Raw genomic sequence first — 107,640 nt, 5'->3', positions numbered from 1 at the left:
CGACCTCCTCATCGAGGCGGGCGAAGACGGCGGTGTCGCCGCCCTTGAGGCGCGCGACCTTCAGGCCTTCGCGCGCCTTCTCGATGTTGAGCGCGTTGATGTCGTCCTGCTTCCAGGAGGGGCCGAAGCCGGTCTTGCCGACCTCGATGATCTCGGCCTCGCGCCGGGCGAGTTCGAGGACGCCCTGCCCCACCAGCCGGTCGGTGATGACGACATCGGCCTCGTGCAGCAGGCGGCGGGCCTTCAGCGTCAGCAGCTCCGGATCGCCGGGGCCGGCGCCGATGATGGCGACGGAGCCGGTTTCGGGCTTGGCCTCCAGCGTCTCGGCCAGCAGGTCGTCGAGGCTCTCGCGCGCGGCGTCCTCACTCTCCGCCAGCGCACGGGGACCGCGGTCGAAATAGAAGGCGGACCAGAAGGCGCGGCGGATGCGGCCCATGGGCAGCGCGTCGGCCATCGGGCGGAACGCCTGACCGATGCGGGCGAGCGTGCCCAGCGTGGTGGGCAGCATCTCCTCGATGCGGCGCTTGATATCGCGGGCGAGGACCGGGGCGGCGCCCTCGGTGCCGATGGCCACCGTCACCGGATCACGATCGACGATGGCGGGCGTGATGAACTGGCTGTCGGCGAGGTTGTCCACGATATTGGTGAGCGCGCCTGCCCGGCGGCCGATCTGCACCGCGCGGGCATCCTCGGCCTCATCCTCGTTCGCGGCGTAGAGCAGGACGGCGCAGGTCGCATCGCCCTCCTCGACCGCACGGTCGGTCAGCGTGATGCGGCCGTCGGTGGCGAGGCGCGCCACGTCCGGATGCGGATCGGCGCCGTAGACGGCGATCTTCGCGTCGGTCTTGAGGATCAGGCGCAGCTTGGCCAGCGCGCACTCGCCCGCGCCCGAGACCACGACGCGGCGGCCCTCGAGATTGACGAAGATCGGGAAGTGGCGCATGGCGGACTCCGGGCGATGGTTAGGCTACGACAGATGGCCTCTTAGAACATAATTCCAATATGACGGGTATATCGGGCTGGAAATAAGGAAGTCGTTCGGATATCGGGGGCGAAGCGGGCAAGTTGGCCCGGCTTTCGGGAGAATACGGGAATGAGCATCCGCCTCGACGCCACCGACCGGAAAATCCTTGCGGAATTGCAGGAAGACGCCTCGACCTCGCTCGACGAAATCGCGAAGCGCGTAGGGGCGTCGAAGACCCCGGTCTGGAACCGGATCCGCAAGATGCGCGAGGCCGGGATCATCCGCGGGCAGACGACGCTGCTCGACCCGGAAAAGCTGGGGCTGGAGGCGTGCTTCTTCGTCCTGATCCGCACGAGCGAGCACGATGCCGGCTGGCTGGAGCGGTTCCTGAACGCGGTCAAGAAGCGGCCGGAGGTGATGGAAGCACACCGGCTGGCGGGCGATATCGACTACATCCTGAAGGTGCGGGTCGCGAGCGCGCGGGCCTATGACGACTTCTACCGGTCGCTGATCCAAGAGGTCTCGATCTACAACGTGACCTCGACTCTCTCGATGGAGGAGATCAAGAACACCACCGCGCTACCGATCCCCGAGGCGCCCTAGCGCCGGTCGAGGCCGGCGAGGTGGCGGGAGAGCATGCCAGCGTATTGCGTGACGATCTCGTTGGAGCGCCGCTCATCCTCCAGCATCAGGCAGAGGCGGATCACGTCGCTCCACAGGTGGCAGATGAGAAGGGCCAGGGCCTCAACCGCCGGGGCGCGGCTCGGGTGTCGGACGAGCGTCTTGAGGCGCTTGGCCAGCCGCTCCGCGTTGGCGTTGGTGTTGCGGAAGTTCGCGGCGCGGATGGCGGGGTCGGTCCCCGCGCAGTTCAGGAGCACGATGAGGCAGGGCCGCGCGCGGACGGTCGCGAGGCCATTGCGCATCTGCTTTTCAACTCCGGCGGCGAGATCGTCGAGCGTGCCGACGCGGGAAAGACCGTCGGCAAGGGCCGCGTCGATCGGCATCATCTCCAGCTCGCACAGGCGGTAGACGAGCGCGCTGCGGCTGGGGAAGAACTGGTAGAGCGAGCCCACGGGGATGCTCGCCCGCTGCGCGACCTCGGTGATCTTCACCTCGGTCGTGTTCTTCTCGACGATCAGCGTGCGGGCTGCTTCGAGGATGGCGGCGACCCGGGCGCGGCTGCGGGCCTGGACCGGTTCCCGCCAGGGCGGTGCGTCGTGGATGTCGACCATGCTTTGACTTTAACGTGAATTTTATTCAAATTTAGGCGGAAGATCCCGTCCGGTCAAGGAGTTCCCGATGGCCCCGCTCGCCCTGCTTCTGACGGTGAAGATCGTGGTGACGCTGGTGGGCGTCGTGGGGCCGTTCCTCCTGCTGCGGCGAGCTCGGATCGACGCGTTGATCGGCGCGACTGCCGGGTCGCCGCTGATCTACCGGTTGTATGGCATCGCGATCCTCGCGCTGCTCTTCGGCTATGGCGGCGGGCTTGTCCAGATCGCGGGTGGGCAGTTTCCCAGCGGTGTGGTCGTGATGGGGATCGTGTCGAATGGCGGGGCGGCGCTGGTGCTGGCGCGCGTGCCGCGGTTCCGGTCGGCCGCGGTCGCGCTGGGGCTGCTGACCGCAGCGCTGGGGCTGGCGCTGCTGGCGCCGGAGGTCGCGATGGGTCACCCCCCGGGCTGAGCCGCGGGGCTGCAGCAGGCGGCGACGCGCGGGTCGGCGGCGCAGCAGTCGTTCACGAGGTAGCCGACGAGACTGCCGAGCGCCGCGAAATCGGCGCGGTAAACGACACTGCGCGAAACCTTCTCCGCCACGATCAGCCCGGCCTGGCTCAGGGTGTTGAGGTGGAAGGAGGCGAGCGACGGCGCGACCTCCACCGCCTGTGCGAGATCCCCTGCCCGCGAGCCCGCCGGGCCGCAGCGCACGAGATGGCGCAACATGCGCAGGCGCAGCGGTTGCGCGAGGGCGTTCAGAGTGGCGGCGGCTTGATCTTCAGTCATATTTCAATATTTGTTGAATAGTTGAAATCTGAGGGAGGCTACCCCGTGTGTGCTCGACCCACAACACTCGCCCGCCTGCAGGCGGATCTTCTGAAATCCGACGCCGCATTGCCTGTGATCTTCGCCACGCCCGAGGGCGAGATCGGTGGCGGCTACCATGTCACGGAGCTGACGCTCGCCGACATCCGCGGCATCGATTGCGGCGGTCGGCAGGCGCAGTGGCGCGAGGCCGGGCTGGAGCTGCTGGACGGTCCGGGCGGCGCGCACATGACCGCGGGCAAGCTCCACGCGATCCTGCGGCAGAGCCGGATGGCGGTGGACGGCCTCGCCGAGGCACCGCTGCACGTCCTGTTCGGCCATGGGAACGGCACGCTCGGCCGCTACGAGGTCGACGGGTTTGCACGCCACGGCGATCGGGTGGAGGTGCGCCTGAGCCCGGGCCGGGCCCGGTGCAAGCCGATGCTCGCAGCCTGCTGCGGCTAGTCGCGGCGGGGACGGGGCGGAAATGCGCTCCGCCCCCAGCCAACACCGTGCGGGCCGATGGCACCGGCCACGTACGGATCAGGTGGTGCGGGACGCCCGGGGGGCGTAGCGTCCCGCACGCCTCGTCTCAAGTGTCCGCGGGGCGGTCGGACCGTTGAGCGAGGATACCGAAAAGGCGGCGATGTCGCGTGAGAAAGCATGAAGCAACAGCGTCCATAGTCGCAACACCGGGCGTGGCGCGCGCAATCATCACGGCTCAAACCATTCTGATCGAGGCGAGCGGCTGCATCACGTCGTTACCTTCTCCTGCGTGGCTGACACATATTCCAAGGATGCCGCCACCACAGCTTTCATCGCGCCAAACGCTGCCAGCTTTCACCAGCAAACCCGCTTGGAGATGGCCGCACAGTAGCTTGATGTGCGTCAGGCGAGCGTGAATTGTCCGTTAATTCTCTCGAAAACACCTCCGATGGAGCGTGAAAAGTTTCGTCGCAGGATTGACGAAGGCGGATATCACCGGCGGAAAGCCCAACAAAACCTAAGGTTGAACACCGTTCGCAGAATTCACGGACAATTACGTTGAGATGCGAAATGCGATGAGCGACGATCATTTTGCGAACAATGATCGCCATGCCTCATCGGCACTTCGACCATCAAGCCGCTGATACGGCGCAGAATCTTCCCCCGATTCTGCGGTTGGAGAAGATGTGTGTGGCGCTGCGAAGAACAAAACCGAAGGACCCATCAGCGAAGCGCGTCCCTGTCAGCGCGCACCAGAAATCGGGAGTACGACGCGGTCGACCCACACCGCACCGTCTCCCTCAGAATGCATCCCGTTGTCGCCCCCCGAACAACGCGGGATGCCAGTGCGGCCCGCCATTGTCCCCCCTCGGGCGGGCCGCACCTTGACCCTCGCAACCGGAGCAGAGCGATGCACACAGAAGACATCCGCACCGGCGCCCCATCGCCGATCGGCGATGATCCAAGCGTCATCACGCCGGCGCTTCGGGCTTGGGTCGGTGGCCAGCACCCACGGCCCTCGCCACAGGCCGAGCCTCGACAGTCGGACCTCTCTTTTGTTGCAGGTTTGAGCGCCACGCCGCAGACCCGATCGGCCACCAATAGCCGCCTGCAGCGGGCCGAACCGGTCTGGATCATCATTCAGGGTGATGCCGATATCGACGCCGTGATCGCGCGCCTCGTCGCCATTCCCGATGTCGAGATCGCGGGCTCGGAACATGCCTTGGGCGGAGTGTTTCGCGTCCCCGCGCTTGTCGCAGAGAGCGCCCGGGCGGCGGTGCTGTGGGTGCCACTGGTCCTCGCCATCGAGGTGCGAGACGACGCGCTCGACGATGCACAGAACGTTTGGCAGCGATCTTCCAGAACCGGTTGCGTCTCTGCGGCGGATGGTCGGATCCCGCCACGAGACATTACCTCGTTTCCGGACCCGGACGACGTTCCGAAAGCGGTCAAACGCCGTGTGGCTCCTCGGTCTAAGTCGAAGGCGGATCACACGCCCTTCGCCGTGAACTATCGAATGCTGGAAGCCGCCTACGACGCCGCTCTGCGGAGCGGCACGGACAACGCAGCGCCATGCGGCCGATAGCCTTAGATCCAAGTTGTAGTAGCGTCTCGGAACCGCGCATCATCCCGCCCGCTCGAAGGGACGGAAGGTGCGAAAGACCAACCAGAGCAGGATGATCGCCACGAACAGCCCCGCGACTTTGCCCGCCATGGCGGCGAGCACCGTCGTGATCTGAGTGCCGCTCTGGTTGGCGATGCTGAAGATGACCGAGCTCAGCGTGGTGCACATGATTGCCGACAGCAATCCGCCCGCGATCAGGAAGCGCCAGTGGAGCTTCACTCGGTCGAACGGGACGGCGTGATCGGTCCTAAGTTGGAAGAGGGAGAACACGGTCGGTGCGCTGATGAGCAGGACGACGTAGAGCATCGCAACTTCAAGCTTGGCCGTCGGCTCATGCCCCACGAAGACGCAGGCCAGTATCGCGACGGGCACCATGATCAGGATGGAGCGCCATCCGAAGAGCCACGCGGCCAGGATCAGAAAACCGTACTGAAGGTGAAAGAAGATGCCGTCGGGATCGAGGTAGTGTTGCACGAGATGATCGATACTGACCGATCCCAGGTGATGATAATGCCCACAGGACATCAGTGGATGCACCACGAGCAGCGTCAGTACTGCAACAAAGGCCATGATCTTCAACGGCAATGCCTTCATGAACGTTTTCCCCTCACTCTCCGCGGCCCTGTTATCTTCTAACGTTCTGAGTTTTCTGAAAATTCACTCAGATATGATTTTCGGAGCCAAAACAGGCGGATAGCCAATTACTTTACGTAGCGTCAGGTCGGGATAATGTGACGGTTCGAAAACATCTATGTCCTGCAATCTCATAATTTGTTGTCCGACCGTCTCACGCGGGCCGGAATTTTTTTCCTGCATTTACAGTCATATAGAAGAGTTGTCTGACCGGCCGGAAATGACGGGTCTCGATATCGTGTCGAAAAGCACACGTTTCCCTTAACGTCAGCTCGCGTCACTTCGGATGTGCGGTGTGGCACAGACCGTTGATCCTGTCGTTTCAGGCGGGGATTCGGGATCGGCGCCGCGCCGGCTCGCTTCGCGCAGGAGCCCGCTCAGTCGTCCTCGTCGTCGCGGTGGCCCGGTGTCATCCAGCCGCGCTGGAGCTGGGCGGAACCGTCCTCGCCCTTGGCGCGCAGCTCGCGTTCGAGGCGGGCGCCGACTTCCTTGGCCTTCTCGACATAGGCCGGGTTCTGGGACGGCGGGATGTCGGGATCATATAGCGGGGCGAGCTCGCGCAGGTTGCGCAGATCCTGCTCGACGAAGAAGGTCGTGGTCCGCTCCGCCTCGAACGGGTGCATGCCGAAGCTTTCGAGCGCGTAGCGCCCCGCGCGCACCGAGCTGTCGAAGGTCTCGCGCACGATGTCGTTGGCCCCCGCAGCATAGAGCTTGTAGACCTCCAGCCGGTCGTGGGCGCGGGCGATGATGTGGAGGTTCGGCACCTCGCGCCGGGCGAAATCCACGATCTCCAGCGCACGGTCGGGATCGTCGACGGCGACCACGAGGACGCGTGCCTCGTGCAGCCCCGCGGCGAGCAGCAGGTCGGGCCGCGAAGCATCGCCGTAGAACGAGCGGATGCCGAAGATGCGCAACCGGTCGATGTAGTCGGCCTGGTGGTCGAGCACGACGGTGCGGTAACCCGCGGCGAGCAGGATGCGGTTGACCACCTGGCCGAAGCGGCCGACGCCCGCGATGATGGCGGGGGCGGTGTCGGGCACGTCCTCGTCCCGCTCGGCCTGCGCATCGGCGCTGCGCGGCAGGATCGCGCGTTCGTAGAGGATGAAGAGGAGCGGCGTCAGCAGCATCGACAGCGCCACGATCAGGAGCAGCGTGTCGGAGAGCGGCTCCGGGATCACGGCGTTCTGCACCGTGAAGGACAGGAGCACGAAGCCGAACTCGCCCGCCTGCGCGAGGCCGAGGGCGAGCAACCACTTGTCGGTGCCGGTGACCTTGAAGATCCGGGCGAGGATCAGCAGCACACCCGCCTTGATCACCATCAGCCCCACAGTCATGGCGAGGATCGGCAGGAGGCTTCCGAAGAGCAGCCCGAAATCGATGCCCGCCCCGACCGTGATGAAGAAGAGGCCGAGCAGGAGGCCCTTGAACGGCTCGATATCGCTTTCAAGCTCGTGTCGGAACTCGGAGTTGGCGAGCACCACTCCGGCGAGGAACGTGCCGAGCGCGGGGCTGAGGCCGACCAAAGTCATCACCTCCGCGGTCAGGATCACCAGAAACAGTGCAGTGGCGGTAAACGCCTCGCGCAGACGGATCGACGCGACGAAGCGGAAGACGGGGCGGGAGATGTAGTGGCCGCCGACGATGACCCAGGCGACGGCGGCGATGTTGACGAGGGCGACCTGCCAGCCCGCGAGCCCCGCCAGCATGTCGGCACCGCCATGGCCCTCCTCATGATGACCGGCGGCAAGCTCCGGCAACGCCAGAAGCGGCAGGATCGCGAACATGGGGATCACGGCGATGTCCTGCGTGAGCAGGACGGAGAAGCTCGCCTGCCCGCCATCGGACTTGATGAGCCCCTTCTCCCCCAAGGTCTGCAGCACGATCGCGGTGGAGGACATGGCGAAGACCATGCCGATCGCAAGGCCCACGGACCACGGCTGGCCCAGCGTCATCGCGGCCCCCATGACGGCGGCCGTGGTCAGCCCCACCTGCAAGCCGCCGAGGCCGAGGAGGCGGGAGCGCATCTCCCACAACGCCTTGGGCTCGAGCTCCAGCCCCACGAGGAACAGCATCATGACGACGCCGAACTCGGCGAAATGCTGGAGATCCTCTGTCTCCGACCCCACGAGGCCGAGGAGCGGACCGATCATCACCCCCGCAATCAGATAGCCGAGGACGGAGCCGAGGCCGAGGCGCGCGGCGACCGGCACCGCCACGACGGCGGCGCCCAGGTAGACCACGGCCTGGAGGAGGAAGTCGTCCATCGCTCAGCCCCTCTCCATCACCGGGACGGTCCCGATGCCGATGACGGGCTCGCGGCTGCCCATGTCGAACCGGTCGTCCCGGTGGGCGGTGAGGAGCGCGCGCCACGCCTCCACATGCTGCGCCTGCCGCCCGTCCTCGCGTGCGTGGTGGGCGGCGAAAAGAACGAAGGGCGGCGCGAAGGTCAGGCCGCACAGGTCCGCGGTCTGCTCCAGCGGCGTGGTGAGCTGGCGCAGCGAGAAGCGGTTGTGCCCCTCCGCCGAGTAGGAATGGTCCGAGCCGCCGGTGGTCAGGGCGAGTTGCAGCACCTTGCCGCGCAGGGCGTTGCCCCGCGGCCCGTAGGCCCAGCCGTACTCAAGGACGAGGTCCTGCCACTCCTTCAGCAGCGAGGGGGTGGAGTACCAGTAGAACGGGAACTGGAAGACGATGACGTCGTGCTCGCCCAGGCGCTTCTGCTCGGCATCCACGTCGATCTTGAAGCGAGGATAGGCGGCGTAGAGGTCTACGACGGTGATGCCGTCGATCTCCCGCGCCGCCCGCAGCATGGCCCGGTTGACCGCGGAGTGCCGCTGGCCCGGATGGGCGTGCAGGACGAGGACGCGAGCCATGCGCCTCAGCTCGGCGCGAAGAAGGTGTCGGTGGGCAGGTAGCGCGCCATGGAGGCGGCTTCGGCCCAGCCCTCCTGCTCCGCCGGGCCGCCGATCAGGACAACGGCGTTCGAAGGCAGCCTGGCGGGGTCGAGTGCTGCGCGGATGGCGCGGCGCGCGGCGCCCCAGCCAGGCGCGTCGGGCTGCATGGCGTGGGCGGTGAGCGGCGTGCGGGCGACCTGCGAGAGCTCGGCGGCGAAGTCCTGCGGCACCTCGCCGGACGGGGCGAAGGCGATCTGGGCCGCCCCCTTGATCTCCGGCAGCTTGGCCGCGACCTCCGGCGGCAGGCGAAGCTGGCGGGAGAGGCGGATCTGCAGGCCTTCGACGGTGTAGAGGAACGCCATCACGTCGCGGCCGGTGCCGGCGAGGATCGAGGCGTATTGCGGATAGGTGAGCCCCAGCTCGCGCGCGCGGCGCATCCGCACGCGCACCATCTCGATCGGAACGCGCGCCGGGCGCAGGTCGGCCTTGGCGCGCCGCCAGCAATAGCCGCGCCATCCGGCGCCGGGCTCGAGGGCGGGTCCGCGGTTGTGGCCGAGCGTGGGGGGACGGGTCATGAGGCTGCCTCCTGCCGCGCAGACTGCCGGTCTGCGGACGCTACGGCAAGAGGCTCATGTTGCACCGCAGTGCAGGCGGAGCCCGGAAAATCTTCGCTCCGAAGATTTTCGCACAGAATTTTCGGACGAAAATTCTTCAGCTTTCGCCCGCCATGAAGGCCGCGATCCGGCGCAGGCCCTCTTCGACCCGGTCCGTGGGGCCGGCATAGGAGAAGCGGACGGTCCGGTGGCCGCGCACCGGGTCGAAGTCGAGGCCCGGTGTCGCCGCCACCCCCGCCTCCGCCAGCAGGCGGGCGCAGAAGGCGCGGCTGTCCTCCATCCCCTCCGGCAGTTCGGCATAGGCGTAGAAGGCGCCGTCGGGCGGGGCGATCTTGAGAAAGCCCGCCTTGGGCAGCGCCTCCACGATCAGGGCGCGATTGGCGGCGTAGACGGCGGCGTTTGCCTCCAGCTCGTCGGTCGCGTCGAGGGCGGCGAGAGCGGCCACCTGGCTCGCATGGGTGGGGCAGATGAAGAGGTTCTGGGCGAGCCGCTCGACCTGCCGGATCAGCCCCTCAGGCACCACCATCCAGCCCAGCCGCCAACCAGTCATGGAGAAATACTTGGAGAAGGAGTTGATGATGACCGCCTCGTCGCTCACCTCCAGCGCGGTCACGGGGCGGCCCGCGAACTGGATGCCATGGTAGATCTCGTCGGAGATGAAGGCGACGTCGTGCGCGGCGCAAGCCTCGACCAGTGCCGCGAGCGCAGGCCGGTCGAGCATCGAGCCCGTAGGGTTCGCGGGGCTGGCGACGAGCAGCCCCGCAAGGCCCGGGTGCACATCCGCGGGCGTCGGCTGGAAGCGGTTGGCGAGCGTGCCCTCGATGCGCTCGGGCACCAGGTCGAGGCCGCGCAGGATGTTGCGATAGCTCGGATAGCCCGGATCAGCGATGCCCACCCGCTCGCCCGCGTCGAACATCGCGAGGAAGGCGAGGATGAAGCCTGCCGAGGCGCCCGCCGTCACCACGACGCGGGCGGGATCGAGCTCCAACCCGTACCAGTCGGCGTAAAGCCGGGCGATGCGCGCGCGCAGCTCCGGCAGGCCCATGGCGACGGTGTAGCCGAGGGGCCCGGCCTCCATGGCGCGGGCCAGCGCCGCGCGGGCCGCGGCGGGGGCGGGCGTGCCGGGTTGGCCGACCTCCATCCGGACGATGTCGCGGCCCTCGGCCTCGGCGGCGCGGGCGGCCTCCATCACGTCCATCACAATGAAACTATCGACCGCACCGCGGCTTGATGTGCGCATCCCCTGCCCCTACCCTCGACGTCAGTTCAGGGTCCGGTTGTCGGAGCGCGCTCCGCCCGGGTCAAGGGTCAGATGCGAGGACGGTCATGCGCGCACTTCTCGGTTTGGCGCTCGCGGCCATCACGGCGCTCGCGGGCCTGCCCGTCCAGGCGCAGGGCCTCATCCGCGATGCGGAGATCGAGGAGACGCTGAACCGGCTGACCGAGCCGCTGGTCTCCGCCGCGGGCCTGCCGAACAGCAGCATCAAGGTCCATATCGTCAACAGCCGCGAGATGAACGCCTTCGTCACCGGGGGCGGCGACATCTTCGTCAACGCCGGGCTGATCCAGCGGCTGGGCCGGGCCGACATGCTGCAGGCGGTGCTCGCGCACGAGATCGGGCATGTCGTGAGCGGCCATGTGGCGCAGCGCAGCGTCGCCGCCTCGCAGTCGGGCCGGGTCTCTCTGGCGGGCGTGGCGCTGGGGATCCTCGCAGGGGCGGCGGGCTCGCCGGAGGCCGGGATCTTCATCGCGCAGGGCTCGCAACGCGCGCAGCAACGGGGGCAGCTCGCCTTCAGCCGGTCGCAGGAGGCGAGCGCGGATCAGAGCTCGATCCGCATCCTTGAGGCCGCCGGGATCGATCCGACGGCGGCGGTGGACACGCTCGGCCTCTTCCGCGGGCAGGAGCTGCTCTCGACCGAGCGGATCGACCCCTATGTGCTGACCCACCCGCTGTCGAGCGAGCGGATGACGCTGCTGGAGCGCAGCGCCGCCGTCTCCTCCCGCGCGGGAACGCCGGTGCCCTCGCCCACGGCGGAGGCCTATGCGCGGATGCAGGCGAAGTTCGACGGCTTCATCCGGCCGCCGCAAAGCGCGCTCGACCGCGTGTCGGGGCGCAACGACATGCCCGCGCGCATCCAGCGGGCAATCGCGTTGCACCGCCTGCCGGACCCGGCGGGCGCGGATCGGGAGATCGACGCGGCGATCGCACTGGAGCCGAACAATCCGTGGCTGCATGAGCTGAAGGGCCAGTTCCGGCTGGAAAGCGGCGATGCGCGCGGCGCGGTCGGCCCCTACGAGCGCGCACTCGCGCTGCGACCCGATGCGGCGCTGCTGCGCGCGGGGCTCGGCCGGGCTCTGCTCGCACTCAACACGCCCGAGGCGAATGCCCGCGCGCTGCAGGAGCTGAGCCGCGCTCGGGAAGGGGCGCTCGGCACGCCGGTCTCGCTCCGCGCATTGGCGGAGGCGCATGCGCGCGCCGGCAACCAGCCACAGGCCGCACTTTACACCGCAGAGCGGTTCGCGCTGTCGGGCTCCGCGCCCGATGCGGAACGCTTTGCCCGGATCGCCATGGAAGGCTTGCCCCAGGGCTCGCCCGAATGGATAAGGGCACAGGAAATTCTGACCGTCGTGGAACGGGCACGAGGGGGTTGAGATGAGTGGACAGTTCTGGACCGTGGCCGGCGTGGCCGTACTGGCAGGCGCAACCGCGGTGGGTCTGTGGACCGCGCCGGGCGCGGAGCCACCACGTCCGCCGCAGAGCGAGGCGCGGGTCAGTGCCGCCGTGAGCGACGCTTTCGACGGCGAGACGCGCGAGGCGCTGCACACCGAGATCCGCGCCTACCTCCTCTCGAACCCCGAAATCGTCATGGAGATGGTGGGCCTGATCGAGGCGCGGCAGCAGGCCGACGCCCAGGCGGCCGAGATCGACATGGTGCGCAACAATGCCGACGCGCTCTTCAACGACGGCTTCTCCTATGTGGGCGGCAACCCCGAAGGCGACGTGACCATCGTGGAGTTCATCGACTACCAGTGCGGCTTCTGCAAGCGCGCCCATGACGAGGTGGTCACGCTGGTCGAGCAGGACGGCAACATCCGCTACATCGTGAAGGAGCTGCCGATCCTGGGGCCGATGAGCATGACAGCGGCGCAGGCGACGCTCTCGGTGCTCGAGAATGACGGGCCCGATGTCTACAAGGAATTCAACGACGCGCTCATGCGCTTTGGCGGGCGGCTCAACGACCAGATCATCGACCGGCTCGCCGAACGCTCCGGCGCAGACGTCGCCGCGATGCGCGAGGACATGGACGGCCGCGAGGTCGAGCGCCAGATCGCGGAGATCCGGACCCTGGCCGGTGCGCTCAACATCTCCGGCACGCCGACCTTCGTGATCGGCGACACGGTCGTGCGCGGATACATGCCGCTCCCGCGGATGCAGGAGACGGTGGAGCTGGTCCGGCGCGTCGGGCAATAGCCCCCTTCCAAGTGACGGATCGCCCTTTCACGCTACGTCACGACCACGTATAGACGGTCCATCTTGAACGTCGCCCCGCAACGCCGGGGCCGCCGGGCCTCCCGTCCGGTGTGGGCAACTTGCGAGGAACCTATGGGCAACACCTACGAAGCGGACATCGCCTTTATCAAGGCGCTCGCGGAGCTTCTGAAGGACAGCGACCTGACCGAGATCGAGGTCGAACGCAAATTCGGCGAGGACAACGAGCTCGAGGTGCGGGTGACGCGCCAGATGGTCCAGCAGATGGTGGCCGCCCCGGCGCCCATGCCTGTCGCTGCGGCGCCTGCCCCCGCGCCCGCTGCCGCCGCTGCCCCGGCCGCAGAGCCCGCGGCCGCCGCCGATCCCGCCCAGCATCCCGGTGCGGTGACCTCGCCCATGGTCGGCACTGTCTACCTGCAGGCCGAGCCCGGCGCCTCCCCCTTCGTCGCCGTGGGCGACCAGGTGAGCGAGGGGCAGACCCTGCTCATCATCGAAGCCATGAAGACGATGAACCAGATCCCCTCGCCCCGTGCAGGCAAGGTGAGCCGCATCCTCGTCGGCGATGGCGAACCCGTGGAGTTCGGCGCCCCCCTCGTCGTGATCGAGTGAGGCGCCCATGTTCAAGAAGGTCCTGATCGCCAACCGGGGCGAGATCGCGCTGCGCATCCACCGCGCGTGCAAGGAAATGGGCATCCAGACCGTCGCGGTGCACTCCACCGCCGACAGCGACGCGATGCATGTGCGCATGGCCGACGAGAGCGTGTGCATCGGCCCGCCCGCGGGGGCGCAAAGCTACCTCTCCATCCCCAACATCATCTCCGCCTGCGAGATCACGGGGGCAGACGCGGTCCATCCCGGCTACGGCTTCCTGAGCGAGAACGCCAGCTTCTCCCAGATCGTGGCGGATCACGGCATCACCTTCATCGGGCCGTCCGCGGACCACATCAACGTGATGGGCGACAAGATCGCGGCGAAGGAGACGATGAAGCGGCTCGGCGTGCCTTGCGTTCCCGGCTCCGACGGCGGCGTCGGCACGCTGGAGGAGGCGCGCAAGATCGCGGAGGAGATGGGCTTCCCGGTGATCATAAAGGCGGCCGCCGGTGGCGGCGGTCGTGGGATGAAGGTGGCCCTGTCGCCCGAGGATCTCGACGTCGCCTTCCAGTCGGCCCGGTCCGAGGCGAAGGCCGCCTTCGGCGACGATGCGGTCTATATCGAGAAGTACCTCCAGCTGCCCCGCCACATCGAGGTCCAGGTCTTCGGCGACGGGCGCGGCAATGCCGTGCATCTGGGTGAGCGGGACTGCTCGCTACAGCGCCGCCACCAGAAGGTCTTCGAGGAGGCGCCCTCCCCCGTCATCGATGCGGAAACGCGCGCGAGGATCGGCAAGACCTGCGCGGATGCGGTCGCGGCGATCAACTATATCGGCGCCGGCACCATCGAGTTCCTCTACGAGAACGGCGAGTTCTACTTCATCGAGATGAACACCCGCTTGCAGGTCGAGCACCCGGTGACGGAGGCGATCTACGGCGTGGACCTCGTGCAGGAGCAGATTCGCGTCGCCGCCGGCCAGCCCATGTCCTTCAAGCAGGAAGACCTGGTGCCCCACGGCCACGCGATCGAATGTCGCATCAACGCGGAAAAACTGCCGGATTTCCGGCCTTCTCCCGGTGATATCAAGGCGTTCCATGCCCCCGGGGGACTGGGTGTGCGCATGGATAGTGCCATTTATGCCGGGTATCGAATCCCGCCCTACTACGACAGTCTTATTGGCAAGCTGATCGTTCACGGCAAGGATCGGCGCGAAGCGCTCGCCCGACTCGACCGGGCCCTCAGCGAGTTCGTGGTGGAAGGGATCGACACGACGCTTCCGCTCTTTCACGCGCTGCTGCGGGCCGAGGGGGTTCAGACGGGCGACTACAATATCCATTGGCTGGAGAAGTGGCTCGCCACCAACTTCGAGAACTGACCGACAGGACCCATGCCCCGCGACGCACCGGAGATCACGCCTGAACTTCTGTTGAATGCGTATGCAGCTGGTGTGTTCCCAATGGCGGAACACCGCACCGGGCCGACCCAGTGGGTCGACCCGCAGCGCCGGGGGATCATCCCGCTCGACGGGCTCCACATCTCACGGAGCCTCGCGAAGCGGATCCGGCGGGGCGGTTTCTCGGTCACGTTCGACACGGCGTTCGGGACCGTGGTGCGCGCCTGCTCCGATCGCGAGGAGACGTGGATCAACGACGAGATCTTCGCGCTCTACAGCCAGCTCCACACCATGGGCTTTGCGCATTCCATCGAGATCCGGCAGGGCAGCCTGCTCGTCGGTGGGCTCTACGGCGTGCGGCTCGGTGCGGCCTTCTTCGGGGAGAGCATGTTCAGCCGGGCGAGCGACGCGTCGAAGGTGGCGCTGGTCTGGCTGCTGGCGCGGCTCAACGCGGGCGGCTTCCGGCTGCTCGACACGCAGTTCGTGACCTCCCACCTGACGCGGATGGGTGCGATCGAGGTGAGCCGGGCCGCTTATCATCGGCGGTTGGCGCAGGCGCTGACGGTGAGGGCGGACTGGAATGCCCTGCCTGCCGACGCCGCGCCCGAGGACGTGCTGCGCCTCGCCCGGACCGCGCTGCCCTGAGGGCGCTCAGCCGGTGCTGCCATCCCCGCAGGAGGTCACCCACACGTCGTAGCGCGGGTGGTCGAGCGCGTTGAGCGCGGGCGACGACGCGATCATCCAGCCGGAGAAGCGCGGCTCATCCTCGCGCCGGTCCAGGATCTCGACGAAGGCGTAGGCGTCGGGCTTCTCGCCCGCAGCAGGGCTGCGGCAGGCGTCGAGGCGGATGGTCAGCCGCTCGTATTCCACGGTCTCTCCCACGGTCACGTCGATGTCGCGGGCAAGGCCCGTCATCTTGTCGAGGCCGCGCAGGGTCGCCGTCTCCCGCGGGACGGAGGTCACCGCGCCGCGCTGCGGGGCCGCTTCCGCCCCGCCGAAGTCGCGGCGCAGGTCTTCGAGGATGTCCTGCTCGACCTGCGCCGCAGCAGGCATGGCGAGACAGGCCAGCAAAATCAGGGTTTTACGCATGAGAACCTCAGTCTGACATAGTCGGCGGTCCAGTTGCCCGCGCCGTCGCGCAGGGCCGGGGCAGCAAGCTCGGTGACGCGGTCGAGGAAGGCCTCGCGGTCGCCCGGCACCTTGCCGAGCACCGGGGCGGCCAGCGTCTCCAGCCACGCGCGCATGCCCGACGCGACCGGCGTGGGGCGCGGGATCAACTCGGCACTTTCGACCCGGAAGCCGCGCTCGGCGAGGAGGGTGGCGTATTCGTCGGGCGTGGGAAAGTACCAGATGTCCTTCAGGTCCGCCGTCTGCCCGGCCTCCGACAGGGCCGCGATCAGCGCCGTGCGGATCGCGGCCACGTTGCCCATGCCGCCGAACTCGCCAACGAATCGCCCGCCGGGTTTCAGCGCGTTCCAGACGCCGAGGATCACCGCCCGCGGCTCCGTCATCCAGTGGAGTGCGGCGTTGGAGAAGACCGCGTCGAAGCCGCCGTCGAAGATCAGGGAGTGCCCGTCCATCACCCGCGCGTCCAGCCCGCGGGCCTGTGCTGCGGCCACCATGTCAGCGGAGCCGTCGACGCCGGTGACCACCGCCCCCGCATCGCGCAGCCGCGCGGTCAGTGCGCCGTCACCGCAGCCGAGATCTAGGATGCGCTCACCGGGCATCGGCGCCAGCAGGTCCAGCACCGGGCTGCCGAGGTCAGAGACGAAGCGCGCATGGGCGGCGTAGCCCTGCGCGGACCAGGCGTCCTTACTCGGCACCCTGACCGGTCCCGAAGGCGATCATCAGGTCGAGCAGACTGACAGAGCCTTGCGTGTTCAGGATCGCAGCCCCGTCCTCCAGCATGAAGTCGGAGGCACCGGGCGTGATGGAGACGTAGTTCCCGCCCAGAAGGCTCTCGGACAGGATGCGCGCATCGCTGTCCTCGGGGATCTGCACCTCGGTCTCGAGCGATAGCGTCGTCACCGCTTCGAAGGTCTGGGGATCGAGCGAGACGCCCGTCACCGTGCCGATCTTCACGCCGGACATCCGCACATCGGTGCCGGAGCCGACACCGTCCGCGGTGCGGAAGGCGGCGGTCAGCATGTAGCCGTTGCCGACCCGGCCGACATCGGCGGTTTGCGCGGCATAGGCGAGAAAGCCGCCGGCCGCGACGAGGACAACCGCTCCGATCACGGTTTCCGCTACGTTCTGCATGGGGGTCACTCCGGCTGCCATGCCTCGTAGTCGCCACGCACCTGCGGGCGGCTCTCCGGCGTCAGGATCGAACCGGGCGGGCGATAGGCGAGGGCCGTGCCGGTCATGTTCTCCTGATGAGGCTTCTCCCACGCCTTGCGCACCAGCGGCAGCTCGGTCGGCGGCTTGTCCCAGGTGTGGTGCAGCCAGCCGTGCCATTCGGGCGAGATGCGCGAGGCCTCCATGTCGCCGTTATAGATGACCCAGCGCCGCTTGCCGCCGGCCTTCTGGTAGAAAACGTTGCCCTGCTCGTCCTCACCCACCTTTTCGCCGTGGCGGGCGGTGAAGATCTGGGTTCCGATGGTGGCCGTGTTCCACCAGGTCAGAAGGCGCAGGATAAAGTTCATCCGAGGGCTCCAAGGCTCGATTGACCGCATATGTACTCATTCGGCGGGGCAGGTCCAGTGGTGGTTTCTTCGCGCCACAGCACAGCCCCGAAAAAGTCGCCGCGCATGTCGATCGGGCTTGCGGCCGGTCGCGGGGTGCGGCAGTTTACCCTACGTAAGCTCACGATTCTGTGAGGTGAGACGGGGTCTCTATCGGCGGAATTTCGCTGTCCTCGATCGCCTCGTAGTTTATATCGGCGTGATAGGGCTTACCTAGAGACGAGATTTCGAACCCGGCAGGATAACTCCCCCCAACTCTGTCCTCGCCGGCGGGACCGCTGCGATTGCTCCCCCCTACCCCCAATGCAATCGTGGCGGTCTCCTCCAAACCGCCCGAATGAGCGCGCCCGGCGGCCTGACTGGCCCCGGGCGTAAGTCGTTGAGGGCAAAGCGTTCTTCACAGGTCGTGATGGATGTGGATGAGGTGGCCGTCCCCGTCGCGGACGGTGAACTGCCGCAAGCCCCAAGGCTTGTCCGCCAGCGGATCCACGATGTCGGCGCCCAGAGCGGTCAGATCGCGGCAGGCGGCATCGACATCCGCGGCGAAGATCCAGAGGGTCACGGGAGCGATCGGGCCATCTACTCCGCGCAGGAAGATCGCGCAGGCGCCGTGGGCGACGGCGCCGATCCGGCCGTCCTCGTTGTGCCATGCGATCGTGAAGCCGAGGCGGTCGCGGTAGTGGATCTGAGCCGCGATCACATCGCGGACGGGAAGCTCGGGCGTCGCTTGGGCAAACACGTGTCGGTCTCCCTTCGATTCTGTTCGCATCACCCCAAAAGAAAAAGGGCGCCCGAACGGCGCCCTGTCTCGCTACCTTCCGACCGCGATCAGCCCGCGGTGGCCGGTTCCTTCTTGCTGTCGGCGTAGACGAGGATCGGCTTGCCCTCGCCCTCGATCGCGTCGGCCTTGACCACGACCTCCTCCACACCGTCGAGGCCGGGCAGGTCGAACATGGTGTCGAGCAGCACGCCCTCAAGGATGGAGCGCAGGCCGCGCGCGCCGGTCTTGCGCTCGATCGCCTTCTTCGCCACGGCGCTGAGCGCGTCGTCGGTGAAGGTGAGCTTCGCGTCCTCCATCTCGAAGAGGCGCTGGTACTGCTTGACCAGGGCGTTCTTCGGCTCGGAGAGGATCGTGACGAGCGCGTCTTCGTCGAGGTCGCGCAAGGTGGCAATCACCGGCAGACGGCCGACGAATTCCGGGATCAGGCCGAATTTCAGCAGATCCTCCGGTTCCAGCTCGGCGAAGAGTTCCCCGATGCCGCGATCATCCTCGGCCCGGACATCGGCGCCGAAGCCCATGGCCGTGCCTTTGTTCCGCTGGGCGATGATCTTGTCGAGGCCCGCGAAGGCGCCGCCGCAGATGAAGAGAATGTTGGTCGTGTCCACCTGCAGGAATTCCTGCTGGGGATGCTTGCGCCCGCCCTGCGGCGGAACGGAGGCGACGGTGCCCTCCATGATCTTCAAGAGCGCCTGCTGCACACCCTCGCCCGAGACGTCACGGGTGATCGAGGGGTTGTCGGACTTGCGGGAGATCTTGTCGACCTCGTCGATATAGACGATGCCGCGCTGCGCCCGCTCCACGTTGTATTCGGCCGATTGCAGCAGCTTGAGGATGATGTTTTCCACATCCTCACCCACGTAACCCGCCTCGGTCAGCGTCGTCGCATCCGCCATGGTGAAAGGCACGTCGAGGATACGGGCGAGCGTCTGCGCGAGCAGCGTCTTGCCGCAGCCCGTCGGGCCGATCAGCATGATGTTGGACTTCGCGAGCTCCACATCGGTGTTCTTCTGCGCGTGGTCCAGCCGCTTGTAGTGGTTGTGGACCGCGACGGAGAGCACCCGCTTCGCCTGCGCCTGTCCGATGACGTAGTCGTCGAGCACCTGGCAGATCTCCTGCGGGCTCGGCACGCCTTCGGACGACTTCACGAGGCCAGACTTCGTCTCCTCGCGAATAATGTCGGTACACAGGCCCACGCATTCATCGCAAATGAATACGGTCGGACCCGCGATGAGCTTTCGCACTTCATGCTGGCTCTTGCCGCAGAACGAGCAGTAGAGCGTATTCTTCGAGTCGCTTCCGCCGGACTTGCTCATCGGGACCTCCTCTCACCGGGAAACCCTGCCGGTGATCCAATACTTCTCAAGTGGAACACCGCCGGTTCCGGAATGACAAGGCGGGCCGCGCATTTTTCGGTCCGTCCGTGTCAGTTTCACGCATTCCGCGTTGACGTTCAGTGTGTTCGGTACGCCACGTCACCGGAACATCGCCGCGCCTTCGTCTCGCTTCGGAACGTTCGGCGTGCCGGCCCTGCCGCGGGCCCCATCGCTGCGCCGTCCGCCCGGTCCTTCCGGGGTGGGATGCGGCGCCACGATGGGCGCCAGGCGAATCCGTTCCCGTCTGGCCGACCTCCTTACCCGCGTTCGCACCGGTATTCCACCAGCCCTTAGTCCACCATCCGGCGGCTGCGGCTGGCAAGACACGGGATCGCGCGGGGCGCTCAACTCTCGGTGTCTGCCGGGCCTCAGCCCTCGTCGTCGCCCATCTCGGACCGGCGCTCGACGATCTGGTCGATCAGGCCCCAGTCCTTCGCCATCTCGGGCGTCATGAAGTTGTCGCGCTCCAGAGCCTCCTCGACCGTGGCGTAGTCCTGGCCCGTGTGCTCGACATAGATCTCGTTCAGCCTCTTCTTCAGCGCCTGCGTCTCCTGCGCGTGAATCATGATGTCGGACGCCTTGCCCTGATACCCGCCGGAGGGTTGATGAACCATTATCCGGCTGTTGGGGAGCGCGAAGCGCATGTCCTTCTCACCCGCCGTCAGCAGGAGCGAGCCCATGGAGGCCGCCTGTCCCACGCAGAGGGTCGAGACCTTCGGACGGATGAGCTGCATGGTGTCGTAGATCGAGAGGCCCGACGTCACCACCCCGCCCGGGGAGTTGATGTACATCGCGATCTCTTTCTTCGGGTTCTCGGCCTCCAGCCACAGAAGCTGGGCGACGATAAGCGTCGACATGCCGTCATGGACGGGGCCGGACACGAACACGATCCGCTCCTTGAGGAGGCGCGAGAAGATGTCGTAGGCCCGTTCGCCGCGCGCCGACTGCTCGACGACCATGGGCACGAGATTCATGTAGGTTTCGATTGGGTCTTTCATGGATCGTGCCTCGCTGGGGTGGGCGCGGGGCTGCGCGCGCCCGTTCGGACGGGATGATCCCGCTACCGGGATCGTCCCGGGATTGGGAAAGTCCTCGTAGGTGTAATGTCGGGGTGAGGGGTCTGCAAGGGCGCCCGGCGCGCGGAGTGCGTGCGTGGGTGATCGCCTCCGGCGGGGATATTTTCAGGACAGATGAAGGCGGGTCGGGTTGACCCCGGCCATGGGGGCGGCATGGTCGTGCGGCGAAATGCCCGGAGGCCCCATGCGCATCGCCCTCTTCCAGACCGAACCCGTCTCCGATCCCGCGATCGCGGCCGAGCGACTGGCAGCGGCAGCGGCCGAGGCGGCATCGGGCGGGGCAGATATACTGATCACGCCGGAGATGTATCTGAGCGGCTACACGGTCGGGCGGACACGGCTGGCGGAGCTGGAAGCGCCCATCGGCGAGGGTGTCTGGAAGTCGGCGGCCAAAGCGGCGTGCTCGGCCGGGATCGCGGTGCTTGCGGGTGGGCCCGAGGCGGGCGGCTTCAATTCCTGCGCTCTGTTCGATGCGGGGGGCGCGGTGGTCGCGACTTGCCGCAAGACGCATCTTTACGGCGACGTCGATGCGGCGCAGTTCACGCCAGGCGAGGCTCTCGCGGAGGTGGTCGCGTTCGGCGGCCTGCGCCTCGGCCTCGCCATCTGCTTCGACATCGAGTTTCCTGAGGTCGCCCGCACCCTCACGCGGCGCGGCGCGGAGGCGATGCTCGTGCCCACCGCCAACATGCATCCCTATATCGGCGTGCCAGAGCGGCTGGTTCCCGCCCGCGCGCAGGAGAACGGGGTGGCGCTTGCCTACGCCAACTATTGCGGCGCCGACGGCGTTTTCGACTATTGCGGACGCTCCTGCATCGTGGGCGCCGATGGCGACGATCTCGCGCGCGCAGGCGAAGCGCCCGGGCTGATCTTCGCCGATATCACGCGGGAGGGCGTGACGCGGGTCCGCGCCGATCTCGACTATCTCTTCCAGACCCGGACGGAGCTCTATGAATGAGCCCTGATGTGACGGCCTTCGGGCCTGACTTCCCCTTCGGTTACGACAAATGGCTCGGCCACCCCGCCGGCCTCGGCACCATTCCGGCCGAGAAGCACGGTGCGAAGGTCGCCGTCATCGGCGCCGGCATGGCCGGGATCGTGGCGGGCTACGAGCTGATGCGGATGGGACTGCACCCCGTCTTCTACGAGCCGGGGCGGATCGGCGGACGGCTGCGCTCGGAGCCCTTCACCGGGCAAACCGACATCGTGGCGGAGCTGGGGGGCATGCGCTTTCCGACCTCCTCGCGCGCCTTCTACCACTACGTGAAGAAGCTGGGGCTGGAGACGCGCCCCTTCCCCAACCCGCTGACCGAAGCCGCAGGCTCCACCGTCATCGAGATCGAGGGACAGAAGCACTATGCCGAGCGGCTGGAGGACCTGCCACCGCTCTACCGCGAGGTGGCCGAGGCCTATGACGCGGCACTCGAGGAAGGCGCGCGTTTCTCCGACCTCAAGGCCGCCATCGCCGCCCGCGACGTGGCCCGGATCAAGGAGATCTGGGACCCGCTGGTCGACGCTTGGGACGAGCGGACGTTCTACGACTTCGTGGTCTCGTCGGAGGCGTTCCGCAAGCTCTCCTTCCACCATCGCGAGGTGTTCGGGCAGGTGGGCTTCGGCACCGGGGGGTGGGACAGCGACTTCCCCAACTCGATGCTGGAGATCCTGCGGGTGAACCTGACGGAGCTCGACGACAACCAGCGCTTCATCGTCGGCGGGGCGGACCAGGTGCCCAAGGGGCTGTGGGCGCACGCGCCGGCGGGGCCGATGCACTGGTCCCCGGGCACGTCGCTGAAGACGCTCAACGCCGGCGCGCCCCGTCCCGGTGCAGCGCGGCTGTTCCGCGAGGGGGAGCGGATCGGGGTGACGGATGTCTGGGGGCATACGGAGCTCTACGACGCAGCCGTCGTCACCTGTCAGAGCTGGCTGCTCACCACCGCCATCGACACGGAGGAGGCGCTGTTCTCGCCGAAGCTCTGGATGGCGCTCGACCGCACCCGCTACATGCAATCGTCGAAGACCTTCGTGATGACAGACCGCGCGTTCTGGCGGAACCGCGATGCCGAAGGGCGGGAGGTGATGAGCATGACCCTCACCGACCGGCTGACGCGGGGGACCTACCTGCTCGACCAGGGCGAGGGGCGGCCGGGCGTGATGTGCCTCACCTATTCCTGGATGACGGACGCTTTGAAGATGCTGCCACTGCCGGTGGAAAAGCGGGTGGCACTGGCTCTTTCGGCGCTGGAGAAGATCTACCCGGACGTCGACATCCGCAGCCACATCATCGGCGATCCGATCACGGTGAGTTGGGAGGCGGACCCCAACTTCCTCGGCGCCTTCAAGGGAGCGCTGCCGGGGCACTACCGCTACAACCACCGCATGTACCGCCACTTCATGCAGGGCGAGATGCCCCGGCACGAACGCGGCGTGTTCCTCGCGGGCGACGACGTGAGCTGGACCCCCGGCTGGGTCGAGGGCGCGGTGTCCACGGCGCTGAACGCGGTCTGGGGCGTCATGCGCCACCTCGGCGGCCGCACGGAGCGCGTCAACCCGGGGCCCGGGGACATGTGGGACGAACTGGGGCCGGTGCGGCTGGGGGAGTAGGGACGGCGCTCCACCGGTACACCCACCACCGTGGTCATCCTCGGGCTCGACCCGAGGATCTCCAGCGTCAAGAGATGGTCCAGTCAAGCCGGACCATGGCGACCGTACGACGCGGTGAGGGCCGCGCCCGACCTGGGGGGGCGCTTGCGGGACGGCTTTGATGGGTCCGCCCTTTCAAGCATCGACGTCGCGCTTTCTGCATCCGACATCGCCAACGCGCCCTCCGGGGGGAGGTCGGGCGCGGCCCGGCGGTGCCGCCGGGCGAAGCGGGCTGGCTAGCTTCCAGAGAGATCAAACACCGGATAGCGGGGAGTGAGTGCGGGATGCCCCCGAAGCATGAGGTAAAGCCGGCCGATGACCGACTGTTGCACGGGTTTCCAGTTCTTCAGCCAATCGCGGACGTCTTCCGCGTGCAGGTAGGGCTCATCAGAATGAAAGACAAGGTAGTCGATGAATAGACCACTATCACCTTCGTATTTACTCAAAGCACTTCTGATCGCACCTTGAAGGCGTTGACGAAACTCTTCCTCAGACCAAAGAGCATTTGAAAAAGCCGGATCACAGTGACTACCGCGCGCCTCGCCTTTCGATATTGAACCAAGCACTTCGCCTTTGACAAACTCTTTGAGTTCAATGCCGACTTTCTTCCCCTCCACATAGCCCCAGCAGTCCGGCCGGTTTTCACCGGTTGATTGGATGTCAGTCACATCCAGTCCATACGTGACTCTCATCGAACGCGCCCACTCTTCGGCCGCATCGCACTCGACAATAGCCTTCGCAACGTCCTGCGGGATATCCGATCGACGGGCGTAAAGTGAAGCATGTCCGCGCCTATCCATAGCTGCGGCCCACGCTTTCAAACTCGACAACTCGTTATCGTCCATCGCTGTGCTCCAAAATCAAAAAGGGACGCCGATACGGGCGTCCCTTCGTTCATCGCAACTTTGAAAGGGGCTCAGCCTTCGTCCATGGCCTCGATGGCCTTTTGCAGGTCGTCCTTGGAGACCTGCTTTTCCTCGATCTTCGCCAGCTCGAGGATGTAGTCGACCACCTTGTCCTCGAAGAGGGGCGCGCGGATCTGCTGGAGGGCCTGCTGGTTCTTCTGCACGAACTCGAAGAAGGCGCGCTCCTGGCCCGGATACTGCTGCGCCTGGCGGAAGACCGCCTGCTGCATTTCCTGGTCGGAGACGGTGATCTCCTGCTTCTGGCCGACCTCGGCAAGCAGCAGGCCCAGCCGCACGCGGCGCTCGGCGAGCTTATTGTGCTCGTCGGTGGGCTCGATCTTCTCGTGATCGTGGCCCTGCACGTCGGGGTTTTCCTCGTGCCAGAGCTGGTGGGCGATCTGGTTGGCCTCGGCCTCGACCATGCTCGGCGGCAGGTCGAAGGAGACGGCCTCGTCCAGCGCATCGAGGAGGTTGCGCTTGGTCACGGTGCGCGCGGCATTGGCGTACTCGGCCGCCAGACGCTCGCGGAGCTGGCCCTTGAGCGCTTCCAGATCCTCGGCGCCGTACTTCGTTGCGAGCTCATCGTTGATCTCGGCGGGCTTCGGCTCGGCCACTTCCTTCACGGTCACGTCGAAGACGGCGGCTTTGCCGGCGAGGTTCGCGGCCTGGTACTGCTCGGGGAACGTGACCTCGACGGCCTTTTCCTCACCTTCCTTCACGCCGACGAGCTGCTCCTCGAAACCGGGGATGAAGGAGCCGGAGCCGAGCACCAGCGGGTAATCCTCGGCGGAGCCGCCCTCGAACGCCTCGCCGTCGACCTTGCCGACGAAATCGATGGTGACCTGGTCGCCGTCCTTCGCCTTGGAGCCCTTGCGGCGCTTCTCGAAGTTCTGCGCGGTGGCCGCCAGGTTCTCCAGCGCCTCCTGCACGGCCTCGTCCTCGACCTCGGCGGTCATCTTCTCGACCGTGAGGGCGGCGAAGTCGACGTCCGGGATCTCGGGCAGCGTCTCGTAGGAGACGGAGACGACGACATCGTCGCCTTCTTTCCACTCATCATTGGTCATCTTGACGTCGGGCTGCTGCGCGGGGCGGTCGCCGGTCTCGTCGAAATGCGATTTCAGCGCGTCGTCGATGCCTTCCTGCATCGCCTCGCCCAGCACGGACTTGCCGAACTGCTTCTTGAGGAGCGCCTTTGGCACCTTGCCCTTGCGGAAGCCCTTCATCTGCACTTCGGGACGGGCGGCCTCGAGCTTCTCGTCGACCTTCGCGTCGAGCTCGGCGGCCGTCATCGTGATCTCGTAGCCCCGTTTCAGGCCTTCGTTCAGGGTCTCGGTGACCTGCATCTCATACCTCAGTCTCGCGCGCCGCGCCGGGCGCCGTCATGTCTTTACCTGGCCGATTGGTGCGGGCGGAGGGACTTGAACCCCCACGCCGTGCGGCACCAGAACCTAAATCTGGCGTGTCTACCAATTCCACCACGCCCGCATCGGCCCTCTCGGAGGGCGTCCCCCGGAAAACCGGCCTCCGCTTAGCAGAGGGGCGCGGGGGACGCTAGGGGGAATTGGCGAGACGGGCGAGGACGGCGGGCAGCCGCTCGGGCAGGTCCTCGGCGATCAGGCCGGGGCCGAAGTCGAGCGCGCATTCGGTGTGGAGCCATGCGGCGGACGCCGCAGCGTCGTGCGGAGCGAAGCCACGGGCGAGGAGCCCCGTGATGAAGCCCGCGAGCACGTCCCCTGCCCCGGCGGTCGCCAGCCAGGGGGCGGCGCGCTCGTAGACGGAGGCGTTGAGCGAGGCGCGGCCGGTTGGATCCGCGATCACCGTGTCGGGGCCCTTGAGGAGGACGGTGCATCCGGCCCGGGCCGCGGCCTCTCGCGCGGCATCGACCTTGGAATAGGCGGGGCCGCTCTTGGCGGGCGTGTCGAGCTGCGCCTTCAAGTCCGGGAACAGCCGCCCAAACTCGCCCATATGCGGGGTGAGCACGCAGTTCGGATGCAGCAGATCGAACAGCGTGGCCGGGTCGTCGGCGAAGGCGGTCAGCGCGTCGGCGTCGAGCACCGTTGCGCGGTCGGCCGCAAGCGCCACTGGCACGAGATCGCGCGCCCGGTCGAGGCCGAGCCCCGGCCCGAGGCAGAGCGCGTTGAGACGGTCGTCCTCCAGCACCTCGCGCAGGGCATCGGTGTCCTTCACCGCCTTCAGCATGATCGCATCGAGCCGCACCGCACTCTCGATCACCGCGGCAGGCGGCGGCGCGAGCGTCACCAGCCCCGCCCCGATCCGCAGCGCCCCCCGCGCTGCAAGCCGCGCCGCGCCGCCCTTTCCAACCCCGCCGGAGAGGATCAGGGCATGGCCATGAGCGTACTTGTGCTCCCAGTTGTGCTTGGAGAAGCCCCTAACCCAACTAAGGCATGGAGTAACTTCTACGTATTCGCGATCGCCCCGAGGGTAGACTTGGTCATCCAAGCTGATATCAATCACGTCCAACCTTCGGATCCTGTCCGAGCAGGGTGCGAGGAAGTGGCCGACCTTCGCAGTCTGGAACGTCACGACGAGTGCCTCCGCACCCGTTACCCACAGCCTTGGGTCAGGCACCAACGGGCGTCCGCTATCGGCACATACGCCTGACAGCACATCAATACAGACGTCCGGCGCCGCACCTTGAACGATGCTGCAGAAGCGCAGCGCCTCCCCTTCGAGTGTCCGGTTCAGGCCGGTGCCGAAAACCGCGTCTATCCGCAGGTCGTAGTTGTCGAGAAGATCATCGCGCGTCACGGCCGAGCTGGCTCGCACATCCCCCAACTTCGCCCACCGCTCCGCATTCACCTTCGCGTCGGGCGGCAGGTTCTCGACCTCGCCGTAGAGGAAGACGTCGACGTCCCAGCCGCGGTCCTTCAGCAACCGGGCCACGACGAAGCCGTCGCCGCCGTTGTTGCCGGGGCCGCAGAGCACCACCGCGCGGCCCGGGCTCGCGGCAAGCTCCGGCCATTCCTCGCAGATCGCCTCGACGACGCCGTGGCCGGCACGCTCCATCAGCTCCAGCCCCGTCACGGCCCCGCTGTCCATCGCCGCCTTTTCCAGCGCGCGCATCTGGGCGGCGGTCAGCAGGTCGGTCATCGGATGGCTCCCCGAATTGCCCAGCGGAGCGGCAAACTGCACAATTCCTGTGCAGAAAACCGTGAATCGACGCAGCCGGAGTGCGGCCTACCTGCCGACCCATTGCAACAGCGTCACACGGATGCTTGGTAACGCGGGACAACCCGACGGGCAAAGGGAAGCCGACATGAAGAAGATCGAGGCGATCATCAAACCGTTCAAACTCGACGAAGTGAAGGAAGCGCTGCAGGAGGTCGGTATCCAGGGACTTTCCGTGATCGAAGCCAAGGGCTTCGGCCGCCAGAAGGGCCACACCGAGCTCTACCGCGGCGCGGAATACGTCGTAGACTTCCTGCCCAAGGTGAAGATCGAGGTTGTCGTCGACGACGCCATCGTCGAGCCGGCGGTCGAGGCCATCATCAACGCCGCGAAGACCGGCAAGATCGGCGACGGCAAGATTTTCGTGTCGGACGTGGCCCAGGCCATCCGTATCCGCACCGGAGAAGAGGGCGCGGACGCGCTCTGACACCCCCCAACAAACGACTGAACAGGGAAGAGAGGACACACACCCGATGAGTGCAAACTCCGATTTCGTGAAGATGCTCAAGGACGAGGATGTCGCCTATGTGGACATCCGCTTCACCGATCCGCGGGGCAAGCTGCAGCACGTGACCGTCATGAGCGACCAGGTCGACGAGGACTTCATGGACGAAGGCTTCATGTTCGACGGCTCCTCCATCGCGGGCTGGAAGGCGATCAACAACTCCGACATGAAGCTGCTGCCGGATGCCGGCTCGGCCTATATCGACCCGTTCTACGCCGAGAAGACCGCCTGCGTGCACTGCACCGTGATCGAGCCGGACACCGGCGAGATCTACGAGCGTGACCCGCGCGGCACCGCCGAGCGGGCCGAGGCGTACCTCAAGTCCTCCGGCATCGGCGACAGCTTCTTCGTCGGCCCCGAGGCGGAGTTCTTCGTCTTCGACGACGTGCGCTACTCGGTCGCCATGAACAAGGTGTCCTACGAGGTCGACGCGGTCGACGGCGCGTGGAACACCGATGCCGAGTTCGAGATGGGCAACATGGGCCACCGCCCGGGCGTCAAGGGCGGCTACTTCCCGGTGAACCCGGTCGATCCGGCGCAGGACCTGCGCTCCGAGATGCTGTCCACGATGAAGCGGATGGGCATGAAGGTCGACAAGCACCACCACGAGGTGGCGTCGAACCAGCACGAGCTGGGCCTGATCTTCTCCACCCTCGTGGACCAGGCGGACAACCTGCAGAAGTACAAGTACGTCATCCACAACGTGGCGGACGCCTATGGCAAGTCGGCGACCTTCATGCCGAAGCCGATGGCGGGCGACAACGGCACCGGCATGCACGTCAACATGTCGATCTGGAAGGACGGCAAGCCGCTCTTCGCCGGGGACAAGTATGCGGACCTCTCCGACGAGGCGCTCTACTTCATCGGCGGTGTGCTCAAGCACGCGAAGGCGCTCAACGCCTTCACCAACCCGTCCACCAACTCCTACAAGCGCCTGATCCCGGGCTTCGAGGCACCGGTGCTGCGCGCCTACTCCGCCCGCAACCGCTCGGGCTGCGTGCGGATCCCGTGGACGGAGAGCCCGAAGGCCAAGCGGGTCGAGGCCCGCTTCCCCGATCCGTCGGCGAACCCGTATCTCGCGTTCTCGGCGCTGCTGATGGCCGGCCTCGACGGGATCACCAACAAGATCCATCCGGGCGAAGCCAACGACAAGGATCTCTACGACCTGCCGCCCGAGGAGCTGGAAGGCATCCCGACGGTCTGCGCGAGCTTGCGCGAGGCGCTGGAGGAGCTGCAGGCCGACCACCAGTTCCTGCTGGCGGGCGACGTGTTCACCAAGGACCAGATCGACGCCTACTGCGATCTGAAATGGGAAGAGGTGTATGCCTACGAGCACACGCCGCACCCGATGGAATACGCGCTCTACTACTCGGTCTGATCCGGGCAGAGATGGTTACGGCGGGGCCCTTCGGGGCCCCGTTTCGTTTTGGCTCAGTAGGGGACGACTGCGGGCAGCAGCTCGGTGGGCCGCCGGTCGGCAGTGCACATGTCGTTGTCCGCGGGGCGCACGCCGAAATGCAGACCCTCCTCGCTGAGCGCAAGCAGGTCGTGATCCTCGCCGCAAACGGCAACGGGCTTCCACGCGGCGCAGCCCTCGGCGGAGATGTCAGCCTCCAGATTGAACGGCAGGTCGCAGGCGGCGAGGCCGGTGGCCTGCAGGATCCCCGGATCGTCGGTGAGAACCGTCACGTGCTTCCAGTCCTCGCCGAACACCGCCTCGTAGGCACCCGGCACGGCCTCGGATGGCGCTGTCACCGTATAGGCCCCGCCGGTGCGGAAGCGTAAGGTGCGCTGCGTCATCTCCGGGTCGAGCGCGTGGACAAAGTCGAGGCTCCAGTGCCCGTCCGAGAACACGAACTCGCGGGTGCCCCAGCCGCCGTACCACGGCTCGGGCGCGGGGCTGACCCACGTGCCATGCAGGGTGGAGAGGCTCGCGGCCCCGTCGGCAAGATTCGGGAGGGCAATGCACGTCGCGGCGAGCGCAAGGCGAAGGATGCGGGTCATGGGTCTGTCCTTTCGGTTGGCGAGCGGTCTACCTGCTCCCCCCGATGACCCGCGGGGGTCGGCCCGATCGACAGTCCCCATCAGATTTCCCCGAAATCCCCGCCGCGGCCCTTGCCACCGGCGAAGCGCGCGGCACCTGCCACGCCCTCGTCGCGGATGGCGGCGGCGCCGCGCTCCCACTCGGCACGCAATGCGTCGCGCTCGCTCAACCCCTGCCCCGCGATGATCGAGCGGCGGTCGGCCCGCATCGCGCCTTGCGAGAAACGGGCGATCTCGTGGGCCATCGCCTCGGCGGCGGCGCGGGCCTCGCCCTCGGGCACGACCCGTTCGCAGAGGCCGATGCGCAGGCATTCCTCCGCCTCGACCTTGCGGCCGGTCAGCGCGATCTCCAGCGCGCGGCCCTGCCCCACCAGCCGCGGCAAACGCACCGTGCCGCCATCGACGAGGCTCACGCCCCAGCGGCGGCAGTAGACGCCCACATAGGCGGTCTCGGCCATGATGCGGACGTCGGCCCAGAGCGCGAGCTCCATCCCGCCGGCAACCGCCGGTCCTTCTACGGCTGCGATAACAGGCTTCGACAGCTCCAGCCGCGACGGACCCATCGGACCGGGTTGCAGAGGGTCGTCGCGGAAGGCGAGTGGCGCGGCGACGTCGCGGTCAAAGCGTTCGGGGTCGGACAGGGTCGCGGCATATTTCAGGTCCCAACCCGCGCAGAACGCCCCGCCCGCCCCCCAGAAGACGGCGGCCTTCGCGTCGCTCTTCTCGAACCGGACGAAAGCGTCGTGGAGCGCCTCCGCATGCTCGGGGTCCACCGCGTTGCGCGCCTCGGGCCGGTCGAGGATCACGGTCCAGACGTCGCCGTCCTCCTCAACTCGAACGCTCATGCGGCCTCCTCCAGCAATGCGGCGAGCCGGGCGCGCATCGGCGCCCCGCCCTTGTAGTCGAACTCGGCGGGCGGCAGGGCATCGACGGCGGCGAGCGCACCCGCGACCTCCTCCCGGCTCAGCGTGTCGGCGGGGGAGATGTCGGTCTTGATGGTGAAGACGACCGCCCCCGTCTCCGGCAGCCGCGAGAGAGTCTGCCGTTCGGAGCGCAGCCAGAGGCGCGGACCGTCCCAGCCCTTGTCGAACTTCTCGTGCTCGCGCGTCGGCACATGCAGCTCCGGATCGGTGTAGAACAGCCAGTTCGCGCGCCAGAGCGGCCGCCCCGGCCGGATCGCGTCGAAGAAGCGCTGGACCCGGCGGGCGAGGCTTTCGGGGTAGAAGCTGACCGGCGCGTGGATGCCGAGCAGGCCCCGCCCCATCTTCTGCGCGAGGTTCCAGCGGGAGGGAAAGCAGAGCACGCCGCCCATCAGGCGATGCTCGGTCTCGCCTAGGTCCCGGTCGAGGATCAGCATATCCTCCTGCACCAGCCGCCCGATGGTCGCGAAGGGATCCGCGCGGTCGACGGGCAACGCCACACCATCCGGTCGAAGCACCAGGTCGCCCACCCCATACCCGGCATCGAGGGCAGCGAGCACCACCTCCAGCAGCTCCTGCGCAGCGGCGCGCCCGGCCGGGTCGAGCGCCAGCACCGTGCCCGGTCGCTCTGCGATCAGCCGGTCGCGATAGGCCATCTGCCCGGCAAAGACCGCGTCGCGCACCAGCCAGTCGGCCGGATCCAGCGGCTGCGCCCCCGGCGCGTGGAGCAGACGGGGGTTCATCCACGGCACCAAGGGTGCGCGCGGCAGCGTCAGCCGATCGGAGAGGGTGTCAGGAGCCCTTGCCATCCACGAAGCGGACGAAGCTCTTGTCGTTGCGGTCGAGCGGCGGCTCCTCGACCTCCATCATCTCGCCCGCCAGGTGCAGCGCCTCCGCCGTCGCCGTGTAGCCATAGCGGCTCGCCCGGGCGCGCAGCACGCGGATGTCGTGCAGCAGCTTGCCAGCCCGCGGATGCGGCGCGTCGGGAATCGCACGGTCGAAGTGACGGTCGCTCTTCATCGGCATTCCCCCGGCAGAATTGATGTTTTGGATGTCGTCCCTCGGCCACGGTAACGCGCGGCTCGAATATGACAAACTGTTTTCGCTTGACGCCGCACGGGGTGCCACGTGCCCGATCCCGACGCGGCGGTGGCGGAAACGGGACAGACCGGCCGGTAACCGCAGGGGAGCCTGCGGGAAAACCCGGGAGGCCTGTCATGACAATTCACTATTCCGACCGGCGGAAAATCAATCCGGGCCTGCGACCGGATGGCACACCTGACGACGACGACCGGGTCGAGATCGGGCCGACCCCGCTCGCCTTCGCCGAGTGGGCGGCGGCAGGGCTGGAGGCCCCCAACCTGCCCGTGATGCGCGGCGCAAGGCTGCAACGGCTGACGGAGCATCTGGCCGCGCGCGACTACGGCGCGATCCTGCTCTTCGACCCGCTCAACATCCGCTACGCGACCGATTCCACGAACATGCAGCTCTGGAACGCGCACAACCCGTTCCGCGCCTGCCTCGTGACCGCGGGCGGCCATGTGATCGTCTGGGACTTCAAGGGGCTCGGCAACCTGCTGACCGCCCACAACCCGCTGATCGCAGAGACGCGGCCGGGCTCCTCGTCGTTCTTCTACTTTTGCAATGGAGACCGGACACAGGCCCGCGCGAGCGCCTTCGCCGCCGAGGTGGATGCGGAGCTGCGCCGCCATTGCGGCACCAACCGTCGGCTGGCCATCGACAAGATCATGGTCCACGGCCTGCGCGCCTTCGAAGCGCTCGGCATCGAGGTCATGGAAGGCGAGGAGGTCACCGAGAAGGCCCGCTCCATCAAGACGCCCGAAGAGATCAAGGCCATGCGCTGCGCCGTCCACGCCTGCGAGGCGTCGGTCCGCGCGATGGAGGACGCGGTCGCCCCCGGCATGACCGAGGACGACGTCTGGGCCGTCCTCCATGCCGAGAACATCCGCCGCGGCGGTGAGTGGATCGAGACGCGGCTGCTCGCCTCCGGCCCACGGACGAATCCCTGGTTCCAGGAATGCGGACCGCGCGTGCTGAAGGAGGGCGACATCCTCGCCTTCGACACCGACCTGGTGGGCTGCTACGGCATGTGCACCGACATGAGCCGCACCTGGATCGTGGGCGATGCGGAGCCGACGCGCGAGCAGGTCGAGACCTACCGGATGTCCGTGCGGCATATCGAGGAAAACACGGCCATGCTCGCCCCCGGCGTGGCATTCCGCGACCTCTGCCATGGCGGCCATCCGCTTCCCGACGCCTTCGTGCCGCAGCGCTATGCCTCGAAGATGCACGGCGTCGGTCTCTGCGACGAGTGGCCGGCGATCCCCTACCCCGAGGACTGGGAGCCCGGTGTGTTCGAGTACGAGACGGCGCCGGGCATGATGCTGTGCGCCGAGGTCTATGCGGGGCGCGTCGGCGGGTCCTTCGGCGTGAAGCTGGAGAACCAGGTGCTGATCACCGAGACCGGGCACGAGGTGATGACGCGCTATCCCTGGGACACGCGGCTGATGGGCGGCTAGGTGGGGCTCCGCCCCGGTCGGGCCTGAAACGTGATGCGTTCATGGTAGGCCCCTGTCCTGGGGCTCTGCGCCAGACCCCGGGATACTTGCAGACAGATGAAGGCGGATCAGGGGCGGATGGTGCCGTTGCCGTCCACGAGATACTTGAAGGAGGTAAGCTGTTCGGCGCCCACCGGGCCGCGGGCGTGGAGCTTGCCGGTGGCGATGCCGATCTCGGCACCCATGCCGAACTCACCGCCATCGGCGAACTGGGTGGAGGCGTTGCGCATCAGGATCGCGCTGTCGAGCCGCTGGAAGAAGCGGTCGGCGGTGGCGTCGTCCTCGGTGACGATGGCGTCGGTGTGGTTGGAGCCGAAGCTGCGGATATGTGCGATGGCGCCGTCCACCCCGTCGACCACCTTCGCCGCGATGATCATGTCGAGGAATTCGCGGCCGTAGTCGTCGTCCTGCGCGGGGGTGACGCCCTCGATGGCTGCGAGGGTGGCGTCACCGCGGACCTCCACCCCGGCGGTGAGGAGGTCGCGGATCACGGCCTCGTGCCGGTCGAGGAAGGCACGGTCCACCAGCAGCGTCTCGGCCGCGCCACAGATGCCGGTGCGGCGCGTCTTGGCGTTGACGACGATGCGGCGGGCCTTCTCCAGATCCGCGGCGCCGTCGAGGTAGACGTGGCAGATCCCCTCGAGATGGGCGAAGACGGGCACGCGGGCCTCGGCCTGCACCCGGCCGACGAGGCCCTTGCCGCCGCGGGGCACGATCACGTCGATGTGGTCGGTCATCGTCAGCATCTCGCCCACCGCCGCGCGGTCGCGGGTGGGGACGAGCTGGACCGCGGCCTCGGGCAGGCCCGCGGCGCGCAGGCCCTCGACAAGGCAGGCGTGGATCGCACCGGAGGAATGGAAGCTCTCCGACCCGCCGCGCAGGATCACGGCGTTGCCCGATTTCAGGCAGAGCGCGCCTGCATCGGCGGTCACGTTCGGGCGGCTTTCGTAGATCACGCCGATCACGCCGATGGGCGTGCGGACGCGCCGGATGTGGAGGCCGGAGGGCATGTCCCACTCGGCCATCACGGCGCCGACCGGATCGTCCTGATCGGCGACGGAGCGCAGGCCCGCTACGATGCCGTCGATGCGCGCATCGTCGAGCTTGAGCCGGTCGAGCATGGCCGGGGAGAGGCCCTTTGCCTGGCCGTACTCCATGTCCTTCGCGTTCGCCGCGATGATCTCGGCCCGGCGGGCGGAGACGGCCTCGGCGGCGGTTTCCAGTGCGGCGCGCTTGCTCTCAGCAGTGGCGAAGGCCAGTTCGGCGGCGGCATTGCGGGCCGCTTCGCCCATCGCGGCCATCACGCCGCGCACATCCATGTCGGTCATGTCTCAACCCCGGCGGGCCGTGAAATACGGCTGGTACTCCGTCCCTTCTATGAGCGTGCCGAAGTCGTAACGCAAGGCCTGCACGGCCCGATCCGCGGCCGGGTTGGCGGCCAGCGCCTGCGGATCGAAAGCGATCCAGAGCTGGGAGAAGGCGGGCGCGCCCCGCAGCCCACCGGCGTAGAAGGCGATGAGATCGGCGCTGATCGCCTGGCCCGCGCGTTCGCAGCGGTTGATCTCCTCCAGCGCCGGGGAGCGGGTGAGGATGACGATGTCGGGCGCGCCGGGCAGGTTGGCGCAGAGGGCTATCATCGCCGCGTGCTCACCGCTGCCCGTGGCCTCGACGGAGCGGAGGCGGAGGTTGCGCTCCAGCAGGTGCTGCATCGGCTCGGCGAAAGCGAGTGCCGAGTTCTCGGGCGGCAGCAGGACGGAGGTTCCGGCGAGGCTCACCGCACCCTCCCGCGGGGCGAGGGCCAGCGGTGGAAAGGCGTCGCAGCCCGCGAGCAGGCCGAGCGACAGCAAAAGTCCGTTCAGAATACGCATGTTACATCCCCACACAGTGCGGCCAGAGGCTCGGGCCGCCTGTGCTCAGGATATGTGCCGGGGCGCACACACTTAATTGAAAACGTTGGATTTTGTGTGGAGTTGATGGTTGCCGGAAACCGGGGATTGAGAGCGCGGGCCGTGCCACAGCCGCCGCGGGTGCGTTCGCTCAGATCGCCATGTCGTCGCGGTGGACCACGTAGGCGCGGCCCGGATGGCCGAGGAGCGATTCGATCTCGCCGCTCTGGCGCCCCGCGATCTTGACGAGCTCCGCGCTGTCGTAGCCGGCGAGGGCGCGGGCCACGGCGCCGCCGTCGAGGCCGACGATGTCCACGGCGTCGCCCCGCTTGAAGTGGCCGCCGACCCCGGTGATCCCCGCGGGCAGCAGGGAGCGGCCGGCGATCAGGGCACGGGCCGCCCCCTCGTCCACCGTCAGCGTGCCGCGGGGGCGCATGGCGGCGATCCAGAGCTTGCGGGCGCGGGCCGGATCCTCGGTCGGGACGAACCAGGTGGCGCGCGCGCCGCTGCGCAGGGCGCTCACCGGGCGGTCGGCATCACCGCGGCAGATCGCCATGGCGCAGCCCGCCTGCAGCGCCGTTTCGGCAGCGAGGATCTTGGTGCGCATCCCGCCGCTCGCGCCCGCGGTTCCAGCGCCTCCGGCCATGGCGGCGATCTCCGGCGTGATGCGCTCGACCAGCGGCAGGTGGCGGGCGGTCGTGTCCTCGCGCGGGTTGGCGGTGTAGAGGCCGTCGACGTCGGAGAGCAGGATCAGCGCGTCCGCGCCGACGAGGGCCGCGACCTGCGCGGCAAGGCGATCGTTGTCGCCGTAGCGGATCTCGTCGGTCGCCACCGTATCGTTCTCGTTGACGATGGGCACGACGCCGAGGCCGATCAGCGTGCGCAGCGTGGCGCGGGAATTGAGGTAGCGCCGCCGATCCTCGCTGTCGTCGAGGGTCATCAGGACCTGCGCGGTCATCACCTCGTGCGGGGCGAGCCCCTGCTGGTAGGCGCGCGCGAGGCGGATCTGGCCGACGGCGGCGGCGGCCTGGCTCTGCTCCAGCGGCAGGGGGCCGGGGGCAAGGCCCAGCAGCCCGCGTCCCAGCGCGATGGAGCCGGAGGAGACGAGGATCACCGCCTTGCCCTCGGCCCGAAGCGCCGCGACATCGGCGAGCAGGCCGTCGAGCCAGGTGGCGCGCAGGTCGCCCGTCGCGGCGTCGACCAGGAGGGCGGAGCCGATCTTGATGACGACGGTGCGGGCGGTGGCGAGGCGGTCCGCGGTCTCGGTCAGGGCCGCCATGGCCCCTCCTCCACGGCATTCTCGGCGGCATCGCGGGCGAGGATCTCGGCCCGGAGCGCACGGAGCACCTCGGTCACACCGGTTCCTGCCGCACCCGAGAGTGTCAGGACCGGGCCGCCGCAGGCCGCCTCCAGCTCGCCGCGCTGCATTTCAACCAGCTCCTCGTCGAGGGCGTCGATCTTGTTGAGGGCGGTGATGCGGGGCTTCTCGGCGAGGCCGCCGCCATACTGCTCCAGCTCCTCGATGATGGTGCGGTAATCCTCGGCAATCGTGTCGGAGGTGCCGTCCACGAGGTGCAACAGCACGGCACAGCGCTCCACATGGCCGAGGAAGCGGTCGCCGATGCCGCGGCCCTCATGGGCGCCTGCGATCAGGCCGGGGATGTCGGCGATCACGAACTCCGCCCCGTCCACGCCGACGACGCCCAGATTGGGGTGCAGCGTAGTGAACGGGTAGTCCGCGATCTTGGGCCGGGCGTTCGAGGTCGCGGCGAGGAAGGTGGACTTGCCTGCATTGGGCAGGCCCAGCAGGCCCACATCCGCGATCAGCTTCAGCCGCAGCCAGATCACACCCTCGATGCCCTCCTGCCCCGGATTGGCGCGGCGCGGGGCCTGGTTGGTGGAGGATTTGAAGTGCAGGTTGCCGAAGCCGCCATTGCCGCCCTTGGCGATGACGAAGCGCTGACCGACTTCGGTCATGTCGGCGAGCACCGTCTCCTGATCCTCGTCGAGGATCTCGGTGCCGACGGGGACCTTCAGCACGATGTCGTCGCCATCGGCACCGGTCTTCTGCCGCCCCTCGCCGGGACGCCCGTTCTTTGCGAAGAAGTGCTGCTGGTAACGGTAGTCGATCAGCGTGTTGAGCCCGTCCACGGCTTCGGCGATCACGTCGCCGCCGCGCCCGCCATTGCCGCCATCGGGGCCGCCATACTCGACATACTTCTCCCGGCGGAACGAGATGCAGCCGTTCCCCCCGGCGCCGGAGCGGATATTGACCCGTGCGAGGTCGAGGAACTTCATGACCGGACTCCGAAGTCTGATTGGGACAGGCGGTATAGCCAGACCGGGTGGGGTTCAAGCCTTGCCGCACTTTCGCCGATCCCCTCGCCGATGTGACGGAAGCCCACCTTCTCCAGCACGCGGGCGGAAGCGGGGTTGTCGGTGAAGACGTCGGCCTGCACCTCGGCCCGGCCGTGGCTCGCGAAGAAGTGGGGCAGGAAGCCCAGCAGGGCCTCGGTCGCATAGCCCCGCCCCGCCTCCGCGGGGTCTAGAAAATAAAAAACAACGGGCGGCGCGGCGCCGCCAGTGGCCCCGCCGACCGATCCGATGAGACGGCCGTCGCGGCGGACAGCGAAGCGGTAGCATCCACGCTCGACGTCCTGCCAGCGGTCGATGAACGCCTCCGCCGCCGGAACACTCCAATCGGGCGGGAAGGCGTACAGCATCCGCCCGACTTCGGGCTGTGTCACGAGGCGGTGGAACGTGGGCGCATCGGCGCGGGTCAGACGGTCGAGGCGGAGGCGTGGCGTCTCAATCGGAAGGCGTGTTCTGGTCATGGTGACGACGTTCCTCCGCTGACCTGCATGCCGTCGGCCCGGCAGTCACCCGCCGGAGCCGCTCTTCGAAGAACTTCGCACAAGCGCCTTCAGTCGTGCGTCGGGCGCAGCTCGTAGGTCCAGGTGGGCACGGTGCCGCCGCGGGAGACGGAGACGGTCTCGCCGACGCCGGTGTAGCGGAAGCCCACGGAGGTCAGCAGCTTCGCCGACGGCTCGTTGTCCTGGAAGACGCTGGCGGTCAGGACCTCGCGGCCCGCGGCGAACTGGTCGGCGATCACCGCCTCCAGCGCCTCACGGGCGTAGCCGGTCTTCCAGAACGGGGCGCCGACCCAGTAGCCGACCTCACCGTCACCGCGCACGGCGATGAGGCCGAGGAGCTCGCTGCCCTCGATCTTTGTCGCGTCCATCGCCCAGATCTGCTCATCGCTGTCGGGGCGCGTCGCGCGGCCGATCAGCGTTTCCGCCGCACCAGGCGGATAGGGGTGCGGGATGCGGGTCGTCATCTTCGCCACGCGCGCGTCCCCCGCATAGAGCGAGATCAGCCCGGCGTCGGAGGCGCGCAGGGGGCGGAGCGTCAGGCGCTCGGTTTCGATCACGTGCGGTCCCATCACAGGTCCTTCCACGGCTCTTGCTCCAATCATCTCCCCCGGAACCGGAAAAGATAAGTGGTGGCGCTGGCTTGCGCCAGCGCCTCCTTTGATATTGCCGATCATGCGGCGGCCTCCTTCGCGGCCCGCTTGGCGCGGGCCTTCACACGCCAGGGCGCGTCGTGCTCCCAGTCGCCGGCCATGATCGAGCCGTAGGGCACGATCTCGTCGACGACATCGGCCAGGCGATGCTCCGCCATCTGGCGACGAACCACGCCCGCGTCCTTGTAGGCGGACGGCAGTTCGGACACGTCGATCCGGCCGCAGAAGAAGCGGGCGTCGAGGCCCTCCGTCTCCGCCGCGAAGACCTCCGCATCCGGGCGGCCGCCCAGGCTGCGCTTGTGTGCGGTGCGCGAGCGGTTCCGCCCGGCCCCGTGCGGCGCGAAGCCATGCTCGGGCGCGCCCTCGGCCCGGCGCACCAGCAGAACCGGCTGCGCCATGTTGAGCGGCACGATCTGCACGCCCCCGCTGTCCGGCAGGAAGGCCTCGTCCACCGGGGTCGCCCCCTTGGCGTGGTAGTAGAGGTCGTCCTTGCGGAAGACGAAGTTGTGCTCGTTCCAGATCCGCCGCTCCTGACGCGCGCGCAAACGCTCCACCACGGCCTGATGCAGACCGTTGTGGTTCGCCTTGGTCCACTTGCGCACCAGTTGCAGCGCCTCCCAGTAGGCCTCGCCCTGCTCGGTATCGGCCGGGATCCAGGCGTTGCCCTTCTCCGTCTCCGGCGACAGGCGCTTGCGGTGCTTCTCCGCCGCCTTCATCCCGAGCTTGTAGAGCCCCGCCCCCGGCCCGCGGGAGCCGTGGTGGGTCACCAGGCAGGTCCGCCCGGTGGCCGAGGAGATGCCGACGAAGGCGAAGTGGTTGCCGTCGCCCTGGGTACCCAGATGCTCCTGCGCAGCCTGCACGATCTTCGCATCCCGCAGGAAGCGGTTCTCGCGGAAGGCGTCGAGCAGCTTGGGGGAGAGGGTGAACCGCTCCCCGTTGCGCCGCCCGCCCGGCCCGAAATGGGTCACGGCGTGCATGGTGTCGAGCACGTCCTTGGGCGCCAGATCGTGGAACTCCGTCATCATGACGGAGCAGCAGATGTCGGCCGAGTGCATGCCCGGATGGATGGCGTTGCGCGCGATGGCGACGCCGCCGACCGGGATCGTGCCCTCGGGTCCCGCCGGACAGGCATCGGGCATCACCGCCCCACCGACCAGGGTCGGGGTGCGCATCAGCTTGGCCATGGTCCGTTCGACGGCCGCGACATTGGCCGCGTCCTCCTCACCCTCCGCCTCGATATGCATGGCGAAAGGCGCGGGCTCGCTCAGGAGCGGCCGCTTTCGCGGAGGTGCGATCCGTTCGAGATACTGGCGGAGGTCATCGCCCTGCAGATTCTGCGCGTTGGCCTCCGCGAGTGCGGGGCCGAACCAGGCCCCCTGCTCGAAGCCCATGGCGATCAGATCTTTTCCGGTCAGGGTCATGTGCCCTCTCCCTCTGGCGATGCCGCGTATCCAGTTGGCGGCGGTGGAGGGGACCGGCGGAAACGAGATCGGGGACCGGCGTTTCCGCCGATCCCCGAAACTGTTCTAACAGTAGGTCCGGCTTATTCAGCGGCCTCCTGTTGCGGGAGCACGCTGATGAACGTGCGGCCCTTGAGACCCTTGTGGAATTTCACGTTGCCTTCTTCGGTCGCGAAGATGGTGTGGTCGCGGCCCATGCCGACGCCCTCGCCCGGCCACCACTTGGTGCCGCGCTGACGCACGATGATGTTGCCGGGGATGACAGCTTCGCCGCCATACTTCTTCACGCCGAGGCGACGCCCTGCGGAGTCGCGACCGTTGCGGGAGGAACCGCCTGCCTTTTTATGTGCCATTCGTCTCTCTCCTTACTCGGCTGCGCCGGCGAATTCCTTCGCCTGCTCGATCCAGTTCTCACGCTCGATGCGGCCCTTGAAGGACAGCTTCTCGTCCATGTAGGCGATGTCCTCCGGACCCCACGCGGCGATCTGGGCGAAGGTGTAGACGCCCGCCTCGTTCAGCGTGGTCTCCAGCTTCGGACCGACGCCCGAGAGCTTCTTGAGGTCGTCCTTCTCGGCCGGGGCCTCGCTCATCAGGTTGGCCGGAGCCGCCGCGGCGGTCGCCGGAGCGGCCTCGGGTGCCGCGTCGGCCTTCGGAGCCGCCTTCTTCTTCGCCGGGGCCTTGGAGCCATCGGCGAGGATGTCCGTGATCCGCACCTTCGTCAGGTGCTGACGGTGGCCGCGGCGACGCTGGGAGGAGTGCTTCCGCCGGCGCTTCTTGAAGGAGATCACCTTCTCGCCGCGGGTCTGCTCGACCACTTCGGCCACGACGGCCGCACCGTCGATCGTCGGCGCGCCGACGGTCGTGGTGTCCCCGCCGAGCATCAGAACGTGCTCGAACCGGATCTCGTCCCCTGCTTCGCCGGCCAGCTTCTCGACCGTGAAGACATCATCCTTGGCAACTTTATACTGCTTGCCGCCAGTCTTGATCACCGCGAACATGCGCGTGGTCCTTCGTGTCTGTCGCGTCCTGTGGCCCCGGGTCTTCCGGCGTTTCATCTGCCTCAGACAGCGGCCCCGTCGCCGGGGCGTTTCGCAAATACGCCACCGCGCCCCGGACGGGCCGGAGCGGGTGAGCCGCCGATATCGTGGATCGCTGCCCCCAAGTCAAGCGCAAAGGGACGGTGCCGCTCAGGTCCGGTGGAAGCGGAGCGGCTTGGTGTTCTCCCGTGCGACGAGGCACTTCGCCTCCAGGTCGAGTTGCACGGTCTTCATCCACCAGCCCGCCTTGGCACCGCCGGGGAAGAGGTCATCAGGCAGGTGCGGGATCAGCCGCTCCTTCGCCTCCTTCGCGGTGAGGCCGGGTGCTCCTTCCGGCAGCACGGCGAGGAGCGCCGCGCGCATCGCCTCGTACTTCACCCGGCCGACCCGCTCCGTCCGGCCGGGGATGTTCACGTTCTCCACCTCGATCTTGTCGTCAGGCGCGGGCATCGAGCGCTCCTTTCACATAGTCGAGCTTCGGCGCGCGGAAGCCCATGGCGATCCACGCGCCAAGCAGCCTGAACATGAAGCCGGCGGATTGGCGGTCGTAGGACGGAATGGCGTCGTCGGGCGGCGTCCCCGTGGGCGCATCGCTCATCATGGTCCGCAGGTTGGGGACAGGGCGCTGCCACATAGGCAGGCGCTGGCTGTATAGGCTGAGCCAGTGGCCGCCCTGGAACTCCAGAAACATCGCCGAGTTGCAGCAGGTGGCGACGACGCGGCGGGTCTTTGCCTCCGTACCCAAGCGGTATTCGCGCAGCTGGTCGGTGCCCCGCAGCGGCGTGACCCGATCCTTGCGGTAGAGAACGAACCGGGTGCCGCCGCCCTGCTCTGCCATCGGCGGCGCATCCGGCAGCGCCTCCAGCGTTCTGGCGGCGGCGCGACAGCTCTCGCACCAGCACTCGGCCGCAAGCATGGGAGAGCCGCTGAGCTCGAACGCCGACTGTCCGCAGGCGCATGTGAACACGGTCGTTTGACGCATCGCTCCCTCCATCGCTGGACACTGATTAGACTAGACCGTCCAGTTTGATCTGTCAATGGCCTTCCGCTACGCTCGCAGTCCGGCTAGGGGAAGCGCATGACGAACGGAGCGGAGACCCGACGCGCGCGCACCCGCGCGGCCATCCTGGAGGCGGCGGAGCGGCTGTTCCTGCGCACGGGCTATAGCGGCACCAGCATGGACGAGGTCGCGGCGGAGGCCGACGTCTCCAAACAGACGGTCTACGCCCATTTCGGCAGCAAGGAGACGCTCTTCGTCGAGATGGTGGAGGGCATGACCGGCGGCGCGGGCGACGCGCTGCTCGCCCGGGTCGAGGACCCGTCTCCGGACCGGCCGATCGAGGAGTTCCTCCACGACTTCGCCGTCGAGCAGTTGCGGATCGTGATGACCCCGCGCCTCCTGCAACTGCGCCGCCTCGTGATCGGAGAGGTGGAGCGGTTTCCGGAGCTCGGCGCGACGCTGCACCGCCGGGGCCCCGCCCGCTCCATCACGCGGCTCGCATCAGCATTCCGGGCCTACGCAGCGCAGGGGGTGATCGCCGTGCCGGACCCGGAGGCCGCGGGCGCCTATTTCAACTGGCTGGTCATGGGCGGGCCGACCAACGATGCCATGTTCCTCGGCGATGCGGCCATCCCGCCCGAGAGTAGCTTCGCCCCCCACGCCCGCGAATGCGTCCGCATCTTCATAGCGGCCTACGGCACCTGACCATTTCGCCCTTGCGCGCCCCTGCCCGCTTCGCCTATCTACGCCCACGACCGCGGAGAGGTGCCGGAGTGGTCGAACGGGGCGGTCTCGAAAACCGTTGTGGGGGTGACTCCACCCAGGGTTCGAATCCCTGTCTCTCCGCCATTTTTCCGCCTCATCTGAGCACAATGCGCCATATAAATAAGGCGCTTGAGGGTGGCGAAGTCTAAATTGTCATCGATTTGCTCCACTTTTTGCTCCACATCTTTGTGCGCTCGCGCGTGTTGTGGCGGCCGTTGCCAGCGTGCTGAGCAGTGGGTGTGCCTGAAGTGGGCTTTTCAAGCCAGATTGGCGCTCAGCCTTGTCATGCTCCGGGACTGGAACCAGATCGCCTCGCTGGTGCAGTCCCGAACTGCACATTTTGTCGTGCTTTTGCGGTTTGTCGCAGGAAGATCCGCGAACATTTCGCCGATGAATGTCGGGGGACGCCTGTGCGTTTGGCGGGCGGTTTCCGAAGCTGTCGTGGGTTTTCCAGGTACCGAGGGTTCGGTTGCTGCGGCTGGCCGTTGATGCATCGCCTCGAACCTGACGGGTCGCGCTCCTGCAGGATGAGGTCGCGGTCCCGGGCCGCCGTGATATGCTTGGGTTCTCTCGAACGGAAGGCGGCGGCAACCTCGCCTCGAGCGCCGAGCCTTGCTCGAAGGGCGTTCATGACCGACATCGGATTGCCCGCGAGCCGTCCGAGCACCGGCGACCCTGTGGCGGCGGACAGGCTGAAGCCGGGGTGACGGAGCGGCACGAGCTGGCGCCGCGCACAGACGAAGCGGGTGCGCTTCGTTAGCCCTGCGGCGAGGCGGTCTTCGATGCGGCGGACATGGATCTCCAAACCCTTGTTCGCAGCGGTGCGCGCCGAGGTGCCGTAGGCGATGAGGGCGAGACGCTCATCGTCACGGGCCTCTACATCGAGCACGAGACAAGGCCGGATCTTCGGCGTCTGGCAGTCCTCGTCCTCATCTGCGTCGGCATGCGGGAACGCGAAGGCGATGACATGGCCGGGGCCGAGATGGTGCCGCCATTCCGGTGTTTCTGCAGGGTCAGTTCTGTCGAGCATAATCAATCCTCTTTCCGATGGTTTCACGCTTCGACGCTCTCCCTTCTCTTTGTGGGTTCGGCTCCGGTGCCGTGCGCGTCATCGAACTGCGCGCGGCACCGGAGCGGGCCCACGTTCATTGTCGTGTCTCGCGGAGGTGCGATGCTTCGAGCGCCCCGGCGCGGGTCTGCTCCTCGGCCACGGGACGTCGCGCGCCGGTTACCAGCGGTCAGGTCTCACGCTGCCGGTCGAGCCAGTCTTCGAGGTCACGCGGCGCGATGCGGGTGTTCTGTCCGACCTTTCGGGTTGGCAGACCCTGCGCAATCAGACGCTCGACGGAGCGGGTCGAGACAGCAAGGCTTGCCGCGACATCCTTCTTCGTCAGCAAGGGGCGCCGGTAGTCGTCCTCGGCCCGACGCGCGGGCATTGCGCCCGCCTCGCAGCGCCAGACGTCGCGCCAGCAAAGCCGCAGCTGCCCGCCCACCCGGACGGCCGGCAGGCGGCCGTCGCGGATCATCTCGCGCACGGTCCGCCGGCCAAGCCGCCAGTGCCATGCGACCTTATCGAGGGAGAGCGTGTAGTCGTAGGTCTCAGCCGATCTCATGGCAGGGACATGGTCCCCGGCAGAGGGCGTCCAAAACACGCTCCGCCTGTTCGATCAGCTCTCCGCGATCCGGGCGCGGATCGCCTGCCATTCCGATTGTCCCGCGGTGACGGCGCAGTCCGAGCGGTATTCGGCGCCTGCCTGCCGCGAGGCATGGCCGAGCAGAGCAGCGACGCGGTCGGCGGCGGTCTCTGCTTCGTAGCACCGCAGGTAGTCCGCAGCCACGGTGCGCAGGTCGTGGGCAGGAAGGCCGGTGACACGCTTGACCTGCTCGGACGGCCATCTGCTCGGACGTGCCGCCGGACCCTGCGTGAGCCAGTTCGCGCCCCGCAATTGCGCGAAGCGGGTCTGTGCAAGCCGCGCGGGGCGACCGGCGAGCAGATGCAGATCGAGGATCTCGCCGGTTTCAGGCCAGAGCGGTCCCGCATTCGCCATCCGGCCGGTCTTCTCCTGCCGGTAGCGCAGGGTCCACTCGCCCCAGGGCGTGCGCACGAGCTCGTCCCCCAGACGCCATCCGGCGATATCCCCCGTGCGCGCAGGCCAGTTGATCATGACAGCCAGAATGGCGCTCGTGGAGCGGGCCCGCTCATGCTCCGCGGTCCAGGCCGGCAAGCGCCGCGCGCGCTCCATCTCCGCTGCGAGCCGCTGCACGATCATCTCGTAGCCGCCCGAGGCATAGAGCACATCGAGACGATCCTGCTTGCCCTTGCGCGATGCGCGCCCCTTGCGGAGCCAGGACTGACGCACCGCACGCAGACCGTCGAGCTCGTCCGCATCCAATCCCCCATGAAGGCCAAGGGCAACCAACCCGCCGAGATAGTTCGAGATCGTCCGTGGCGCGACGGGAGTGATCCCCTGCCCGGCACTTCCATCCTGCAGCAGCCGCCCCAGTTCCCAACCGAAGAGCCAGCCCAGACGAGGCGGGCAGCGCAGGGCCGGCACGAGCGCGGCACACCGATCGACCGAGGCGACATGTCGACGGATCGTGCCCTCGCGCACGGGCGCGTCGAGCAGTCCGGGGAGGAGCTCTTGCCAGGACCGCGGCCATGCCTGTGACTTCTTGGTGGCCCAGGGGGCGAGCGCCTCGGGTGCAGTCGCCGGTTGCGCGGTTCGACCATGGCCCGCCGCCCGAGGCCGCGCGGTGTAGTATTCGCAGCGGAGCAGGCGCGCCTCGGCGAGCCCGACCTCCGGCACGTGCGTCGCGCAGACGCGCAGGAGGAGCGCGAGGGTCGATTCCGATCCGTAAGCCGCCTCGAAGGCCGCCCGGGATGGCGCGCCGTGGTGCTCCTCTCGATCGGCTAGACTGTCGAACAGTCTGCCCACGACCGAGATGGCACCCGGCGGCAGGTCAGCGCGAACCGACACAAGCCTATCCTTCAGCTCCCGGGGGAGCGAACTCAGCCTGCTTTCAGCGATCTCGGATTTCATGAGGCCGTCCACCGATGGCGGCGCAGGAGATCAGGATGGTGCGCCAGCAGCGCGTCCCGCAGCGCCTGCGAGACCGCCTTGCCGTCGTCGCGACCGTAATGCCGGCGCGCCACCTCCTCGGTATTGCACAGGATGGTCGAGACCAGTCCATAGGCGCCCGGGCGAAGCGCCAAAACAAGAATGGCCACCACATGGCGCATGCGATGCGGCGTGACATCGAGGCCGACCACAGACGCCCCCGCGCGCCAGAGCGCGAGGAAAGACGACGGCGCATAGACCCCGCTCGGCAGGCGCACCGGATCGCCGGAATCGCGCCTGGGACACCCCTCCCCCGGGAAGAGATAGACGTTGTCATGACCCCGGCCGGTCAGCTCGATGAAGCGCGGTCGATGGAGCTCGAGCCAGGTCTTGAGGATCTGCGCGTCACGGCTCGCAACGTCGAGCGTGACGGCCCGTTCGGTTTTCGTCTCCCAGCTCTCATATCGGAATTCGAAGCGGGGCGCCTTGCGGGGCGCAGGGGTCCGGATGAGGTTCGCAGGAACCTCCTCCCTCGACGCGATCCGGGTCAACCGCAGGCACGAGGGCCGCAGCGGCCGCGACAGCTGCATGGCCGCAGCAACGGCCGCGCCATACTGGCGCAAGGCCGTTACCTCGCGCGACGGGGACCCGGCCGCACGGGCCATCCGGATCGCATCCTCGGCGGAGCGGGCGATCAGTTCGGGCGCGCGCACCCATCGTGCGGCGACCGCGGGACTGCCGTGCAACAGCGCCGCGATCGCATCGACCTCGGCCACGACACCGGTCTCCCGCGCGACCCTGCGCCTCGCCCGCGGCTTGTCCAGATGCTTAGACTTGAGCAGCTCCACGATCGCCGGAACACTCCTGTCGTTCAGCCCATGACGGGCAAAGGCCGACAGGTTCGCAAGCCGCAGTTTCAGCGTGTCGCTGTCGAGAGCGTTCTTGAGATCGGGCGCCGCATCCGAGCGGGCAATCTGCGATCGGATCGCCGCCTCGATGACCGTCCGGGTCGTCAGCTCGCCGAGATCGCGCAACTCGGCCGGATCCCCGCCCTCATCCTCCCAGGCGCGCAGCAACCAGGAGACCGTCTCGCGATAGCGCGTGCGGGCGGCGTCCGGCTTGCGCAGGCTTCGCATCTTCGCGGCAGAACGATCGGCCTCGGCCATGACGTATTCCGGGTCCTCTCCGGCTTCGAGACGCGCCAGGAGCGCCTCGCCATGGTCATCCTCGCCGGCAACGGCCGCAGAGGCGGCGGCGTCGAAGGCGGCGCGGAAGGATGCGGGCAGCGTGGACCAGTCGATACGACGGGCGCGCGACGAGCCGGCCGGCACATGAAGCCTCTCCGCCGGAAGGTGAGCCGCGAGCTCCGGAATCTCGAGGAGGTCATCGCGCAGGCCGTTCAGGAACTGCACCGCCTTTCGGAGCGATCTACGGTCCTCTGCCGTCGCTTCACCGCTGATACGATTGATCTCCTCCTGCGTCACGTCCGCGGGCGCGCAACGGCACCGCGCGCGCAGGACCGACAGGGTCCGGTGCCGTCCGGTATTCCAGCGGCGGCCGGTCCGGGGCGGACCCTCATTGGCCGCGATGATATCCGCGAGCGCAGTCCATGCTGCGCGGTCGCGAGGATCGGCAGCAGCGGTCAGTCCCCAGACGTCGAGATACTGCCGGAGCAGACCGCGCACGCGACTGTCCGCGCGGGCACAGGCTGCACCGACATTGCGCGCGCGCGGAAAGGCCGCGCCCGGACGTCCTGCGATGTTGCGGTTGAATGCGACGGGATCGGCGGGGAGGGCCGCGAGATCGGCGTCGAGCAGCCCGAGCCGCGCGGGGATGCGGCGCAGCTCGCGGATCGGATCCTGGGGTTTGCCGGTTGTCTCCGCCCAGTGCAGGACATCGGCCAGTGTCGGGCGGGGCGTGTGATACTTCATGTTCTCTTCCGTGGCGTGTCGGGATCGTCGGTCCTCTCGGCTCGAGGGGGACCGACGATCCCGGACAGGCCATCGGACCTGCTCAGCCCTCTTGGCTTGACCCTGCAGCGACGCGTCGGGCCGCGGGCGCTCGTGGGATCGGAGCTTTGTGAGCGGTCGGACGTTGCCGGCGTGCCGTATCGGGCACAGCGGCTGTGCTGGGTCGCGCGCCCCATTGCGCAGCGTAGGCGTCGACGTAATCGGCTTTCGAGACCGACGGGATGGCGCCGCTCGTGGCTGTCTAGCCCCCTGTGTCTGGGCCACTGATCAGGGGTTTCTCTAATATTGTTTCAGGAACGGGTGGGCGCATGTTGAGTGCCTGATGCGGTCGGGTGTGATTGTACTGCCTGAGCCAGTGATTGATGACGATCTGAGCTTGCTTGGTCGTCGTGAACCACTCCGCATTGAGAACCTCTCGCCGTAATGTCCCATTGAAGCGCTCGTTGTATCCGTTCTCCCAGGGTGATCCTGGGTAGATGCGGATGGGCTTGATCCCAACACGCCGAAGCCAGCCCTGCATCGCCTCTGCTGCGAACTCGGGTCCGTTATCGGACCGGATATACTCCGGGGAACCGTGGCGCAGCAGGAGCGGATAGAGTGCTTCGAGAACTTCGTCGGCACCCATCTTGGTGCGGACCACAACAGCCAAGGCCTGCCGCGTGAACTCGTCGAGAACCGTCAGCATCTTGTAACTGCGCCCATTGCTGAGCTTGTCATGCACGAAGTCTATTGCCCAAACATGGTTCGGGTGCGTGGGCCGAAGCCGGATGATCGAGCTGCCCTTGTGGTAGAGCCGCTTGCGCTTTTTGTGCCGCTGCGGAAGCTGCAATCCTTCCTCACGCCAGAGCCGCTCGACCTTCTTGTGATTGACCCGCCAGCCTTCCATGTGAAGCAGCTCCGTGATCTTGCGGTAGCCATATCGCCCGTACTGCTTCGCCAACCGGATCAGAGCCAACCGTAGCGCATCATCGTCTCTCTGTGTTGGCTGATATTGCAGGGAGCTCCGCGCCAGGCCAATCACCCGGCAGGTCCGCCGCTCAGACGTGGCAAGCTTCTGGCGTGTGTGAAGGACGGCCTGACGAAGCTCCTCTGTGGTCAGGCCCTGGGCTTTAGGTGGTTCAGGCTTTCCTTGAGTATGAGCTTGTCCAGTTCGAGCTCGGCGACGATCTTCTTCAGTCGGGCGTTCTCTTTCTCCAAACTCTTCATCTCCGACAGCTGCGACCGGCCCATCCCGCCAAACCGTTTCCGCCAGTTGTAGTATGTCGCGTCGCTGATCCCGACGCCGCGGCATGCAGTGGCCACGTCATCGCCCGCCGTCAGCTTCAGCTCGATCTCACGCAGCAGCTTCAAGATGTCTTCGTCTGAATGTCGCTTCCTCGCCATGCCCAATCCCCCTCTCGCGGCCAATGTAATGGCCCAGTTCTAGGGGGGAAGGACACGGATACCGGCAGGGCAAGTCGATCGTCTCGTTCTGGGAGCGAAAGGTAAGCGAGACGGTGCACATGCCGCGAAATACGCCCGGATCATCCACCGTGGCAGCTCGTCTTGCGCTTAGGCGCGCGCGCTTTCGGCCATCGAATGCTCGGCCTCTGTCAGTTGATCCCTCATGTGGAACGGCTCCACCCAATCAAGGCGCCATGGCTTGTGTAACATCCATCAGGTATCATCTTTCATGTGTTAGCAGTTGCAACTCGCCCGGCGACGTGGCCAAGCACGATCGCGGAGAGCAGGCCGTTTCCCGACAGGTATCCGCTGTCGCCCGTGCCCGAGACGCCAACCGCAGCACCGCCTGCGGCGAAGAGGTTGGGAAAGGGAGTGCCGTCGCGGCGCCGAACCCGCGCGTCCGTAGTGATGTTGAGCCCGCCCTGCGTGTGGAAGAGCGCCCCGGTGACCTTCACCGCGCAGTATGGAGGCGCAAGCGGCGGGCCGTCGTAGTGGCGCCCGAAGACGTCGGTCTGGCCGACGGCGACGGATGCGAGACTGCTAGCCAACGCGTCCTCGGGTAGACCCGTGACCTCGGCAAGTTCCGGCACCGTGGCGGCCTCGCGGATCGCGCCCATGGCCTCGGCATCCTTGAAATCCTGGAACTGCCGCGCGACGGACGCGATGCGGGTGTCGAAGATCGTCCAGGCGACGCCCTCGGGCTGGGCGAGAACCGCGCGGGCCGCTTCGGAATAGCCCTGGCTTTCGTCCCAGAACCGCTCGCTGCGCAGGTTCACTTGGATGCCGCCGCCGGTGATGACGGCCCAGGTGATCAGGATGCCCTGCGGGTGCGCGACGTTGCCGTGGCCCTGATAGGCGCCCAGATGCAGGCTCTCGGCGCCCAGCGCATCGCCCCAGCACACGGCGTCACCGCGGTTGCCGTCGTGACCGAACCAGAGGGCGTTCTCGATCTCCGGCATGTGGCGTGCGACCATCGCGCGGTTCCCGCCGTAGCCGTTGCAGGCGAGGATCAGCGCCGCGCAGCCCACACGCTCCGGCCCCTCCGGGCCGTCCATCTCCACCCCCGTGGTTCGGTCGCCGTCCACGAACAGCGTCGTCGCGCGGCGGTTGCAGATGATGTCGACCGACGCGGCCTCGCAGGCATGTCGGAGACGGTCGACGAGCTCCCGGCCCGAGCGGGTCGGAAGGCCGTGCATCCGCCTCCGCGCGTGGCCCGGATAGTCGAAATCGTCGACGACCGAGAAGGGCAGCGCGAAGCGGTCGGCCAGCCACTCGACGGTCGCGCCGGCTTCGCGTGCGAGGAGATCGACCAGCGGCTGAGGGTTCTCTCCCTTCGCCTTGGCCTGGATGTCGGCGGCGAAGAGGTCTGGGCTGTCCTCGATCCCCGCCGCGCGCTGAAAGCGGGTGCCGGCGGCCGGGATCAGACCGGCCGAGAGGGCCGTTGATCCGGCCGGAACGGCGTCAGCCTCGATCACGAGCACCTCGCCGCCCGCATCGACGATCGAGAGGGCCGCCGTCAGGCCGCAGGCGCCGGCCCCGATGACCAGCACCGGGACATGGATCTCGAAGCCCTCGGGCGGCGTGGGCAGGACGGCCACCGGTCAACCCCTGCTGTCGTCTTCGTAGCATTCGCCGAGCGCGAGCATCTCCGCCGTACCGATGCGCGCGTTCAGGCCGTCGAAATCGAACATCCGGTCGGCGAACGGACGGTTGCTGCCATTCGCGCGCAGGCTGCCATAATAGGCCTCCGCCGTGCGGGCCATGGCGCGCACGATGCCGCCGGGGAAGATCACGATGGAGAAGCCCAGCGCCTCCAGATCCGGTGCGCTCTGGATCGGCGTGGCCCCGCCCTCGACCATGTTGGCCAGAAGCGGGATGCGGCCGCGGAACTGCGCGGCGGCGACGCGGAGCTCCTCCTCCGACCGCAGCGCCTCGATGAAAAGGACGTCGGCGCCGGCGGCGACATAGGCTTCGGCGCGCCCGAGAGCCTGCTCGAAGCCCTCGACCGCGACGGCGTCGGTGCGCGCGATGATGAGCGTGTCGTCGGTGGCGCGCGCATCGGCCATGGCCGCGATCTTGCCGACCATCTCGCCCGCGGGGATCAGGGATTTGTCGGACAGGTGGCCGCAGCGCTTCGGATAGGTCTGGTCCTCGACCTGCAGCGCATTGGCCCCTGCCCGCTCGTAGAGGCGCATGGTGCGTTGCGCGTTCAGCGCGTTCCCGAAACCGGTGTCGGCGTCGATGATGATCGGCAGGTCGACGCGGTCGCGGATGAGGGCCAGCGTGTCCGTCATCTCCGACACCGATGTCAGGCCGATATCGGGGCGGCCAAGCCGGGTGTAGGCGACGGCCGCGCCGGAAAGGTAGAGCGCCTCGAACCCCGCCTGTTCGGCCAATGCGGCGGTCAGGCCGTCGAACACGCCCGGTGCGATCAGGATGTCGTCTTGGCCGAGGCGGCGTCGAAGGGTCATGACAGCGCCTCCACCATCTCCGCACAGGTCGTGACTTGCGTGACCGAGGCGAGCGAGACCAGCGTCGCGTCATGCACCTCCTGCCGGAAGGCCGCGCAGCCGTCGGACAGGAGCACCGTGTGGATGTTGCGCAGATGCGCGTCCCGCACGGTGCTCGCCACACCGCCATTCGTGACGATGCCACCGATGATCAGGGTATCGATGTCGAGGGCGCGCAAGATGTATTCCAGCCGCGTCTGGTAGAGCGCGGAATAGGCGACCTTCTCGATCGTGTAGTCCGCCGGGGCGAGCTCATCGACGAGGGCATGGCCGAAGGCGCCGGGAGCGAAGTCGCCCTTGCCGAGAAATGGCCTCAGCTTCTTGAGGTGCGGCGCGATCAGCGGCTCGCCGCCCGGCCCCGGGACGAGCGTGAACTGCGCGCTCACATAGGTCCCGCCCTTCGCGCGAAGGGCCTCCGCGACGGGTTTGATCCGGGCCGGAAGCGCGGAGATCGCCTCGGAGGTCTGCCCGGCCCGGCCGTAGGCGCCCTCGGGGTGCAGGAAGTCGTTCTGCAGATCGATAGTGAGCAGCGCGGTGCGTTTCGGGTCGATCGTGTCGCTCATGTCAGTCCCCCGCTGTCATGCGCCGGATCCGGCGTGATGATCGTGTTGCCGCAGGCGTCGACCGAGCCGGTCAGGCCGGGGTCGATCAGGACGGTCGTGTCCGGCTGGACGAGGATGGCCGGCCCCTTGATCTCGGCCCCGACTGGCAAGGCCAGGCGGTCGTAGATCGACGTCTCGTGCCAGGCGTCGCCGAAATGCACGCGGCGCGTGCCGGTGAGCGCGTCCTCGACCCGCCCGCCCTGCGGTGCGAGCGTCGTCAGGTCGAACTTCGGCCGCCGCCCGATCACGGCGCTGCGCAGGTTCATCACCCGCCGGGTGCCGTCCTTCAGCAGGCGGCCATAGGTTGCGGTGTAGGCGGTGTCGAAGGCGTCCTCGATCTCCGCCACGCTGGGGGCCGAGACCGTGCCCTCGACCACCGAAACCGGGATCGGGACGGAGACGGTGTGGGTCTGCCCGACATAGGCCATGTCGAGTTCGAAGACCGTGTCGCGCGCCTCGAAGCTGGATTTCGCGGCGTCGAGCAGCGCGAGGCCCTCGTCGACATGGCGCTGCATGACCTGCCCCAGCGTGCATGTGTCGAGCCCGGCGGTCAGGCTGTTGACGGTCTGCACGAAGTCCTGGCGCATATCGGCGATGACGCACCCCATGGCCGAGGTCACGCCGGGATAGCGCGGCACGATCGCGCGGCCGATCCCGACCTCCTTCAGCATCGCGCCGGTGTGCAGCGCACCGCCGCCGCCGAAGGGCATGAAGGCGAAGCGCTTGGGATCGAAGCCGCGCTCGATGGAGACCAGCCGGATGGCGCCGGCCATGCGGGAATTCGCGACCGTCAGAATTGCCTCGGCCGCTTTGGTCGTCGACAGGCCGAGGACCTCGCCGACATGCGCGTCGATGGCCGCGGCAGCACCTGCTACGTCGAGGCGATCGAGCTTGCCGCCGATCGGGTTCTCGGGGTCGATCCGGCCCAGCACCACGTTGGCATCGGTCACTGTCGGCCGGGTGTTGCCCTGCCCGTAGGCGACGGGGCCGGGGGTGGAGCCCGCGCTTTCGGGGCCGATGTTCAGTAGTCCGCCCTTATCGACCCAGGCAATGGAGCCGCCGCCTGCCCCGATCGTCGTGATCTCGATCATCGGCGTGCGCACGACCATGCCGAAGTCGATCGAGGTCTGCGGGGCGAGTTGCGACTGGCCCTCCGCGATCAGGGCGACATCGAAACTGGTGCCGCCCATGTCGCCGGTGATCACGTTGTGGAACCCCGCCGTTCGCGCGATGTGACCCGCTGCAATGACGCCGGCTGCCGGGCCCGAGAGGGCCGTGCGCACTGGCAGCCGGCAGGCAGTGTCCGTCCCCATGACACCGCCGTTCGATTGGACAATCAGGAATTCGCCACGGCTCCCGCCGCTCTTCAGCGCGCCGTCGAGCCGGTGGATGTAGCCCGACACCTCGGGCTGCAGGTAGGCGTTGAGCGCGGTGGTGGAAAAGCGCTCGAACTCGCGGATCTCGGGCAGGATCTCGGAGGAGCAGCTCACATGCGGGTTCGGCCAGATGGCGCGCACGGCCTCGACGGCGCGAGCCTCGTTCTCCCGGTTCGCATAGGCGTTGGCGAAGAGGATCGCGACGGCGGTGCACCCCTTATTCAGCAGCGCGGCGGCCGCCTCACGTACGCGGTCGAGATCGACGTGCGTCCGGATCGTGCCGTCGGCCAGCGTGCGCTCGGGCACTTCGAGGCGCAGGTCGCGCGGGACGACGGGCTCGAAATCGCCGCGGAGGCCCCAGGTCCGCGGCCGGTCGCGGCGGCGCATTTCGAGGACGTCGCGCAGGCCCTCGGTCGTGATCACCCCGATCCGGGCGCCCTTGCGCTCCAGCAGCGCGTTGGTCCCGGCGGTCGTGCCGTGCACCACGACATCGACGGTGGAGAGGTCGTCGACCTGGCGGGAGATCCCGTCGAGGAACCCGCCCGACTGGTCGGGCCGCGTCGTCGGCACCTTGGCTACCGCGGCCTTGCCCGTCGCCTCATCCAGCACGAAGACGTCGGTGAAGGTGCCGCCCACGTCGACGCCGATCATGCGGCTCATGGGTCGACCTCCTGCCAGCCCGGGCCGTAGGTTTCGGTCGCGGTCTCCGCAGTGAGGTAGCCGAGGGCGACGTCGCGGGCGACGGCCTCGGGTGAGCGCGCACCAGGCGTGCCGTAGCCCCCGCCGCCGGGCGTTTCGAGGCGCACGGCCTGGCCCCGGGTCAGCTTGATGCCGAGCATCTTGGAGGCGAGCGGTGGTTCGTGCCAGCCGTCGTCCTGCTGGTAGTGGAAGACGTTCATAGCGCCCTCGCCCCCGCCCGCGACGCCGCGCGGGGCGAACCGGCCCCGCTCGCCGAACAGGAAGGCCTCGGCCTTTTCCTCCAGCAATTCGATCTCGTAGACCGCGCCTAGCCCGCCGCGATGCTGGCCCGCCCCTGCACTATCCGGGCGCAGCGCCCACTGGCGGAACATGACGGGATAGGCGGCCTCCAGGATCTCCATCGGCGGGATCGTCGCGGTGGAGATCGGCGCGTTGCCGTGGTTGAGTCCATCGCAGTCGTCCGAGCCGCCATGCCCGCCGCCGTAGAAGCTGAACATCACCCAGCGCTGCCCGTTGGCGCGCTTGCCGGCGATGGAGAGCGCGTTGATCGTGCCGTAGGCGTTGGCGACCACACGCTCCGGCGCCGCCTGGGCTGCGGCCGAGAAGATCACGTCGATCATCCGCAGGATCGTCTCGGTATACCCGCCGACGGGGGCGGGAAATTCGGCGGAGAGGAGCGATCCGTCGGGCACGCGCACGTCGATCGGGCGCATCACCCCGGCATTCGCGGGCAGGTCGGGGAAGATGTGCTTGATCGCCACGTAAGCCGTGGCCACCGCCGTCGGCAGGGCGATGTTGACCGGCCCGGCGGTCACGGTGGCGGAGCCTGCGAAGTCCAGCACCATGCGGTCGCCCGAGATCTCCAACGCGACGCGGATCGGCAGCGCCGTGTCGGTGATCCCGTCATTGTCGAGGAAATCGTCGGCCTCCCACCGGCCGTCGGGAAGCTCTGCCAGTTCGGCCCGCATCAGCGCCTCCGCCCGGTCCTGCAGGGCGTCGAGCGCCGCCTTCACGGTCTTCGCGCCGTACTCGGCCAGCAGCGCGTCGAGCCGCTTCACCCCGAGGTCGAGCGCGCCCAGCTGCCCGTTCAGATCGCCCATCGCCGATTGCGGCAGGCGCGTGTTGCGCAGGAGGATGTCTATGATGTCCTGCTGGAGCGCGCCGGCCCGCGCGAGCTTGACGGGCGGCAGGACGAACGCCTCCTGAAACGCCTCGGTCGCGGACGGGTTGTAGTTGCCCGGAACGGCCCCGCCCACATCGTGCCAGTGCCCAACCGAAGCGAGATAGCAGAAGAGCTCGCCGTCATGGAAATAGGGCCGCACGAGCCGCATGTCGGACAGGTGCGTGCCGCCCATATGCGCGTCGTTGAAGATGTAGATGTCGCCATCCGCCAGATCGCCGGCTTCAGCCGCCTTCTCGATCACGGCCTTCACGGCGAAGGACATCACGCCGACGAAAATCGGCAGGCCCGACCTGCCCTGCACCAGCGTATCGCCGCTGGTCGCGTGATAGAGCCCGTGGCTCGCGTCATGCGCCTCGGCGATGATCGGGTTGAAGGCGGCCCGGAACAGCGTGGCGTCCATCTCGTCCGCGATCTGCTCCATGCGCCCGGCCAGGACAGCGAGGGTGATCGGATCGATGTCGCCGGTCATTGCGCGCGCACCTCGGCGATGTCGTTCCAGACGTCCTGCTGCGTGATCCTGCCATCCCTGATGGCGAACCGGTCGATGAAGCGGATGCCGGAGAAGGGCGTGCCGTCCGGCCACTCGCCGGACAAGGTCCCGCGGGTGTAGACGACCGCAGCTCCCTCCGAGTGGAACGCCTCGACCGCCTCGTAGGTCTTGGCCACGGAACGGTAGCGATCCTTCGCCCAGTCCAGAAGCTCCGCAAGCGTGGTCATCGGCCCGGTTCCGGGAAACGTCATCGAGAACTCGGGGGCGAGCATGGATCGCGCGGTTTCCAGATCGCGCGCCTCCATGGCGTCGAGATAGGCCCGGACCAGCTTCGCGGGATCCGGCAGCGCCGGTGCGGGCGTGCGCTGCTCGCCGCCCCGCGCGTAGTTCTCAGGAGGATACTCGTGCAGCATGACGGTGATCGCCTCATCCGGCGCCGGCACGACGAACCGGATCGCATCCGTCAGCGCGGATGTCAGGCGTTTCTTGTCGTCCGGCCCATATCCTTCGAGGATATGGGCCTCCACAATCGGCATACCGCGCCTCCAGAAATCTGCACTTTTCATATAACAGGTTTTAGGGTAATTAAAGTCCAAATAGGGTGATGAAAAACCATCTGGCTGGTTGATCGGAGCGACACGACCCACGATCCCACCGCCTGACAGGAGACGCGCTGCCGTGACGATCCACGCGCAACCGACACTGCCCGAAGGCGGCAAGGCACGCCGCGTCTACCTGTCCCTGCGCGACGAGATCTCGAACGGCACGCTCGCCCCCGGCACCCGGCTGTCGGGTGAGAACAAGCTGGCCGCATCCTTCGATGTCAGCCGCATCACGATCCGCCGGGCGCTGGATGCACTCGCTGCCGATGGCTGGATCGAGAAGCGGGCCGGTTCGGGCTCCGTCGTGCTGCGCCGCGATGTCGGCGGGCCGCAGATCGCCGCGGATTTCACGACGCTGATCCCGCATCTGGTCGAGATGGACCGGACGACGACCGCGCGGCTCCTCTCCTTTTCCTACGCACCCGCCACGCTGGCCGTGGCGACGGCACTTGGCCTGAGTGAGGGCGACAGGGTCCAGACGGCGGTTCGCGTGCGCTTGTCGGAGGATCAGCCGTTCTCCCACCTCACGACGCACGTGCCGGAGGACATCGCCCAGAGCTACGGCGAGGCCGACCTCGCCACCCAGCCGCTCTTCCGGTTGCTGGAGCGGAGCGGCGTGCAGGTCGCCGCCGCGCACCAGACGGTGACCGCGGCGCTCGCGGTGCCGGACGTGGCCGAGGCGCTCGGCATCTCGGTCGGCTCACCGCTTCTCTTCGTCCAGCGGGTGGTGCGCGACGCGGACGGGCGCGGAGTGGAATATCTCTCGGCGCTCTACCGGCCCGAGCTCTTTCGGCTGGAGATGACGCTGACCCGTGTGGGTGCAGGGGACGCGCGGCACTGGGAACCGGTGGTCGGGAAGCGCGAGACATGACGGCGCGCACCCTCCTCGACAAGCTCTGGGCAGATCACGAGATCCTGCAGCGTGAGGATGGGGCGTCGCTTCTCTGGGTGGACCGGCATCTGGTGCACGAAGGCTCGCACCACGCCTTCGCGAAGATCGGCGAACGGGGGCTTGCAGTCGCGGCGCCGGACCTGACCTTCGCGGTGGTGGATCACTACGCGCCGACCCGCGGCGAGCCCGCGAGCGAGGCGGTCGCCCGGATGATCTCCACGCTCGAGAGGAACGCCGAGGCGCATGGCATCACCTGCTTCGGGATGGGCGATCCACGGCAGGGGATCGTGCACGTTATCGGGCCGGAGCAGGGGCTGACCCTACCGGGCCTGCTGATCAATTGCGGGGACAGCCACACGTCGACCCACGGGGCCTTCGGCGCGCTCGCCTTCGGCATCGGCGCGACCGAGGTGGCACATGTTCTGGCGACCCAGACGATCTGGCAGAAACGGCCCACCGCCATGCGGATCACGGTGAACGGCCAGCTCGGGCCCGGGGTGGGCGCGAAAGATCTGGCCCTGTCCTGGATCGCGAAGCTGGGATCGGACGGGGCGCGGGGCCATGCCCTCGAATATGCGGGGACGGCCGTCCGCGGGCTGTCGATGGAGGGGCGGATGACGCTCTGCAACCTATCGATCGAGGGCGGCGCCCGGTTCGGCCTGATCGCGCCGGACGAGGTGACGCTGGACTATATCGAGGGCCGGCCCCACGCGCCGAAAGGAGACGAGTGGAGCCGGGCTGCCGAGTACTGGATGAGCCTCGGCAGCGACGACGATGCGGTGTTCGACCGCGAGATCAGCATGGACGCGGCCGAGATCGCGCCGGTCGTGACATGGGGCACGTCGCCCGAGGATGCCCTGCCGGTGACGGGGGCGGTGCCGGACCCTGCAAAGCTCCCGCCGAAGGAGGCGACGCGGGTCTCCAACGCTTTGGACTACATGGGCCTCGTCCCCGGGCGGCCGCTGACCGAGGTGGCCGTGGATCAAGTTTTCATCGGGTCCTGCACGAACGCCCGGATCGAGGATCTGCGCGCTGCCGCCGCGGTCCTTTCCGGACGGCGAGCCAAGGTGCCGGGGATGGTTTCCCCGGGCTCGCGGCAGGTCAAGGCGCAGGCGGAGGCCGAGGGGCTCGACGCGATCTTCATCGAGGCCGGTCTCGACTGGGTCGGCTCGGGCTGCTCCATGTGCGTGGCGATGAACGGAGACATCGTGCCGCCCGGCAACCGCTGCGCCTCGACCACCAATCGAAACTTCCGCGGCCGGCAGGGGCGCGGGGCGCGCACCCATCTGATGTCTCCGGCGATGGTCGCGGCGGCGGCGGTCACGGGCCATCTCACGGATGTGCGGCCGCTCCTCAACGGGCGGAAAGTGGCATGAGCGGCTGGTCCACCCACCGGGGTGTCGCGGTCGCGCTCGACCGGGAGAGCATCGACACCGATCAGCTCATCCCGGCGCGGTTCATGTCGACGCCGCGCTCCGAGGGCTATGGCCGGTTCCTGTTGCATGACCTGCGGTTCGACGCCGAGGGCGCGCCGGTGACCGACTTCCCCCTGAACCGGGAGCCGAACGCCAGCGTGCTGGTCACCCGGCGCAATTTCGGCAGCGGCTCGTCGCGCGAGGCGGCGGTCTATGCGCTGGTCGATTTCGGCATCCGCGCGGTGATCGCCCCGAGCTTCGGCGACATCTTCGCCTCCAACGCGGTTAACAACGGCCTCCTCCCGGCGCGCGTGACCGAGGAGGAGGCGGACGCGCTGATCGCGAGCCTTTCGGGCGATGGCGCCGCGGCAGTGATCGATCTCACCTCCAGCTCCATCGAGGTCGGAGCGACGAAGGCCACATTCGCCCTCGAAGAGATCTGGCGGCAGAAGCTGATCAACGGGTGGGACGACATCGACCTGACCCGGACCCATGCCGACGTCATCGCGGCCTATCGCGAGACGCGCAACCGGCGTCATCCGTGGGCCGTTCCGCGTGCGGAGGCTGCCCGATGACCGTGCGACGCCCCCCGGTTCGCACGCACGACAGCCCGAAAACTGACAAGCAGGGAGAGGAGATAAACCACATGAGAATGCAATTGTTGGGCGGTGTCTGTGCCGTCGCGACGCTCGCCGGGGCCACGGCACAGGCGCAGCAGACCATCACCGCGGTGCATGCGTTCCCCGAAACACTGATCTACACCCAGAGCTTCCTGTCCTTCGTGGACGCCGTGAACGCGGCGGGCGAAGGCGTGATCCAGATCGACGTACGCGGCGGGCCCGAGGCCATCGGCATGTTCCAGCAGCCCGACGCGGTGCGCGACGGGATCGTGGACATGGTCTACACCCCGGGCTCGTTCTACGGCGGCACGGTGCCGGAGAAGGACGCGCTCGTTGCCTCCAACCTCACCGCGATCGAGACGCGTGAGAACGGCGGCATCGCGCTGATCGACCAGCTCCACCGTGAACGGATGGGCGTGATGTATCTCGGCTGGTTCGACAGCGGGGTCTGCTACAACCTGTGGACCCGCGACGAGCCCACCTTCGACGCCGAGGGCAATCTGGAGGTCGACGGCCTGCGCCTGCGCGGCAACGCCGTCTACAACGCGTTCTTCACCAACTACCTCGAAGCGCAGGTGATCGACCTGCCGACCGGCGATGTCTATTCAGCCCTGCAGAACGGCGTGGTCGATGCGACCGGCTGGACCCAGATCGGCCTGATCGACCTGCGCTGGAACGAGTTCCTGAACTACCGGATCGAGCCCTGCTTCTTCTCCACGGATCTGGGCGTGATCATCAACCTGGAGACGTGGGACGGCCTGACGCCCGAGGCGCAGCAGATCCTGCAGGACACCGCGATCCAGCATGAGATCGACAGCGTGAACGCGCTGCGGACCAAGCGGGACGAGGACTTCGCCGCCCTCGACGAAGCCGGGATGCAGGTTGTCGAGCTGGAGGGCGAGGCGCGCACCAACTACCTCGCCGCCGCCCGCACGACGACGTGGGACCGGATGCGCGAGCTGATGGAGGAGAACCCCGCCCCCTCCTCCGACTATGACCGGCTGATCGAGCTGTTCTACGATCCGTCCGCGGACTGATCCAAGCAGATCCGGGCCGGGGCGCGCGACCGATGCGCCCCGGCCGTCCTTTGACCAGGAGGTCGCATGCGCCCCGTGATCCGCGCCTATGACGCGCTGCTCTACACGATGGCCGTCGCCGCGGCGCTCGCGCTGGTGTGGCTGATGGTCTCCGTCGTGATCTCCGTCGCGATGCGCAATCTCGGGATGCAGCCGTTCGCCTGGCTCTTCACCTCGGCCGAATACGGGCTTCTCTACATGACGATGCTCGGCGCACCGTGGCTGGTTCGCGAACGGGGGCACGTGCATATCGAGCTTGTGACGGCGGCGCTTCCGGCCGCCGTGCGCCGTTTCGTCAGCAGGGCCGTGGCGCTGGCCTGCGTGGCGGTCTCGCTGACGCTCGCGTGGTACGGGCTGCAGCTGTTCCTCACCAATATCGAGCGCAACGATTTCGACGTGCGGGCCTATTTCTACCCGCGTTGGCTGCTGACGATCACCTTCCCGATCGCCTTCAGCTTCATGGCGATCGAGTTCGCCCGCTTCGTCTTCGGACGTGAGCTTCTGCACTCCGGCGAGGCGGGCATCCACGAATGATGGAATGGTACGAAGCGCTCGGGCTGCTCGTGGGCAGCATCATGCTGCTGATGGCGCTCGGCATGCCGGTGGCGCTGGCTTTTCTCGCGGCCAATATCCTCGGCGCCTGGGTCTTCATGGGTGGCGAGCGCGGTGTCGTGCAGCTGCTCAACAACGGCTGGGGCGCGCTGACGACCTTCGCACTGGTGCCGATCCCGCTATTCCTCCTGATGGGCGAGGTTTTCTTCCAGACGGGGCTGGGCGGGCGCATGTTCTCCGCGATCGACCGGCTTCTGGGCCGGCTGCCGGGGCGGCTGAGCTATGTGACCGTCCTTGGGGGCACCGGATTCTCGACGCTGTCGGGCTCCTCCATGGGATCCACGGCGCTGATGGGCTCGCTGATGGTGCCGGAGATGGGGCGGCGCGGTTACAAGAAGCACATGTCGATCGGCCCGATCCTCGGCACCGGGGGGCTTGCGATCATCATCCCGCCCTCCGCGCTCGCCGTGCTGCTCGCGACGCTGGCGCAGATCGATGTCGGCGCGCTCCTGATCGCGGGGGTGATCCCGGGGCTGATCCTCGCCGCACTCTATGTCGGCACGATCTACCTGCAGACCCGTCTCGATCCGGAGGCCGCGCCGCCCTACGACGTGCCACCGATCTCGGTGGGTGAGAAGATCCAGCTTCTGTTCCGCGACGTGGTCCCGATGATCGGCCTGATGGTGGTGATCGTGATCATGATGATCAACGGCATCGTCACCCCGTCGGAGGCGGCGGCGTTCGGTGCGCTCGGCGTTCTGATCCTCGCGGCGCTCTACCGCTGCCTGTCGTGGCGGGCGATCCGGAACTCCGTGCGCGGGGCGCTGCGGGTCACGCTGATGGCCTATCTCATCGTGTTCGGGTCGGCGACGTTCAGCCAGCTTCTTGCCTTCTCCGGGGCGTCGCGCGGGCTGATCACCTGGGCCACGGGGTTCGAGCTCGACCCCGTCGCCATGCTCTTGGTGATGTTCGGCGTCCTGCTGATCCTCGGCATGTTCATGGAGCAAATCTCCATCATGCTGCTGACGGTGCCGATCTTCTTTCCGCTGGCCACGCAACTGGGCTTCGACCCGATCTGGTTCGGGCTGATCATGTTGCTGGCGCTCGAGATCAGCTTCACCACGCCGCCCTTCGGGTTGCTCTTGTTCGTGATGAAGGGCGTGGCGCCGTCGGACACCACGATGCGGGAGATCTATCGCGCGGCGATCCCGTTCATCCTGTGCTCCCTGCTTCTCGTCGCGCTGCTGATCATGTTCCCCGTCCTGGCGACGTGGCTGCCGGGCCTGGGGTAGGTGTGAATAGGGCCGCAGCGCCCTGGTGAAATATCAGCCGAAGAAGGCGTCGCTCTCCGCAGAAGCTGAGGTTTTCACAAAGCAGAGACTGTGCCACGCTTTGATCGCCTAATAGGGTAAGACTTTAACTATTATAACTCGAATGATATCGCCGGGGCTGTTGGTAGCCTTGGTTGCAGCATGGTCGAGTTCGCCTTCTAAATTGTGATTGGAGATGTTTGCTCTGTACACAGCCTGCCTAGAGGGCCCAGCTTCTGATTTGAAAATCACTAGAACAGTTACCTCGAACAAAGAACTTCTGAATACTCAATCCTCTGCATCCCATTGAATTTGATTGCATTTAACAACTTTTTGGAATGAGTTTGCGTCAGTATCGAATGAATTTAGCCCCGCTCAACCCTATCAGCGGTTTAACCTACGCCAAGGGAGTGGTCCGGTTTCAGTCTTGGTGCATCATGGGTCTTGGAGCTGCGGCCGGGGTAGCCGGCGCAGCGGCTCCGGATGACGGAGATGGGCACGAGACGACCTCGGGACCTGATTGTCGGTAGCCGAGGGATGAGTGCGGGCGCTTTGTGTCGCGGTGCTGGCGCCACCCCTCGATGACGATCTTTGCCTCGGCCAGGCTTTAGAGGATCTCACCGTCGAGCAGTTCGTCTCTGAGCTTGGCGTTGAAGCTCTCGCAGGAGCAGTTCTCCCATGGACTACTCGGCTCGATGTAGGCGATCTTGGCACCGATGGCCGCAATCCATTCCCGGACTGCCGTGGCTGCGAACTCCGGGACGTTGCCCGACCTGAAGTGATCTGGGACGCCGCGGAGAACGAACTGGTCGGACAGCATGTCGATGACATCGGTCGATCTCAGCCGCCGGTCGATCCGGATCACCAGGCATTCCCAGAGTGAACTCGTCGATGAGGTTGAGCATCCGGAACCTCTTTCCATTATGGGTGCGGCTCTCGACGAAGTCGTAGGATCCCGCCGCCCGGCAGGGCATCGCGCAGCGACGTCCCGAGAGGGGACATGGTTGGGGCGCTCCGGCCTCAGACGGATGCAGGACCCGTCGTTGAACCAGAGCCTCGACTTCTTCGGCTGCTTCCGTGGAGCCTTCGGCCCTTCCCGCCGCCGCTAGCCATTTTCATCGGGCCAATGGCGGACAAAGGCTCGCCGTTCGACGCGCTTCACGTTCACGACCCAGCCAGCATTACGCGGCAGAGCCGTGATCCGCCGGTCGCCATAGCGGCCTTACTGCGAGGCAAGCGCGATGATGGCCGCGGTGAGCGGCTCCTCGTCGGGCCGCCCGCGCGGGATCTTGCGCTGGGTCGATCGGTGTTGGCCGAGCACGCGGCAGGCAAACAGCCCCGAGACTTGGAACTTCTGCCTCACCTGCTCGACGCAAAGTCAGCGACTTGCGGGGCTCAGACATTTCCCGAAGCGTTCGAACAGGCGCCGTGACCGATGGCGCACCTGTGCTCACCCCGCAGGATGAGCTTCTCGAGCGTGAGGTCGGAGACGGCCTTTCGAAGCCGTTCGCTCCCCTTCTCCAGTTCGTTCAGCCGCTTCACCTGGTTCGTCTTCAAGCCGCCAAACTCCTTGCGCCACCGGTAGTACGTGAACTGCGTCAGGCTGATCGAGCGCACCGCTTCGGCCACTGACCGACCCTGCGATACCAACACGTCAACCTGCCGCAGCCTCGCGACGATCTCCTCAGGCTCGTGCTTCTTCTGGGACATTCCTGCATCCTCCATCCAGCTCGAAAGCCTGCTTCAGGACGACCTTTTCTCAGGGGGCAGGCCAGCGGCCGGCGCGTCTTGGAGCTTTTCCGCCCTCAGACCCGAAACGGTGATCGGCGTCTATGCCGCCACCTGCCGCGAGCTCAATGTGGCCTTCGACTTCCCCGGCCTGCAGAGCACCTACGACGCGCTCTATCAGGTAACGGATGCGGGCGTTCTCGGCGCCGCCCTCGAATGGGCGGCGCCCGAGGCGGCGGGCGAGGCGTTCAACGTGACCAATGGCCACCTTTTCCGCTAGCGCAACCTCTGGCCGTAACTGGCCGAGCGGTTGCGGCCAGAGGGCGGGCGCGGTCCGGCCGTTCTGGCTAGGTCGTCAACTGATAAAGAGGATTCCCCTGCCTTGGGCTCGTGTTTCATTTCCGGAAACGGAGCGGTCATGACAGGCAGGCACGATCTGACGGATGCGGAATGGGCGGTGATCGCGCCCCTTCTGCCGAACAAGCCGAGAGGTGTCGCACGGGTCGATGACCGACGCGTCATCAGTGGCATCTTCTATATTCTGAGGACCGGAGCCCCCTGGCGCGACCTCCCGGAGCGCTATGGCCCGCGAACGACGGTCTACAATCGCTACAACAGGTGGGCGAAGAATGGCTGTCTAGCCCCCTGTGTCTGGGCCACTGATCAGGGGTTTCTCTAATATTGTTTCAGGAACGGGTGGGCGCATGTTGAGTGCCTGATGCGGTCGGGTGTGATTGTACTGCCTGAGCCAGTGATTGATGACGATCTGAGCTTGCTTGGTCGTCGTGAACCACTCCGCATTGAGAACCTCTCGCCGTAATGTCCCATTGAAGCGCTCGTTGTATCCGTTCTCCCAGGGTGATCCTGGGTAGATGCGGATGGGCTTGATCCCAACACGCCGAAGCCAGCCCTGCATCGCCTCTGCTGCGAACTCGGGTCCGTTATCGGACCGGATATACTCCGGGGAACCGTGGCGCAGCAGGAGCGGATAGAGTGCTTCGAGAACTTCGTCGGCACCCATCTTGGTGCGGACCACAACAGCCAAGGCCTGCCGCGTGAACTCGTCGAGAACCGTCAGCATCTTGTAACTGCGCCCATTGCTGAGCTTGTCATGCACGAAGTCTATTGCCCAAACATGGTTCGGGTGCGTGGGCCGAAGCCGGATGATCGAGCTGCCCTTGTGGTAGAGCCGCTTGCGCTTTTTGTGCCGCTGCGGAAGCTGCAATCCTTCCTCACGCCAGAGCCGCTCGACCTTCTTGTGATTGACCCGCCAGCCTTCCATGTGAAGCAGCTCCGTGATCTTGCGGTAGCCATATCGCCCGTACTGCTTCGCCAACCGGATCAGAGCCAACCGTAGCGCATCATCGTCTCTCTGTGTTGGCTGATATTGCAGGGAGCTCCGCGCCAGGCCAATCACCCGGCAGGTCCGCCGCTCAGACGTGGCAAGCTTCTGGCGTGTGTGAAGGACGGCCTGACGAAGCTCCTCTGTGGTCAGGCCCTGGGCTTTAGGTGGTTCAGGCTTTCCTTGAGTATGAGCTTGTCCAGTTCGAGCTCGGCGACGATCTTCTTCAGTCGGGCGTTCTCTTTCTCCAAACTCTTCATCTCCGACAGCTGCGACCGGCCCATCCCGCCAAACCGTTTCCGCCAGTTGTAGTATGTCGCGTCGCTGATCCCGACGCCGCGGCATGCAGTGGCCACGTCATCGCCCGCCGTCAGCTTCAGCTCGATCTCACGCAGCAGCTTCAAGATGTCTTCGTCTGAATGTCGCTTCCTCGCCATGCCCAATCCCCCTCTCGCGGCCAATGTAATGGCCCAGTTCTAGGGGGGAAGGACAGCCTTGACGCGAATGCATGCCGCCGACGCACCAATACTTTGGCCGTGCAAAGCCGGCGACTTCTGCTATCGACCGATAGTGTTATGTTGGGAAAAGGGGCACGCTACGAGCTTCGCTTCGGTTTCGCCCCTTACCAGAACATCGATGCGCTGCGGCTTTTTCCAGAGCCGGACGTCAACATACGCACGAAAACTGATGACGCCGGATAACGACACGGCACAGCACCGTTCGCTCCGGATGGCAGGCTAGCAAGTGGCTCGGTGCCGAGAAGACGTGAATGCTGGGCAGGTCCCGCTATCTCATCGGCCGGGAGACCTGCAATCGAGCTAAGCCCCGGCCAATGAAGAGGAGCGCGCCATCTCCTTCCCAGTCAGCGTTGCCCTGATCCTCATACTGTCTGCCGTCGGCCTGACCTACGAAATCGCGGCGGGACGGGTGCTCGCACCCTTCTTCGGCACGTCGCTTCTGACGTGGACCACCGTTATCGCGACCGTGCTGGCGGGCTTTTCGCTCGGAAGTGCTCTTGGCGGGCTCGTGGCAGAGCGTCCACGCACGCAAGCGTTGGGCAACGTACGCAGCGCTCTGATCGCGACTGCCGTATTGATGGCCGCGTCGCCGACCCTACTCGCACTGATTTATTCCATCGGGGCGCGCGGCACCGGCGGGATGATGCTCAGCGTGTTTCTGGTGTTCTTCCCGGCGTCGGTCTGCGTGACCTTGCCATCGCCACTGCTCGCCAAGCTCGCCATCGAGGCACGCCCGGGCCGGGAGGGATCGTCGCTCGGCATCGTTCTCGCTGCCGGCTCCATCGGAGCCATCGTCGGCGCCATCCTCGCAGGGTTCGTCACACTGCCCCTGATCGGGTCAACGGCGACCTTCGCTGCCTGCGGCGCGGTGGCATTGCTCTGCCTGCTGTTCTTGAGGGACGGGACGCCGGTCAAACATCGAGCAACCGTGCCGGCGGTGGCGTTCGTCGCGTTCGCAGGCTTTGCCGGCCCACCGGTGTGCCAGTACGAGTCGGGTCTGTCCTGTCTGCATATCGTCCAACGGGGGCCGGAAGTGCACCTGATCTCGGATGGGACCCCGCAGGCGGCCGAGCAAGTCGATCGCTGGGACGCCGAGAGCGGCGCCGTCGGGCTTGTGTTGCCCTATACCCGTTGGCTTTGGGCGCGAATGGATAACGACCTGGGCCCGGATCCTTCCGTGCTCTTCATCGGAGGTGGCGGCTACACGCTCCCAACTCGGCTGCTGGCATCACGGCCGCAGGCGCACGCCGTGGCGGTTGAGATCGATCCGCTCGTGACGGAGGTGGTGCGCGCCCACATGCCCCACGCGGCAGAGATGATTGCGCAGACCGGATACGATGCGACGAAGCATCCGCGCAGTGCGAACCGCCGCCTCGGTCTCGTGCATGCCGACGGGCGCATCTATCTCAACGAAACGGATCATCGCTACGATGCCGCTGTGATGGAAGCGTTTTCCTCCGGCTCGGTGCCGGCCCATCTGGTCACGCGTGAGACCTTTGCGCGGTTGCGAGAGATCGTAGATGGACCGGTATATGTGAACCTGATTGACACATCCGATGGCCCGCTCGCCCGCGGCGTCAACGCGATCTTGCGCGAGCTCTATCCGCATGTGCGCATCGTCCATCCCGCCAACAGCGCACGCAACCGGCGCAACATCCTCTTTGCGGCGTCGCGAGATCCGCTCTTACCCCTCGACACGCTGCCAGCCGGCTACGAACCCACACAGATCTCCGATGCTCGCCCCTTCACGGATGATCGCAGCTGGGTGGGGCACCGATGACGCTAAAACCGCTGGAAAGCCAACAGCGCGGCCGACACGTCCACCAGCGGTGGTGTCGACAGGCATCGGCCCTTGACTGCCACTGCCTTAATACAGGTCACGCTGCGATGCAGTAACCACTGAGCAATAGCTGCGGGTGGATGCGATGACTGCCTATACTTGAGACATTTGGGGCAATTGGGACCGAGTAGCGCGCAGTTGCGGCTGGCCTTCCGTCCGAACCACCTTGAACAATGCGCTATCGAAGGCGGCGGCGGAGGCGGTCGGTGATGACCTCCATGGCCAGAACGATACAGAAGATCGCGATGATGATCGTCGCGGCGCTCTGGTACTGGAAGAGGTCGAAGGCGACCTTCAGCTCCTGCCCGATCCCGCCCGCGCCGACGAGGCCGAGCACGACGGAGGAGCGGACCGCCATCTCCAGCGAGAAGAGCGCCGCGTTGACCATGGAAGGTGCTGCGTCGGGCAGGATCGCGCCGACGAGCACCTGCAGACGGCTGGCGCCGCCCGCGGTCAGGGCCTCGCGCGGGGCGTCCTCCGAATCCTCGATGGCCTCGGCGAAGAAGCGGCCGCAAAAGCCGATCGTGTCGACGATGATCGTGAGCGTGCCTGCCACCGCACCAAGGCCGACGGCGGAGACGAAGATCAGTGCCCAGACGAGGTCCGGGATCGTGCGCATCAGCGAGATCAGCGCGCGGACGATCCAGAGCCCTGGCCCCAGCGGCGAGGCACCCCGTGCCGCGAGCCAGGCGATCGGCAGGCTGAGCGCGATGCCGATCGCGGCGCCGACGAGGGCGATCTGCAACGTCTCCAGCACGCGCCAGCCCGCGCGAGTCAGGAAGCCCGGGTCGAGATTGGGCGGCATCATCCGCTCCACGAGCGATGCAATGCGGGGCCCGCCCTCGATGAGCTGCGTGGGGGAGGGGGCGACCTGCGTCATCGAGGCGATGAGCACCGCGCCCAGCGTCACCACCACGACGAAGGTCAGGGTCGAGGGCCGCGTGGCGCGGGGCGGCAGGCTGCGCTCAGCCATCGAAACTCTCCTGCAGGTGCTCCGCCGACAGATCGTGGCTCGGCGTGTCGAACTGCACCTGCCCGTCGCGTAAGGCGACGATCCGGTCGGAGTAGTCGCGGGCATGGGCCATGTCGTGGGAGGTGTAGAGCAGCGTGATGCCGCGCTCGGCACAGAGCCGGGCGAAGAGCGCCATGACGTCCCGTCCGGCGGCAGGATCGAGACTCGCGGCAGGCTCATCGGCGATCAGGAACTCCGGATCGCGCACCAACGCGCGGGCGATGGCGACGCGCTGCTGCTGGCCGCCCGACAGCGCGTCGACCCGGTCGAGGGCGCGGTCGGCGAGGCCCACGGCCTCCAGCGCAGCCATCCCCCGCGCCCGCCAATCGGACGGGGCCGTCTGATGCGACAGCGCCCGCCAGCCGCCGGGCCGGTGGAGCAGACCGTGCAGCACGTTGGAGAGTGCCACCCGCCGCCGGACCAGCGCGTGATGCTGGAAGACCATTCCGGTCCGCCCGCGCACATGCGCCCGCGCCCGGCGCGTGGCGTGGCCGTGGAGCGGTTGGCCGAGCACCTCCAGCGTGCCGCCGCTCGGCGCGTGCAGGCCGATGAGGCAGCGCAGCAGTGTCGATTTGCCTGACCCGTTCGGCCCGATCAGGGCAACGCGCTCGCCGGGACGGATCGCGAGGGAGATGTCCCGCAGAACGGGGCGCGCGGGGTCGTAGCTCTTGCTCAGAGCGTCCGCACGGATGGCCGGCACCGGCGCCACGGCAACTGCCGATACCGCCTCCGTCCCGGTGCCGACCTTGTTCATCAGTCGCCCACGAAGGCGTCGAAGCTCTCGACGCCGATGGTGCGGTACATGTCGCGGACGTATTCGTAATCGGCGTCGCGCACCTCGTTGAGGAAGAAGCCGCCCGCGTACTTCTGGTTATCCTCGCCTTCGAGCACGCCCGCCATCAGCGCCGGGCCATACTCTAGGAACGCGTCGCGCACCGTCTCGAACAGCGCGTCGTCGAGGTCCGCGCGCGCCACGAGGATATCGTTGGGCAGGTCGCGGCCACGGGCGACGACGGTGAACGCCGTCTCGGGGAAGGCATCGCGGATGCGGCCCAGATGCCCGTGGTTCATGCCCACGGCTGCGACGTCACCGCGGATCAGAGCCTCGGTCGCGACGTTGCGGTTGATGATCTGCGGCTGGTAGTCGGCGGCGTAGTTGAGCCCCAGATCCGCGAGCGCCTGCGCCGGGCCGAGATGCTGGGAGGTCGAGCCCACCGCGCCGAAGGTGATGATCTCGCCGCGCAGGTCGTCGGTGGAGCGGATCGGCCCGTCGGCGAGCACCGCGATCACGCTGAAGTAGTCGGGACGCTGCCAGGCCGTGACGATCTCGATCTCCGCCAGCTCGTTCATCACCACGTATTCCGCGGGGCCGGTCAACACCAGGTCGACCTGACCCGCGCGCATCGCCTCGACTGCGGCGGTGCGGTTGCTGATGGGGAAGAGCTCGATGTCGAGGCCCGTCACCTCCTCCAGCGCGGTCTCGAACGCGCCGAACTCCTGCTGGAGCGCCTCGGCCCCTTCGACATCGGTGACGGCGAAGCGGAGGTCCTGGGCGGCCACGGGCGCGGCGAGGCCCAGGGCGGCGATGAGAGAGAGCGTGCGAAGCATTCCGTTTCTCCAAATCTGTCTATACAGGTTGCAGCAGCCGACTCAGCTTCTAGCGATTGGATCAGACAGTCAGATGACAGCCCCCGAAATGAGCTGGCGCATCGCGGGTGGATGCGTGCCCGACGGTGACGCGATGGTGCCGCGCGACGTGGCGCTGGCAGACGGTGTCATCGTGGAGAGCGGCTCGGCCTCCGCGCAGGTGTTCGATGCCACCGGATGCTGGGTGCTGCCCGGGATCGTGGACATCCACGGCGACGGGTTCGAGCGGCAGATCATGCCACGGCCCGGCGTGCGCTTCCCGCTGGACATGGCCTTCGCCGACACCGACCGGCAGTTGGTGGCGAACGGGATCACAACGGCGTTTCACGGCGTCAGCGTCTCGTGGGAGCCGGGCCTGCGCGGCGTCGAGACGGCGGCGGAGGTGGTCGCGGCGCTGTCGCGTCTGCGCCCGCATCTCGCCTGCGACACCCGCCTCCACCTGCGGTGGGAGGTCTTCGCCCATGACGAGATGGAGACGGTGCTCGGGTGGTTGCGGGAGGCGGAGGGACCGATCCTCGCCTTCAACGACCACACCGCGGATGCGATGGAAGGCGGGCGGCTGGACCGCAAGCTGGAGCAATGGGCGGGTCGCGCCGGTGTGACGCCCGAGGCGTACCGTGCGCTTGCCAAGCGCGTCTGGGATCGCCGGGCCGAGATCGCCGGGGCGGTCGAACGGATGGCCTGTTCCGCCCGCGAGACCGGCGCCATCCTGCTCGCCCATGACGAGGACACGCCCGCGACGCGGCAGCGTTACCGCACGCTGGGGGCGGCCGCTTCCGAGTTTCCGCTGACGACCGAAACCGCCCGCGCGGCGCGGGAGGCCGGCGAGCACACGGTGCTCGGCGCGCCGAACGTGGTGCGCGGCGGCAGTCACAACGGCTCCCTCGACGCGACGGCGGCGGTGGCCGACGGGCTCTGCACGGTGCTCGCCTCGGACTACTACTACCCGGCACTGCTGAACGCGCCCTTCGTGCTGGCGGAGCGCGGCGTGCTGCCCTTCGCGCGGGCATGGGATCTGGTGTCACGCCATCCGGCGGAGCTTGCGCGCCTCGATGATCGGGGGAGCCTCGCGCCGGGCAAGCGCGCGGATGTGGTGGTGATCGATCCAGAGGGACCGGCCGAGCCGAAGGTCAGGGCGACCTTCGCCGCCGGCCGTCCGGTCCTTCTGGGGTAGCGGATGGACAGCCTGACCGTCATCGCCGACGAACCGCTTCCGGCCGGGGAGGACCGCTTCGTCTGGCTGCAGATCTACGACCGGCTGCGCCAGCGGATCGAGGCGGGTGTGCTGCCGCCCGGCACGCGTCTGCCGGGGGAGCACAACCTCGCCGGCGCCTTCGGCACCACGCGCTCCACCTTACGGCAGGCGCTCGCGCGGTTGCAGAGCGAGGGGATGCTCGTCGCGCGCAAAGGGGCGGGCGTCTATGTCCGCGACCGCCCCGCGACCTACACCATCGCCGCCGGGCGCCGCTTCAGCGAGGCGCTGGGTCCCTTCGCCGGGCGCATCACGACGCGCACTCTGCGCCTGGAGCGGCTGCCGCTGGAGCCCGAGGCGGCCGAGGCTTTGGGTCTTCCTGCAGGCGTGCCGGCAATCCGCCTCTGCCGCCTCAGGCTGCTCGATGGTCGAGCCACCTACATGACGGACAAGCGGTTCCACGCAGAGCGCTTCCCGAATTTCGAGGCGGCTTATGCGGCGCATCAGTCGGTCACCGACGTGTTCCATGCCCACGACATCCCTGCCTTCCACAACGTGAGCACCAGGATTACCGGCAGCTTCGCGACGGAGGAGGAGGCCGCGACGCTGGACCTCGCCGCCCACGCGCCGGTAATGCGCATGACGGCGGTGAACGCGGCCGGCGAGATCGACCCGATCGAATACAGCGCCGGCGTATGGCCACTCGGCGCCGTGGAGTTCCTGGCCGAGCCCTGACGACGCGCATCGTTGAAGCCACTTCGGCTATGACGCGCTCGAAGTTGAGCTTCTCGATGACCTCCGGAAAACCAAGATGCTAATCACGCGCTGGCGTGGCCGGCGTAGCGCAGTCCGTCCATATATATCCTACGAAGTTCGGTAACTGGCGCCGGAAACAGTTATCAGCGCTTCAACGCTGATCCAAGTTGTTTAGCCGACTGCTTTGCGGAAGCATATCATCGAGCTGCACCGAGCCGTTAAAAGTGCCGAGGATCTGGCACGTCAGCTCGAACCCTGCGTGGCGACGATCCATGGTTGGATCTGGGAGGGCGATCACAACGGCGATCAAGGAGCCGGTATCCTGAGCAGCGAAGAGCGAGGCGGGCTTCGGTGCCTTCGTCATGAGCACAAGCAGGTGCGATAGGAGAACAACATCCTCTCACAGGGTCGTTCATTAAAGGCGCAATTGGTCTGAGCCCAATGGGTGACGCCTGTTTCTCGCAGAGTGACAAGACCGGCCCGAACTCTTCGGGTTCCTACTATCGGACCTGTTGCCCAGCAGGCGATTGGGCAAAACCAAATTTGTAGAGAAAGGGCCGAGCTCTTGGCGCGCAGCACGGGTTTGCCCTGCAGTTATCCTGTCTAGCCCCCTGTGTCTGGGTCACTGATCGGGGCTTTCTCCAATAAGGTTTCTGGGACTGGTGGGCGCATGTTGAGCGCCTGATGCGGGCAGGTGTGGTTGTACTGTCTGAGCCAGTGGTTGATGACGATCTGGGCCTGCTTCGTTGTCGTGAACCACTCCGCATTGAGAACCTCTCGGCGTCATGTCCCATTGAACCGCTCGTTGTACCCGTTTGCCCGAGGCGATCCCGGATAGATGCGGATGGGCTTGATGCCAACGCGTCGGAGCCATTGCTGCAGTGCTTCGGCAGCGAACTCGGGTCCATTGTCCGATCGGATGTACTCTGGCGAACCATGCTTCAGGAGCAGCGGATAGAGCGCTTCCAAGATATCGTCGGCTCCCATCTTTCTCCGGACGCTCACCGCCAATGCCTGTCGCGTGAACTCATCCAGAACCGTCAGCATCTTGTAGCTGCAACCGTTGCTGAGTTTGTTGTGTACGAAGTCGCTCGCCATTGTGCTTGAACCAATGGCGCACCATGGCTCGCCCCAGACATGGTTCGGATGCATCGGCCTCAACCGGATGATCGAGCTGTCCTTGCGATAGAGCCGCTTGCGCTTCTTGTGGCGCTGCGGAAGCTGCAATCCTTCCTCACGCCACTCGACCATTGTCCTCGGACCAATGGCGGACAAGGTCTCGTCGCTCTACCTTCTTGTGATTGATCCCATTGCCCGGCAGGCGATTTGGCAAGGCCAAATCTGCCGAGAGGGGCCAGCCCCCGACATGAAGCAGCTCGTCGTCCATGGGTTGCTCGAACCAATGGCGCAACCAGGACGACCCTTGCGATAGCCATGTCGGCCGTACTGCTTTGCAAGCCGGATGATTGCCAACCGCAACGCATCGTCCTCTCTTTGTGTCGGTCGGTATTGCAGGGAGCTCCGCGCCAGACCAATCACCCGGCACGTCCACCGCTCGGACGTTGCGAGCTTCTGCCGCGTGTGAATGACGGCCTGACGGAGCTCCTCGGTGGTCAGGCCCTGGGCTTTAGGTGGTTCAGGCTTTCCTTCAGGATGAGCTTGTCCAGTGCGAGCTCCGCATTCGCCCATTGTCCTCGGACCAATGGCGGACAAAGGGCTCATTCTTCTTCAGCCGGGCGTTCTCTTTCTCCAAGCTCTTCAGTTCTGACAACTGCGAACGTCCCATCCCGCCAAACCGCTTCCGCCAGTTGTAGTATGTCGCATCACTGATCCCAACGCTGCGGCACGCCGAGGCTACGTCATCGCCTGCTGTCAGCTTCAGCTCGATCTCTCGCAGCAGCTTCAGTACGTCTTCGTCTGAATGTCGTTTCCTAGCCATCCAAACTCCCACCCTCCCGGCCAACGTAATGGCACAGTTCTAAGGGGGGACGGACAGCGGGAGAGACAGCATGGCCGATCTGATCCTGACGACCTTCGACTGGGTGCCCGAGAGCCCGCGTGGATATGTGCGGGACCTCCGCGTCAGGTGGGCGCTGGAGGAGGCGGGGCTGCCTTACCGCGTGGAGAGCGTGCCGTTTCAGGAGCGCAGTGCAGCGCACTTCGCGCATCAGCCCTTCGGGCAGGTGCCGTGGCTGACCGACGGCGAGGTCTCGATCTTCGAGAGCGGGGCGATCCTGCTGCATCTGGCGGAGCAGCGTGGAGCGCTGATGCCGAGCGATCCCGCCGGGCGGGCCGCAGTCACGCAATGGGTGTTCGCCGCGCTGAACTCGGTGGAGATGGCGAGCCTGCCGTGGACGATCTTCCTCTTCGCGGACGATCAGGAGCAGACGCCGGGGCGGGCGCATCTTGACCGGTTCCTTACGGCACGGCTGGGGCATGTGGAGGAGATGCTGTCCGGGCGTGAATGGCTCGCCGGGGACTTCTCGGTGGCCGACATCGCGATGGCGGACGTGCTGCGGCTGGTGCATCGCTTCGACGGGCTGGCGGAGCATTCGGCCTGCCGCGACTACGTGGAGAGGGCAACGGGGCGTCCTGCCTTCCGGAAAGCCCATGCCGATCAGATGGCCCACTTCGCGGCGGCGGATTGAGGCGCCCCAACTGACGCATCCAAAAGAAAAGGAGCCACGAGGGGTGCTCGTGGCTCCTTCCCGCAATAGTCAGACGTCTCAGTCCAGCCGGACCGAGTAGTTGGAGTAGGCGCCCGTGCCGTCATAGGCGACGACGTCATTCAGGACGTACCAGGCGCCGACCGTGATGACGGCCATCGCAGCGAAGGCTGTGAGCATGGTGGACATCGGATCCTCCTATTCCGCCGGGGTGGCCTGGGGCGGCGCGGCGCGGCCCTCGGCCTCCACCTCCTCGACCCAGAGGCTGTGGTGCTCGCGCGCCCAGTTCAGGTCGACCTCGCCGTCGCCCATGGCCTCGTAGGCGCCCTCCATCCCGACCGAGCCGATGTAGATATGGGCCACGATGATCGCCATCAGCACGAAGCTGACGATGACGTGCCAGATCTGGGCGTATTGCATCTCCTCCTGCGGGGCGAGTTCGGTGGGTACGGGAATGCCGACGGCGGCGAGCCAGCCGAAGGTCTTCTCGAACATCGCGAACTCGAAGGGGAAGAGGAGCGACAGGCCGGACAGGCTGATCGAGCCGCCGAGCAGGATCACCGACCAGAAGATCAGCTTCTGACCCGCGTTGAACTTCTTCGCCGGCGGATGGTGCCCACCGATGAAGCCGCCGCCCGCCTTGATCCACTGCCAGTCCACGCGGGAGGGGATGTTGTGCACGATCCAGATCACGAAGGTCAGGATCAGCGCCAGCATGAAGGCCCAGCTCACGTTGTTGTGGATGAACTTGCCCGCGATGGCGATGGGCGCGAAGGCCTCATGACCGATGAGCGGAATGACGAGGGTCCGGCCGAAGAGCTGCACCAGACCGGTGATCCCCAGCAGGATGAAGGAGCCCGCTAGCAGCCAGTGGGTGAAGCGCTCGATCGAGGTGAAGCGCAGGATGGTGACGCCCGAGCGCCCGGCGGAGATCCGGATGCGGCCCTTGATGAGGTAGAACACCGCCAGCAGCGCCAGCGTGCCCAAGAGCAGGATGCCGCCATAGGTGCTGACCGGCCCCTCGCGCCATTGCAGCCAGGACATGCCGCCGGTCTGGATCATGGTCTCCGCCGCCGGCCCGCGGGAGGAGGAGCGCACCGCCCCTTCGGTGCCGCCGCGCACCTCGCGGTAGACGTCGGAGATGTTGCCGGTCTCCACCGCGTTCAGATCGAAATCCTCGCGGCCGGGGCCTGCGTTGAACTGCTCCCCGCCCTCGGCCAGAGCGCGCTGACGCTCCAGGATGCTTTCGAGCTGCCCGGACTGGCCGGAGAGCCCCGTCGAGGTCTCGCCGCTCTCGCTGTTCTGCGCGGCAACAGGCACCGCCAGCGTCAGCGCCAGCAGTGTCGCGATCAGGGTCCTAAACATGGCACCCTCCCTTACTGGCTCGCGCCCGGCTTCTCGTAGGCCGTGCCCCAGCCCCAGGCGCCGGAGCCGAAGCCACGGGCCACGACCCGCTCGCGGTAGATCTCGGAGATGTCGTCGCCGTCGCCCGCGAGCAGTGCCTTGGTCGAGCACATCTCGGCGCAGATCGGCAGCTTGCCCTCCGCGATCCGGTTGCGGCCGTACTTGGCGAACTCGGCTTCGGAGCCGTTCTCCTCCGGCCCGCCGGCGCAATAGGTGCACTTGTCCATCTTGCCGCGGGAGCCGAAGTTGCCCGCCTGCGGGTACTGCGGCGCGCCGAAGGGGCATGCGTAGAAGCAGTAGCCGCAGCCGATGCACAGATCCTTGGAGTGCAGGACGATCCCGTCCTCGGTCTGGTAGAAGCAGTCCGTCGGGCAGACCGCCATGCAGGGCGCGTCCGCGCAGTGCATGCAGGCGACCGACATCGACCGCTCGCCGGGCTTGCCGTCGTTGAGCGTGATCACCTTGCGGCGATTGATGCCCCAGGGCACCTCGTGCTCGTTCTTGCAGGCGGTGACGCAGGCGTTGCACTCGATGCAGCGTTCGGCGTCGCAGAGGAATTTAGCGCGTGCCATGATCCGGTCTCCTTACGCTGCGGTGATCTTGCAGAGGGTGGCTTTCGTCTCCTGCATCTGGGTGACGCTGTCGTAGCCATAGGTCTGCGCGGTGTTGCAGCTCTCGCCGAGCACGTATGGATCGGCGCCTGTCGGGTATTTCGACCTGAGGTCCTCGCCCTGGAACCAGCCGCCGAAGTGGAACGGCATGAAGGCGACGCCGGGCGCCACACGCTCGGTGATGAGCGCCTTGACGCGGACGCGGCCGCCCTCCGGTCCCTCGACCCAGACCCAGTCGCCCTCGCCCACGCCGGTGTCGTTGGCGTCGCGCGGGTTCATCTCGACGAACATGTCCTGCTGGAGCTCGGCGAGCCAGGGGTTGGAGCGGGTCTCGTCCCCGCCGCCCTCGTACTCCACCAGACGGCCGGAGGTCAGCGTGATCGGGTAATCCGTGCTGAAGTCGGTCCGCTGGATCGAGGCATAGAGCGTCGGCAGGCGGTAGAACTGCCGGTCCTCGTATGTCGGGTAGTCTGCCACCAGGTCGCGCCGTGGAGTGTAGAGCGGCTCGCGGTGCAGCGGCACCGGATCGGGGAAGGTCCAGACCACGGTGCGGGCCTTCGCGTTGCCGAAGGGTGCGCATTCATGGGCGATCGCCACCCGCTGGATGCCGCCCGAAAGGTCGGTCTTCCAGTTGACGCCGCCGATATCGCCGCTGCCGGCGACACGCTCGATCGTCGCGCGCTCCTCGGCTGTCAGCTCACCGTCCCAGCCGAGATCCATGAGCATCTGCATGGTGAACTCGGGGTAGCCGTCGCGGATGTCGGAGTTCTTGGAGTAGACCCCCTCGGCCAGCAGGTTCTCCCCATCCCGCTCAACGCCGAAGCGGGCGCGGAAGGTGAGGCCGCCTTCGGAGACGGGATGCGACATGTCGTAGAGGTTGGGCGTGCCGGGGTGGCGCATCTCGGCCGTGCCCCAGCAGGGCCAGGGCATCCCATAGTAGTCGCCGTCCACCTCGCCGCCGACCGCGCGCAGCGTCGTGCGGTCGAAGCTCGCCTGATTGGCCATGTGGGCCTTGATCCGCTCCGGGCTCTGCCCCGTATAGCCGACCGTCCACATGCCGCGATTGAACTCGCGGGTGATGTCCTCGATATTCGGCTCGTCGGGGCCTTCCATCGAGATGTTGCGGAAGATGCGATCGGCGAAGCCGAACTTGGTCGCGAACTTCGCCATGATGATGTGGTCGGGCAGGCTCTCGAAGAGCGGCTCGACGACCCGGTCACGCCACTGGATCGAGCGGTTGGAGGCGGTGGCCGAGCCCCGCGTCTCGAACTGGGTGGAAGCGGGCAGCAGCCAGACGCCCTCCTCCCGCTCCTGCAGGACTGCGGTCACGGTCGGGAACGGGTCGATGACAACGAGCAGGTCGAGCTCGTCCATCGCGCGGCGCATGTCCGGCAGACGGGTCTGCGAGTTGGGGGCGTGGCCCCAGAAGACCATGGCCCGCACGTTCGCCGGCTGATCCATGTTCTCCGGATCCTCCAGCACGCCGTCGATCCAGCGGGAGACGGGGATGCCCGTGCTCTCCATCAGCTCCTGGGAGCCGAACTGGCTGGTGAGCCAGGCCTGATCCTCCTCCCAGACGCGGGACCAGTGGCTCCACGCGCCGGTCGAGAGGCCGTAGTAGCCCGGCAGCGTGTGGGAGAGGACGCCGAGGTCCGTCGCGCCCTGCACGTTGTCGTGGCCGCGGAAGATGTTGGTGCCGCCACCCGCGGCGCCCATGTTGCCGAGCGCGAGCTGCAGCACGCAGTAGGCGCGGGTATTGTTGTTGCCGTTGGTGTGCTGCGTGCCGCCCATGCACCAGATCACGGTCCCGGGCTTATGCTCGCTCATCAGGCGGGCGACGCGCTCGAGCTGCGGGCCGGGCACGCCGGTGACACGCTCCGTCTCCTCGGGCGTCCAGTTGGCGACCTCCTCGCGGATCTGGTCCATGCCCCAGACGCGGGTGCGGATGAACTCCTCGTCCTCCCACCCGTTCTCGAAGATGTGCCACAGGATGCCCCAGATCAGCGCCACGTCGGTGCCGGGGCGCAGGCGGACATACTCGTCGGCATGGGCCGCGGTGCGCGTGAAGCGCGGGTCGCAGACGATGAGCGGCGCGTTGTTCTCCTCCTTCGCCTTCAGCACGTGCAGCATCGAGACCGGGTGCGCCTCGGTCGGGTTGCCGCCGATGATGAAGATGAGCTGGGAGTTGTGGATGTCGTTGTAGGAGTTGGTCATGGCGCCGTAGCCCCATGTGTTCGCAACCCCCGCCACGGTGGTGGAGTGGCAGATGCGGGCCTGGTGATCCACGTTGTTCGTGCCCCAGTAGGCCGCGAACTTGCGGAAGAGGTAGGCTTGCTCGTTGTTGTGCTTGGCGGAGCCCAGCCAGTAGACGCTGTCGGGGCCGCTCTCCTCGCGGATCTCCAGCATCTTGTTGCCGACCGCCTCGATCGCCTCGTCCCAGGAGCGGCGCTGCCATTCGCCGTTCACGAGCTCCATCGGATACTTCAGGCGACGCTCGCCATGGGCGTGCTCGCGAACCGAGGCGCCCTTCGCGCAATGGGCGCCCATGTTGAAGGGGCTGTCCCAGCCGGGTTCCTGCCCGGTCCAGACGCCGTTCTGCACCTCCGCCTCGACCGTGCAGCCGACGGAGCAGTGGGTGCAGACGGTGCGCACCTGCGTGATGTCACCGATCTGGAAGGTCTCACCGGCCGCCTCGGCCTTCTGGACCCGGCCGCCGACGGCGCCGATGGCGGCCAGTCCGCCGATCGCGAGACCCGATCCCCTCAGGAAGCTTCGCCGGTCGACGCCCTTGCGCGGGGCCTCTGCGGTCACGGTGGCGCGCGTGGTGCGTCCTGTCTTCTTCCTCAGCATCGTTGGTCTCCCTGGCGTCGGGTCATGGCAGGACCCGGTCTTGCTCGGTCACGGGACCCTTGGCGGCCCCGCGAAATGTCGTCAGAAGCGCGCGGAGGCGAGGTAGGCCTCGACATGCGCGGTCTTGACCATGCGCACGGACGTGTCGTCCGGCGTCGTGGTCTCCTCGGCCACGGCGGCGGTGCCGGTGGCGGTCGCCGCGGCGGCGACGGGGGCGGTGGCGGCGAGCTTCAGGAAGCTGCGGCGTCCGGTCTCTGGCGTGTCGCTCATCGTCTCTCTCCTTCGCATCAGGCTGCGGGCGCGCCCATCAGGCGGAAGCCCTCGGCCTCGATCTCCATGAATACGCGGCCGATCGTGCCCACAAGGGCGTAGAGGACGGAGCTCTGCGCCCCTTCCAGATCGGCGAAGAAATGCGGGGCCCAGCGCGCGATATGCGTGTCGAAGAAGTGCCGCTGCACCTCCAGCGCCTGCCCTTCGGCAGCAAAGCGGCCGCGGATCAGGCCCGCCATGATCTCCATCAAGCTCGCGATGTTGTCCTCGGGCTCGAAGACGTTCGGCGTCCGCGCGACGGCGAGCCGGGCCATGTCGCCGCGCAGCTCGGCCAATGGCTTCTCGTTGAGAAAGCCGGTGAGGTAGAAACTCGCATAGGGCAACAGCTCGCCACGGCCGAGGCCGATGAAGAGGGCGGTGTATTCGCGCTCCGCCTCGGCCGGGGTCATGCACTGCGCGACTCGGGCCAGAGCGGCGACCGCGTCGCCCAGCGCCCCTGCTCCACCCCCAAGTGCGGCCGCGCGCTCCAGCAAGGCGCGGTCCGGCGCATGGGACAGCAATGCACCCAGGAAATCGTAGAGATCCGCGCGCAGCAGATCCTCGTCGGCAACGTGGGACAAATGCCCCTCCCTTGGTCGTCCGCCGGCTTTCGCGGCGGTCTGTCACGACAGCGTTGGTTTCAAGATGCCACGATGCCGCAATCGGAGCCTGACATACCGATGGGCGCCCACTCAAGGAAAACCGGGCACTTACGACTTAAGTCGGAGGGTCTGGGAGTGGCGTCGGCCTAGCTGCACTGCAGCATGGTAAGCGCCCGGTCGAACCGCCGGGCAGCGAGGTCGCCGCCGTCGATCCAGACGCTCAGATGGCCCCAATCCCCCCACTGAAACCGGGTTCGTCATCGGAACCGACCTGGAGCAACAGGATCCAGTCGCCGCGTGCGGCCTCGTCGGTCAGCGCCTCGCGCTGCTTAGCGAGATCACTGCCCATCTCGCCCTCGATCAGCACGGGATGGCCGCCCACACGGTGGAGGGGCGCGAACCCGCGCGGGTCGATGCGCACGAGCTCGGCCGTGTGCCAGTCCGCATAGGGATCTGGCGGGCGGGGCCATCCATCGACCTCGTCGGGCGGCGGCGGGAAGACGGCCGGCACGCCCGAGGCGGCACACGGCGTGAACGGTGGCTCCGGCTCATCGAAGGGACCGGGGATGACCGGCGCGTCACAGCGGGTGAGCTCCGCTCCGGGCGGCGTCCAGATAAGGACACTTCCGACCGTGTCCGCGGCACAGCACCCCAGGGCTGCGCCACCGCGTCGTAGAAGTAGCTGAGCATCCCCTCAGTGGGCAGTTCCGGTGGTCGAGCGGGAAGCGTGGCAAGGTCGATCTGCGCGATGAAGCACAGCGGGCTGGGGACTGGCAGACCTCGTCCGACGCGGCGCCACCGATACCGACCCTCTCCATGTCGTAGCCGGGCCGCACGGGCCAGCTCACGTCCGCCGGCAGATCCGGCGCGCCGCCAACACGGGTGGCGCCAAGCGCCATGGCGTCAGGCGCGCCGCGCTTCAGCGTGAACGCCGTGCCGGTTCTGAACGCGGACAGGCGCTCGACGATCATGTCCTGCGGAAGGCCTGCGGCCTTCATCGCGCGGCGGGCGGCCGTCAGTGAGGCGAACGTCAGTTCTCGAAGCGGAAGGTCATGCGGGAAGGCGGTGGTGCCGGCTCCGCTTCGGCGGTGGCGTCCTCAACCGGCTCCGGTGCGGCGGGTGCCGCCTGTTCGATCGTGGGCGGATCCTCTCCGGGATCGGCTTCGGTCTGGGATGCAGGCTCGGCCGTCTCGGCAGGCTTCGGCTCCTCCTCCGCCAGCTTGGCGAAGATGCCCCTGCCGATCTGGTAGGCGGTGGCGATCGTGTCAGGCACGGTCGCGGCATCGGTGAAGTCGCCGCCATAGTCCACCAGCCCGTCCACGTTGGCGAGTGTCGGGTTGAGGCGCCACAGGCGGCGCAGGGCGCGGCGGCGCAGGCGCTCGGGCACGGCCTCCTTGAGGAAGGCGGTCACGTCGTCGCCGGGCGCGAGCGTGTCGGGGTCGGGCAGGCCCAGCTCCTCCAGCAGCTCCTCATCGGTCTTCTCCGCGGCCTCGGCCTCACGGGTCTGCTCCGCCTCGGCGGCGCTTTCGGCCGCCTCCTGCGCGGCGACGGCGGCCTTGCGGCGGGACCAGCGGCTGGCGAAATCGTCGCTCATCGCTTCCGCCCCGCCGGGCTGCGGTAGACATCGGCGGCCTGCCGGATGCGCGGGTCGCCGCGGCCATCCTCGACGAGCTCGGTATCCACTTCGTCCCGGCGCCGCTTGCGGAATCGCTCCTCGACATGGTGGCGGTCGACGAAATCGGCGAGCCAGGCGGTCAGCGCGGGCGGCATCTCCAGCCGCTCCACGATCTCGTCACCGGCGTCGAGGTGGTCCTGTGCGAGGAACGGCGAGGCGGTCACGAGGTGCAGGACCGGCCGCTCCGCCCCCGGCCGCAGCACGACGAACGCGGACGGTGGCCGGGCGCTGAGCGCTTCGAGATAGGCGCCCGTCTCCTTGCGATGGACGGTGAGGGGCAACGTGCCGGCGTGGAAGTCCACCACCTCGCCCTCGCGCCGCAGCTCCTTCCACTCCGCCGGTCCGGCGCCGGGGAGAAGGGCGACGGGCCGCCACGACCACTTCGCCCAGCGCGTCGCACCGGGGCGACGGCGGACGACGACGCCGACGGGCAGGCTTTCTTCCGCAGGATGGTCGGACACGCGCTTTCCGTTCCTTTACAGTACTGCTGACCCGTATAAGAGTATGTCGCGACGTCCGCCGCAAGATGCGGGCGCGAAAGGGAGCTCATGAGCCAGCCGATCATCCTGTGTCCCTGTGTCGGCATGTCCGCCGCGCTGGCAGATGCCTTGCGGAAAACGCTGGAGCGCGAGGTCGTCGTGATGCCCCAGCGGGTGTGTGACGGAACCGCGCCGGAGGGGCTGGTGCTCTGCGCCGATGGCGTCGAAGCCTTTGCCGAGGCCGGGCGCACGGCGCTCGAGATCCGCACCCTCGCGCTGTGGTCGGACGAGGCCGAGCACGCCTTGCCGAAGATCGCCGCCCTGATCGCGGCGGCGGAACGGCCGATGGCCGGGCCCGGCGTGATCGATGTGACCTCCGAGGGGGTCTGCATGGTGCTGGGCCGGGACGAGACCGCGCTGGAGGCCGCGGCACAGCTCGGCGCGCATCTGCCGGTAACGTGCCTGGTGCCGGAGGGCGTGGCCCCGGCGCTTCCGCCTGCGGAGTACGACCTGATCCAGGGACGGTTGCGGCAGGCGAGCGGCGGCCTCGGCCGGTTCGACGTGACCATCGACGGGTTTCGCGCGGTGGATGCCGCAGCGCGCGGCACGCTCGCGTTCTCGCAGGCGCGGGACGGCGCGCGCAGCTCCTGCGACGTGATCGTGGATCTGCGCGGCGACGGCCCGCTCTTTCCCGCCGATCACAAGCGCGACGGCTATCTGCGGGCCGATCCGCGCGACCCAATCGCGGTGGCGCGGCTGGTGGCCGAGGCGCTGCAACTGGTCGGCACCTTCGAGAAGCCGCTGCATGTGCGGCTCGACACCGCGCTCTGCGCCCATTCGCGGGCGTCGCAGAGCGGATGCACGCGCTGCCTGGACCTGTGCCCAACCGGGGCGCTGACGCCGGATGGCGAGCATGTCACGATCGATCCGCTGATCTGCGCGGGCTGCGGGGCGTGCTCGGCGGCGTGCCCGTCCGGCGCGATCTCCTATGACGATCCGGCGCCGCAGGGCGTCTTTGCCCAGATCACGGCGCTGGCCGAGGGTTGGCGAAAAGCGTCCACGGACGCACCGCGCCTGCTAATCCACGATCGGGAGCACGGCCTGGAGATGATTGCGCTCTCGGCCCGCTACGGTCGTGGACTGTCCGCCGATTCGGTACCGCTCGAGGTCGGCGCGCTCGGCAGTTTCGGCCATGCGGAGATGGCGGTGGCCTGCTCCGCGGGCTTTGCTGCTGTGGACATCCTGATGACGCCGCACACGGACCGCGCGGCGCTGGAGGATCAGGCGGAGCTCGCCCGCGCGCTCGGCGCCGAGGTTCGCCTGCTCGACGTCGCCGACCCCGATGCGTTCGAGGCCGCGCTCCGCGACGGCCCGGCCCCCACGCCGCCCGCGCCGGTGCTCGCCCTCGGCGCCCGGCGGGACGCGACGCGCCTCGCGGCCCGAGCGCTGATCGGCGAGGTGGTACAGCCCCTGCCCGCCGGTGCGCCCTACGGCACGGTCGAGGTCAACACCGATGCCTGCACGCTCTGCCTTGCCTGCGTCTCGCTCTGCCCGTCCGGGGCACTCGGCGACAATCCGGACCGGCCCGAGCTGCGGTTCCAGGAGGATGCCTGCCTGCAATGCGGCATCTGCACCTCCACCTGCCCGGAGAACGCCATCGCGCTGACCCCGCGGATGGACACGACGCCCGCCGCCCTCGACTGGCGGATCCTGAATGCAGAGGAGCCGGCGGAGTGTACCGAGTGCGGCAAGCTCTTCGGCGTGAAGTCCACCATCGACCGGATCGCGGAGCAGCTCGAAGGCCACTCGATGTTCGCGAATTCCGACCGCGTGCGCCTGATCCGCATGTGCGACACCTGCCGGGTGAAGGCGCAGTACCACGCCGAGGGCAGCCCCTTCGCCGCAGGGGAGCGTCCGCGCCCCCGCACCGCCGACGACTACGCCCCGCCCCCCAAACTGCACTGAGAGGGTCCCATGACCGACGACAGCTTCAACATGTCCATGCGCAAGTTCCTCAAGCAGGTGGGCGTGACCTCCCAGCAGGCGATCGAGGAGGCGGTGCGCGACGCGCGGGAGGCGGGCTCCCTGCCCGCAGGGCCGCTCAAGCTGCGCATGGTGCTGACAGCCGAGGGCGTGGATTTGAACCACGAGGTGACCGGCGAGATCGCCACGGATGGCGGGGCGGGCTGAGCCGGTGCTGCACGCCGCCCCTGCCCCAGACCTGTCGCTGCCGCCACTGATGCGCGCGCGGCTGGCCGCCGATCCCTTTGCGGAGGCGTGCCGGGCGGCGGGTGAGGGCGTAGAGGCCGGGCTCATCCTGCACGCGCCCGGACCCGATCTGGAGGCAGCACTGGTGCTTGCGCCGGAGACGCCGCTGATCGAGGCGGCAGGCGCCGTGCTGGTCGCCGGGGTCGCGTTTGCCGATGCGCTGGGGGCGGTGGCGCCACCGGAGGTCGCAGTCCATCTCGACTGGCCCTACGGGTTGCGGGTGAACGGCGCCCCGGTCGGCACGCTGCGGGCCGCGGTCCATGGCGAAGGGGTGCCGGACTGGCTGGTGATCGGCCTGTCCGTGCGGATCGCCCAACGCCCGGGCGATGTCGGGCACGCGGATGAGACCACGCTCCACGACGAGGGCTGCGGCGAGGTCAGCGCCCCGGCGCTGCTCGAAAGCTGGGCGCGCAACATGCTGTGGTGGCTGCACCGGTTCGAGGGTGACGGCCTCGCGCCCATCCACGCCGCCTGGCTTGCCAAGGGGCCCGAAAAGGGTGCGGCGGTCGAGGACGGCACCTTCGTCGGTCTCGACGAGCATGGCGGCTTGCTGGTGGATACCGGCAGCGGCGTCGCCGGCCGCCCGCTGACCGACCGACTGGAGCGCCTATGACCAAGCTCGCCCGGACCATCCGCCTCGACGTGTCGGACACGCAGGTCTTCACGCAGCCCGCGCCCACGGGTGTGTGGGCGATCCCCGGTGGTTTCGCCTTCTCCGACTGGAGCGAGGACGATCTGACCGGCAAGGCGCGGCAGGACTTCGCCAATGGCTGGCTCGACCTCGACACGTTCGGGCGCGCGACCTTCGTGGCCGTGGCCGAAGCGTCGGAGGCCGAGATCGCCGCCCTGCGCGACCGCCTCGCCGACCATTTCGTGGAGCGGTATGGCGCCCCCGACCGGCTCGCGGCCCTGCCGACGGCCGCCGAGGAAATCGCGTTCATGATCGAGCTCTGCGCCGATCACACGCCCAACACCCTGCTCGCCGTCTCACGCGAGTTGACGGGGGCCGGCGTGCGCGAGAGCTTCCGCGCCATTGCGCCGACGGACGCGCATCTCGACCAGGTAGCGGTCCACGCGAGCCCGGACTGAGCGCATGCAGGACTTCACCGCCGCCTTCGCCGAAGCCTTCGACCTCATCGCGCGGGGCGATGCGGCTCTGATCGAGGTGCTAATCCTGTCGCTGCAGGTGAGCGGCGGCGCGGTGGCGATCGCCTGCCTCATCGGCTTCCCGCTGGGTGCGGCGCTGGGTGCCGGGCGCTTCGCCGGGCGGGGGCCGTTGCTGGTGCTGGTGAACGCGCTGATGGGCCTGCCGCCGGTGGTGGTGGGGCTGACGCTCTACCTGCTCCTGAGCCGCGCCGGACCGCTGGGGCCGCTGGGCCTGCTCTACACCCCGACGGCGATGGTGATCGCGCAGACGATCCTGGTGACGCCAATCGTGGCGGCGCTGACGGCGCAGGTGGTGGGCAACCTGCATGCGGAATACCGCGACCTCTTCGCGACGATGGGCATGGGGCCGATGGCGCAGGCGCGCACGTTGCTCTGGGATGGACGCTTCGCGCTGATGACGGCCGCACTTGCGGGTACGGGCCGGGCGCTGGCCGAGGTGGGCGCGGTCATCATCGTCGGTGGAAACATCAACCACGTGACCCGGGTGATGACGACGACCATCGCGCTGGAGACCTCGCGCGGGGAGCTCGCGCTAGCACTCGGGCTCGGCATCATCCTCCTGATCCTCTCGATCTCGATCAACGCGGCCGTCATGGGGCTCGGCAGCGTCGCACGGCAGGTGGCTCATGGCTGAGCGCGTCATCCCCCTGCGCCCCGACGGGCGGCCGCGGCCCGGTCCACGGCCCCCGGTCCGTCTGGAGGAGGTCAGCCTCAGCCGACGCGGGCGCGTGATCCTCGACGGGGTCAGCGCCTCGCTCGGCCTGTCGGATGTGACCGCGATCCTGGGGCCGAACGGGGCGGGCAAGACGCAGCTTCTGCGGATCATCGCGGGCCTCGATGCGCCGCGCTCGGGCCGGGTGGAGTTCGCCTGGCCGCCAACGCCCGACAAGCACCGGGTGGGGCTCGTGCTGCAACGGCCGGTGCTGCTGCGCCGCTCGGTCCGCGCCAATCTCGACCACGCGCTGCGGCAATACGGGATCTCCCGCAAGGATCGCCCCGGGCGGATCGCGGAGCTCTTGCGTTTCGGCGAGTTGTCGGGGCTCGCCGCAACGCCCGCCCGCGCGCTGTCGGGTGGGGAGCAGCAGCGGCTGGCGCTCGTGCGGGCGCTGGGGGCGGCGCCGGACCTCCTGCTGCTCGACGAGCCGTCGGCGCATCTCGATCCGCGCTCGACGGCCGCGATCGAGACGCTGATCCGCCGCGCGGCGGACGAGGGCGTGCGGATCGTCCTCGTGACGCATGACCGGAGCCAGGCGCGCCGCCTCGCCTCGGACGTGCTGTTCCTCCATGCGGGCCGCGTGGCCGAGCAGACGCCCGCGCGCCGCTTCTTCGACCGACCGGCCTCGCGCGAGGCCAAGGCCTATCTCGACGGAGACCTCCTGCTATGAGCCTGCGCGCCCTGCTGCTCGCCCTCACCGCCCTGCCCGCCTCGGCGGAGGTCATCACGGTGCAGTCCACGACCTCGACGCAGAACTCCGGGCTTTATGAGGCGATCCTGCCGCAATTCGAGGCCGCGACGGGGATCGAGGTGCGCGTGGTCGCGGTCGGCACCGGCCAGGCGATCCGCAACGCGCAGAACTGCGACGGCGACGTGCTGCTGGTCCACGCGACGGCAGCCGAGGAGGCGTTCGTGGAGGCGGGCTTCGGCTCCGTCCGCCACGACCTGATGTATAACGATTTCATCATCGTGGGGCCGCAGGACGATCCGTTGGAGCTCGCCGGAGCCGCGGACGTGGCCGAGGCGCTCAGCCGGATCGCCGAGGCCCGCGCGACCTTCGTGTCCCGCGGCGACGATTCCGGCACGCACCGGCGCGAGCAGGCGTTGTGGGAGGGTGCGGGTATCGACGCCTCCTCCGCCTCAGGCACCTGGTATCGCGAGACGGGGTCGGGCATGGGCGCGACGCTCAACATCGCGGTGGGGATGGAGGGCTATACGCTGACGGACCGCGCGACCTGGCTCGCCTTCGGCAATCGCGGCGATCTGGACCTTTTGTTCGAGGGGGACGACGCGCTCTTCAACCAGTACGGCATCATCCCGGTCTCGCCCGAGCATTGCCCCAGCGTGGCGGCGGAGCCTGCCCTGCGCTTCGTCGATTGGATGCTGTCGGAGGACGGGCAGGATGCCATCGCGGCCTACGACCGCGAGGGCACCCAGCTCTTCTTCCCGAACGCGGCGCGCTAGGCGCCCGTCACTCCTTGGCGACGATCACGCCGGCGAGAAACTCGTCGCCGCCCTCGTCGTTCAGACGGAACGCGCCCGCCGTCTCGCTGCCGTCCGGGCCGTAGAAGCGGCCGGAGATGGTGCTGTTGGTGGGCGTGGCGTTGAAGATGTCCGGGTTCAAGACGGTGAAGTCGCCGTCCCACTCGTTGCCGGAGATCGTGCCGTTCGTGATCTGGAGCACGTCGGTGATCGCCCGGTTGGGACCCGCGCCGCTCACATTGGTCAGCACGATGTTGGAGATACCGGACAGCGAGCCGATCGTACCGTTCGTGAAGTCGAAGGTGATCGAGACGTCGCCGGTCGCGTCGCTGACCTCCAGCGCGGTGGTGGTGTCGTCGACCCGCACGTAGCGGCCGCTCATTTCGCCGGTGAAGACCACGCTCGTGCCGGTGAGCGCCGATGTCGGCGCCAGCGAGCCCGCGTGGAAGCCGCCGAAGAAGGTGTTCTGATCGCCCGTCGCCGTGGGCGACTCGTAGACGCCCGCAATCACAGACTGATAGTCGCCAGGATCCGTGCCGATGTCGTCGAGATTGAGCGACTGGAGATTGACCGTCCGGCTGCCACCGACCGTCGTGCCGACAAAAACACCGTTCTGGAGCTGCACGTTGGCGGATGTATTTTCGTTGAACACGATGCGGATAAGGCCGGTCTCGATATCGTCGGTCGCGATAATGCCGTCGATCTTCAGATCCGAGCTGTTCACCGCGACATCCGCCTCGCCACCAACCGTTGAGCTGTCGTCCTCCCGGTAACGGATCGACTTGCCGATACCGCCCGAGTTGCGGGACGTGACGAACTCACCATCGCTGAGCTGTGCGAGGGTCAGACCCTCCGCAGGCGCGGGACCGAATTGCGGCGACGACGAGCTGCTACCGCCACCACCGCCGCCGCCGCAGGCCGCCAGAGCGCAGAGAAGAAAAGCTGCTGAAGCGTTCTTGATGAAGCCGGACATTGCATCCCCCATAGTTGCGCCGGATCATTTCCGAGGGCTTGGCCCTGAACAAGGCAAAAGGGCTGTAAATCAAGAAGCATCTCAGACTATTGCCGTTTTGCCGCAACGCACAACCAGAGGGTGTCTCGCCTTGAAATCGGGCGGCGCCGCTCCACCCTTTCGTTACATCCCGAACAAGCGAAAAGACTTCATGATTCAGAACCAAGCGCCTGTGGAGCCGTCCGACATGCTCGCCTATGACCGTGTGGCCGTTATTGGCGGCGGGGCATGGGGCACGGCACTCGCGGCCGTCGCGCGGCGGGCCGGTCGCGATGTCTCGCTGCTCGCCCGGCGGGAGGATATCGTGGCGGAGCTGCGGGACGAGGCGCGCAACTCCGCCTACCTGCCCGACATCGCCTTGCCCGAGGGCATCGGCGCGACCACCGATCCGGAGGAGGCGCTGGCCGACGCGCAGGTCGTCCTGATCGTCACGCCCTCGCGCAGCATCCGCGCCATGAGCGAGCTTGCCGCCGCCCATGCCCCCGCCGACGCGCCGTTCTTCATCTGCGCGAAGGGGATCGAGGCGGGCACGGGCCTTTTGATGACCGGGATCGCGGCCGATGCCGCCCCGGGCCGCGTGCTCGGCGCCGTCTCAGGCCCCACATTCGCGGTAGAGACCGCGGCGGAGCATCCGACCGCCGTCACCATCGCCTGCACCTCGGCGGCCGACGGAGCGACGGCGATGCCCGACATCGCGGCGGCCCGGCTGGCAGCGACGCTGACCACCGACAGCTTCCGCCCCTACGTCTCCGACGACCTGATCGGGGTGGAGATCGGCGGCGCGGTAAAGAACGTGATCGCCATCGCCTGCGGCATCCTCGCCGGCGCCGGGTTCGGGGAGAACGTGCGCGCAGCACTCATCACCCGGGGCCTTGCCGAGATCAAGGAACTGGCCGTCGTGCTCGGCGGACGGAGGGAAACCGTGACCGGGCTCAGCGGCATCGGTGATCTGATGCTCACCTGCTCGTCCACCAAGTCGCGCAACTTCTCCTATGGCGCGCAGCGCGGTCAGGGCATCGCGGAGGATCAGGTCTTCGGCGGCAAGCCTGTCGTGGTGGAGGGGCGGGAGAACGCCACGACCGTCACCGACCTTGCCCGCCGCCACAACCTCCATATGCCGATCTGCGAGATGGTCCGCTCCATCGTGGCGGACGGCCAGCCCATCGGCGAGGCGTTCGCCGCCTACTGGGCCGCGCCCATCGAGGCGGAGCCGCGCGCGCTCGACATCTCCATCGCTCACCCGGCCGAAACCGAGGCCCAGATCAGATTTGAGGAGCTTCTTCCATGACCCCTGCGGGGCAAAAGACCTTCACCCTCGCCACCGATCTCGACGGCACGTTCCTCGGCGGGACCGAGGACGACCGGCGCACGCTCTACGACTGGATCGAGGCGCGGCGCGACAGCGTGGGTCTGGTCTTCGTCTCGGGCCGCGATCCGATGTTCATCGAGAGCCTGTGCAGCGACGGCTTCGTGCCCTGGCCGGACTACGTGATCGGCGACGTGGGCACCACGGTGGCCGAGGTGCGGGAGCGCAAGATCCACGTGATCGAGCCGCTGGAGGAGCAGATCGCCGAGCTCTGGGGCGGCCGGGGCGACGCGGTGCGCGCGACGCTCGACGGGGCCGCGGGGCTGACGCTTCAGCCGACGCCGTTCCGCTACCGCGTCAGCTACGACTACGATCCGCACGCCTATGACGGGGTGGCGGAGGGGCGCGTGCGCGAGATGGGCCTCGACGTCCTGATCTCGGACAACCGGTTCTTCGACGTGCTGCCGCCGGGGGTGAGCAAGGGGCCGACGCTGCTGCGCTTCCTCGACCATTTCGGCATCGCACATGGACGAACGCTGGTCGCGGGCGACACGCTCAACGATCTGTCCATGTTCCAGACGGGCCTGCAGGGTGCCGTCGTCGGCGGTTCGGAGCAGCCGCTGCTCGACGCCACGCGCGACATCCAGACCGCGCGCCACTGCGCGGCGATCGGCGCGGCCGGTATCATCGAGGCGATCGCCGCCTTCGACCTCCACCCCGAAGTGCATGAGGTGGCGGCATGAGCTCCGATCTCGTCATCGTCTATCACCGCCAGCCCTATGAGGAGGTCGAGGTCGACGGCAAGATCGAGCTGCGCGAGAACTCCTCGCCCAACGGGATCGTGCCGACGCTGAAGAGCTTCTTCGGCCGCGTGTCGAAGGCCTCCTGGGTCGCGTGGAAATATGCCGAGGACCCGGCCAATCCCGAGTTCGAGCGGGTGATCGAGATCGATGACAGCTACGGGAAGTACAACGTCTCCCGCCTGCCGCTGACGCCGGAGCAGGTGACGAGCTTCTACCATGTCAGCTCGAAGGAAGCGTTCTGGCCGATCCTCCACGGCTTCAAGGAGCGCTACAACTACGACCCCGTGGACTGGCCGATGTTCCGGCAGGTGAACTGGGCGTTTGCGGAGGCCGCGGCGGCCGAGGCCAGCGACGATGCCGTCGTCTGGGTCCACGACTACAACCTGTGGCTGGTGCCGGCCTATCTGCGGCAGTTGAAACCGTCGGTAAAGATCGCGTTCTTCCACCACACGCCCTTCCCGAACCCCGACCTTTTCAACGTGCTGCCTTGGCGAGAGGAGATCGTGCGCTCGCTGCTGGAGGCCGACGCGGTCGGCTTCCACATCCCGCGCTACTCCAACAATTTCAAGGCGGTGGCGCGTTCGCTCACCTCGTCGCGCACCATCGACGAGGCCCCGACGATCGAGGAAATGAGCCCTCGCGGCATGGCCCTGTCCGAGCGCAACACCATCAAGGCGCTGCGCCACCACGAGCACGACATCATCGTCGATACCTCCCCGGTGGGCGTCGACACCGACTACATCGAAAGCTGCATGGCCGAGCCCGAGGTGCAGGCCAAGGTCGAGGAGATCCGCGCCGATCTCGGCGAGCAGCAGCTCATCGTCTCCGTCTCCCGCACCGATTACACCAAGGGCAACGTGCAGCAGCTCGAGGCGTTCGAGCGGCTGCTGGCCAAACGCCCCGACCTGCACGGCAAGGTCCGCCTGATGCATGTCTCCGTCGGTGCGAACCGGAACATGACCGCCTATGAGGAGATCCAGCAGCGGATCGAGGAGCTGACGGGCCGGATCAACGGCACGTACGGCTCCTTCGAATGGCAGCCGGTGGCGCTGATCTCGACTGCGATCCCGTTCAAGGAGTTGCTTGCGTACTACCGTGCGGCCGACGTCGCCTGGATCACACCGCTGGCCGATGGCCTGAACCTGGTAGCGAGCGAGTTCTGTATGACCCGCGCGGATCTCGGCGGTGTGCTGGTGCTCTCCGAGTTCGCGGGCGTCGCGGTGTTGCTCGACGGGGCGGTGCCGGTGAACCCGTTCAGCCATGCCAGCATGGACAGTGGTATCGAACAGGCGCTCGCTATGGATGCCGAGGAGATGCGCGGCCGGATGGAGCGCTTGCGCGCCCGCGTCCGTGCCTTCGACATCAACGGCTGGGTCGGCTCGCAGACCGCCCTCTTCGACCGGCTGCGCCGAGTCGACCACGCGGCCGACGACGCAGCATGATCCGATGGGTTGTGGCGGCCTGGCTGCTGGCGGTACCAGCGGCGGGCCACGAATTCTGGATCGAGCCCACGGCGGCGCGCTTCGAACCGGGTGAGGCGATCACCGCACGCCTGCGCGTCGGGCAGGAGCTGTCGGGCAACAACCTGCCCTACCTGCCCTCGACCTTCGAACGCTTCGAGGTGATCGGCCCGAACGGGGTCGAGACGGTGGAGGGCCGCCTCGGCGACATCCCGGCGCTTTATCACGAGGTGAACGGCGCCGGGCTCTACATCGTCGTGCACGAAGCGTCGGCCCAGACGATCACCTACAACGATCCCGCCCGCTTCGCCCGTTTCGCGGAGTACGAGGGCCTCGACGACCTGCTCGAGGCCCACGCGGCCCGCGGCCTTCCCCCCTCGGGTTTTCAGGAAGAATACGTCCGCCACGCCAAGGCCCTGCTTCCTGTCGGCGACGGCATCGTGAGCTCGGACCGCCGCGTCGGCCTGCGCACCGAGATCGTCGCCAGCGGCCAGCCATGGACCGTCGAGCCGACCACGCTCACCCTTTTCGACCAAGGCTCCCCCCTGGCTGATGCCCGCATCAACCTCTTCCACCGCGACCCGTCCGGGATAGTCACCCTCCACCCCTTGACGACAAACGCAAACGGCAAAGCAGACATCCCCCTCAACACTCCCGGCCTCTACCTCGCAAACGCCGTCATCATGGAGAGTCTGCCCGTTGCCCCGGACGACGGACCCGTCTGGCGCTCCCACTGGGCCTCCGTGACATGGCTCTCTCCGCCCAAGTAACCCGCTGAGGAGAGCCAGCCCCGTACGTGAACGCCCCACGCTTTGTTAGCACGGAAGCATTTCGATAACCGCGACTGAAAAACGCGAAACTTCGTAGCCTTTCAGAACATAGAGTTCCTCTGATCGGATTTGCGCTTCTTGCCGACACCACCAGCGAGCTCGGGTGATCCAAGCAACTTGCTGCAGACAACCCTCACCAATGCGCTGTCAACCCTTTCAGCGATATCCTCCCATCACGGTCACTCAGCCCCCAGAAGTTGGCCAGCCCCCTCCCGGATCTCGGCTGTTTCGGCGAGAAGTTGGCGGCTCGACTGCAGCGACAGCGGATCAGCGATCGCGCGCCCTCCTTCCTCCAAGGTAGCAGAGCTAGCTGAGCCCTCCTCCTGCTCGGCCAGCAAAAGGCGGGCCGCTTCCGGACGACGCGCAACCGGAAGTCGGCGAAGCGTTTCGCGGGCCTGTTCGAACGCCCCGGCGCGAATGAGGATGTCGAGCCGCTCCAGATTTGCCGCGTCACTGTCGAGACCTGACAACTGACCCAGCGCAGCCTCCGACGCGCCGCTCATTCGCAAAGCCCGCGCCGCCAGAACCCGAGCCGCAGCGTCGCGTCGTCCAAGCGCGGGTCCAAGCAGGTCGAGTGCCGGACTCGGCAGCCCGAGCGAAATCAGCCCGGCGGCCCCCGATCGCCGAGCTCGGTCACCACGCTCATCCAGCGGGAGCAGATCGGCAAACTCGGTCAGCGCACGTGCGAAGTTCGGTGTGTCAGGCTCGGTTTCGATAATCAAAGCAGCCGTCACATCGCTCCAGAAAGCAGCGCGCTCCGGTTCGCGTACAACACTGTCGCGGATCGCCTGTAGCGCGATATGCAGGTCGCCGCGGGCCGCATGTTCCCGCGCGATCAGCCCAATCAAACGCTCACCCAGCGGGCTGCCGCGAAGCATGAATGCCGCCGCCTGCAGATCGAGCCGCAGCGACTGCCGGATTTCTTCTCCACGATCCAGCTGTCGTTGTGTCAGAAGCGCGATCGCTTCGGCCGACACGGTTCCGGTAGCATCGGTGAGTGCGAGAAGCGCAGTCTCGCCCTCCGATACGTCACCGTTCTCGAGCGCCAATCTCGCCGCCACGAAAGCCATCCGAGGTGACAGCGGCTGACCACTGCGCCGCACTAGCGCAAGGACTTCGGCGGCTGTCTCGATGTTGTCGTCATCCATGAGCACCTCGGCCAGAGCGCCTCCAAGCAGAGCTCGAGCGTCGGATGGAAGTGTTCCTAGGGCCTCAAGCTGCTTTTCAGTCGTTTCATCGGAGACCAAAGCGCCCGGACCGGCCGCTGTCCGGCCCCAAACACCGGCGATCCCGGGACATTGAGCGAGAGATGCGAGTGGCCCGCTGGTCACCGTTTCACCCTCGGCGATCAGAGCCATGTCCGCGTACAGATCCCGTTCGGGGAGCACGTCCGGATAGGCGGCCAGCAAGGATCGGGCCTCCGTCCCGAAGCTCATGATGATGTAGCGCTCGATCAGGGCGCGCAGCACGTCGGGATCGGGTCGGTCGAACTCGCCGAGCAGGGAGGCGCGCAGCTCGATGACATCGCCGTACTCGGCCTCGGGCGGATCGTCGGAGAAAAGCGCTATACTGGGCGGCCCGCAGGAAGGAGGGTCTTGGGGTACGGGCGAGGGTCCGTCGTAGGCGGTTCGCACCCGAATCTGCTGATCCGAGCGCAGCGCATCCATCGCGGCCTCGAGGTCGGCAACATCCGCGGAACCGCTGGGCTCTTCCAGCGATGACTGCTGCGAAACAGCAGCTCGCCCTGGTTCCTCCACGAAGTCGAGAAGTCCTTGGTCGGCCGCGCGCGTCAGCTCTCGGATCAGGGACTGACGCGCCGCGTCAAGGTCGGCGGCTGGGGGAGCGATTTCCTCCATTGGATCGGGAGCATCCGCATTCGCAGACGTGAGAGGCTCCGCCTGTTCAGGATTGTCGTCTTGAAGCAAATCTGGCCGTTCTACGGCAGGTGCAGCCTGAGGATCTCGAACGTCGATCACTAGATGCCGGTCGTCCAGAGCAAAGGCCTGGACCGCGCAGTTGCAGCCCAAGCGCAGGCGGAGGCCGCGAGTAGTGCGCAGAACCGAGAGGATGCGGGTCCTCGGCATCCGGGCGAAGACATCCTCGACACCGCGAATGTCGAGACCCGGAAGAACCACGACCACGTCGCGCCCACGATGACGCGCAAACCAGTTCGCTGGAGGCGGCGCGTCGATCACGATCCGCGAGAATGTCGGGTGTTCACCCGCACGAAGGGGCGCGAGTTCTTGGCTGACCGCCTTACCCGCCCAAAAGATCAGAACAATGCCAGCGAGAAGGCCGGTCCTCATGCCGCCGCCTGAGCATTGTCGGAGCGTAGCGCCCCATCCAACTCGTCGAAGCTGGGGCGGATGCCTGAGGGCGTGTTCTGGCGGCCGATCTCGACGCACATGTTGGGCGCATGATTGTGCAGGCTCGCTACCAGCACCTCGCGGATCAGGATGTAGAAATGGTGATCCTCTTCGCGGACATGCTTCACCTTGGTCGCGAAGGGGCCGACGATGGCGTAGGCGAGGAACACGCCGAGGAAGGTTCCGACCAGCGCGCCACCGATCATCTTGCCCAGCACTTCGGGCGGCTGGTCGATGGAGCCCATCGTCTTGATCACGCCGAGCACCGCCGCGACGATGCCGAGCGCGGGCAGTCCGTCCGCCATGTTCTGCAGGGCGTGGCTCGACTGCAGCGCGTGGTGGTGCATCGTCTCGATCCGCTTGTCGATGACCTCCTCCACCTGGTGGGGATCGTCGTAGTTCATCGTGGCGGCGCGCAGGGTGTCGCAGATCAGGCTGATCGCCTCCTCATCCGCGAGGATCCGGGGAAAGCGGGAGAAGATGTCGCTCGTCTCGGGCGCTTCGATGTGCTCTTCGAGCTGAACCGGGCTCTGGCGGGCGACGCGCAGAAGTTCGTAAAGGAGGATGAGCAGCTCAGCGTAGTCGTCCCCCTTCCACCGCGGGCCGCGGAAGACGGCGCCGATATCGCCGAGCGTCGTCTTCAGTGTGTGGGTCCCGTTCGCAATGATAAAGGCACCGACGGCGGAGCCGCCGATGATCATCATCTCGTAGTGGATCGAGCCCAGGATGATGCTGAACTTGCCGCCGCCCCACAGGTAGCCGCCGATGACCATCACGAAGACGACGATGAGACCGATGACGCCTGTCATTCCTGCTCCCCCTTAATACCGGGCGACGTTGTCACCGGGCGGGTTAAGATCCGCTGAACGCGCCTATTGCCGCGGCGCGCGGGCGTTGCGGCCGGCCATGATGGCGCTGATGGCGTAGGCCTGGCTCGCATCGACGGCGGCGAGGATCTCGGCCGCTTTGTCCGGCGCCATCCGGATCAGGAAACCGGCCGCAAAATCGGGCTGCATCTGCTCGAAGAGCGGAGCGGCATTGGCCGCGCGCATGTTCTCGTAGACCGCGACGACGCGCTGGACATCCGCCTCGGCAGCCCCGTCCGCGCGTTGCAGCGTCTCGGCGAGATCGGCCTCCGCTTCCTCCAACCTCCGAAGTTGAGCGCGGAGGTTGTCCTCGGCCGCCGCGATTTCCTGTGCTCGCGCGGCCAACTCCAGCGCTCGCGCATCCAGTTCGCTCTCGCGCGCCTGCAAGGCGGCGAGGAAGCTGTTCTCTGCCTCCGGATCGGGTTCGGTCTGAATGGTGGGCGTCGCCTGGGCCGCACCGATCCAGCCGGAGAGGAGTTCGCCGAAGCCGGCGCGGTTGTCCGATACCCGCAGCCCGGCGGAGAGCAACAGGACGGCCGCGACGAGGGCGAGCGTGCGGGGGCCGCGGCGCCTCATGACTTCATCGCCTTGTAGACGTCCTGCAGGCTGCGCGAGAGCGTCTCGCGCGGGTCGCGCTGCGGCTCCGGAGCAGGAACAGGCGCCGCGACCGGCCGCGCCTCGCCGGTGCGCGAATCGTGCAGTGTCGCGAGCAGCAGTTCCAGCCGGCCAGCGGCCTGCTCGGCCCGGGCGGTCATGCGCGCCAGTTCGTCGACCGAAGCGCCGCTCGCCTCCTGCGCGGCACCCAAGGTCCGGCGCATGTCGTCGACGCGGGCGGAGAGGCCGGCGATCGCGGCCCCCATCCCCTTGTCGAGGCGCCCCAGTTCACGCACGCGCGCGGACAGGATCGCGCAATAGGCGGCCACGGCGAGCGAGCCGCAGATCAGCAGTCCATCTGCCAGAAATTCCATGGGATTCTCCCTCAGCTCAGTACGAATTCGGTAATGAGGATGTCTCGCACGCGCCCCTGACCGCTGACGACCTGCATGCGGCGGAGCATCTGGGCGCGCAGCCGGACGAGAGCCGCCGGATCCTCCAGATCAGCCGTATCGACCGCGCGCAGATAAGTTGTGAGCACGTCGGCGAGCCGCGGGCGGAGCTGCTCGACCTCCTCTGCGTATTGCGGATGGACCTCCAGCGTCGCGGCAAAGCGCAGATGGCGGACCTGTCGCGTCGCGACGGGGCCGAGGCTGACCAGCATCGGGTCGAGGGCCACGAACTGCATCTCGGGCAGCGGGGTCACGGGTTCCGGAGCGGCCATCTCCATCTCACCCTCCGCCATCTCCTGCGCCAAGAGCTGCAGCGGATCGAATCGCACCACGTAGAAGGCCCCGCCCCCGGCGACCAGCGCGAGAAGAACGCCGAGGATCAGCATGATCTTCCCGCCTTTCTTGGGCGCATCCTTCGTCTCGGTCTGCGTCTCGCTCACCGTGGCTCTCCTCTTTCCGTTGGCCTGTCCTAACCCGGTGACGACTAACCAATTGTTAAGCGGGACCGCCTAGGGATGAGCCCAGACGACGCGGCCCGAACGGCCGTGAAGCGACACAGAATGAGGTCGAGCTTGCCCCAGATCTTCGAGCGCCTTGATGCCCTGTCCTCCCGTGCCCGGCTGATCGCGGCAGGTGCGGCGATTGCCGTTTTCGTGGCCGTCCTGATGCTGGCGCGCATCGCGGCCGCCCCGCAGATGGCGCTCCTCTACTCGGGGCTCGACGGCGGTGCCGCGGCCGAGGTGATCGAGGCGCTGGAGCGGCGCGAGACCCGGTTCGACGTGCGCGGCAACGCCATCTACGTGCCGGAGACGGAGCGCGACACGCTGCGTCTCTCCCTCGCCGGCGAGGGCCTGCCGGCGCAGGGCGGCGTGGGGTACGAGCTGCTCGACAGCCTGTCGGGCTTCGGCACGACCTCGCAGATGTTCGACGCCGCCTACCGGCGCGCGCAGGAGGGGGAGCTGGCGCGCACCATCGTCGCCTCGCCTGCGATTCGCGCCGCTCGGGTGCATCTTGCGATGGGCGAGGACGGGCCGTTTCGCCGCGGTGGCGCGCGGACCAGCGCGTCGGTGACGCTGACGCCGGCGCGCGGAGGGCTGAACGTGGCACAGGCCGACGCGGTGCGGCACCTGGTCGCGTCCTCGGTGCCGGGGCTCGATCCCGCCGACGTCTCCGTCATCGACGCGGCGGCGGGGGTCGTCATCTCGTCGAGCGAGGACGGGCTGGCGCAGTCCATGTCGGACAGCCGCGCGGACACGCTGCGGCAGAATGTCCAACGCCTGCTTGAGGCACGGGTCGGCGCGGGGCGCGCCATCGTCGAGGTCTCGGTGGAGACCGATCCGGACAGCGAGACGGTGACCGAGCGCGTCATCGATCCCGAAAGCCGCGTCGCGATCCACTCCGACGTGGAGGAGGACATCGAGAATGCCGACGGCCCCGGGCCGGGTGCGGTCACCGTCGCGAGCAACCTGCCCGACGGCGACGCCGCCAGAGAGAACGACCGCAGCACCCGCGAAGTCGTCCGCACGCGCGAGCGCACGAATTACGAGGTCTCCGAAGTGTTGCGCGAGCGGGTTCGGGCGCCCGGGCAGGTCCGCCGCATGTCCATCGCCGTTCTCGTGGACGGCATCGTGGAGATCGCGCCGGACGGCACGCGGAACTGGACCCCTCGCGGGGAGGAGGAGCTGGAGACGCTCGCCGAGCTCGTCCGCTCCGCCACCGGCTTCGATGCGGCGCGCGGCGATCAGCTCACCGTGCAGAGCCTCGAGTTCCCCGAGCCGGGGCTGGAGGGCACCACCGCCGGCAATCCCGGACTGATCGGCGGCACGATCTCGGCCATGAGCCTCGTCCAGTACGGGCTCCTCGCCGTCGTCGCGCTGGTGCTCGGCCTCTTCGTGCTGCGCCCCATGCTGATGAAGCGCACCGATGACGATCTGCAGCTCATCGAGACGGAGGAGCTGCCCGCCCTCGCAGTCCCCGAGGATGCACAGCAGGACGCCGCCCGCGCGCTGGCCGCCAATCCGGAGATGGCGGCCCTCGAACAGCGCGTCGACCCGCCGCTCACGCGGCTTCGCGAAACGATCGAGGAGCGGGCGGACGAATCCTCCAGCCTGCTCCGTTCCTGGATGGAGGCCGACCTGGCTGAGGAGAACCCGGCATGACCCTGCGCGCCCTGCGCCTCGACGATTTCGACCGGCCGCACGCGGCGGTCCACGCCCCGCCTGAAACCACGCCCGAGATGGTAGAGGCGGCTCGCGAAGCCGGTTACATCAAGGGCTTCTCGGACGGCGTGGAAAAGACGCGGGAGGCCGCGGCCCGGCAGGCCGCGACCCTCGATGCCACCTTGCGCGAGGCCCTGTCCGACGCCGAGATCACGCTGGCCACTGCACAGGCAGCGGCGGAGCGGGCGCTGCTGCCGCTGGTCGAGGCGCTGCTCGACCGCCTCTTCGCCCCGGCGGCGCGCGCCTATTTCGCCGATCTCGTGGCGGATGAGCTGCGCCGCCATCTGTCCGACGCACCGCATGCTCCGTTCGAGGTCCGCGCCAGCGCACAGGACCACGACGCCATCGCCGCGGCCCTGCCCGACGGCATCCCCTGCACGGTGGAGCCAGCACTCCAGCCCGGTCAGGCACGCATCGTGAGCGAGCCCGCCTCCGCCCGCATCGACATCGAGGAGGTCTGCGCCGCCCTCAAGGCCCGGCTGACCGCCGCGCAGGACGCTCTGCACCAGACCGAGGAGACCGAAGATGAACGACGACAGCACGCGTGAGGAGACCTCCGCCGCACCGCAGCTCGGCGAGCTCGGCAATGGCGGGCTCAGCCGCACCGCAGGCCGCGCGCCCCGGGCCTTTCACGGCGTCCCGATCGAGGTGCTCGTCTCCGTCGGGCGCGCCCGGCCGATGATTGCGGATCTCGTGAAGCTGCACCGCGACTCGGTCCTGACACTCGACACCGGCGTGTCGGATCCGGTGGAGCTCTATGTCGGCGACCGGCTGATCGCGCGTGGCGAGTTGCAGGAGATGGATGACGGCTCCGGCCGGCTCGGCGTGCGGCTCACCGAAGTGGCGGACATGCACGATGGCAGCTAGGGCGGCCCTTCTCTGCCTTCTGGTCCTGCTGCCCGGCGCCGCAGCCGCGCAGGCGCTGTCCTTCGATCTGGGGGACGGGTCGCTGAGCCTGCGCACGGTCCAGCTCTTCGTGCTCGTCACGGTGCTGAGCCTCGCGCCGGGGCTCGCGATCATGCTCACCTGCTTTCCGTTCATGGTTACGGTGCTTTCCATCCTACGCCAGGCGATCGGCGTGCAGCAGGCGCCGCCCAACATGCTGATCGTGAGCCTCGCGCTGTTCCTCACGTGGTTCGTGATGGAGCCCGTCTTCTCCGCCGCGTGGGCCGAGGGGATCACGCCGCTCCTCAATCAGGAGATCGCAGTGGAGGAGTCCTTTGGCCGCACCCTCGCGCCCTTCCGGGTCTTTATGGAGGGCCGCGTCGATCCCGCCACGATCGAGACGCTGGCCAGCGCCCGCGGCCGCCCGGTCGGCGCTGAGATCCCGCTCGATCTGCTGGTCCCATCCTTCCTGCTGACCGAAGTGCAGCGCGGCTTCGAGGTCGGCTTCATGATCTTCCTGCCGTTCCTGGTGATCGACCTCGTGATCGCCGCGATCCTGATGTCGATGGGGATGATGATGGTGCCACCCGTCGTCGTCTCCCTGCCCTTCAAGCTCGCCTTCTTCGTAATGGCCGACGGCTGGACGCTGCTCGCCGGGGCATTGGTGCGGAGCTACGGATCATGAGCCGCGTGATGGAAACGCGCCGCGACCTCGCGCTGCGCGACGAAGACAAGGGGCTGCCCGCGACGACGGGTGGCCCGCAGCTGACGAAGCCGCAGAAGGCCGCCATCGTGCTCGCCGCCCTGGGGCCGGAGCGGGCGGCGCCGTTCCTCAAGGACATGAACGAGGTTCACCTCCACCGCTTCGCCGTCGCGATCAGCGGGCTGAAGCGGATCCCGAGCGAGACCCTGCGCGAAGTGTCGGAGGAGTTCATCGCGGGCCTCGGCGATGCTCAGGACGTGGCGGGCGGCGCAGACGCCGCGCGCCGGATCCTGGAGGAGGTGCTCGACAGCGCCGCGGTCGCGCGGATCATGGACGATGTCGATGGGGCCATGAACCGCTCGATCTGGGATCAGCTCGGACTTGCGCCCAGCGCTGCGGTGGCCACCTTCCTGCAGGGCGAGCACCCGCAAACCGCCGCCGTGGTGCTCAGCGAGCTGCGCGCGGACAAAGCGGCGGCCGTGCTCGAACAGCTCGAACCCGCCTTCGCGCAGATGGTCGTCCTGCGCCTGTCGCGCGTGCCGCGCCTCGACCCGGACGTGGTTTCGCTGGTGGAGACGGTCATCGTGCGCGACTTCCTCTCCGCCGTGCAGGCCAGCATGGCGACGCGCAGCCCGGCGGACCTGATCGCGGGGCTGATGAACAACGTCTCGGGGGCCACGCGGGGCCGGATGCTCGACCATCTCGACGAGCGCAAGCCCGAACTCTCCGCCGAGGTGCAGCGCGTCATGTTCACCTTCGCCGACATCGTCACCCGGGTGGAGCCGCGCGACATCGGCACGGTGGTGCGCAACGTCGACGAGGACACGCTGCTGACCGCGCTGAAAGCGGGGCTGGAGACGGAGGAGCCGAGCGCGACCTTCATCCTCGAGAACATCTCCCGCCGCCTGTCCGAACGGTATGTCGAGGACATAAAGCAGATGCAGGAGGTCAAGGTGAAGGACGGCGAGCAGGCGCAGTCGGCCATCATCGCCGAGATCCAGCGCCTCGCCAAACGCGGCGAGATGAAGCTGCGCGAGCCGGAGGTCTGAGGCTCAGAGCGTCTGCCGGCACCCGGTCTCGGCGGCACGATACACCGCCTCCTCGATCCGCAACACATCGAGGTAGTCGCGCGCCGTGTTTTCGAGCGGCGCGCCCTCGCGCAAATGGGCGACGACGTGGGCTTGCAGGGCATGGACGCAGTCGCCCGCGAAGCCGGGCCAGTCGCGGGAGGGCAGCAGCACGTCCTCGGCCTGCGATCCATGGTCCCGCAGCCGCACGCCGCCGTCCCCGCGCAGGGTGATCGTAGCCTCCGTTCCTTCCAGTTCCGCCTCGCCAAAGGTTCTTCGAGGAGTATCGCTCGCATGGTCCAGATGCCGGTTGGCGTCGAGCAGCGCGCGCACGCCGCCGGGAAAGCCGAAGAGGACATGGCCCGCGTCCTCCCCCGCGATCACGGGGTTCATCCGCCGCAGGTCCGCCATCACCCAGTCGGGTCGCCCCAGCAGGAAGCGAAAGGTGTCGATCCAGTGCACCCCGGTTTCGTGCACCAGAAAGCGCTCCATCTGCTGGAAGTAGGGCTGGCGATCGAGATAGGCGCGCGGCCCCTGCCCGTCCCCGGTGCGCAGGCGGAACGTGAGCTGATGGACCTCACCGAGGCGACCGGCCTCCAGCGCGGCGCGCATCACCCGGTACCAGGGTTGGAAGCGGAAGTTCTCGTGCACGATCAGGGGGATGCCAGCGGCTTCCGCCGATTCGGTGGCCGCAACCGCCTCCTCCATCCCGGCGCAGAACGGTTTCTGGCAGATGATGAGGCGAACGCCCGCCGCGAGCCCCGCCCGGATCGCCGCCAGATGGGTTTCGGGCGGCGTCGCGATGTCGAGGATGTCGGGCACGCCGCGCGCGAACGCCTCCTCCAGCGTCGGGAAGGCGGGCCAGCCGACCTCGGCGGCGCGCGGCAGGTCTCGGTCGACGACGGCGATGGGCGCGACGCCGTCGATCCGCTCCCATGCCTCGTGATGGAACCGAGCGAAGTAGCCTGCGCCGAGGCAGGCGACGGTGAGGGTCATACCGTCTCCGCCGCCAGCGCGTCCGCAACGGCCGCCGCGGCTTCGTCGGTCCGCGCGCTACCGCCCAGATCTCCGGTCAGCGCCTGCCCCGATCCGACGACCGTCTGCACGGCCCGTCGAAGCTGCTCCCCCACCGCGACCAGCGCCGGGGCGCCTCGCTCCTCCCCCAGCCAGTCGAGCATCATCGCCGCCGACAGGATCATCGCGTGCGGATTGGCGAGCCCCTTCCCCGCGATGTCGGGCGCCGTCCCGTGGCACGGCTGGAACACGGCGTTCTCGTCGCCAATGTCGGCAGAGGGCGCGAGGCCCAGCCCGCCCATCAGCCCGGCGCCGAGATCGGAGAGGATGTCGCCGAACATGTTCTCCGTCACCATGACGTCAAAACGCTGCGGCTGCGTGACCATCCAGAGGGCGGCCGCATCCACATAGGCGTGATCCGCGATCAGGTCGGGGTGCCGCGCCGCCTCGCCATCGAAGATCTCGCGGAAGAAGGCGAAAGCGCGGAAGACGTTGGCCTTGTCCACGCAGGTCACTCGCCCCGGCCCGCGCCCCGCGGCCTTCCGCCGGGCGGCAAGGCGGAAGGCGAAGCGGAACAGCTTCTCGCTGACCGCGCGCGTGATCACCAGCGTCTCCCGCGCCGCGTCGGCCTCCACCTCTCCCTTGCCGAGGGAGGCGAAGAGGCCTTCCGTGCTCTCCCGGATCAGGACGAAGTCGAGCGGCCCCTGGCGGCGTAGCGGCCCCGCCTGCCCCGGCGCGAGCATCACGGGACGCACCCCGGCATAGAGGCCCATGGCGATACGCAGGTCGATCTGTGGCGTGATCTCGGTGCCGTCCGGGTAGCGCACCGCGGGATCGCCCATGGCCGAGAGCAGGATCGCGTCCGCCACCCGCGCTGCCTCCAACGAGGCCGCGGGCAACGCCTCGCCGGTCTGCGCATAATGCCCCGCACCCGCCGGCAGCGTCTCGAAGGCCAGCGCGAACCCATGGCTGCGGCCGAGCCGCTGGAGGAGGTCGAGCGTCGGCGCCATGACCTCCGGCCCGATCCCATCGCCCTCGAACACTGCAATGTGATAGGTCTCGCTCATCCCTGCCTCCCCGCACGGTTTTCCGCGCCACAGTGCCCGCACCTCACGCGCTCTGTCGAGCATCGTGACTTTCCGCGGGGCGGAAGCGGTCTAGGTCCTGCAACGGACAGAGTTCGGGACTTCGCCATGGCAGCGCCTGCGACGCAGACTGCTTCATTTGACGACCGACCGGGGGCGGTGACGCTGCTTCCGCCGGGAAACGTGTTCGTGGCCCCCGAGATTGCTCATGTGATGGCCCTGCCGCTGGGACCGGTCCGCGTGGCCGAAGTCACAGCGCAATCGGGCGATCTGATCTCGATCCCGCCGGGCCTCACGGCACGCCTCGGCTGGTCTCGCGCGCGGCTGCCCGTGATCGCGGCTCGGGCGCGGGAGCTCCATGAGGAGGTGGTCGTACTCGACCAGCCGCCCGGCGCGCTGGAGCTCGCCCGCCTCGCCGAACTGCAGGCGGGCGACGCGGTCTCCGCCGCGGCCCTCGCAGATCTCGTCGCCATCTGCTTCAGCGCGGGCCGCACCCGCCTGCGCCGTGTCCCGCAAAAGGTCGAGGCCAGCTCGCTCGCCCGCCTCTGCACCTATGTCGACGGGCATCTCGACGGCGCGATCCGGATCGCCGACCTCGCCGCGATCTGGGGCCAGCCGCCGGAGGAATTCCGCCGCACCTTCCGCAGTTCGACCGGCTACAGCCCCTATGCCTTCGTCATCTCGCGGCGGCTCGACCGCGCGCAGGAGCTGCTGCACGAGCCGGAACGCTCTATCGCGGAGGTCGCGATGATGACCGGCTTCTCCTCGCAGAGCCACATGACGGACACGTTCCGCCGCGTGCTCGACATCACGCCGGCCGAGTATCGCCGCAGGATCGTGGTGGAAGGGATGGTGGGACGTACTGGATTCGAACCAGTGACCCCAGCGATGTGAACACTGTGCTCTACCAACTGAGCTAACGTCCCGGGTCGGCGGAGCATGTCGCATCTGCACGCCGGAGGGTCAAGGGCAAAACGTCGCTCAGGCCACCAGCCGGTCCAGCATTCCGGGCAGATCATCGTAGTGATCGAAGAGCGCGTCGGGCGCGAGCTCCGCCGTGCGCGCCGCCTGCGGGCCGAAGTTCACAAGGACCACCGGCACGCCCGCATTGCGCGCCGTGTCGCGGTCCGTCACCGTATCGCCCACCAGCACCGAACGCGCCTGCGCCCCACCCGCGCGACGCACCGTCTCGCGCAGGTGCTCGGGGTCGGGCTTGCGCACCGGCAGCGTGTCCGCGCCCAGCATCGCGGCGAAGCGGGTGCGGATGCCGAGGCGCGTGAGAAGCGTCTCCGCCAGCCCCTCGGGCTTGTTGGTGCAGACCGCGAGCACCCAGCCTGCCCCCGCCAGCCGGTCGAGTGCGGCCTCCACCCCGGGATAGAGCACCGTGTGCACGTCGATATGGGCGGCGTAGTGGTCGAGCAAGCGTTGGTACTCCTCGTCGATCAACACGTCGGGCGCCCCCGTCCGCTCCACCCCCAGCCGCAGCATCGCGCGCCCGCCGCGGAAGGCCGTGAGAGCGTCGGCCACCGGATCGAGCGGGGTGCCGAAGCCGCGCGCGACGAAGCAGGCATTGGCCGCCGCGATCAGGTCGGCGCTGGTATCGGCGAGCGTGCCGTCCAGATCGAAGACTGCCGTGCGCATGTGAACTCCCCGCTCCCGTGCAACCGAGTGAAACGAAAGCTGATTGAAGGCCGCTTTCCGAGCCCTGCGGGCGCCGTTATAAGCCGCGCTCAAACGAGGGACCACAAGAATGAACACCGCGATCATCCTACTCGCCGCAGGACAAGGCACCCGGATGCAATCGGACCTGCCGAAGGTCCTTCACGAGATCGGCGGCGCACCGCTGATCGCC

At 67.5% G+C, this 107,640-nt stretch carries 117 protein-coding genes, 3 tRNA genes and 2 pseudogenes (2 of these 122 only partly in view); 46 read left to right on the top strand and 76 right to left on the bottom strand.

The annotated features are described in order from the left end of the window. Positions 1-943, bottom strand: the 5' portion of a protein-coding gene (gene cysG, locus I0K15_RS16005; RefSeq protein ID WP_196102488.1) for a siroheme synthase CysG. 443 nt of this gene lie to the left of the window's left edge; the window shows 943 of its 1,386 coding nt (coding positions 1-943); its start codon is at positions 941-943; its stop codon lies off the left edge, out of view. Positions 944-1,093: 150 nt separating this feature from the next. Here cysG and I0K15_RS16000 point away from each other — a divergent pair, with 150 nt between their 5' ends. Beyond that, positions 1,094-1,567, top strand: coding sequence for an Lrp/AsnC family transcriptional regulator (locus I0K15_RS16000; RefSeq protein ID WP_196102487.1), 474 nt, complete (start codon positions 1,094-1,096; stop codon positions 1,565-1,567). Here the strand turns inward: I0K15_RS16000 and I0K15_RS15995 are convergent. Next, positions 1,564-2,196, bottom strand: a complete 633-nt coding sequence (locus I0K15_RS15995; RefSeq protein ID WP_196102486.1) for a TetR/AcrR family transcriptional regulator — start codon at positions 2,194-2,196, stop codon at positions 1,564-1,566. The genes I0K15_RS16000 and I0K15_RS15995 overlap by 4 nt on opposite strands. Before the next feature lie 67 nt (positions 2,197-2,263). On the opposite strand from I0K15_RS15995, the gene I0K15_RS15990 reads away from it, so the two are divergent. Beyond that, positions 2,264-2,644 (top strand): hypothetical protein, encoded by a 381-nt coding sequence (locus tag I0K15_RS15990; RefSeq protein WP_196102485.1) that lies wholly within the window; start codon positions 2,264-2,266, stop codon positions 2,642-2,644. Here the strand turns inward: I0K15_RS15990 and I0K15_RS15985 are convergent. After that, entirely contained in the window at positions 2,629-2,961 is a 333-nt protein-coding gene (locus tag I0K15_RS15985; protein ID WP_196102484.1) for an ArsR/SmtB family transcription factor, read from the bottom strand. The two genes, I0K15_RS15990 and I0K15_RS15985, sit on opposite strands and share 16 nt — an antisense overlap. A gap of 45 nt (positions 2,962-3,006) precedes the next feature. Between I0K15_RS15985 and I0K15_RS15980 the strand changes: the two genes are divergently transcribed. Then, positions 3,007-3,444: a DUF6428 family protein gene (locus I0K15_RS15980; RefSeq protein WP_196102483.1), complete on the top strand. Its 438-nt coding sequence runs from the start codon at positions 3,007-3,009 to the stop codon at positions 3,442-3,444. Between the two features lie 350 nt (positions 3,445-3,794). Here the strand turns inward: I0K15_RS15980 and I0K15_RS21110 are convergent, their stop codons facing one another. Next, positions 3,795-4,076 (bottom strand): hypothetical protein, encoded by a 282-nt coding sequence (locus tag I0K15_RS21110; protein ID WP_230374156.1) that lies wholly within the window; start codon positions 4,074-4,076, stop codon positions 3,795-3,797. Positions 4,077-4,375: 299 nt separating this feature from the next. Here I0K15_RS21110 and I0K15_RS15975 point away from each other — a divergent pair, with 299 nt between their 5' ends. Continuing rightward, positions 4,376-5,050, top strand: a complete 675-nt coding sequence (locus tag I0K15_RS15975; RefSeq protein ID WP_196102482.1) for a hypothetical protein — start codon at positions 4,376-4,378, stop codon at positions 5,048-5,050. 39 nt (positions 5,051-5,089) lie between these two features. Here the strand turns inward: I0K15_RS15975 and I0K15_RS15970 are convergent, their stop codons facing one another. The 5 genes from I0K15_RS15970 to I0K15_RS15950 all read right to left on the bottom strand — a co-directional run bounded on the left by I0K15_RS15970 (position 5,090) and on the right by I0K15_RS15950 (position 10,467). Then, complete coding sequence (locus tag I0K15_RS15970) at positions 5,090-5,683, bottom strand: hypothetical protein (RefSeq protein ID WP_196102481.1); 594 nt, start codon at positions 5,681-5,683, stop codon at positions 5,090-5,092. 416 nt (positions 5,684-6,099) lie between these two features. After that, positions 6,100-7,986 carry a monovalent cation:proton antiporter-2 (CPA2) family protein gene (locus tag I0K15_RS15965; protein ID WP_196102480.1) on the bottom strand — a complete coding sequence of 629 codons (1,887 nt, stop codon included), beginning with the start codon at positions 7,984-7,986 and terminating at the stop codon, positions 6,100-6,102. Between the two features lie 3 nt (positions 7,987-7,989). Continuing rightward, complete coding sequence (locus I0K15_RS15960; protein WP_196102479.1) at positions 7,990-8,592, bottom strand: NAD(P)H-dependent oxidoreductase; 603 nt, start codon at positions 8,590-8,592, stop codon at positions 7,990-7,992. Between the two features lie 5 nt (positions 8,593-8,597). Further along, on the bottom strand, positions 8,598-9,188 hold the full coding sequence (locus I0K15_RS15955; RefSeq protein WP_196102478.1) for a hypothetical protein: 591 nt from the start codon (positions 9,186-9,188) through the stop codon (positions 8,598-8,600). 136 nt (positions 9,189-9,324) lie between these two features. Next, entirely contained in the window at positions 9,325-10,467 is a 1,143-nt protein-coding gene (locus tag I0K15_RS15950) for a pyridoxal phosphate-dependent aminotransferase (protein WP_196102477.1), read from the bottom strand. Between the two features lie 86 nt (positions 10,468-10,553). Here I0K15_RS15950 and I0K15_RS15945 point away from each other — a divergent pair, with 86 nt between their 5' ends. The 5 genes from I0K15_RS15945 to aat all read left to right on the top strand — a co-directional run bounded on the left by I0K15_RS15945 (position 10,554) and on the right by aat (position 15,346). After that, a complete protein-coding gene (locus tag I0K15_RS15945; protein WP_196102476.1) occupies positions 10,554-11,879 on the top strand; it encodes a M48 family metalloprotease in 1,326 nt (441 codons plus the stop codon). Between the two features lies 1 nt (position 11,880). Continuing rightward, complete coding sequence (locus tag I0K15_RS15940) at positions 11,881-12,699, top strand: DsbA family protein (RefSeq protein WP_196102475.1); 819 nt, start codon at positions 11,881-11,883, stop codon at positions 12,697-12,699. Between the two features lie 132 nt (positions 12,700-12,831). Continuing rightward, complete coding sequence (gene accB, locus I0K15_RS15935) at positions 12,832-13,326, top strand: acetyl-CoA carboxylase biotin carboxyl carrier protein (RefSeq protein ID WP_196102474.1); 495 nt, start codon at positions 12,832-12,834, stop codon at positions 13,324-13,326. Between the two features lie 7 nt (positions 13,327-13,333). Further along, positions 13,334-14,683: an acetyl-CoA carboxylase biotin carboxylase subunit gene (accC, locus tag I0K15_RS15930; RefSeq protein WP_196102473.1), complete on the top strand. Its 1,350-nt coding sequence runs from the start codon at positions 13,334-13,336 to the stop codon at positions 14,681-14,683. A 12-nt stretch (positions 14,684-14,695) separates the two neighbouring features. Beyond that, on the top strand, positions 14,696-15,346 hold the full coding sequence (gene aat, locus I0K15_RS15925; RefSeq protein ID WP_196102472.1) for a leucyl/phenylalanyl-tRNA--protein transferase: 651 nt from the start codon (positions 14,696-14,698) through the stop codon (positions 15,344-15,346). A 6-nt stretch (positions 15,347-15,352) separates the two neighbouring features. Here aat and I0K15_RS15920 read toward each other — a convergent pair whose 3' ends face one another. The 7 genes from I0K15_RS15920 to I0K15_RS15890 all read right to left on the bottom strand — a co-directional run bounded on the left by I0K15_RS15920 (position 15,353) and on the right by I0K15_RS15890 (position 20,537). Continuing rightward, positions 15,353-15,790 (bottom strand): DUF2155 domain-containing protein, encoded by a 438-nt coding sequence (locus I0K15_RS15920; protein ID WP_196102471.1) that lies wholly within the window; start codon positions 15,788-15,790, stop codon positions 15,353-15,355. After that, a complete protein-coding gene (locus I0K15_RS15915; protein WP_196102470.1) occupies positions 15,775-16,524 on the bottom strand; it encodes a class I SAM-dependent methyltransferase in 750 nt (249 codons plus the stop codon). Before I0K15_RS15915 ends, I0K15_RS15920 begins: the two co-directional genes overlap by 16 nt. Beyond that, positions 16,514-16,960 (bottom strand): outer membrane lipid asymmetry maintenance protein MlaD, encoded by a 447-nt coding sequence (mlaD, locus tag I0K15_RS15910; RefSeq protein WP_196102469.1) that lies wholly within the window; start codon positions 16,958-16,960, stop codon positions 16,514-16,516. Before mlaD ends, I0K15_RS15915 begins: the two co-directional genes overlap by 11 nt. Positions 16,961-16,965: 5 nt before the next feature. Then, a complete protein-coding gene (locus tag I0K15_RS15905; protein WP_196102468.1) occupies positions 16,966-17,346 on the bottom strand; it encodes an NADH:ubiquinone oxidoreductase subunit NDUFA12 in 381 nt (126 codons plus the stop codon). Between the two features lie 436 nt (positions 17,347-17,782). Beyond that, positions 17,783-18,124 (bottom strand): VOC family protein, encoded by a 342-nt coding sequence (locus tag I0K15_RS15900; RefSeq protein ID WP_230374155.1) that lies wholly within the window; start codon positions 18,122-18,124, stop codon positions 17,783-17,785. A gap of 89 nt (positions 18,125-18,213) precedes the next feature. Beyond that, positions 18,214-19,479 carry an ATP-dependent Clp protease ATP-binding subunit ClpX gene (gene clpX, locus I0K15_RS15895; RefSeq protein WP_196102466.1) on the bottom strand — a complete coding sequence of 422 codons (1,266 nt, stop codon included), beginning with the start codon at positions 19,477-19,479 and terminating at the stop codon, positions 18,214-18,216. A 428-nt stretch (positions 19,480-19,907) separates the two neighbouring features. After that, positions 19,908-20,537, bottom strand: coding sequence for an ATP-dependent Clp protease proteolytic subunit (locus I0K15_RS15890; protein WP_196102465.1), 630 nt, complete (start codon positions 20,535-20,537; stop codon positions 19,908-19,910). A gap of 262 nt (positions 20,538-20,799) precedes the next feature. Here I0K15_RS15890 and I0K15_RS15885 point away from each other — a divergent pair, with 262 nt between their 5' ends. Continuing rightward, complete coding sequence (locus I0K15_RS15885) at positions 20,800-21,570, top strand: nitrilase-related carbon-nitrogen hydrolase (RefSeq protein WP_196102464.1); 771 nt, start codon at positions 20,800-20,802, stop codon at positions 21,568-21,570. After that, entirely contained in the window at positions 21,567-23,213 is a 1,647-nt protein-coding gene (locus tag I0K15_RS15880) for a flavin monoamine oxidase family protein (RefSeq protein WP_196102463.1), read from the top strand. The genes I0K15_RS15885 and I0K15_RS15880 overlap by 4 nt, the downstream gene beginning before the upstream one ends. A gap of 275 nt (positions 23,214-23,488) precedes the next feature. Here I0K15_RS15880 and I0K15_RS15875 read toward each other — a convergent pair whose 3' ends face one another. The 4 genes from I0K15_RS15875 to I0K15_RS15860 all read right to left on the bottom strand — a co-directional run bounded on the left by I0K15_RS15875 (position 23,489) and on the right by I0K15_RS15860 (position 27,268). Beyond that, positions 23,489-24,097 (bottom strand): hypothetical protein, encoded by a 609-nt coding sequence (locus tag I0K15_RS15875; RefSeq protein ID WP_196102462.1) that lies wholly within the window; start codon positions 24,095-24,097, stop codon positions 23,489-23,491. A gap of 71 nt (positions 24,098-24,168) precedes the next feature. After that, positions 24,169-25,500 (bottom strand): trigger factor, encoded by a 1,332-nt coding sequence (tig, locus tag I0K15_RS15870; RefSeq protein ID WP_196102461.1) that lies wholly within the window; start codon positions 25,498-25,500, stop codon positions 24,169-24,171. A gap of 57 nt (positions 25,501-25,557) precedes the next feature. Continuing rightward, positions 25,558-25,642: transfer RNA gene (locus I0K15_RS15865), tRNA-Leu, on the bottom strand. Between the two features lie 66 nt (positions 25,643-25,708). Then, positions 25,709-27,268 carry an NAD(P)H-hydrate dehydratase gene (locus I0K15_RS15860; protein ID WP_196102460.1) on the bottom strand — a complete coding sequence of 520 codons (1,560 nt, stop codon included), beginning with the start codon at positions 27,266-27,268 and terminating at the stop codon, positions 25,709-25,711. Positions 27,269-27,434: 166 nt separating this feature from the next. Here I0K15_RS15860 and I0K15_RS15855 point away from each other — a divergent pair, with 166 nt between their 5' ends. Together I0K15_RS15855 and glnA are read left to right on the top strand one after the other, a co-directional pair. Further along, on the top strand, positions 27,435-27,773 hold the full coding sequence (locus tag I0K15_RS15855; RefSeq protein WP_196102459.1) for a P-II family nitrogen regulator: 339 nt from the start codon (positions 27,435-27,437) through the stop codon (positions 27,771-27,773). 46 nt (positions 27,774-27,819) lie between these two features. Then, complete coding sequence (gene glnA, locus I0K15_RS15850; protein WP_196102458.1) at positions 27,820-29,229, top strand: type I glutamate--ammonia ligase; 1,410 nt, start codon at positions 27,820-27,822, stop codon at positions 29,227-29,229. Between the two features lie 53 nt (positions 29,230-29,282). On the opposite strand, the gene I0K15_RS15845 is transcribed toward glnA, so the two are convergent. From I0K15_RS15845 to I0K15_RS15830, 4 genes are all read right to left on the bottom strand, one after another. Beyond that, on the bottom strand, positions 29,283-29,855 hold the full coding sequence (locus tag I0K15_RS15845; protein ID WP_196102457.1) for a hypothetical protein: 573 nt from the start codon (positions 29,853-29,855) through the stop codon (positions 29,283-29,285). Between the two features lie 80 nt (positions 29,856-29,935). Further along, entirely contained in the window at positions 29,936-30,739 is an 804-nt protein-coding gene (locus I0K15_RS15840; protein WP_196102456.1) for a crotonase/enoyl-CoA hydratase family protein, read from the bottom strand. Further along, positions 30,736-31,623, bottom strand: coding sequence for a heme-dependent oxidative N-demethylase family protein (locus I0K15_RS15835; protein WP_230374154.1), 888 nt, complete (start codon positions 31,621-31,623; stop codon positions 30,736-30,738). The genes I0K15_RS15840 and I0K15_RS15835 overlap by 4 nt, the downstream gene beginning before the upstream one ends. Continuing rightward, positions 31,607-31,834 (bottom strand): hypothetical protein, encoded by a 228-nt coding sequence (locus I0K15_RS15830; RefSeq protein ID WP_196102455.1) that lies wholly within the window; start codon positions 31,832-31,834, stop codon positions 31,607-31,609. Before I0K15_RS15830 ends, I0K15_RS15835 begins: the two co-directional genes overlap by 17 nt. Positions 31,835-32,031: 197 nt before the next feature. On the opposite strand from I0K15_RS15830, the gene dddP reads away from it, so the two are divergent. After that, positions 32,032-33,354: a dimethylsulfonioproprionate lyase DddP gene (gene dddP / locus I0K15_RS15825; RefSeq protein ID WP_196102454.1), complete on the top strand. Its 1,323-nt coding sequence runs from the start codon at positions 32,032-32,034 to the stop codon at positions 33,352-33,354. 107 nt (positions 33,355-33,461) lie between these two features. Here the strand turns inward: dddP and I0K15_RS15820 are convergent, their stop codons facing one another. From I0K15_RS15820 to I0K15_RS15770, 11 genes are all read right to left on the bottom strand, one after another. Then, positions 33,462-34,721, bottom strand: coding sequence for a glutamate-5-semialdehyde dehydrogenase (locus I0K15_RS15820; RefSeq protein WP_196102453.1), 1,260 nt, complete (start codon positions 34,719-34,721; stop codon positions 33,462-33,464). Positions 34,722-34,724: 3 nt separating this feature from the next. Then, complete coding sequence (locus tag I0K15_RS15815; protein ID WP_196102452.1) at positions 34,725-35,261, bottom strand: hypothetical protein; 537 nt, start codon at positions 35,259-35,261, stop codon at positions 34,725-34,727. 169 nt (positions 35,262-35,430) lie between these two features. Further along, positions 35,431-36,558 (bottom strand): glutamate 5-kinase, encoded by a 1,128-nt coding sequence (gene proB, locus I0K15_RS15810; protein WP_196102451.1) that lies wholly within the window; start codon positions 36,556-36,558, stop codon positions 35,431-35,433. Then, complete coding sequence (obgE, locus tag I0K15_RS15805; RefSeq protein ID WP_196102450.1) at positions 36,546-37,577, bottom strand: GTPase ObgE; 1,032 nt, start codon at positions 37,575-37,577, stop codon at positions 36,546-36,548. The genes proB and obgE overlap by 13 nt, the downstream gene beginning before the upstream one ends. Further along, positions 37,574-38,113 carry a GNAT family N-acetyltransferase gene (locus tag I0K15_RS15800; protein WP_196102449.1) on the bottom strand — a complete coding sequence of 180 codons (540 nt, stop codon included), beginning with the start codon at positions 38,111-38,113 and terminating at the stop codon, positions 37,574-37,576. The genes obgE and I0K15_RS15800 overlap by 4 nt, the downstream gene beginning before the upstream one ends. A gap of 89 nt (positions 38,114-38,202) precedes the next feature. Beyond that, positions 38,203-38,721, bottom strand: coding sequence for a GNAT family N-acetyltransferase (locus I0K15_RS15795; protein ID WP_196105501.1), 519 nt, complete (start codon positions 38,719-38,721; stop codon positions 38,203-38,205). A 101-nt stretch (positions 38,722-38,822) separates the two neighbouring features. Further along, the gene (locus I0K15_RS15790; RefSeq protein ID WP_196102448.1) at positions 38,823-40,223 is read right to left on the bottom strand and encodes an RtcB family protein; all 1,401 of its coding nucleotides are present in this window, start codon (positions 40,221-40,223) and stop codon (positions 38,823-38,825) included. 122 nt (positions 40,224-40,345) lie between these two features. Next, positions 40,346-40,615, bottom strand: a complete 270-nt coding sequence (gene rpmA / locus I0K15_RS15785) for a 50S ribosomal protein L27 (protein ID WP_196102447.1) — start codon at positions 40,613-40,615, stop codon at positions 40,346-40,348. Between the two features lie 12 nt (positions 40,616-40,627). Further along, positions 40,628-41,260, bottom strand: coding sequence for a 50S ribosomal protein L21 (locus I0K15_RS15780; RefSeq protein ID WP_196102446.1), 633 nt, complete (start codon positions 41,258-41,260; stop codon positions 40,628-40,630). A gap of 189 nt (positions 41,261-41,449) precedes the next feature. Continuing rightward, positions 41,450-41,749, bottom strand: coding sequence for a DUF6958 family protein (locus I0K15_RS15775; RefSeq protein ID WP_196102445.1), 300 nt, complete (start codon positions 41,747-41,749; stop codon positions 41,450-41,452). Next, positions 41,736-42,281 carry a GFA family protein gene (locus I0K15_RS15770; RefSeq protein WP_196102444.1) on the bottom strand — a complete coding sequence of 182 codons (546 nt, stop codon included), beginning with the start codon at positions 42,279-42,281 and terminating at the stop codon, positions 41,736-41,738. The genes I0K15_RS15775 and I0K15_RS15770 overlap by 14 nt, the downstream gene beginning before the upstream one ends. A 96-nt stretch (positions 42,282-42,377) precedes the next feature. Here I0K15_RS15770 and I0K15_RS15765 point away from each other — a divergent pair, with 96 nt between their 5' ends. Together I0K15_RS15765 and I0K15_RS15760 are read left to right on the top strand one after the other, a co-directional pair. Then, entirely contained in the window at positions 42,378-43,004 is a 627-nt protein-coding gene (locus I0K15_RS15765) for a TetR/AcrR family transcriptional regulator (protein ID WP_196102443.1), read from the top strand. A gap of 54 nt (positions 43,005-43,058) precedes the next feature. Then, a tRNA-Ser gene (locus I0K15_RS15760) sits at positions 43,059-43,148 on the top strand. A 199-nt stretch (positions 43,149-43,347) separates the two neighbouring features. Here I0K15_RS15760 and I0K15_RS15755 read toward each other — a convergent pair. The 11 genes from I0K15_RS15755 to I0K15_RS15705 all read right to left on the bottom strand — a co-directional run bounded on the left by I0K15_RS15755 (position 43,348) and on the right by I0K15_RS15705 (position 56,932). Beyond that, positions 43,348-44,100, bottom strand: coding sequence for a hypothetical protein (locus I0K15_RS15755; protein WP_230374153.1), 753 nt, complete (start codon positions 44,098-44,100; stop codon positions 43,348-43,350). A 202-nt stretch (positions 44,101-44,302) separates the two neighbouring features. After that, positions 44,303-44,677: a helix-turn-helix domain-containing protein gene (locus tag I0K15_RS15750; protein WP_196102441.1), complete on the bottom strand. Its 375-nt coding sequence runs from the start codon at positions 44,675-44,677 to the stop codon at positions 44,303-44,305. Positions 44,678-44,731: 54 nt separating this feature from the next. Then, positions 44,732-46,042, bottom strand: coding sequence for a hypothetical protein (locus I0K15_RS15745; protein WP_196102440.1), 1,311 nt, complete (start codon positions 46,040-46,042; stop codon positions 44,732-44,734). Positions 46,043-46,101: 59 nt separating this feature from the next. Then, positions 46,102-48,054: a hypothetical protein gene (locus I0K15_RS15740; protein WP_196102439.1), complete on the bottom strand. Its 1,953-nt coding sequence runs from the start codon at positions 48,052-48,054 to the stop codon at positions 46,102-46,104. Between the two features lie 280 nt (positions 48,055-48,334). After that, a protein-coding gene (locus tag I0K15_RS15735; protein WP_422393987.1) for an IS3 family transposase occupies positions 48,335-49,476 on the bottom strand; the annotation gives its coding sequence in 2 pieces (ribosomal slippage) (positions 48,335-49,213 and positions 49,216-49,476; 1,140 coding nt in all). A gap of 287 nt (positions 49,477-49,763) precedes the next feature. Beyond that, the gene (locus tag I0K15_RS15730) at positions 49,764-51,134 is read right to left on the bottom strand and encodes an FAD-dependent oxidoreductase (RefSeq protein ID WP_196102438.1); all 1,371 of its coding nucleotides are present in this window, start codon (positions 51,132-51,134) and stop codon (positions 49,764-49,766) included. Positions 51,135-51,137: 3 nt separating this feature from the next. After that, entirely contained in the window at positions 51,138-52,007 is an 870-nt protein-coding gene (locus I0K15_RS15725) for an isocitrate lyase/PEP mutase family protein (RefSeq protein ID WP_196102437.1), read from the bottom strand. Further along, complete coding sequence (locus tag I0K15_RS15720) at positions 52,004-52,609, bottom strand: cysteine hydrolase family protein (RefSeq protein ID WP_196102436.1); 606 nt, start codon at positions 52,607-52,609, stop codon at positions 52,004-52,006. The genes I0K15_RS15725 and I0K15_RS15720 overlap by 4 nt, the downstream gene beginning before the upstream one ends. After that, positions 52,606-54,684: a hydantoinase/oxoprolinase family protein gene (locus I0K15_RS15715; protein WP_196102435.1), complete on the bottom strand. Its 2,079-nt coding sequence runs from the start codon at positions 54,682-54,684 to the stop codon at positions 52,606-52,608. Before I0K15_RS15715 ends, I0K15_RS15720 begins: the two co-directional genes overlap by 4 nt. Next, the gene (locus I0K15_RS15710) at positions 54,681-56,375 is read right to left on the bottom strand and encodes a hydantoinase B/oxoprolinase family protein (RefSeq protein ID WP_196102434.1); all 1,695 of its coding nucleotides are present in this window, start codon (positions 56,373-56,375) and stop codon (positions 54,681-54,683) included. Before I0K15_RS15710 ends, I0K15_RS15715 begins: the two co-directional genes overlap by 4 nt. After that, positions 56,372-56,932: a nuclear transport factor 2 family protein gene (locus I0K15_RS15705; protein ID WP_196102433.1), complete on the bottom strand. Its 561-nt coding sequence runs from the start codon at positions 56,930-56,932 to the stop codon at positions 56,372-56,374. The genes I0K15_RS15710 and I0K15_RS15705 overlap by 4 nt, the downstream gene beginning before the upstream one ends. A gap of 142 nt (positions 56,933-57,074) precedes the next feature. On the opposite strand from I0K15_RS15705, the gene I0K15_RS15700 reads away from it, so the two are divergent. The 6 genes from I0K15_RS15700 to I0K15_RS15675 all read left to right on the top strand — a co-directional run bounded on the left by I0K15_RS15700 (position 57,075) and on the right by I0K15_RS15675 (position 62,845). Continuing rightward, on the top strand, positions 57,075-57,869 hold the full coding sequence (locus I0K15_RS15700; protein ID WP_196102432.1) for a GntR family transcriptional regulator: 795 nt from the start codon (positions 57,075-57,077) through the stop codon (positions 57,867-57,869). After that, a complete protein-coding gene (gene leuC, locus I0K15_RS15695) occupies positions 57,866-59,266 on the top strand; it encodes a 3-isopropylmalate dehydratase large subunit (RefSeq protein ID WP_196102431.1) in 1,401 nt (466 codons plus the stop codon). Before I0K15_RS15700 ends, leuC begins: the two co-directional genes overlap by 4 nt. After that, positions 59,263-59,880 carry a 3-isopropylmalate dehydratase small subunit gene (gene leuD / locus I0K15_RS15690; protein ID WP_196102430.1) on the top strand — a complete coding sequence of 206 codons (618 nt, stop codon included), beginning with the start codon at positions 59,263-59,265 and terminating at the stop codon, positions 59,878-59,880. Before leuC ends, leuD begins: the two co-directional genes overlap by 4 nt. A 71-nt stretch (positions 59,881-59,951) precedes the next feature. Next, positions 59,952-60,962: a TRAP transporter substrate-binding protein DctP gene (gene dctP / locus I0K15_RS15685; protein WP_196102429.1), complete on the top strand. Its 1,011-nt coding sequence runs from the start codon at positions 59,952-59,954 to the stop codon at positions 60,960-60,962. Positions 60,963-61,028: 66 nt separating this feature from the next. Further along, positions 61,029-61,535 (top strand): TRAP transporter small permease, encoded by a 507-nt coding sequence (locus tag I0K15_RS15680; RefSeq protein WP_196102428.1) that lies wholly within the window; start codon positions 61,029-61,031, stop codon positions 61,533-61,535. Then, positions 61,535-62,845, top strand: coding sequence for a TRAP transporter large permease (locus tag I0K15_RS15675; protein WP_196102427.1), 1,311 nt, complete (start codon positions 61,535-61,537; stop codon positions 62,843-62,845). The genes I0K15_RS15680 and I0K15_RS15675 overlap by 1 nt, the downstream gene beginning before the upstream one ends. A gap of 439 nt (positions 62,846-63,284) precedes the next feature. Here I0K15_RS15675 and I0K15_RS15670 read toward each other — a convergent pair. Beyond that, positions 63,285-64,573: pseudogene (locus tag I0K15_RS15670) on the bottom strand (IS3 family transposase). A 109-nt stretch (positions 64,574-64,682) separates the two neighbouring features. Here I0K15_RS15670 and I0K15_RS15665 point away from each other — a divergent pair. Both I0K15_RS15665 and I0K15_RS15660 read left to right on the top strand, forming a co-directional pair. Then, complete coding sequence (locus I0K15_RS15665; RefSeq protein ID WP_196102426.1) at positions 64,683-64,871, top strand: hypothetical protein; 189 nt, start codon at positions 64,683-64,685, stop codon at positions 64,869-64,871. A gap of 138 nt (positions 64,872-65,009) precedes the next feature. Continuing rightward, positions 65,010-65,225: pseudogene (locus I0K15_RS15660) on the top strand (transposase); the annotation flags it as partial. Between the two features lie 3 nt (positions 65,226-65,228). Here I0K15_RS15660 and I0K15_RS15655 read toward each other — a convergent pair. Beyond that, positions 65,229-66,370, bottom strand: a protein-coding gene (locus tag I0K15_RS15655) for an IS3 family transposase (protein WP_422393987.1) whose coding sequence is annotated in 2 segments (ribosomal slippage) — positions 65,229-66,107 and positions 66,110-66,370 — 1,140 coding nt in all. Because the reading frame shifts where the segments join, the coding sequence is not laid out codon by codon here. A gap of 490 nt (positions 66,371-66,860) precedes the next feature. Between I0K15_RS15655 and I0K15_RS15650 the strand changes: the two genes are divergently transcribed. Next, positions 66,861-68,231 carry a fused MFS/spermidine synthase gene (locus tag I0K15_RS15650; RefSeq protein WP_230374152.1) on the top strand — a complete coding sequence of 457 codons (1,371 nt, stop codon included), beginning with the start codon at positions 66,861-66,863 and terminating at the stop codon, positions 68,229-68,231. Positions 68,232-68,469: 238 nt separating this feature from the next. On the opposite strand, the gene phnE is transcribed toward I0K15_RS15650, so the two are convergent. The 3 genes from phnE to I0K15_RS15635 are packed head-to-tail and all read right to left on the bottom strand — an operon-like array spanning position 68,470 to position 70,911. Next, positions 68,470-69,264, bottom strand: coding sequence for a phosphonate ABC transporter, permease protein PhnE (gene phnE / locus I0K15_RS15645; RefSeq protein WP_196102425.1), 795 nt, complete (start codon positions 69,262-69,264; stop codon positions 68,470-68,472). Continuing rightward, the gene (locus tag I0K15_RS15640; RefSeq protein ID WP_196102424.1) at positions 69,257-70,057 is read right to left on the bottom strand and encodes a phosphonate ABC transporter ATP-binding protein; all 801 of its coding nucleotides are present in this window, start codon (positions 70,055-70,057) and stop codon (positions 69,257-69,259) included. The genes phnE and I0K15_RS15640 overlap by 8 nt, the downstream gene beginning before the upstream one ends. Beyond that, positions 70,057-70,911, bottom strand: a complete 855-nt coding sequence (locus I0K15_RS15635) for a PhnD/SsuA/transferrin family substrate-binding protein (RefSeq protein ID WP_196102423.1) — start codon at positions 70,909-70,911, stop codon at positions 70,057-70,059. Before I0K15_RS15635 ends, I0K15_RS15640 begins: the two co-directional genes overlap by 1 nt. Positions 70,912-70,984: 73 nt before the next feature. Here I0K15_RS15635 and I0K15_RS15630 point away from each other — a divergent pair, with 73 nt between their 5' ends. Continuing rightward, entirely contained in the window at positions 70,985-72,124 is a 1,140-nt protein-coding gene (locus tag I0K15_RS15630) for an alpha-D-ribose 1-methylphosphonate 5-triphosphate diphosphatase (protein WP_196102422.1), read from the top strand. Between the two features lie 3 nt (positions 72,125-72,127). Continuing rightward, a complete protein-coding gene (gene phnF, locus I0K15_RS15625) occupies positions 72,128-72,877 on the top strand; it encodes a phosphonate metabolism transcriptional regulator PhnF (RefSeq protein ID WP_196102421.1) in 750 nt (249 codons plus the stop codon). 172 nt (positions 72,878-73,049) lie between these two features. Here the strand turns inward: phnF and I0K15_RS15620 are convergent, their stop codons facing one another. The 4 genes from I0K15_RS15620 to I0K15_RS21295 form a co-directional block, all read right to left on the bottom strand. After that, positions 73,050-73,262 carry a hypothetical protein gene (locus I0K15_RS15620; protein ID WP_196102420.1) on the bottom strand — a complete coding sequence of 71 codons (213 nt, stop codon included), beginning with the start codon at positions 73,260-73,262 and terminating at the stop codon, positions 73,050-73,052. A gap of 239 nt (positions 73,263-73,501) precedes the next feature. Then, a complete protein-coding gene (locus tag I0K15_RS21300; RefSeq protein WP_422394019.1) occupies positions 73,502-73,624 on the bottom strand; it encodes an integrase core domain-containing protein in 123 nt (40 codons plus the stop codon). A 57-nt stretch (positions 73,625-73,681) separates the two neighbouring features. Further along, positions 73,682-74,149 carry a DDE-type integrase/transposase/recombinase gene (locus I0K15_RS15610; protein ID WP_196102419.1) on the bottom strand — a complete coding sequence of 156 codons (468 nt, stop codon included), beginning with the start codon at positions 74,147-74,149 and terminating at the stop codon, positions 73,682-73,684. 397 nt (positions 74,150-74,546) lie between these two features. Then, positions 74,547-74,837 carry a transposase gene (locus tag I0K15_RS21295; protein ID WP_196102418.1) on the bottom strand — a complete coding sequence of 97 codons (291 nt, stop codon included), beginning with the start codon at positions 74,835-74,837 and terminating at the stop codon, positions 74,547-74,549. 70 nt (positions 74,838-74,907) lie between these two features. On the opposite strand from I0K15_RS21295, the gene I0K15_RS15600 reads away from it, so the two are divergent. Next, positions 74,908-75,546: a glutathione S-transferase family protein gene (locus I0K15_RS15600; RefSeq protein WP_196102417.1), complete on the top strand. Its 639-nt coding sequence runs from the start codon at positions 74,908-74,910 to the stop codon at positions 75,544-75,546. A 78-nt stretch (positions 75,547-75,624) separates the two neighbouring features. Here I0K15_RS15600 and I0K15_RS21190 read toward each other — a convergent pair whose 3' ends face one another. The 10 genes from I0K15_RS21190 to I0K15_RS15555 form a co-directional block, all read right to left on the bottom strand. Next, positions 75,625-75,753 carry a hypothetical protein gene (locus I0K15_RS21190; protein ID WP_277882902.1) on the bottom strand — a complete coding sequence of 43 codons (129 nt, stop codon included), beginning with the start codon at positions 75,751-75,753 and terminating at the stop codon, positions 75,625-75,627. A 9-nt stretch (positions 75,754-75,762) separates the two neighbouring features. Then, the gene (locus I0K15_RS15595) at positions 75,763-76,929 is read right to left on the bottom strand and encodes a formate dehydrogenase subunit gamma (protein WP_196102416.1); all 1,167 of its coding nucleotides are present in this window, start codon (positions 76,927-76,929) and stop codon (positions 75,763-75,765) included. An 11-nt stretch (positions 76,930-76,940) separates the two neighbouring features. Then, positions 76,941-77,540, bottom strand: coding sequence for a formate dehydrogenase FDH3 subunit beta (gene fdh3B / locus I0K15_RS15590; RefSeq protein WP_196102415.1), 600 nt, complete (start codon positions 77,538-77,540; stop codon positions 76,941-76,943). 12 nt (positions 77,541-77,552) lie between these two features. Next, entirely contained in the window at positions 77,553-80,429 is a 2,877-nt protein-coding gene (locus I0K15_RS15585) for a formate dehydrogenase subunit alpha (protein WP_196102414.1), read from the bottom strand. Positions 80,430-80,510: 81 nt separating this feature from the next. Further along, the gene (locus I0K15_RS15580) at positions 80,511-80,699 is read right to left on the bottom strand and encodes a twin-arginine translocation pathway signal protein (protein WP_196102413.1); all 189 of its coding nucleotides are present in this window, start codon (positions 80,697-80,699) and stop codon (positions 80,511-80,513) included. A gap of 17 nt (positions 80,700-80,716) precedes the next feature. Beyond that, positions 80,717-81,319: a TorD/DmsD family molecular chaperone gene (locus tag I0K15_RS15575; RefSeq protein ID WP_196102412.1), complete on the bottom strand. Its 603-nt coding sequence runs from the start codon at positions 81,317-81,319 to the stop codon at positions 80,717-80,719. A 167-nt stretch (positions 81,320-81,486) separates the two neighbouring features. Next, on the bottom strand, positions 81,487-81,552 hold the full coding sequence (locus I0K15_RS21290) for a hypothetical protein (RefSeq protein WP_422394018.1): 66 nt from the start codon (positions 81,550-81,552) through the stop codon (positions 81,487-81,489). Between the two features lie 8 nt (positions 81,553-81,560). Continuing rightward, entirely contained in the window at positions 81,561-81,851 is a 291-nt protein-coding gene (locus I0K15_RS21105; protein WP_230374151.1) for a DUF1963 domain-containing protein, read from the bottom strand. A 519-nt stretch (positions 81,852-82,370) separates the two neighbouring features. Further along, on the bottom strand, positions 82,371-82,934 hold the full coding sequence (locus tag I0K15_RS15560) for a DUF3306 domain-containing protein (RefSeq protein ID WP_196102411.1): 564 nt from the start codon (positions 82,932-82,934) through the stop codon (positions 82,371-82,373). Continuing rightward, positions 82,931-83,476, bottom strand: a complete 546-nt coding sequence (locus I0K15_RS15555; protein WP_230374150.1) for a DUF3305 domain-containing protein — start codon at positions 83,474-83,476, stop codon at positions 82,931-82,933. The genes I0K15_RS15560 and I0K15_RS15555 overlap by 4 nt, the downstream gene beginning before the upstream one ends. A gap of 87 nt (positions 83,477-83,563) precedes the next feature. Between I0K15_RS15555 and I0K15_RS15550 the strand changes: the two genes are divergently transcribed. From I0K15_RS15550 to I0K15_RS15520, 7 genes are read left to right on the top strand one after another with little or no spacing between them, the layout of a single operon-like run. After that, complete coding sequence (locus I0K15_RS15550) at positions 83,564-85,459, top strand: 4Fe-4S binding protein (protein ID WP_196102410.1); 1,896 nt, start codon at positions 83,564-83,566, stop codon at positions 85,457-85,459. A gap of 9 nt (positions 85,460-85,468) precedes the next feature. After that, complete coding sequence (locus I0K15_RS15545) at positions 85,469-85,684, top strand: DUF6494 family protein (RefSeq protein ID WP_196102409.1); 216 nt, start codon at positions 85,469-85,471, stop codon at positions 85,682-85,684. Next, positions 85,668-86,375, top strand: a complete 708-nt coding sequence (locus I0K15_RS15540; RefSeq protein WP_230374149.1) for a biotin/lipoate--protein ligase family protein — start codon at positions 85,668-85,670, stop codon at positions 86,373-86,375. The genes I0K15_RS15545 and I0K15_RS15540 overlap by 17 nt, the downstream gene beginning before the upstream one ends. Beyond that, a complete protein-coding gene (locus tag I0K15_RS15535) occupies positions 86,372-86,851 on the top strand; it encodes a DUF6505 family protein (RefSeq protein WP_196102408.1) in 480 nt (159 codons plus the stop codon). Before I0K15_RS15540 ends, I0K15_RS15535 begins: the two co-directional genes overlap by 4 nt. Positions 86,852-86,855: 4 nt before the next feature. Then, on the top strand, positions 86,856-87,563 hold the full coding sequence (locus tag I0K15_RS15530) for an ABC transporter permease (RefSeq protein WP_196102407.1): 708 nt from the start codon (positions 86,856-86,858) through the stop codon (positions 87,561-87,563). After that, complete coding sequence (locus I0K15_RS15525) at positions 87,556-88,314, top strand: ATP-binding cassette domain-containing protein (protein WP_196102406.1); 759 nt, start codon at positions 87,556-87,558, stop codon at positions 88,312-88,314. Before I0K15_RS15530 ends, I0K15_RS15525 begins: the two co-directional genes overlap by 8 nt. Further along, entirely contained in the window at positions 88,311-89,108 is a 798-nt protein-coding gene (locus I0K15_RS15520) for an ABC transporter substrate-binding protein (RefSeq protein ID WP_196102405.1), read from the top strand. The genes I0K15_RS15525 and I0K15_RS15520 overlap by 4 nt, the downstream gene beginning before the upstream one ends. Before the next feature lie 7 nt (positions 89,109-89,115). Here I0K15_RS15520 and I0K15_RS15515 read toward each other — a convergent pair whose 3' ends face one another. Then, the gene (locus tag I0K15_RS15515; RefSeq protein ID WP_196102404.1) at positions 89,116-90,099 is read right to left on the bottom strand and encodes a transferrin-binding protein-like solute binding protein; all 984 of its coding nucleotides are present in this window, start codon (positions 90,097-90,099) and stop codon (positions 89,116-89,118) included. A gap of 190 nt (positions 90,100-90,289) precedes the next feature. On the opposite strand from I0K15_RS15515, the gene I0K15_RS15510 reads away from it, so the two are divergent. From I0K15_RS15510 to I0K15_RS15495, 4 genes are read left to right on the top strand one after another with little or no spacing between them, the layout of a single operon-like run. Beyond that, entirely contained in the window at positions 90,290-91,426 is a 1,137-nt protein-coding gene (locus I0K15_RS15510; protein ID WP_230374148.1) for an NAD(P)H-dependent glycerol-3-phosphate dehydrogenase, read from the top strand. Next, a complete protein-coding gene (locus tag I0K15_RS15505) occupies positions 91,423-92,187 on the top strand; it encodes an HAD-IIB family hydrolase (protein WP_196102403.1) in 765 nt (254 codons plus the stop codon). Before I0K15_RS15510 ends, I0K15_RS15505 begins: the two co-directional genes overlap by 4 nt. Beyond that, a complete protein-coding gene (gene ggpS / locus I0K15_RS15500) occupies positions 92,184-93,689 on the top strand; it encodes a glucosylglycerol-phosphate synthase (RefSeq protein WP_196102402.1) in 1,506 nt (501 codons plus the stop codon). The genes I0K15_RS15505 and ggpS overlap by 4 nt, the downstream gene beginning before the upstream one ends. After that, positions 93,686-94,477, top strand: coding sequence for a DUF4198 domain-containing protein (locus I0K15_RS15495; RefSeq protein WP_196102401.1), 792 nt, complete (start codon positions 93,686-93,688; stop codon positions 94,475-94,477). The genes ggpS and I0K15_RS15495 overlap by 4 nt, the downstream gene beginning before the upstream one ends. Before the next feature lie 239 nt (positions 94,478-94,716). On the opposite strand, the gene I0K15_RS15490 is transcribed toward I0K15_RS15495, so the two are convergent. The 5 genes from I0K15_RS15490 to I0K15_RS15470 all read right to left on the bottom strand — a co-directional run bounded on the left by I0K15_RS15490 (position 94,717) and on the right by I0K15_RS15470 (position 99,255). Beyond that, the gene (locus I0K15_RS15490) at positions 94,717-96,843 is read right to left on the bottom strand and encodes an ATP-binding protein (RefSeq protein ID WP_196102400.1); all 2,127 of its coding nucleotides are present in this window, start codon (positions 96,841-96,843) and stop codon (positions 94,717-94,719) included. Further along, positions 96,840-97,712 carry a flagellar motor stator protein MotA gene (gene motA / locus I0K15_RS15485; RefSeq protein WP_196102399.1) on the bottom strand — a complete coding sequence of 291 codons (873 nt, stop codon included), beginning with the start codon at positions 97,710-97,712 and terminating at the stop codon, positions 96,840-96,842. The genes I0K15_RS15490 and motA overlap by 4 nt, the downstream gene beginning before the upstream one ends. Positions 97,713-97,775: 63 nt before the next feature. Next, the gene (locus I0K15_RS15480) at positions 97,776-98,345 is read right to left on the bottom strand and encodes a MotE family protein (RefSeq protein ID WP_196102398.1); all 570 of its coding nucleotides are present in this window, start codon (positions 98,343-98,345) and stop codon (positions 97,776-97,778) included. Next, positions 98,342-98,737 (bottom strand): hypothetical protein, encoded by a 396-nt coding sequence (locus I0K15_RS15475; RefSeq protein ID WP_196102397.1) that lies wholly within the window; start codon positions 98,735-98,737, stop codon positions 98,342-98,344. The genes I0K15_RS15480 and I0K15_RS15475 overlap by 4 nt, the downstream gene beginning before the upstream one ends. An 11-nt stretch (positions 98,738-98,748) precedes the next feature. After that, complete coding sequence (locus tag I0K15_RS15470; protein ID WP_422393986.1) at positions 98,749-99,255, bottom strand: flagellar basal body-associated FliL family protein; 507 nt, start codon at positions 99,253-99,255, stop codon at positions 98,749-98,751. A gap of 132 nt (positions 99,256-99,387) precedes the next feature. Here I0K15_RS15470 and fliF point away from each other — a divergent pair, with 132 nt between their 5' ends. From fliF to I0K15_RS15445, 5 genes are read left to right on the top strand one after another with little or no spacing between them, the layout of a single operon-like run. Further along, complete coding sequence (gene fliF, locus I0K15_RS15465; RefSeq protein WP_230374147.1) at positions 99,388-100,974, top strand: flagellar basal-body MS-ring/collar protein FliF; 1,587 nt, start codon at positions 99,388-99,390, stop codon at positions 100,972-100,974. Then, positions 100,971-101,582 (top strand): FliH/SctL family protein, encoded by a 612-nt coding sequence (locus I0K15_RS15460; protein WP_196102395.1) that lies wholly within the window; start codon positions 100,971-100,973, stop codon positions 101,580-101,582. The genes fliF and I0K15_RS15460 overlap by 4 nt, the downstream gene beginning before the upstream one ends. Next, entirely contained in the window at positions 101,560-101,901 is a 342-nt protein-coding gene (locus tag I0K15_RS15455; protein WP_196102394.1) for a FliM/FliN family flagellar motor switch protein, read from the top strand. The genes I0K15_RS15460 and I0K15_RS15455 overlap by 23 nt, the downstream gene beginning before the upstream one ends. Then, positions 101,891-102,604 carry a flagellar type III secretion system pore protein FliP gene (gene fliP, locus I0K15_RS15450; RefSeq protein WP_196102393.1) on the top strand — a complete coding sequence of 238 codons (714 nt, stop codon included), beginning with the start codon at positions 101,891-101,893 and terminating at the stop codon, positions 102,602-102,604. Before I0K15_RS15455 ends, fliP begins: the two co-directional genes overlap by 11 nt. Next, positions 102,601-103,671 (top strand): flagellar motor switch protein FliG, encoded by a 1,071-nt coding sequence (locus tag I0K15_RS15445; RefSeq protein WP_196102392.1) that lies wholly within the window; start codon positions 102,601-102,603, stop codon positions 103,669-103,671. Before fliP ends, I0K15_RS15445 begins: the two co-directional genes overlap by 4 nt. Positions 103,672-103,674: 3 nt before the next feature. Here the strand turns inward: I0K15_RS15445 and I0K15_RS15440 are convergent, their stop codons facing one another. From I0K15_RS15440 to I0K15_RS21100, 3 genes are all read right to left on the bottom strand, one after another. Continuing rightward, complete coding sequence (locus tag I0K15_RS15440) at positions 103,675-104,685, bottom strand: Gfo/Idh/MocA family protein (RefSeq protein WP_196102391.1); 1,011 nt, start codon at positions 104,683-104,685, stop codon at positions 103,675-103,677. Further along, entirely contained in the window at positions 104,682-105,770 is a 1,089-nt protein-coding gene (locus I0K15_RS15435; RefSeq protein ID WP_196102390.1) for an isocitrate/isopropylmalate dehydrogenase family protein, read from the bottom strand. The genes I0K15_RS15440 and I0K15_RS15435 overlap by 4 nt, the downstream gene beginning before the upstream one ends. Positions 105,771-105,923: 153 nt before the next feature. Continuing rightward, entirely contained in the window at positions 105,924-106,505 is a 582-nt protein-coding gene (locus tag I0K15_RS21100; protein ID WP_230374146.1) for a hypothetical protein, read from the bottom strand. Between I0K15_RS21100 and I0K15_RS21285 the strand changes: the two genes are divergently transcribed. After that, complete coding sequence (locus I0K15_RS21285) at positions 106,392-106,682, top strand: helix-turn-helix transcriptional regulator (RefSeq protein WP_422394017.1); 291 nt, start codon at positions 106,392-106,394, stop codon at positions 106,680-106,682. The genes I0K15_RS21100 and I0K15_RS21285 overlap by 114 nt on opposite strands. On the opposite strand, the gene I0K15_RS15425 is transcribed toward I0K15_RS21285, so the two are convergent. Both I0K15_RS15425 and I0K15_RS15420 read right to left on the bottom strand, forming a co-directional pair. Then, positions 106,639-106,714 (bottom strand) — tRNA-Val (locus I0K15_RS15425). The genes I0K15_RS21285 and I0K15_RS15425 overlap by 44 nt on opposite strands. A gap of 55 nt (positions 106,715-106,769) precedes the next feature. Further along, positions 106,770-107,429 carry an HAD-IA family hydrolase gene (locus I0K15_RS15420; protein WP_196102389.1) on the bottom strand — a complete coding sequence of 220 codons (660 nt, stop codon included), beginning with the start codon at positions 107,427-107,429 and terminating at the stop codon, positions 106,770-106,772. A 109-nt stretch (positions 107,430-107,538) separates the two neighbouring features. Between I0K15_RS15420 and glmU the strand changes: the two genes are divergently transcribed. Continuing rightward, positions 107,539-107,640: the 5' portion of a bifunctional UDP-N-acetylglucosamine diphosphorylase/glucosamine-1-phosphate N-acetyltransferase GlmU gene (gene glmU, locus I0K15_RS15415; RefSeq protein ID WP_196102388.1), read on the top strand. It continues 1,242 nt past the right edge of the window; only the first 102 of its 1,344 coding nucleotides appear in the window; its start codon is at positions 107,539-107,541; the stop codon falls past the right edge of the window.

Source organism: Pontivivens ytuae (assembly GCF_015679265.1).
Taxonomy (GTDB): Bacteria; Pseudomonadota; Alphaproteobacteria; order Rhodobacterales; family Rhodobacteraceae; genus Pontivivens; species Pontivivens ytuae.
The sequence above is the reverse complement of the archived record's forward strand: the minus strand, read 5'-3'. Positions and strand labels throughout refer to the sequence as shown.

Excerpts from the sequence above, each read along its gene's own strand:
- I0K15_RS16000 (WP_196102487.1), top strand. The coding sequence starts at position 1,094 with ATGAGCATCCGCCTCGACGCCACCGACCGGAAAATCCTTGCGGAATTG.
- I0K15_RS15995 (WP_196102486.1), bottom strand. The coding sequence starts at position 2,196 with ATGGTCGACATCCACGACGCACCGCCCTGGCGGGAACCGGTCCAGGCC.
- I0K15_RS15990 (WP_196102485.1), top strand. The coding sequence starts at position 2,264 with ATGGCCCCGCTCGCCCTGCTTCTGACGGTGAAGATCGTGGTGACGCTG.
- I0K15_RS15985 (WP_196102484.1), bottom strand. The coding sequence starts at position 2,961 with ATGACTGAAGATCAAGCCGCCGCCACTCTGAACGCCCTCGCGCAACCG.
- I0K15_RS21110 (WP_230374156.1), bottom strand. The coding sequence starts at position 4,076 with ATGGCGATCATTGTTCGCAAAATGATCGTCGCTCATCGCATTTCGCAT.
- I0K15_RS15975 (WP_196102482.1), top strand. The coding sequence starts at position 4,376 with ATGCACACAGAAGACATCCGCACCGGCGCCCCATCGCCGATCGGCGAT.
- I0K15_RS15970 (WP_196102481.1), bottom strand. The coding sequence starts at position 5,683 with ATGAAGGCATTGCCGTTGAAGATCATGGCCTTTGTTGCAGTACTGACG.
- I0K15_RS15965 (WP_196102480.1), bottom strand. The coding sequence starts at position 7,986 with ATGGACGACTTCCTCCTCCAGGCCGTGGTCTACCTGGGCGCCGCCGTC.
- I0K15_RS15960 (WP_196102479.1), bottom strand. The coding sequence starts at position 8,592 with ATGGCTCGCGTCCTCGTCCTGCACGCCCATCCGGGCCAGCGGCACTCC.
- I0K15_RS15955 (WP_196102478.1), bottom strand. The coding sequence starts at position 9,188 with ATGACCCGTCCCCCCACGCTCGGCCACAACCGCGGACCCGCCCTCGAG.
- I0K15_RS15950 (WP_196102477.1), bottom strand. The coding sequence starts at position 10,467 with ATGCGCACATCAAGCCGCGGTGCGGTCGATAGTTTCATTGTGATGGAC.
- I0K15_RS15945 (WP_196102476.1), top strand. The coding sequence starts at position 10,554 with ATGCGCGCACTTCTCGGTTTGGCGCTCGCGGCCATCACGGCGCTCGCG.
- I0K15_RS15940 (WP_196102475.1), top strand. The coding sequence starts at position 11,881 with ATGAGTGGACAGTTCTGGACCGTGGCCGGCGTGGCCGTACTGGCAGGC.
- accB (WP_196102474.1), top strand. The coding sequence starts at position 12,832 with ATGGGCAACACCTACGAAGCGGACATCGCCTTTATCAAGGCGCTCGCG.
- accC (WP_196102473.1), top strand. The coding sequence starts at position 13,334 with ATGTTCAAGAAGGTCCTGATCGCCAACCGGGGCGAGATCGCGCTGCGC.
- aat (WP_196102472.1), top strand. The coding sequence starts at position 14,696 with ATGCCCCGCGACGCACCGGAGATCACGCCTGAACTTCTGTTGAATGCG.
- I0K15_RS15920 (WP_196102471.1), bottom strand. The coding sequence starts at position 15,790 with ATGCGTAAAACCCTGATTTTGCTGGCCTGTCTCGCCATGCCTGCTGCG.
- mlaD (WP_196102469.1), bottom strand. The coding sequence starts at position 16,960 with ATGCAGAACGTAGCGGAAACCGTGATCGGAGCGGTTGTCCTCGTCGCG.
- I0K15_RS15905 (WP_196102468.1), bottom strand. The coding sequence starts at position 17,346 with ATGAACTTTATCCTGCGCCTTCTGACCTGGTGGAACACGGCCACCATC.
- clpX (WP_196102466.1), bottom strand. The coding sequence starts at position 19,479 with ATGAGCAAGTCCGGCGGAAGCGACTCGAAGAATACGCTCTACTGCTCG.
- I0K15_RS15890 (WP_196102465.1), bottom strand. The coding sequence starts at position 20,537 with ATGAAAGACCCAATCGAAACCTACATGAATCTCGTGCCCATGGTCGTC.
- I0K15_RS15885 (WP_196102464.1), top strand. The coding sequence starts at position 20,800 with ATGCGCATCGCCCTCTTCCAGACCGAACCCGTCTCCGATCCCGCGATC.
- I0K15_RS15880 (WP_196102463.1), top strand. The coding sequence starts at position 21,567 with ATGAGCCCTGATGTGACGGCCTTCGGGCCTGACTTCCCCTTCGGTTAC.
- I0K15_RS15875 (WP_196102462.1), bottom strand. The coding sequence starts at position 24,097 with ATGGACGATAACGAGTTGTCGAGTTTGAAAGCGTGGGCCGCAGCTATG.
- tig (WP_196102461.1), bottom strand. The coding sequence starts at position 25,500 with ATGCAGGTCACCGAGACCCTGAACGAAGGCCTGAAACGGGGCTACGAG.
- I0K15_RS15860 (WP_196102460.1), bottom strand. The coding sequence starts at position 27,268 with ATGACCGACCTGCTGACCGCCGCCCAGATGCGCGCGCTGGAAAAGGCG.
- I0K15_RS15855 (WP_196102459.1), top strand. The coding sequence starts at position 27,435 with ATGAAGAAGATCGAGGCGATCATCAAACCGTTCAAACTCGACGAAGTG.
- glnA (WP_196102458.1), top strand. The coding sequence starts at position 27,820 with ATGAGTGCAAACTCCGATTTCGTGAAGATGCTCAAGGACGAGGATGTC.
- I0K15_RS15845 (WP_196102457.1), bottom strand. The coding sequence starts at position 29,855 with ATGACCCGCATCCTTCGCCTTGCGCTCGCCGCGACGTGCATTGCCCTC.
- I0K15_RS15840 (WP_196102456.1), bottom strand. The coding sequence starts at position 30,739 with ATGAGCGTTCGAGTTGAGGAGGACGGCGACGTCTGGACCGTGATCCTC.
- I0K15_RS15835 (WP_230374154.1), bottom strand. The coding sequence starts at position 31,623 with ATGGCAAGGGCTCCTGACACCCTCTCCGATCGGCTGACGCTGCCGCGC.
- I0K15_RS15830 (WP_196102455.1), bottom strand. The coding sequence starts at position 31,834 with ATGAAGAGCGACCGTCACTTCGACCGTGCGATTCCCGACGCGCCGCAT.
- dddP (WP_196102454.1), top strand. The coding sequence starts at position 32,032 with ATGACAATTCACTATTCCGACCGGCGGAAAATCAATCCGGGCCTGCGA.
- I0K15_RS15820 (WP_196102453.1), bottom strand. The coding sequence starts at position 34,721 with ATGACCGACATGGATGTGCGCGGCGTGATGGCCGCGATGGGCGAAGCG.
- I0K15_RS15815 (WP_196102452.1), bottom strand. The coding sequence starts at position 35,261 with ATGCGTATTCTGAACGGACTTTTGCTGTCGCTCGGCCTGCTCGCGGGC.
- proB (WP_196102451.1), bottom strand. The coding sequence starts at position 36,558 with ATGGCGGCCCTGACCGAGACCGCGGACCGCCTCGCCACCGCCCGCACC.
- obgE (WP_196102450.1), bottom strand. The coding sequence starts at position 37,577 with ATGAAGTTCCTCGACCTCGCACGGGTCAATATCCGCTCCGGCGCCGGG.
- I0K15_RS15800 (WP_196102449.1), bottom strand. The coding sequence starts at position 38,113 with ATGACCAGAACACGCCTTCCGATTGAGACGCCACGCCTCCGCCTCGAC.
- I0K15_RS15795 (WP_196105501.1), bottom strand. The coding sequence starts at position 38,721 with ATGGGACCGCACGTGATCGAAACCGAGCGCCTGACGCTCCGCCCCCTG.
- I0K15_RS15790 (WP_196102448.1), bottom strand. The coding sequence starts at position 40,223 with ATGACCCTGACCGGAAAAGATCTGATCGCCATGGGCTTCGAGCAGGGG.
- rpmA (WP_196102447.1), bottom strand. The coding sequence starts at position 40,615 with ATGGCACATAAAAAGGCAGGCGGTTCCTCCCGCAACGGTCGCGACTCC.
- I0K15_RS15780 (WP_196102446.1), bottom strand. The coding sequence starts at position 41,260 with ATGTTCGCGGTGATCAAGACTGGCGGCAAGCAGTATAAAGTTGCCAAG.
- I0K15_RS15775 (WP_196102445.1), bottom strand. The coding sequence starts at position 41,749 with ATGCCCGCGCCTGACGACAAGATCGAGGTGGAGAACGTGAACATCCCC.
- I0K15_RS15770 (WP_196102444.1), bottom strand. The coding sequence starts at position 42,281 with ATGCGTCAAACGACCGTGTTCACATGCGCCTGCGGACAGTCGGCGTTC.
- I0K15_RS15765 (WP_196102443.1), top strand. The coding sequence starts at position 42,378 with ATGACGAACGGAGCGGAGACCCGACGCGCGCGCACCCGCGCGGCCATC.
- I0K15_RS15750 (WP_196102441.1), bottom strand. The coding sequence starts at position 44,677 with ATGAGATCGGCTGAGACCTACGACTACACGCTCTCCCTCGATAAGGTC.
- I0K15_RS15740 (WP_196102439.1), bottom strand. The coding sequence starts at position 48,054 with ATGAAGTATCACACGCCCCGCCCGACACTGGCCGATGTCCTGCACTGG.
- I0K15_RS15725 (WP_196102437.1), bottom strand. The coding sequence starts at position 52,007 with ATGACCCTTCGACGCCGCCTCGGCCAAGACGACATCCTGATCGCACCG.
- I0K15_RS15720 (WP_196102436.1), bottom strand. The coding sequence starts at position 52,609 with ATGAGCGACACGATCGACCCGAAACGCACCGCGCTGCTCACTATCGAT.
- I0K15_RS15715 (WP_196102435.1), bottom strand. The coding sequence starts at position 54,684 with ATGAGCCGCATGATCGGCGTCGACGTGGGCGGCACCTTCACCGACGTC.
- I0K15_RS15710 (WP_196102434.1), bottom strand. The coding sequence starts at position 56,375 with ATGACCGGCGACATCGATCCGATCACCCTCGCTGTCCTGGCCGGGCGC.
- I0K15_RS15705 (WP_196102433.1), bottom strand. The coding sequence starts at position 56,932 with ATGCCGATTGTGGAGGCCCATATCCTCGAAGGATATGGGCCGGACGAC.
- leuC (WP_196102431.1), top strand. The coding sequence starts at position 57,866 with ATGACGGCGCGCACCCTCCTCGACAAGCTCTGGGCAGATCACGAGATC.
- leuD (WP_196102430.1), top strand. The coding sequence starts at position 59,263 with ATGAGCGGCTGGTCCACCCACCGGGGTGTCGCGGTCGCGCTCGACCGG.
- dctP (WP_196102429.1), top strand. The coding sequence starts at position 59,952 with ATGAGAATGCAATTGTTGGGCGGTGTCTGTGCCGTCGCGACGCTCGCC.
- I0K15_RS15680 (WP_196102428.1), top strand. The coding sequence starts at position 61,029 with ATGCGCCCCGTGATCCGCGCCTATGACGCGCTGCTCTACACGATGGCC.
- I0K15_RS15675 (WP_196102427.1), top strand. The coding sequence starts at position 61,535 with ATGGAATGGTACGAAGCGCTCGGGCTGCTCGTGGGCAGCATCATGCTG.
- phnE (WP_196102425.1), bottom strand. The coding sequence starts at position 69,264 with ATGGCTGAGCGCAGCCTGCCGCCCCGCGCCACGCGGCCCTCGACCCTG.
- I0K15_RS15640 (WP_196102424.1), bottom strand. The coding sequence starts at position 70,057 with ATGAACAAGGTCGGCACCGGGACGGAGGCGGTATCGGCAGTTGCCGTG.
- I0K15_RS15635 (WP_196102423.1), bottom strand. The coding sequence starts at position 70,911 with ATGCTTCGCACGCTCTCTCTCATCGCCGCCCTGGGCCTCGCCGCGCCC.
- I0K15_RS15630 (WP_196102422.1), top strand. The coding sequence starts at position 70,985 with ATGACAGCCCCCGAAATGAGCTGGCGCATCGCGGGTGGATGCGTGCCC.
- phnF (WP_196102421.1), top strand. The coding sequence starts at position 72,128 with ATGGACAGCCTGACCGTCATCGCCGACGAACCGCTTCCGGCCGGGGAG.
- I0K15_RS15620 (WP_196102420.1), bottom strand. The coding sequence starts at position 73,262 with ATGACGAAGGCACCGAAGCCCGCCTCGCTCTTCGCTGCTCAGGATACC.
- I0K15_RS15610 (WP_196102419.1), bottom strand. The coding sequence starts at position 74,149 with ATGGTCGAGTGGCGTGAGGAAGGATTGCAGCTTCCGCAGCGCCACAAG.
- I0K15_RS21295 (WP_196102418.1), bottom strand. The coding sequence starts at position 74,837 with ATGGCTAGGAAACGACATTCAGACGAAGACGTACTGAAGCTGCTGCGA.
- I0K15_RS15600 (WP_196102417.1), top strand. The coding sequence starts at position 74,908 with ATGGCCGATCTGATCCTGACGACCTTCGACTGGGTGCCCGAGAGCCCG.
- I0K15_RS21190 (WP_277882902.1), bottom strand. The coding sequence starts at position 75,753 with ATGTCCACCATGCTCACAGCCTTCGCTGCGATGGCCGTCATCACGGTC.
- I0K15_RS15595 (WP_196102416.1), bottom strand. The coding sequence starts at position 76,929 with ATGTTTAGGACCCTGATCGCGACACTGCTGGCGCTGACGCTGGCGGTG.
- fdh3B (WP_196102415.1), bottom strand. The coding sequence starts at position 77,540 with ATGGCACGCGCTAAATTCCTCTGCGACGCCGAACGCTGCATCGAGTGC.
- I0K15_RS15585 (WP_196102414.1), bottom strand. The coding sequence starts at position 80,429 with ATGCTGAGGAAGAAGACAGGACGCACCACGCGCGCCACCGTGACCGCA.
- I0K15_RS15580 (WP_196102413.1), bottom strand. The coding sequence starts at position 80,699 with ATGAGCGACACGCCAGAGACCGGACGCCGCAGCTTCCTGAAGCTCGCC.
- I0K15_RS15560 (WP_196102411.1), bottom strand. The coding sequence starts at position 82,934 with ATGAGCGACGATTTCGCCAGCCGCTGGTCCCGCCGCAAGGCCGCCGTC.
- I0K15_RS15550 (WP_196102410.1), top strand. The coding sequence starts at position 83,564 with ATGAGCCAGCCGATCATCCTGTGTCCCTGTGTCGGCATGTCCGCCGCG.
- I0K15_RS15545 (WP_196102409.1), top strand. The coding sequence starts at position 85,469 with ATGACCGACGACAGCTTCAACATGTCCATGCGCAAGTTCCTCAAGCAG.
- I0K15_RS15540 (WP_230374149.1), top strand. The coding sequence starts at position 85,668 with ATGGCGGGGCGGGCTGAGCCGGTGCTGCACGCCGCCCCTGCCCCAGAC.
- I0K15_RS15535 (WP_196102408.1), top strand. The coding sequence starts at position 86,372 with ATGACCAAGCTCGCCCGGACCATCCGCCTCGACGTGTCGGACACGCAG.
- I0K15_RS15530 (WP_196102407.1), top strand. The coding sequence starts at position 86,856 with ATGCAGGACTTCACCGCCGCCTTCGCCGAAGCCTTCGACCTCATCGCG.
- I0K15_RS15525 (WP_196102406.1), top strand. The coding sequence starts at position 87,556 with ATGGCTGAGCGCGTCATCCCCCTGCGCCCCGACGGGCGGCCGCGGCCC.
- I0K15_RS15520 (WP_196102405.1), top strand. The coding sequence starts at position 88,311 with ATGAGCCTGCGCGCCCTGCTGCTCGCCCTCACCGCCCTGCCCGCCTCG.
- I0K15_RS15515 (WP_196102404.1), bottom strand. The coding sequence starts at position 90,099 with ATGTCCGGCTTCATCAAGAACGCTTCAGCAGCTTTTCTTCTCTGCGCT.
- I0K15_RS15510 (WP_230374148.1), top strand. The coding sequence starts at position 90,290 with ATGATTCAGAACCAAGCGCCTGTGGAGCCGTCCGACATGCTCGCCTAT.
- I0K15_RS15505 (WP_196102403.1), top strand. The coding sequence starts at position 91,423 with ATGACCCCTGCGGGGCAAAAGACCTTCACCCTCGCCACCGATCTCGAC.
- ggpS (WP_196102402.1), top strand. The coding sequence starts at position 92,184 with ATGAGCTCCGATCTCGTCATCGTCTATCACCGCCAGCCCTATGAGGAG.
- I0K15_RS15495 (WP_196102401.1), top strand. The coding sequence starts at position 93,686 with ATGATCCGATGGGTTGTGGCGGCCTGGCTGCTGGCGGTACCAGCGGCG.
- I0K15_RS15490 (WP_196102400.1), bottom strand. The coding sequence starts at position 96,843 with ATGAGGACCGGCCTTCTCGCTGGCATTGTTCTGATCTTTTGGGCGGGT.
- motA (WP_196102399.1), bottom strand. The coding sequence starts at position 97,712 with ATGACAGGCGTCATCGGTCTCATCGTCGTCTTCGTGATGGTCATCGGC.
- I0K15_RS15480 (WP_196102398.1), bottom strand. The coding sequence starts at position 98,345 with ATGAGGCGCCGCGGCCCCCGCACGCTCGCCCTCGTCGCGGCCGTCCTG.
- I0K15_RS15475 (WP_196102397.1), bottom strand. The coding sequence starts at position 98,737 with ATGGAATTTCTGGCAGATGGACTGCTGATCTGCGGCTCGCTCGCCGTG.
- I0K15_RS15460 (WP_196102395.1), top strand. The coding sequence starts at position 100,971 with ATGACCCTGCGCGCCCTGCGCCTCGACGATTTCGACCGGCCGCACGCG.
- I0K15_RS15455 (WP_196102394.1), top strand. The coding sequence starts at position 101,560 with ATGAACGACGACAGCACGCGTGAGGAGACCTCCGCCGCACCGCAGCTC.
- fliP (WP_196102393.1), top strand. The coding sequence starts at position 101,891 with ATGGCAGCTAGGGCGGCCCTTCTCTGCCTTCTGGTCCTGCTGCCCGGC.
- I0K15_RS15445 (WP_196102392.1), top strand. The coding sequence starts at position 102,601 with ATGAGCCGCGTGATGGAAACGCGCCGCGACCTCGCGCTGCGCGACGAA.
- I0K15_RS15440 (WP_196102391.1), bottom strand. The coding sequence starts at position 104,685 with ATGACCCTCACCGTCGCCTGCCTCGGCGCAGGCTACTTCGCTCGGTTC.
- I0K15_RS15435 (WP_196102390.1), bottom strand. The coding sequence starts at position 105,770 with ATGAGCGAGACCTATCACATTGCAGTGTTCGAGGGCGATGGGATCGGG.
- I0K15_RS15420 (WP_196102389.1), bottom strand. The coding sequence starts at position 107,429 with ATGCGCACGGCAGTCTTCGATCTGGACGGCACGCTCGCCGATACCAGC.